This window comes from Streptomyces sp. DSM 41931, from assembly GCF_050271085.1.
Classification (GTDB): Bacteria; Actinomycetota; Actinomycetes; order Streptomycetales; family Streptomycetaceae; genus Streptomyces; species Streptomyces albogriseolus.
Window position 1 is genome coordinate 2,397,005 of the sequence record NZ_CP189902.1, and the last position, 113,716, is coordinate 2,510,720.

At 73.1% G+C, this 113,716-nt stretch carries 98 protein-coding genes, 1 tRNA gene and 1 pseudogene (2 of these 100 cut by a window edge); 55 read left to right on the top strand and 45 right to left on the bottom strand.

The window, feature by feature from the left end:
* The 8 genes in view from ACP7TJ_RS11130 to ACP7TJ_RS11165 are tightly spaced (at most 44 nt apart) and all read left to right on the top strand, a layout consistent with a single transcriptional unit that may run on beyond the window.
* Nucleotides 1-248, top strand: the final stretch of a protein-coding gene (locus ACP7TJ_RS11130) for a DUF3344 domain-containing protein (protein WP_189909798.1). It extends 853 nt beyond the left edge of the window; the window shows 248 of its 1,101 coding nt (coding positions 854-1,101); the start codon falls outside the window, past its left edge; the stop codon is at nt 246-248.
* A gap of 44 nt (nt 249-292) precedes the next feature.
* Nucleotides 293-1,543 (top strand): glycosyltransferase family 4 protein, encoded by a 1,251-nt coding sequence (locus ACP7TJ_RS11135; protein WP_093764167.1) that lies wholly within the window; start codon nt 293-295, stop codon nt 1,541-1,543.
* Complete coding sequence (locus ACP7TJ_RS11140; RefSeq protein WP_093764168.1) at nt 1,540-2,964, top strand: exopolysaccharide biosynthesis polyprenyl glycosylphosphotransferase; 1,425 nt, start codon at nt 1,540-1,542, stop codon at nt 2,962-2,964. The genes ACP7TJ_RS11135 and ACP7TJ_RS11140 overlap by 4 nt, the downstream gene beginning before the upstream one ends.
* Nucleotides 2,965-2,970: 6 nt before the next feature.
* On the top strand, nt 2,971-4,317 hold the full coding sequence (locus ACP7TJ_RS11145) for an O-antigen ligase family protein (RefSeq protein WP_367487988.1): 1,347 nt from the start codon (nt 2,971-2,973) through the stop codon (nt 4,315-4,317).
* Nucleotides 4,314-6,062: a lipid II flippase MurJ gene (locus ACP7TJ_RS11150; protein ID WP_427762991.1), complete on the top strand. Its 1,749-nt coding sequence runs from the start codon at nt 4,314-4,316 to the stop codon at nt 6,060-6,062. The genes ACP7TJ_RS11145 and ACP7TJ_RS11150 overlap by 4 nt, the downstream gene beginning before the upstream one ends.
* Nucleotides 6,046-6,813, top strand: a complete 768-nt coding sequence (locus ACP7TJ_RS11155; protein ID WP_427762993.1) for a polysaccharide deacetylase family protein — start codon at nt 6,046-6,048, stop codon at nt 6,811-6,813. Before ACP7TJ_RS11150 ends, ACP7TJ_RS11155 begins: the two co-directional genes overlap by 17 nt.
* Before the next feature lies 1 nt (nt 6,814).
* The gene (locus tag ACP7TJ_RS11160) at nt 6,815-7,972 is read left to right on the top strand and encodes a glycosyltransferase (protein WP_167741795.1); all 1,158 of its coding nucleotides are present in this window, start codon (nt 6,815-6,817) and stop codon (nt 7,970-7,972) included.
* The gene (locus tag ACP7TJ_RS11165) at nt 7,969-8,619 is read left to right on the top strand and encodes a lipopolysaccharide biosynthesis protein (protein WP_093767276.1); all 651 of its coding nucleotides are present in this window, start codon (nt 7,969-7,971) and stop codon (nt 8,617-8,619) included. The genes ACP7TJ_RS11160 and ACP7TJ_RS11165 overlap by 4 nt, the downstream gene beginning before the upstream one ends.
* A gap of 32 nt (nt 8,620-8,651) precedes the next feature.
* Here ACP7TJ_RS11165 and ACP7TJ_RS11170 read toward each other — a convergent pair whose 3' ends face one another.
* Complete coding sequence (locus tag ACP7TJ_RS11170; protein WP_427762995.1) at nt 8,652-9,974, bottom strand: glycoside hydrolase family 26 protein; 1,323 nt, start codon at nt 9,972-9,974, stop codon at nt 8,652-8,654.
* 169 nt (nt 9,975-10,143) lie between these two features.
* Here ACP7TJ_RS11170 and ACP7TJ_RS11175 point away from each other — a divergent pair, with 169 nt between their 5' ends.
* The gene (locus ACP7TJ_RS11175; RefSeq protein ID WP_167741797.1) at nt 10,144-11,400 is read left to right on the top strand and encodes an ATP-grasp domain-containing protein; all 1,257 of its coding nucleotides are present in this window, start codon (nt 10,144-10,146) and stop codon (nt 11,398-11,400) included.
* A 2-nt stretch (nt 11,401-11,402) separates the two neighbouring features.
* Nucleotides 11,403-12,668, top strand: coding sequence for an NAD(P)-binding domain-containing protein (locus tag ACP7TJ_RS11180; protein WP_093767298.1), 1,266 nt, complete (start codon nt 11,403-11,405; stop codon nt 12,666-12,668).
* A gap of 101 nt (nt 12,669-12,769) precedes the next feature.
* On the opposite strand, the gene ACP7TJ_RS11185 is transcribed toward ACP7TJ_RS11180, so the two are convergent.
* The 5 genes and pseudogenes from ACP7TJ_RS11185 to ACP7TJ_RS11205 form a co-directional block, all read right to left on the bottom strand.
* Nucleotides 12,770-13,690 carry a chaplin gene (locus tag ACP7TJ_RS11185; RefSeq protein WP_246532004.1) on the bottom strand — a complete coding sequence of 307 codons (921 nt, stop codon included), beginning with the start codon at nt 13,688-13,690 and terminating at the stop codon, nt 12,770-12,772.
* A 179-nt stretch (nt 13,691-13,869) separates the two neighbouring features.
* Complete coding sequence (locus ACP7TJ_RS11190; protein WP_093767272.1) at nt 13,870-14,769, bottom strand: ABC transporter permease; 900 nt, start codon at nt 14,767-14,769, stop codon at nt 13,870-13,872.
* Complete coding sequence (locus ACP7TJ_RS11195) at nt 14,766-17,411, bottom strand: alpha/beta fold hydrolase (RefSeq protein WP_427762998.1); 2,646 nt, start codon at nt 17,409-17,411, stop codon at nt 14,766-14,768. The genes ACP7TJ_RS11190 and ACP7TJ_RS11195 overlap by 4 nt, the downstream gene beginning before the upstream one ends.
* A 133-nt stretch (nt 17,412-17,544) precedes the next feature.
* On the bottom strand, nt 17,545-19,047 hold the full coding sequence (gene mmsA, locus ACP7TJ_RS11200) for a CoA-acylating methylmalonate-semialdehyde dehydrogenase (protein ID WP_093767270.1): 1,503 nt from the start codon (nt 19,045-19,047) through the stop codon (nt 17,545-17,547).
* Nucleotides 19,048-19,246: 199 nt separating this feature from the next.
* Nucleotides 19,247-19,349, bottom strand: a pseudogene (locus tag ACP7TJ_RS11205) (5-deoxy-glucuronate isomerase); the annotation flags it as partial.
* Between the two features lie 462 nt (nt 19,350-19,811).
* Here ACP7TJ_RS11205 and ACP7TJ_RS11210 point away from each other — a divergent pair.
* Nucleotides 19,812-19,997, top strand: coding sequence for a helix-turn-helix transcriptional regulator (locus ACP7TJ_RS11210; RefSeq protein ID WP_093767268.1), 186 nt, complete (start codon nt 19,812-19,814; stop codon nt 19,995-19,997).
* Nucleotides 19,998-20,064: 67 nt separating this feature from the next.
* Here the strand turns inward: ACP7TJ_RS11210 and ACP7TJ_RS11215 are convergent, their stop codons facing one another.
* Nucleotides 20,065-21,108, bottom strand: a complete 1,044-nt coding sequence (locus ACP7TJ_RS11215; RefSeq protein WP_427762999.1) for a zinc-dependent alcohol dehydrogenase family protein — start codon at nt 21,106-21,108, stop codon at nt 20,065-20,067.
* A 193-nt stretch (nt 21,109-21,301) separates the two neighbouring features.
* Between ACP7TJ_RS11215 and ACP7TJ_RS11220 the strand changes: the two genes are divergently transcribed.
* Together ACP7TJ_RS11220 and ACP7TJ_RS11225 are read left to right on the top strand one after the other, a co-directional pair.
* Nucleotides 21,302-21,541, top strand: coding sequence for a heavy-metal-associated domain-containing protein (locus ACP7TJ_RS11220; protein WP_093767266.1), 240 nt, complete (start codon nt 21,302-21,304; stop codon nt 21,539-21,541).
* Between the two features lie 127 nt (nt 21,542-21,668).
* A complete protein-coding gene (locus ACP7TJ_RS11225; protein WP_390921353.1) occupies nt 21,669-23,936 on the top strand; it encodes a heavy metal translocating P-type ATPase in 2,268 nt (755 codons plus the stop codon).
* Nucleotides 23,937-24,543: 607 nt separating this feature from the next.
* Here ACP7TJ_RS11225 and ACP7TJ_RS11230 read toward each other — a convergent pair.
* The 6 genes from ACP7TJ_RS11230 to ACP7TJ_RS11255 all read right to left on the bottom strand — a co-directional run bounded on the left by ACP7TJ_RS11230 (nt 24,544) and on the right by ACP7TJ_RS11255 (nt 31,550).
* Nucleotides 24,544-25,833 carry a citrate synthase gene (locus tag ACP7TJ_RS11230; RefSeq protein WP_093767264.1) on the bottom strand — a complete coding sequence of 430 codons (1,290 nt, stop codon included), beginning with the start codon at nt 25,831-25,833 and terminating at the stop codon, nt 24,544-24,546.
* A 298-nt stretch (nt 25,834-26,131) separates the two neighbouring features.
* Nucleotides 26,132-28,432 (bottom strand): SF1B family DNA helicase RecD2, encoded by a 2,301-nt coding sequence (gene recD2 / locus ACP7TJ_RS11235; protein ID WP_093767263.1) that lies wholly within the window; start codon nt 28,430-28,432, stop codon nt 26,132-26,134.
* 79 nt (nt 28,433-28,511) lie between these two features.
* A complete protein-coding gene (locus ACP7TJ_RS11240; RefSeq protein WP_427763003.1) occupies nt 28,512-29,762 on the bottom strand; it encodes an NAD(P)/FAD-dependent oxidoreductase in 1,251 nt (416 codons plus the stop codon).
* Nucleotides 29,759-29,968 carry a ferredoxin gene (locus tag ACP7TJ_RS11245; protein WP_391109549.1) on the bottom strand — a complete coding sequence of 70 codons (210 nt, stop codon included), beginning with the start codon at nt 29,966-29,968 and terminating at the stop codon, nt 29,759-29,761. Before ACP7TJ_RS11245 ends, ACP7TJ_RS11240 begins: the two co-directional genes overlap by 4 nt.
* 101 nt (nt 29,969-30,069) lie before the next feature.
* Nucleotides 30,070-30,987, bottom strand: a complete 918-nt coding sequence (locus ACP7TJ_RS11250) for a pyridoxamine 5'-phosphate oxidase family protein (protein WP_427763005.1) — start codon at nt 30,985-30,987, stop codon at nt 30,070-30,072.
* A gap of 107 nt (nt 30,988-31,094) precedes the next feature.
* Nucleotides 31,095-31,550, bottom strand: a complete 456-nt coding sequence (locus tag ACP7TJ_RS11255; RefSeq protein WP_427763007.1) for a VOC family protein — start codon at nt 31,548-31,550, stop codon at nt 31,095-31,097.
* 161 nt (nt 31,551-31,711) lie between these two features.
* On the opposite strand from ACP7TJ_RS11255, the gene ACP7TJ_RS11260 reads away from it, so the two are divergent.
* Complete coding sequence (locus ACP7TJ_RS11260; RefSeq protein ID WP_367451178.1) at nt 31,712-32,284, top strand: CGNR zinc finger domain-containing protein; 573 nt, start codon at nt 31,712-31,714, stop codon at nt 32,282-32,284.
* Nucleotides 32,285-32,615: 331 nt separating this feature from the next.
* Here ACP7TJ_RS11260 and ACP7TJ_RS11265 read toward each other — a convergent pair whose 3' ends face one another.
* The 3 genes from ACP7TJ_RS11265 to ACP7TJ_RS11275 are packed head-to-tail and all read right to left on the bottom strand — an operon-like array spanning nt 32,616 to nt 34,439.
* The gene (locus tag ACP7TJ_RS11265) at nt 32,616-33,602 is read right to left on the bottom strand and encodes a DUF1648 domain-containing protein (protein WP_427763009.1); all 987 of its coding nucleotides are present in this window, start codon (nt 33,600-33,602) and stop codon (nt 32,616-32,618) included.
* Nucleotides 33,599-33,946, bottom strand: a complete 348-nt coding sequence (locus tag ACP7TJ_RS11270) for a GntR family transcriptional regulator (protein WP_189909819.1) — start codon at nt 33,944-33,946, stop codon at nt 33,599-33,601. Before ACP7TJ_RS11270 ends, ACP7TJ_RS11265 begins: the two co-directional genes overlap by 4 nt.
* Before the next feature lie 37 nt (nt 33,947-33,983).
* The gene (locus ACP7TJ_RS11275) at nt 33,984-34,439 is read right to left on the bottom strand and encodes a VOC family protein (RefSeq protein ID WP_367495432.1); all 456 of its coding nucleotides are present in this window, start codon (nt 34,437-34,439) and stop codon (nt 33,984-33,986) included.
* Between the two features lie 244 nt (nt 34,440-34,683).
* On the opposite strand from ACP7TJ_RS11275, the gene ACP7TJ_RS11280 reads away from it, so the two are divergent.
* Entirely contained in the window at nt 34,684-35,139 is a 456-nt protein-coding gene (locus tag ACP7TJ_RS11280) for a hypothetical protein (protein ID WP_427763011.1), read from the top strand.
* A 289-nt stretch (nt 35,140-35,428) separates the two neighbouring features.
* Here ACP7TJ_RS11280 and ACP7TJ_RS11285 read toward each other — a convergent pair whose 3' ends face one another.
* Entirely contained in the window at nt 35,429-36,493 is a 1,065-nt protein-coding gene (locus tag ACP7TJ_RS11285) for a hypothetical protein (protein WP_427763013.1), read from the bottom strand.
* Nucleotides 36,494-36,684: 191 nt separating this feature from the next.
* Here ACP7TJ_RS11285 and ACP7TJ_RS11290 point away from each other — a divergent pair, with 191 nt between their 5' ends.
* The 5 genes from ACP7TJ_RS11290 (at nt 36,685) to rbsD (ending at nt 42,573) form a co-directional block, all read left to right on the top strand.
* Nucleotides 36,685-37,725, top strand: coding sequence for a LacI family DNA-binding transcriptional regulator (locus ACP7TJ_RS11290; protein ID WP_367546769.1), 1,041 nt, complete (start codon nt 36,685-36,687; stop codon nt 37,723-37,725).
* Nucleotides 37,722-39,263 (top strand): sugar ABC transporter ATP-binding protein, encoded by a 1,542-nt coding sequence (locus ACP7TJ_RS11295; protein WP_093767253.1) that lies wholly within the window; start codon nt 37,722-37,724, stop codon nt 39,261-39,263. The genes ACP7TJ_RS11290 and ACP7TJ_RS11295 overlap by 4 nt, the downstream gene beginning before the upstream one ends.
* Nucleotides 39,253-41,208, top strand: coding sequence for an ABC transporter permease/substrate-binding protein (locus ACP7TJ_RS11300; RefSeq protein WP_167741814.1), 1,956 nt, complete (start codon nt 39,253-39,255; stop codon nt 41,206-41,208). Before ACP7TJ_RS11295 ends, ACP7TJ_RS11300 begins: the two co-directional genes overlap by 11 nt.
* A gap of 73 nt (nt 41,209-41,281) precedes the next feature.
* Nucleotides 41,282-42,187, top strand: a complete 906-nt coding sequence (locus ACP7TJ_RS11305; RefSeq protein ID WP_427763015.1) for a ribokinase — start codon at nt 41,282-41,284, stop codon at nt 42,185-42,187.
* Nucleotides 42,184-42,573 carry a D-ribose pyranase gene (gene rbsD, locus ACP7TJ_RS11310; RefSeq protein ID WP_427763017.1) on the top strand — a complete coding sequence of 130 codons (390 nt, stop codon included), beginning with the start codon at nt 42,184-42,186 and terminating at the stop codon, nt 42,571-42,573. Before ACP7TJ_RS11305 ends, rbsD begins: the two co-directional genes overlap by 4 nt.
* Before the next feature lie 221 nt (nt 42,574-42,794).
* On the opposite strand, the gene ACP7TJ_RS11315 is transcribed toward rbsD, so the two are convergent.
* The 3 genes from ACP7TJ_RS11315 to ACP7TJ_RS11325 are packed head-to-tail and all read right to left on the bottom strand — an operon-like array spanning nt 42,795 to nt 45,930.
* Nucleotides 42,795-43,628: a sugar phosphate isomerase/epimerase family protein gene (locus tag ACP7TJ_RS11315; RefSeq protein ID WP_167741817.1), complete on the bottom strand. Its 834-nt coding sequence runs from the start codon at nt 43,626-43,628 to the stop codon at nt 42,795-42,797.
* Nucleotides 43,625-44,782 carry a dihydrodipicolinate synthase family protein gene (locus ACP7TJ_RS11320; protein ID WP_380807261.1) on the bottom strand — a complete coding sequence of 386 codons (1,158 nt, stop codon included), beginning with the start codon at nt 44,780-44,782 and terminating at the stop codon, nt 43,625-43,627. Before ACP7TJ_RS11320 ends, ACP7TJ_RS11315 begins: the two co-directional genes overlap by 4 nt.
* Nucleotides 44,779-45,930, bottom strand: a complete 1,152-nt coding sequence (locus tag ACP7TJ_RS11325) for a Gfo/Idh/MocA family protein (protein WP_367533411.1) — start codon at nt 45,928-45,930, stop codon at nt 44,779-44,781. The genes ACP7TJ_RS11320 and ACP7TJ_RS11325 overlap by 4 nt, the downstream gene beginning before the upstream one ends.
* A gap of 304 nt (nt 45,931-46,234) precedes the next feature.
* Here ACP7TJ_RS11325 and ACP7TJ_RS11330 point away from each other — a divergent pair, with 304 nt between their 5' ends.
* On the top strand, nt 46,235-47,281 hold the full coding sequence (locus ACP7TJ_RS11330) for a LacI family DNA-binding transcriptional regulator (protein WP_093767248.1): 1,047 nt from the start codon (nt 46,235-46,237) through the stop codon (nt 47,279-47,281).
* 368 nt (nt 47,282-47,649) lie between these two features.
* Nucleotides 47,650-48,450 (top strand): sugar phosphate isomerase/epimerase family protein, encoded by an 801-nt coding sequence (locus ACP7TJ_RS11335; protein ID WP_427763020.1) that lies wholly within the window; start codon nt 47,650-47,652, stop codon nt 48,448-48,450.
* 354 nt (nt 48,451-48,804) lie between these two features.
* On the opposite strand, the gene ACP7TJ_RS11340 is transcribed toward ACP7TJ_RS11335, so the two are convergent.
* From ACP7TJ_RS11340 to ACP7TJ_RS11355, 4 genes are all read right to left on the bottom strand, one after another.
* On the bottom strand, nt 48,805-49,491 hold the full coding sequence (locus ACP7TJ_RS11340; RefSeq protein ID WP_367495425.1) for a response regulator transcription factor: 687 nt from the start codon (nt 49,489-49,491) through the stop codon (nt 48,805-48,807).
* 4 nt (nt 49,492-49,495) lie between these two features.
* Nucleotides 49,496-50,719: a sensor histidine kinase gene (locus tag ACP7TJ_RS11345; protein WP_427763021.1), complete on the bottom strand. Its 1,224-nt coding sequence runs from the start codon at nt 50,717-50,719 to the stop codon at nt 49,496-49,498.
* A gap of 28 nt (nt 50,720-50,747) precedes the next feature.
* Nucleotides 50,748-51,587, bottom strand: coding sequence for a CPBP family intramembrane glutamic endopeptidase (locus ACP7TJ_RS11350; RefSeq protein ID WP_189909841.1), 840 nt, complete (start codon nt 51,585-51,587; stop codon nt 50,748-50,750).
* Nucleotides 51,588-51,765: 178 nt separating this feature from the next.
* The gene (locus ACP7TJ_RS11355) at nt 51,766-52,656 is read right to left on the bottom strand and encodes an EamA family transporter (protein ID WP_189909843.1); all 891 of its coding nucleotides are present in this window, start codon (nt 52,654-52,656) and stop codon (nt 51,766-51,768) included.
* A 91-nt stretch (nt 52,657-52,747) separates the two neighbouring features.
* Between ACP7TJ_RS11355 and ACP7TJ_RS11360 the strand changes: the two genes are divergently transcribed.
* From ACP7TJ_RS11360 to ACP7TJ_RS11370, 3 genes are all read left to right on the top strand, one after another.
* A complete protein-coding gene (locus ACP7TJ_RS11360; protein WP_367451144.1) occupies nt 52,748-53,665 on the top strand; it encodes a LysR family transcriptional regulator in 918 nt (305 codons plus the stop codon).
* 350 nt (nt 53,666-54,015) lie between these two features.
* Nucleotides 54,016-55,860: a glycoside hydrolase family 3 protein gene (locus tag ACP7TJ_RS11365; RefSeq protein WP_427763024.1), complete on the top strand. Its 1,845-nt coding sequence runs from the start codon at nt 54,016-54,018 to the stop codon at nt 55,858-55,860.
* Between the two features lie 216 nt (nt 55,861-56,076).
* Nucleotides 56,077-56,697: a hypothetical protein gene (locus ACP7TJ_RS11370; RefSeq protein WP_228916892.1), complete on the top strand. Its 621-nt coding sequence runs from the start codon at nt 56,077-56,079 to the stop codon at nt 56,695-56,697.
* Between the two features lie 13 nt (nt 56,698-56,710).
* On the opposite strand, the gene ACP7TJ_RS11375 is transcribed toward ACP7TJ_RS11370, so the two are convergent.
* From ACP7TJ_RS11375 to ACP7TJ_RS11385, 3 genes are all read right to left on the bottom strand, one after another.
* On the bottom strand, nt 56,711-58,144 hold the full coding sequence (locus ACP7TJ_RS11375; protein ID WP_093767240.1) for a S28 family serine protease: 1,434 nt from the start codon (nt 58,142-58,144) through the stop codon (nt 56,711-56,713).
* A 107-nt stretch (nt 58,145-58,251) separates the two neighbouring features.
* Nucleotides 58,252-58,641, bottom strand: coding sequence for a hypothetical protein (locus tag ACP7TJ_RS11380; protein WP_093767239.1), 390 nt, complete (start codon nt 58,639-58,641; stop codon nt 58,252-58,254).
* 112 nt (nt 58,642-58,753) lie between these two features.
* Nucleotides 58,754-62,461, bottom strand: a complete 3,708-nt coding sequence (locus tag ACP7TJ_RS11385) for an ABC transporter ATP-binding protein (RefSeq protein WP_193458887.1) — start codon at nt 62,459-62,461, stop codon at nt 58,754-58,756.
* A gap of 214 nt (nt 62,462-62,675) precedes the next feature.
* Between ACP7TJ_RS11385 and ACP7TJ_RS11390 the strand changes: the two genes are divergently transcribed.
* Nucleotides 62,676-63,512 carry an endonuclease I family protein gene (locus tag ACP7TJ_RS11390; protein ID WP_425821616.1) on the top strand — a complete coding sequence of 279 codons (837 nt, stop codon included), beginning with the start codon at nt 62,676-62,678 and terminating at the stop codon, nt 63,510-63,512.
* Nucleotides 63,513-63,515: 3 nt separating this feature from the next.
* Here ACP7TJ_RS11390 and ACP7TJ_RS11395 read toward each other — a convergent pair whose 3' ends face one another.
* Nucleotides 63,516-63,887 (bottom strand): hypothetical protein, encoded by a 372-nt coding sequence (locus ACP7TJ_RS11395; protein WP_427763027.1) that lies wholly within the window; start codon nt 63,885-63,887, stop codon nt 63,516-63,518.
* Complete coding sequence (locus tag ACP7TJ_RS11400; protein ID WP_427763029.1) at nt 63,884-64,363, bottom strand: hypothetical protein; 480 nt, start codon at nt 64,361-64,363, stop codon at nt 63,884-63,886. Before ACP7TJ_RS11400 ends, ACP7TJ_RS11395 begins: the two co-directional genes overlap by 4 nt.
* A 77-nt stretch (nt 64,364-64,440) precedes the next feature.
* Between ACP7TJ_RS11400 and ACP7TJ_RS11405 the strand changes: the two genes are divergently transcribed.
* Together ACP7TJ_RS11405 and ACP7TJ_RS11410 are read left to right on the top strand one after the other, a co-directional pair.
* Nucleotides 64,441-65,235 carry a helix-turn-helix domain-containing protein gene (locus ACP7TJ_RS11405; RefSeq protein WP_093767234.1) on the top strand — a complete coding sequence of 265 codons (795 nt, stop codon included), beginning with the start codon at nt 64,441-64,443 and terminating at the stop codon, nt 65,233-65,235.
* Complete coding sequence (locus tag ACP7TJ_RS11410) at nt 65,228-65,449, top strand: DUF397 domain-containing protein (RefSeq protein WP_427763031.1); 222 nt, start codon at nt 65,228-65,230, stop codon at nt 65,447-65,449. The genes ACP7TJ_RS11405 and ACP7TJ_RS11410 overlap by 8 nt, the downstream gene beginning before the upstream one ends.
* Before the next feature lie 61 nt (nt 65,450-65,510).
* Here ACP7TJ_RS11410 and ACP7TJ_RS11415 read toward each other — a convergent pair whose 3' ends face one another.
* Nucleotides 65,511-66,107 carry an NADPH-dependent FMN reductase gene (locus ACP7TJ_RS11415; protein ID WP_425935202.1) on the bottom strand — a complete coding sequence of 199 codons (597 nt, stop codon included), beginning with the start codon at nt 66,105-66,107 and terminating at the stop codon, nt 65,511-65,513.
* Between the two features lie 114 nt (nt 66,108-66,221).
* On the opposite strand from ACP7TJ_RS11415, the gene ACP7TJ_RS11420 reads away from it, so the two are divergent.
* Nucleotides 66,222-67,061, top strand: a complete 840-nt coding sequence (locus tag ACP7TJ_RS11420; RefSeq protein WP_093767231.1) for a helix-turn-helix domain-containing protein — start codon at nt 66,222-66,224, stop codon at nt 67,059-67,061.
* 22 nt (nt 67,062-67,083) lie between these two features.
* Here the strand turns inward: ACP7TJ_RS11420 and ACP7TJ_RS11425 are convergent, their stop codons facing one another.
* Genes ACP7TJ_RS11425 through ACP7TJ_RS11435 form a run of 3 tightly spaced genes read right to left on the bottom strand, consistent with a single transcriptional unit; the run spans nt 67,084 to nt 71,268 of the window.
* The gene (locus tag ACP7TJ_RS11425; RefSeq protein ID WP_390921316.1) at nt 67,084-68,769 is read right to left on the bottom strand and encodes a thiamine pyrophosphate-binding protein; all 1,686 of its coding nucleotides are present in this window, start codon (nt 68,767-68,769) and stop codon (nt 67,084-67,086) included.
* Nucleotides 68,766-69,734, bottom strand: a complete 969-nt coding sequence (gene speB / locus ACP7TJ_RS11430; protein ID WP_093767229.1) for an agmatinase — start codon at nt 69,732-69,734, stop codon at nt 68,766-68,768. Before speB ends, ACP7TJ_RS11425 begins: the two co-directional genes overlap by 4 nt.
* Nucleotides 69,735-69,789: 55 nt before the next feature.
* Complete coding sequence (locus tag ACP7TJ_RS11435; protein ID WP_167741832.1) at nt 69,790-71,268, bottom strand: sodium:solute symporter; 1,479 nt, start codon at nt 71,266-71,268, stop codon at nt 69,790-69,792.
* Nucleotides 71,269-71,453: 185 nt separating this feature from the next.
* Here ACP7TJ_RS11435 and ACP7TJ_RS11440 point away from each other — a divergent pair, with 185 nt between their 5' ends.
* Together ACP7TJ_RS11440 and ACP7TJ_RS11445 are read left to right on the top strand one after the other, a co-directional pair.
* Nucleotides 71,454-72,938, top strand: a complete 1,485-nt coding sequence (locus ACP7TJ_RS11440) for a helix-turn-helix domain-containing protein (RefSeq protein WP_427763033.1) — start codon at nt 71,454-71,456, stop codon at nt 72,936-72,938.
* Nucleotides 72,939-73,071: 133 nt separating this feature from the next.
* Nucleotides 73,072-73,860, top strand: a complete 789-nt coding sequence (locus ACP7TJ_RS11445) for a phosphatase (RefSeq protein WP_093767226.1) — start codon at nt 73,072-73,074, stop codon at nt 73,858-73,860.
* 21 nt (nt 73,861-73,881) lie between these two features.
* Here the strand turns inward: ACP7TJ_RS11445 and ACP7TJ_RS11450 are convergent, their stop codons facing one another.
* The 3 genes from ACP7TJ_RS11450 to ACP7TJ_RS11460 form a co-directional block, all read right to left on the bottom strand.
* Nucleotides 73,882-74,760, bottom strand: a complete 879-nt coding sequence (locus ACP7TJ_RS11450; RefSeq protein ID WP_427763035.1) for an acyl-CoA thioesterase — start codon at nt 74,758-74,760, stop codon at nt 73,882-73,884.
* Nucleotides 74,761-74,795: 35 nt separating this feature from the next.
* Nucleotides 74,796-75,953, bottom strand: coding sequence for an acyl-CoA dehydrogenase family protein (locus ACP7TJ_RS11455; RefSeq protein WP_093767224.1), 1,158 nt, complete (start codon nt 75,951-75,953; stop codon nt 74,796-74,798).
* A gap of 115 nt (nt 75,954-76,068) precedes the next feature.
* Complete coding sequence (locus ACP7TJ_RS11460) at nt 76,069-76,674, bottom strand: SACE_7040 family transcriptional regulator (RefSeq protein ID WP_266546304.1); 606 nt, start codon at nt 76,672-76,674, stop codon at nt 76,069-76,071.
* 86 nt (nt 76,675-76,760) lie between these two features.
* On the opposite strand from ACP7TJ_RS11460, the gene ACP7TJ_RS11465 reads away from it, so the two are divergent.
* From ACP7TJ_RS11465 to ACP7TJ_RS11510, 10 genes are all read left to right on the top strand, one after another.
* On the top strand, nt 76,761-78,377 hold the full coding sequence (locus ACP7TJ_RS11465) for a carboxyl transferase domain-containing protein (protein ID WP_093767222.1): 1,617 nt from the start codon (nt 76,761-76,763) through the stop codon (nt 78,375-78,377).
* A 26-nt stretch (nt 78,378-78,403) separates the two neighbouring features.
* Nucleotides 78,404-80,428, top strand: coding sequence for an acetyl/propionyl/methylcrotonyl-CoA carboxylase subunit alpha (locus tag ACP7TJ_RS11470; protein WP_380882839.1), 2,025 nt, complete (start codon nt 78,404-78,406; stop codon nt 80,426-80,428).
* On the top strand, nt 80,425-81,372 hold the full coding sequence (locus ACP7TJ_RS11475) for a hydroxymethylglutaryl-CoA lyase (RefSeq protein ID WP_093767220.1): 948 nt from the start codon (nt 80,425-80,427) through the stop codon (nt 81,370-81,372). The genes ACP7TJ_RS11470 and ACP7TJ_RS11475 overlap by 4 nt, the downstream gene beginning before the upstream one ends.
* A gap of 4 nt (nt 81,373-81,376) precedes the next feature.
* Nucleotides 81,377-82,537, top strand: coding sequence for an acyl-CoA dehydrogenase family protein (locus ACP7TJ_RS11480; protein ID WP_093767219.1), 1,161 nt, complete (start codon nt 81,377-81,379; stop codon nt 82,535-82,537).
* A gap of 192 nt (nt 82,538-82,729) precedes the next feature.
* Complete coding sequence (locus tag ACP7TJ_RS11485; RefSeq protein ID WP_266397371.1) at nt 82,730-83,773, top strand: ABC transporter substrate-binding protein; 1,044 nt, start codon at nt 82,730-82,732, stop codon at nt 83,771-83,773.
* Between the two features lie 61 nt (nt 83,774-83,834).
* Entirely contained in the window at nt 83,835-84,707 is an 873-nt protein-coding gene (locus ACP7TJ_RS11490) for a siderophore-interacting protein (protein ID WP_367460303.1), read from the top strand.
* A 159-nt stretch (nt 84,708-84,866) separates the two neighbouring features.
* Entirely contained in the window at nt 84,867-86,309 is a 1,443-nt protein-coding gene (gene desA / locus ACP7TJ_RS11495) for a lysine decarboxylase DesA (RefSeq protein ID WP_189909871.1), read from the top strand.
* On the top strand, nt 86,293-87,585 hold the full coding sequence (locus ACP7TJ_RS11500; RefSeq protein WP_093767215.1) for a lysine N(6)-hydroxylase/L-ornithine N(5)-oxygenase family protein: 1,293 nt from the start codon (nt 86,293-86,295) through the stop codon (nt 87,583-87,585). Before desA ends, ACP7TJ_RS11500 begins: the two co-directional genes overlap by 17 nt.
* Entirely contained in the window at nt 87,582-88,124 is a 543-nt protein-coding gene (locus ACP7TJ_RS11505; protein WP_189909874.1) for a GNAT family N-acetyltransferase, read from the top strand. The genes ACP7TJ_RS11500 and ACP7TJ_RS11505 overlap by 4 nt, the downstream gene beginning before the upstream one ends.
* Entirely contained in the window at nt 88,121-89,893 is a 1,773-nt protein-coding gene (locus ACP7TJ_RS11510) for an IucA/IucC family protein (RefSeq protein WP_427763039.1), read from the top strand. The genes ACP7TJ_RS11505 and ACP7TJ_RS11510 overlap by 4 nt, the downstream gene beginning before the upstream one ends.
* Nucleotides 89,894-90,004: 111 nt before the next feature.
* Here the strand turns inward: ACP7TJ_RS11510 and ACP7TJ_RS11515 are convergent, their stop codons facing one another.
* A complete protein-coding gene (locus tag ACP7TJ_RS11515) occupies nt 90,005-91,630 on the bottom strand; it encodes a beta-N-acetylhexosaminidase (RefSeq protein ID WP_427763041.1) in 1,626 nt (541 codons plus the stop codon).
* 143 nt (nt 91,631-91,773) lie between these two features.
* Between ACP7TJ_RS11515 and ACP7TJ_RS11520 the strand changes: the two genes are divergently transcribed.
* The 3 genes from ACP7TJ_RS11520 to glmS all read left to right on the top strand — a co-directional run bounded on the left by ACP7TJ_RS11520 (nt 91,774) and on the right by glmS (nt 94,827).
* Nucleotides 91,774-92,664, top strand: coding sequence for a DUF4429 domain-containing protein (locus tag ACP7TJ_RS11520; RefSeq protein ID WP_093767211.1), 891 nt, complete (start codon nt 91,774-91,776; stop codon nt 92,662-92,664).
* Between the two features lie 75 nt (nt 92,665-92,739).
* Nucleotides 92,740-92,997, top strand: a complete 258-nt coding sequence (locus ACP7TJ_RS11525) for a hypothetical protein (protein WP_006131553.1) — start codon at nt 92,740-92,742, stop codon at nt 92,995-92,997.
* Nucleotides 92,998-93,009: 12 nt separating this feature from the next.
* Complete coding sequence (gene glmS, locus ACP7TJ_RS11530; RefSeq protein ID WP_093767210.1) at nt 93,010-94,827, top strand: glutamine--fructose-6-phosphate transaminase (isomerizing); 1,818 nt, start codon at nt 93,010-93,012, stop codon at nt 94,825-94,827.
* A 126-nt stretch (nt 94,828-94,953) separates the two neighbouring features.
* On the opposite strand, the gene ACP7TJ_RS11535 is transcribed toward glmS, so the two are convergent.
* Entirely contained in the window at nt 94,954-95,481 is a 528-nt protein-coding gene (locus tag ACP7TJ_RS11535; protein ID WP_093767209.1) for a universal stress protein, read from the bottom strand.
* A 319-nt stretch (nt 95,482-95,800) separates the two neighbouring features.
* On the opposite strand from ACP7TJ_RS11535, the gene ACP7TJ_RS11540 reads away from it, so the two are divergent.
* From ACP7TJ_RS11540 to ACP7TJ_RS11555, 4 genes are all read left to right on the top strand, one after another.
* On the top strand, nt 95,801-96,112 hold the full coding sequence (locus ACP7TJ_RS11540) for a hypothetical protein (protein ID WP_367546735.1): 312 nt from the start codon (nt 95,801-95,803) through the stop codon (nt 96,110-96,112).
* Nucleotides 96,113-96,490: 378 nt separating this feature from the next.
* Nucleotides 96,491-97,723, top strand: a complete 1,233-nt coding sequence (locus tag ACP7TJ_RS11545; RefSeq protein ID WP_093767207.1) for a helix-turn-helix domain-containing protein — start codon at nt 96,491-96,493, stop codon at nt 97,721-97,723.
* 123 nt (nt 97,724-97,846) lie between these two features.
* Nucleotides 97,847-98,449 (top strand): oligoribonuclease, encoded by a 603-nt coding sequence (gene orn / locus ACP7TJ_RS11550; RefSeq protein WP_093767206.1) that lies wholly within the window; start codon nt 97,847-97,849, stop codon nt 98,447-98,449.
* 119 nt (nt 98,450-98,568) lie between these two features.
* A tRNA-His gene (locus ACP7TJ_RS11555) sits at nt 98,569-98,641 on the top strand.
* A gap of 102 nt (nt 98,642-98,743) precedes the next feature.
* Here ACP7TJ_RS11555 and ACP7TJ_RS11560 read toward each other — a convergent pair.
* Complete coding sequence (locus tag ACP7TJ_RS11560; protein WP_387619002.1) at nt 98,744-99,799, bottom strand: LacI family DNA-binding transcriptional regulator; 1,056 nt, start codon at nt 99,797-99,799, stop codon at nt 98,744-98,746.
* 343 nt (nt 99,800-100,142) lie between these two features.
* Between ACP7TJ_RS11560 and ACP7TJ_RS11565 the strand changes: the two genes are divergently transcribed.
* From ACP7TJ_RS11565 to ACP7TJ_RS11580, 4 genes are all read left to right on the top strand, one after another.
* Nucleotides 100,143-101,501, top strand: a complete 1,359-nt coding sequence (locus ACP7TJ_RS11565; RefSeq protein ID WP_093767204.1) for an extracellular solute-binding protein — start codon at nt 100,143-100,145, stop codon at nt 101,499-101,501.
* A gap of 5 nt (nt 101,502-101,506) precedes the next feature.
* Nucleotides 101,507-102,517: a carbohydrate ABC transporter permease gene (locus ACP7TJ_RS11570; protein ID WP_427767331.1), complete on the top strand. Its 1,011-nt coding sequence runs from the start codon at nt 101,507-101,509 to the stop codon at nt 102,515-102,517.
* Between the two features lie 11 nt (nt 102,518-102,528).
* Nucleotides 102,529-103,434, top strand: coding sequence for a carbohydrate ABC transporter permease (locus ACP7TJ_RS11575; RefSeq protein ID WP_093767202.1), 906 nt, complete (start codon nt 102,529-102,531; stop codon nt 103,432-103,434).
* 114 nt (nt 103,435-103,548) lie between these two features.
* Entirely contained in the window at nt 103,549-104,988 is a 1,440-nt protein-coding gene (locus ACP7TJ_RS11580; RefSeq protein WP_093767201.1) for a GH1 family beta-glucosidase, read from the top strand.
* Between the two features lie 221 nt (nt 104,989-105,209).
* Here the strand turns inward: ACP7TJ_RS11580 and ACP7TJ_RS11585 are convergent, their stop codons facing one another.
* Genes ACP7TJ_RS11585 through ACP7TJ_RS11595 form a run of 3 tightly spaced genes read right to left on the bottom strand, consistent with a single transcriptional unit; the run spans nt 105,210 to nt 108,510 of the window.
* Nucleotides 105,210-106,328, bottom strand: a complete 1,119-nt coding sequence (locus tag ACP7TJ_RS11585; RefSeq protein ID WP_427763044.1) for a chitinase — start codon at nt 106,326-106,328, stop codon at nt 105,210-105,212.
* Nucleotides 106,329-106,369: 41 nt separating this feature from the next.
* Nucleotides 106,370-107,779, bottom strand: coding sequence for a sensor histidine kinase (locus ACP7TJ_RS11590; protein ID WP_266546324.1), 1,410 nt, complete (start codon nt 107,777-107,779; stop codon nt 106,370-106,372).
* A complete protein-coding gene (locus tag ACP7TJ_RS11595; protein WP_189909890.1) occupies nt 107,776-108,510 on the bottom strand; it encodes a response regulator transcription factor in 735 nt (244 codons plus the stop codon). Before ACP7TJ_RS11595 ends, ACP7TJ_RS11590 begins: the two co-directional genes overlap by 4 nt.
* Nucleotides 108,511-108,654: 144 nt before the next feature.
* Between ACP7TJ_RS11595 and ACP7TJ_RS11600 the strand changes: the two genes are divergently transcribed.
* Nucleotides 108,655-109,212: a hypothetical protein gene (locus ACP7TJ_RS11600; RefSeq protein ID WP_189909891.1), complete on the top strand. Its 558-nt coding sequence runs from the start codon at nt 108,655-108,657 to the stop codon at nt 109,210-109,212.
* Between the two features lie 68 nt (nt 109,213-109,280).
* Here ACP7TJ_RS11600 and ACP7TJ_RS11605 read toward each other — a convergent pair whose 3' ends face one another.
* Nucleotides 109,281-110,150 (bottom strand): spermidine synthase, encoded by an 870-nt coding sequence (locus tag ACP7TJ_RS11605; RefSeq protein WP_427763046.1) that lies wholly within the window; start codon nt 110,148-110,150, stop codon nt 109,281-109,283.
* 76 nt (nt 110,151-110,226) lie between these two features.
* Nucleotides 110,227-110,616 carry a hypothetical protein gene (locus tag ACP7TJ_RS11610; protein ID WP_093767292.1) on the bottom strand — a complete coding sequence of 130 codons (390 nt, stop codon included), beginning with the start codon at nt 110,614-110,616 and terminating at the stop codon, nt 110,227-110,229.
* Nucleotides 110,617-110,900: 284 nt separating this feature from the next.
* On the opposite strand from ACP7TJ_RS11610, the gene ACP7TJ_RS11615 reads away from it, so the two are divergent.
* Nucleotides 110,901-112,355 carry a hypothetical protein gene (locus ACP7TJ_RS11615; protein WP_167741854.1) on the top strand — a complete coding sequence of 485 codons (1,455 nt, stop codon included), beginning with the start codon at nt 110,901-110,903 and terminating at the stop codon, nt 112,353-112,355.
* An 85-nt stretch (nt 112,356-112,440) separates the two neighbouring features.
* Here the strand turns inward: ACP7TJ_RS11615 and ACP7TJ_RS11620 are convergent, their stop codons facing one another.
* The gene (locus ACP7TJ_RS11620; RefSeq protein WP_266546336.1) at nt 112,441-113,013 is read right to left on the bottom strand and encodes a hypothetical protein; all 573 of its coding nucleotides are present in this window, start codon (nt 113,011-113,013) and stop codon (nt 112,441-112,443) included.
* Nucleotides 113,014-113,137: 124 nt separating this feature from the next.
* Between ACP7TJ_RS11620 and ACP7TJ_RS11625 the strand changes: the two genes are divergently transcribed.
* On the top strand, nt 113,138-113,716 hold the 5' portion of the coding sequence (locus ACP7TJ_RS11625; protein ID WP_266546339.1) for a TetR/AcrR family transcriptional regulator. The gene runs 18 nt beyond the window's last position; the window shows 579 of its 597 coding nt (coding positions 1-579); its start codon is at nt 113,138-113,140; its stop codon lies beyond the right edge, outside the window.

Here is a 113,716-nt window from a genome sequence, read left to right on the forward strand (position 1 = left end):
CCGCCACCGCGCTCGGCAACGGCGCCAACCCGGCCGACGACGTGCTGAACTCCACCATCTCCAGCCCGTCGGACGCGCCCTCCTCGCGCGTGCCCGCGTACGCCAACACCCTCGGCTACGACTCCGACGTGTTCGACCTCGGCGGGCTCCTGACGCACGCCGGTGAGCAGGCGTCCTTCCGCCTCACCTCCCAGCGGGACGCCGCGTGGGCCGGCGTGCTCTTCGCCGCCGTCGACGCCCGGCCGTGAATCCGCCGTCCCCCCTCCCGAACACCTGCGTGAGCGAGGAAGCCGTGTCCACGGACCTGACACCGCCCGGCCGCCGGCCGCGGGTCCTGCACCTCACCCAGCCCGTGGACGGAGGCGTCGCCCGCGTCGTGACCGACCTGGTGCGGGCGCAGCTCGCGGACGGCATGGACGTCGCCGCCGTCTGCCCCGACAGCCCTCTCACCACCCGGCTGCGCTCCCTCGGCGCACACGTCCGCACCTGGGAGGCGACCCGCTCGCCCGGTCCCTCGCTGGTGCGGGAGGTACGGCAACTCGCCGCCATCGTCGGTCAGGTGCGGCCGGACCTCGTGCACGCGCACAGCGCGAAGGCGGGGCTGGCCGGGCGGCTCGCCGTGCGCGGGCGCGTCCCGACCGTGTTCCAGCCGCACGCCTGGTCGTTCGAGGCGGTCGGCGGGAGCACGGCCGCGCTCGCCCTGCGCTGGGAGCGGTGGGCGGCGCGCTGGGCCTCCCGGGTGATCTGCGTGAGCGAGGCGGAGCGGGACACCGGGGTGAACGCCGGGATCCGCGGGCGGTGGACCGTCGTGCCCAACGGCATCGACCCCGAGCGTTTCCGGCCCGCGGAGGACACCGGCTCCGTCAGGGCCGAACTCGCCGCCCGGCACGACATGGCCACGGACGCGCCCCTCGTCGTCTGCGTGGGGCGCCTGTGCCGGCAGAAGGGGCAGGACGTCCTGCTGCGCGCCTGGGACGCCGTAGGGCGGCGGGTGCCGGGGGCGCGGCTCGTGCTGGTCGGCGACGGTCCCGACGGGGAGCGGCTGCGGGCCGCCGCGCCGCGCTCCGTGCTGTTCGCCGGGGCCGTGGCGGACGCGGCGCCCTGGTACCAGGCCGCCGACCTCGTCGTGCTGCCGTCCCGCTGGGAGGGGATGGCGCTGGCCCCGCTGGAGGCGATGGCCTGCGCGCGGCCCGTGGTGGTCACGGACGTCGACGGGGCCCGCGAGAGCCTGCCGCCGTCGCTGGCCGACCGCTGCCTGGTGCCGCCGGAGGACCCGCGGGCGCTCGCCCGGACCATGGCCGCGCTGCTGCTCGACCCGCCGCTGCGCGCCTCCCTCGGCGACCGGGCCCGCCGGCATGTGCTGTCCCTTCACGACGTGCGGCACACCGCGAGGGCGGTCGCCGGCGTCTACCGCGATCTGCTCGGCGCCCGGCCGGCCGTCTCCGGGGCGCAGCCGCTCCGGCCGGCCGCCGGCGGCGCCGAGGCCGACCGGACGACACAGCGCGTCGAGCACTCAGAGCACAGGGAGTCCATCCACTCGTGACCGCCGAACGTACCGTGACCTCCCCCGGTGTCGCACCGCGGGAGCACGGGTCCTCCCCCCTGTCCGTCATGCCCCCGCGCGGCTCCGGCACCGCTTCCCGGCTGCCGGCCGCGCGGCCCCCCGACCGTCCCGCCTCCCCCGTCCCCCTGCTCCTCGCGGACGGCGCGGCGGCCCTGCTCGCCTGGTGGGCGTCCGCCGGGCACTCCTTGTCGCTCCTCGCCCTGGTGGCCGGGGCGTCGCTGCTGCTGCGCCCGCGCGGCGGGCGGACTCCGGTGCCGGCGCTGCTGGACGAACTGCCCTCCGTGGGAGGGCGGGTGGCGGTGGCCTGGCTGGCCGCCGCCGCGCTGTGGGCGGCGCTGCGGCCGCAGGACGCGCTGTCCGTGGCCACCGTGCTGACCGGGTGCGCCGTGCAGGTGGCGGCGGCCGGCGGGTTGCGCGCGCTGGTGCACGGGCGGCGCCGCGCCGCGCTGCTGCGCCGCCCGCGGGCGGCCCTCGTCATCGGTCCCGCGGCGACCGCGCAGCGCGTGGCCGCCGCCGTGCTGCGCCACCCCCGCAGCGGGGTGCGGCCGGTGGGGGTCGTCGCCGTGCAGGGGGACGGGGCCGAGGGGGGCGTTCCCGTGCTGCGGACGGACCAGGAGGTCGAGCGGGCGGTCATCCAGAACGGGGTGCGGGCGGTGCTCGCCGTGGACCCGTCGGCGCGCACCGAACAGGGCGCGCTGCTGCGGTCGTTGGCCGCGTCCGGGTGCGTGGTGTGGGAGGTCGACGCCGACGGCGCGCCGTACCCGGCGCGGGAGCGGCTGGCCGGGTTCTCCTGCCGCCGGCTGGACCTCGCCCCGGTGCGCGCCGGCGGCGCGGGCAAGCGGCTGCTCGACATCCTCGTGTCGGGGACGCTGCTGCTGCTGGTCAGTCCGCTGCTGCTGGTGTGCGCGGTGACGCTGCGGCTCACCGACGGGCCCGGGGTGGTGTTCCGCCAGGAGCGCATCGGGCGGGACGGCAGACCGTTCACGCTGCTGAAGTTCCGCACCCACCGGCCGGTCGACGAGCACGAGTCGGCGACCCGGTGGAGCGTGGCCAACGAGCACGAGATGCGCCGCTTCTGCCGGATGCTGCGCCGCACCTCGCTGGACGAGCTGCTCCAGCTGTGGAACGTGCTGCGCGGCGACATGAGCCTGGTCGGGCCGCGCCCCGAACGCCCCTACTTCGTCGCCCAGTTCAGCCAGTCGTACCCGGGTTACGCGGCCCGGCACCGGATGCGCACCGGCATCACCGGGCTGGCGCAGATCCACGGGCTGCGCGGGGACACCTCGATCGAGGACCGCGCCCGGTTCGACAACGCGTACATCGACGACTGGTCGCTGTGGCAGGACGTCTGCATCCTGCTGCGCACGGCGGTCACGCTGGTCCGTCCGACGGGGAGCTGACGCCAGGTGAGCCACGTCCCCGTACTGCCTCTGCCGCGCCGGGCCGCCCGGTTGGCGCCGGTGCTGCCCCTGGTGGCGGTGGTCGCGCTGCTGGGCCTGCCGGTCGCGGGCGACGGCGCGGGACCGGCCGACGCGGTGTCCGCGCTGGCGGTGGGGTACTGCGTGATCCTGCTGCTGCGGGAGCGGCGGCGTCCGTTGTCGCCGCGCGCGGCGGTGGTGCTGGGACTGCCCGTGGCGGGGCTCGCGGTCGCCGCCATGGGCGCGGCCTCGCCGGCGGCGGGGCTCGGCGGGATGGCCCGCTATCTGCAGGTGTTCGTGCTGGTCCCGGCGGCCGTGCTGGTGCTGCTGCGCGGGCGGGCCGACTTCCGCCTGCTGGCCTGGTCGTTCGTGGGGCTGGCGCTGTGGCAGGGGGCTGTCGGCGTGCACCAGTACGTCACCGCGACCGGCGCCTCCTACCAGGGCGAGACCGTCCGCGCGGTGGGCACCTTCGGGGCGCAGGACGTGATGGGCATGGCCACGGCGGTGGCGCTCGGCGCGGTCTGCGCGACCGGTCTTGCGCTGGGCCGCACCCCGGCGTGGCAGCGGGCGGCGGCCGCCGGGTGCGCGGCCGTGCTCCTGGTGCCGCTGGCGGTGTCCTTCAGCCGGGGCGCCTGGATCGCGACCGCCCTGACCTGCGCGGTGCAGCTCGCGCTGGCGGGGCTGCGGCGGGCGCTGAAGGTGGGGGCGGCCGTGGTCGCGGCGGGGGTGATCCTCGTGGGCGGTTTCGGGGTGGGCACGGCGATGCTGCAGGAGCGGATCGACAGCATCACGCAGGTCGCCGACGCCCCCGACCAGTCCGTGGTCGACCGGTACACGCTGTGGGCGTCCGCCGTCGGCATGTGGCGCGAACAGCCGCTGACCGGGGTGGGGTTGAAGAACTTCCCCGAGTACCGCGACGGGCACGCCACGCTCGCGCTGTCCTCGGGCAGCGACATCGAGGGCGCCGGGGAGACGTACCACAAGCAGGCGCTGCTCTCCCCGCACAGCATGTATCTGCTGGTGCTCAGCGAGCAGGGGCTGCTCGGCTTCTGCACGCTCGTGGGGAGCTGGCTGGCGCTGCTGGTGTGCGCGGTGCGCGCGCTCGGGCGGGCGCGCCGCGACGGGTCCGGCCTCGACTGCGCGCTGATCGCCTGCGGCCTGCTGCTGTGGCAGCTCGTCGACTACGTGTACGGCGACATCGGCGGCCCGTCGACCGTCCTGACCGGGGTCGCCCTCGGCCTGACGGCGTGGTGGGGGCTGACGGAGCGGGCCGCCGCGGGCGCGGCCCGCCGGGACACCTTTCCCGGCCGTGTCGAGGAGGCGGTGGCCCGATGACGTCCTTCCCTCACCAGGCCACGGGCACCGCGCCCGGCCCCCGCACGGAGAGCGTCCCGTCCCGCGCGAGGGCCCGCACCGCGGACGCGCCCCGCCCGCAGGGCGACCGCCCCTCCCCCGGTGCGCAAGGGCAGGGAGAGCCGAACCCCTCCCGCCGTTTCCTCGCCCGCGCCGCGCTCCTCACCGCCGCGTTGTCCATCGCCGGGTCCCTGCTCGGACTGGTCCGGGACCAGTCGCTGGCGCGGCTGTTCGGGGCGGGCAGCGACACCGACGCGTTTCTCGTCGCGTGGACCGTGCCGGAGATGGCGGCGACGCTGCTGATCGAGGACGGGCTGGCGATCGCGCTGATCCCGGCGTTCAGCATGGCGCTGGCCCGGCGTGCGCGGGGCGTCCCCGGCGACCCGGTGCGGGAGCTGGTGCGGGCCACGCTGCCGCGGCTGTGCCTGGCGTTCGCCGCGGTGGCCGCGCTGGCCGCCGCGGGGGCGCCGTACCTGGTGGCCGTTCTCGCGCCCGGGCTGCCGGACCCCGGGCTCGCCGTGGACTGCACCCGGCTGACCGCGCTCAGCCTGCTGGCCTTCGGGCTGGCCGGGTACTGCAGTGCCGCGCTGCGGGCGCACCGCCGTTTCCTCGCCCCGGCGGCCATCTACGTCGCGTACAACACCGGGATCATCGCGACGATGTTCGCCTTCGGCGGCGAGTGGGGGGTGCGGGCGGCCGCGGCCGGGGTCGCGGTGGGCGGCTGTCTGATGGTGGCGGTGCAACTGCCGTCGCTGTGGCGGCAGTTCACGTCCCGTACGCCCGCGCCGGCCACCGCCGTCGACGGCCCGGTGGACGAGGAGCGGCCGGTGCGGCTGGCGCTGATCGCCGCCGTGCTGCTGTTCGCGCTGTGCCGCCAGTCGCAGGTGCTGGTCGAGCGGTTCCTGGCGTCGTCGCTGCCCGCGGGCGCGATCTCGCACCTCAACTACGCGCAGAAGGTCGCGCAGATCCCGATGACCCTGTCGCTGATGGTGTGCACGGTGACCTTCCCGGTGGTGGCGCGGGCGCTCGCCGACGGGGACACCGCGCGGGCCCGCGCCCGGGTGCAGCGGGATCTGGTGCTGGCGTCCTGCGTGGTGCTGCTGGGCATGTGCGCGGTGGTCGCGTGCGCCCCGCAGATGATCGGACTGCTCTTCCAGCGCGGGGCGTTCACCGCGTCCGACACCGCCGCGACGGCGGACGTGATGCGGGTGTACGCGCTCGGCCTGCTCGGCCAGACCCTGGTGGGCGCGCTGGTCCGCTGCTACTTCTCGGCGGGCCGCGCCCGCTGGTACCCGCTGGGCGTGATGGGCGTGGGCATCGTCGCCACGTCCCTGATCGGCGCGCTCGCGGTGGGCCGCTGGGGGGTCGCGGGGATCGCCGCGGCCAACGCCGCCGGCATCACCGTCACCGCCGTCCTGCTGCTGACCGGCCTGCGCGCCGCCCCCGCAGGGGACGCGCCGGGCGCCGCGGCCGGCGTCACGGTGGGCGTCCGCCGGGTCCTCGCCGACCTGGGCCGTCCGGTCCTCGCCTCCGTCCTGGCCGTCGCCGCGGGGGTGTTCGCCGCGGGCCGGTTCGCCTCGCCCGTGGCGGCGCTCGCGGCCGGCTGCCTCGCCGTCACCGCCGTCTTCGTCCCGATCGCCCTGTCCGCCCTGGGCGTGGGCGCCGCGACCGCGCGGCGCTCCGTCCGTACCGTCACACGAAGGCTCACACATGGCCGCACCCGTTGAACCCCCGCTCGCCGACCCGACCCCGGCGGCGCGCCGCCCGGCGACCGTCCCCTGGGTGGCGATGTACCACTCGGTGGGCGACTGCTCCGACGACCCGTACCGCATCACGGTCACCCCGGACCGGCTGGAGCATCAGCTGACCTGGCTGCGCCGGCGCGGGCTGCGGGGCGTGTCCGTGGCGGAGCTGCTGGACGCGCGCGCCCGCGGCGAGGGCCGGGACCTGGTGGGCCTGACCTTCGACGACGGCTACACCGACTTCCTCACCGGCGCGCTGCCTCCGCTGCGACGGTTCCGGTTCAACGCGACCCTGTTCGTGCTGCCGGGGCGGCTCGGCGGCGACAACGCCTGGGACCCGCTCGGCCCGCGCAAGCCGCTGCTGGACGCGGACGGCATCCGGCGCGCCGCCGGGGAGGGCGTGGAGATCGGCTCGCACGGGCTGACCCACGTCGACCTGACCCGCGCCGACGACGCGCTGCTGGCCGCCGAGGTGACGGGGAGCCGCGCCCGGCTCGCCGAGCTGACCGGCGCTCCCGTGGACGGCTTCTGCTACCCGTACGGCACGGTCGACGCGCGTGCCGTCGAGGCCGTGCGCAGGGCCGGCTACCGGTACGCCTGCGCCATCGACCCGGGCCCGCTGACCGGCCCGCACGCCCTGCCGCGGGCGCACGTCGGGCAGCAGGACACGGCGTGGCGGCTGCACCTGAAGCTGCGGCTGCACCGCTGGCGCCGCCGTCCGGTGGAGGGCGTGTGAGATGAGGGCGCTCCACATCATCACCGGTCTCGGCGTGGGCGGCGCCGAGCAGCAGCTGCGGCTGCTGCTGCGTCATCTGCCCGTCGACTGCGACGTGGTGACGCTCACCAACCCGGGCCCGGTCGCCGAGGGACTGCGCGCCGACGGGGTGCGGGTGCTGCACCTGGGCATGGCGGGCAACCGCGACGTGGGCGTGCTGCCGCGTCTGGTCCGGGTGATCCGCTCCGGCCGCTACGACCTGGTCCACACCCACCTGTACCGGGCCTGCGTCTACGGCCGGCCGGCCGCGCGGATGGCGGGGGTGCGGGCGGTCGTGGCGACCGAGCACTCGCTGGGTGACTCCCAGATGGAGGGCCGCGCGCTCACCCAGGGCGTGCGGGCGCTGTACCTGGCGAGCGAACGGCTCGGCTCGGCGACGGTCGCCGTGTCCCCGACCGTGGCGGACCGGCTGAAGCGGTGGGGGGTGCCCGCTCCCCGGATCGAGGTGGTGCCGAACGGCATCGAGCTGGACCGCTTCCGCTTCGATCCGGAGCGGCGGGAGCGCACCCGCCGGCGGCTCGGCCTGCCGGACGGCGCGTTCGTCGTCGGCGGGGTGGGCCGGCTCGCCCCCGGCAAGCGGTTCGACGTCCTGGTGCGGGCGCTGGCGCGGCTCCCGGAGGACTGCTGGCTGCTGCTGGTGGGCGGCGGACCCGAGGAGCATGTGCTGCGCCGCACCGCCCATGAGGCCGGGGTGTCCGGGCGGGTGCTGTTCACCGGGGAGCGGCCCGCCGTGCCCGACGGCTCCCCCGGCCCCGACCTGCCCTCGCTCACCTCGGCGATGGACCTGTTCGCCTCCCCGTCCACGGAGGAGGCGTTCGGGCTGGCGGCGGTCGAGGCGCTGGCCGCCGGGCTGCCCGTGCTGCACGGATCCTGCCCGGCGATCGAGGACCTGCCGCCGGACGCCTCCGCCGGCGCGCGCCGGGTGCGCGGTGGCCCGGAGGCGTACGCCCGGGCGATCGCCGAGGTCCGCACGGCGGGCCCGGCCCCGCGCACGGCCGCCGAGGCCGCCCGCCACTACAGCATCACCCGCAGCTCGGCCCGCCTCATGGACGTGTACGCGGCCGCCGTGGCCGGCCGCCCCTCCCCGTCCCTCCACGTCAAGGAAGCACCGTCCTCATGACCGACACCCCGACCCGTCTGCGCCTTCCGTCCCTGGACCGTGTCAGAAGGCTGCCGGCCTGGTCCGCGCTGGTGGCGGGCACGCTGCTCGGCGCTCTCTCCGGCGGCGCGTACGGCCTGCTCACCCCGCCCGAGTACACGGCCACCAGTTACGTCGTGGCCGTCCCCACCGACCAGGCCACCCCGGAGTCGGCGCGCGGCTTCGCGCAGGCGTACGGGCGGGTGGCCACCCAGCTCGCGGTGCTCGGGGACGCGCAGGTGTGGGCCGGTGTGCCGGTGCGCACCTTGCGGGACAGCGTGCGCACGGCGACCTCGCCGGACGCGCCGATGGTGTCCGTCACGGCCGTCTCGGAACGGCCCGGGACGGCCGTCGACATGGCGAACGCGGTGGCGCGGGCGCTGACCCGGCACGCGGAGGACACCAAGGACAGCACCCGGGTGCGGCTGGTGCAGTTCTCCCGCGCGGTGAAGCCGTCCGCGCCCGCCTCCGCGTCGCCTGTCGTGACCGCCCTGGTCGGGGCGAGCGCGGGCGGGCTGCTGGGCGGCCTGGCGCTGCTGGCCCGGCCCCGCCGCGGCGGCCGCGACGGGGAGCCCGCGCCCAGCGCCTCCGTGCCCGGTCCGGCCTCCGCCGCCGACGTGCCGCGGTGACGGCGGCGAGCCCGGCCCGGGCGGTCCCGGCGTCATCCGGAGCGCGTCCACCAGTCGAGGCGCAGGCACAGCTTCCCGCCGAGCCAGTGCTCCACCCAGCGTCCGAGGTCCAGCGGCATGCAGTGCTCCGGCAGCTGCGGTCCCGAGGGCGGCTCGGCGGGCGCCGGGGTCTGCGGGTCCTCGGGCGTGCGGCCGTGGAGGGCGTTGCGGAAGACGCGGGAGGAGTCCGGGTTGTCGTCGCACTGCCAGACGCCGTGCGGGCAGTAGTCGGTCACCGTGTGGTAGAGCGGCCGGTGCTGCTGCATCCAGGCGAGCATGCGGCGCATGTACTCGGGATTGTCCCCGTTGCGGAAAAGCCCCCATTCCGGATAGGCGATGGGCTTTCCGTGCGCCTTGGCGAAATCGACGTGCGCCTGAAGTCCGTAGGGCTCCTTGACCTGTTCGTCGAAGGACATTCCGCGCGGCTGGTCGTAGGAGTCCATTCCGATGATGTCGACGGTGTCGTCGCCGGGATAGCACGTGGTCCACGGCACGGCGTCGCGGCCCCGGTTGGGCGTGAACTCGAACCGGAATTTCTGGCCGGGGACGGAACGCATCGTGGTGACGATGCGGTTCCAGTACTTCTTCCAGTTCTCCGGGTCGGGTCCGCAGCGGTGGGTGTAGGTGACGCCGTTCATCTCCCAGCCGAGGACCAGGACGGTGTCCGGGATCTTCAGGGCGACGAGCCGCTCGGCGAGGGCGCGGAAGTGGTGGTCGAACTCGCCGGCCGCACCGCGCCGCAGCAGCTCGCGGACCTCCTCGTCGGGCACGCCCGCCTCGTTGCGCTCCTGGAGCGGGACGTTGAGGACGAGCATCCGTTTGGCGTCGGCGTTGCGCCAGTCCGCCCACGCCTGGAGGAAGCCGACGTCGCCCTCGATGTCCCTCCAGTGGTTGCCGGGCAGGTAGGTGTGGCCCACGCGCAGTTCCGCGCCGCCGAGCCAGCGGCTGAGCTGCTCCATCCGCTCCACGCCGCGCTCGTCGGAGGCGAGGAAGGCGCCGAACGGGGGCACGCCCTTCGCGGGGGCGGGCACGGACGGCGGCCGCACCGCCGGGACGGCGGGAAGCTCGGGCACGGACACGGCCGGGATGTGGATGTCGGGGGTGGGGAAGGCCGACGCGGCGGGCTGGGCGCCCGGCGCGGGCTGGGCTCCGGCGGCCGGTGTGGGGCGCCCGGTGGGGCCCGGCAGCGCGGCCCCGGTCTCGTCCATGGGCACCGCCCCGGCCGCGGGGCCCGCCGCCAGGGCGGCCGACACGGCGACCGCCGCCGCGCCCACGGCCAGGGCGCGGGCCCGGACCCGCCTGTGCTGTGGGGCCATTGGCTGCTCCTCTTCTCACTCGCGTCCGTCTGCTGCCTGATGCCTCGCTGTTGACGGCCAGTCATATGAAGTCAGCCATACGAAATACGACAGTGCCACTGCCACTGCGGCTTTCGAGTGCCGTTCTCGCCCGTGTGGGTGAGACGGCGCCAGAAGAAAGTGAGAATGCGTGTCCCTGCTTGACACCCGGGTTCCCGCGGTCGTGCTGCGGATCGACCGGAATCCCTTTCACCACGGAACACTGGGCGCCGTCCGGTCGCTCGGCCGGGCGGGGGTGGACGTGCATGTCGTCGCCGACTGCACGGGAAGTCCCGTGGCCCGTTCGCGGTTCGTGCGCCGGCTGCACACCCCGCCGCCCCCGGACGCGTCCGCGGACGCGGTCCTCGCCGTGCTGCGCCGGGTCGCCGCCCAGGTGGGGCGTCCGGCCGTGCTGGTGCCGATGGACGACGCCACCGCGATCGCCGCGGCCCGGCTGCGGGAGGAACTGGTCCCCTCCTATCTGCTGCCGGTGATGCCGTCGGCGCTGCCCGAACGCGTCGCGGACAAGGCGGAACTGGCCGCCGTGTGCGCCTCGGTGGGCGTGCCGCATCCGCGCACGGAGGTCCCGGACACCCCGGCGCGCGCCGCCGAGGACGCGCTGCGGCTCGGGCTGCCGGTGGTCGCCAAGTGGAGCCGCCCCTGGCTGCTCCCGGCGGGCTCCGGGCTGCGCAGCACCCAGGTGCTGCACACCGCCCGCGAGGCGCGGGAGCTGCACGCGCGCACCGCGGAGGCGGGCAGCCCGCTGCTGCTCCAGGCGTATCTGCCGCCCGGCACGGACCGGGACTGGTTCTTCCACGGCTACGCCGACCGCACGGGCACCGTGCGGGCGGGCGGGCCGGGCCGCAAGCACCTGTCCTGGCCGCGCGGCGCGGGACTGACCGCGGTGGGCCGCTGGACGCCCAACTCGGAGGTGACCGCCCTCGCCGAGCGGATCACCGGCGAGCTGGGCTACCGCGGGATCCTCGACCTGGACTTCCGCCGCTGCGGCGCCACCGGCCGCTACCACCTCCTCGACTTCAACCCGCGCCCCGGCGCCCAGTTCCGGCTGTTCACCGACAGCGCCGGCCTGGACGTCGTACGGGCGCTGCACGCGGACCTGACGGGGCGTCCGCTGCCGGACGGCGATCCGGTGACCGGCAGGGCGTTCGTGGTGGAGAACTACGCGCCCCTCGCCGCGCTGCGTCCCGCGCCGGGCGGGCGCGAACTGGCCTGGTGGGCCGGCGACGACCGCGCCCCGGGCTGGGCGATGTGGGCCCTGTGGGCCCGTCATGTGTCCGGCCGGCTGCGCCGGCGGCTGGGCGCCGCGGCCGAGGTCCCGGCGCAGCGCCCCGCGCCCCGGGCTCACACGCCCTCCCTGACGACCGACAACGAGAAAGCGAGCAGCTGATGATGTACGACCTTCTGGTGGTGGGCGCGGGTCCGTACGGTCTGTCGATCGCGTCGCACGCGGCGGCCGCCGGACTGAACCTGCGTGTCTTCGGCAGGACCATGGCGTCCTGGCGGGACCACATGCCGTCCGGGATGTTCCTGAAGTCGGAGCCGTGGGCGTCCAACCTGTCCGACCCTGCGGGACGCTGGCGGCTCGAGGCGTACTGCGCGGAGCGGGGTCTGACCGCCCGTCACGCGCACCCGATCCCGGTGGAGGACTTCGCCTCGTACGGGCTGTGGTTCGCGCGCAACGCCGTGCCGGAGGTGGACGAGCGGATGATCGCGCGGGTGTCGTCGGGCCCCGAGGGCTTCAGCGCGGTCGCCGAGGACGGGGAGGTGCTGCACGCGCGGACGGTGGCGCTCGCGGTGGGCGTGATGCCGTTCATCGAGGTGCCGGCGGCGCTGCGCGGGCTGCATCCGACGCTGGTGACGCACAGCAGCCACCACAGCGACCTGGGCTCCTTCCAGGGCAAGGACGTCACGGTGATCGGCGGCGGGCAGGCGGCGCTGGAGACGGCGGCGCTGCTCGCCGAGCAGGGCACGCGGGTGCGGGTGCTGGCGCGGGCGGAGCGGCTGCGCTGGAACGACGTGCCGCCGCCGTGGGAGCGCCCGTGGTGGCAGTCGCTGCGCTCGCCGCACAGCGGTCTGGGGCCGGGCTGGCGGAACTGGTTCTACTCGGAGCGGCCGGGGCTGTTCCGGCGGCTGCCGGAGGCGACGCGGACGCGGATCGCGGCGACGGCGCTGGGTCCTGCGGGCGCCTGGTGGGTGCGGGAGCGGGTGGAGCGCGCGGTGGACCTGCTGCCGGGGCACGAGGTGACGGCGGCGGCAGCGGTGCCGGGCGGGCTGCGGCTGGAGCTGGCCGACGTGTCGGGCGCGCGGCGCACGATGGAGACGGAGCACGTCATCGCCGCCACCGGGTTCAAGGCGCACCGTGACCGGCTGGGGCTGCTGTCGGCGGAGCTGCGCGGCTCCCTGACGGCGCTGCCCGACGGGTCTCCGGTGCTGGACCGGGGCTTCGAGTCGTCCTACCCCGGGCTGTTCATGGCGGGGCTGGTGACGGCGTCCGGCTTCGGTCCGGCGATGCGGTTCGTGCACGGCGCGACCTTCACGGCGTCGACGCTGGTGCAGGGGGTGCGCAGGCGGCTGCGCTCGGCCCCGGTGCGCGGGACCGTGCCGGTGCCCGCGGGCTCCGGCCGCGGCGGCACGCCGGCCCCGGTGCGCGGCTGACGGCTGGTACGACGAAGCGTCCCCCGGACCGGACGGTCCGGGGGACGCTTCGTGCCGGGGGCGCGGACGCCGGGCGGGCGGGCCCTGCGTCCGCGGGGCCGTCAGCGGCGGGCGCCGACGCGGCCGCGGCGGTACAGCATGGCCCCGCCGGTGAGCAGCACGGCGCCGGCGGCGGAGGCGGCCATCAGGCCGTCGGTGCCGGTCTCGGCGAGGTGCGGCGGGCTGTCCGGGGTGTGGACGGCCGGCGGCTCGACGGGAGTCGGCGGCGTCTTCTCCTTGACGGGCGGCTCGGGCTTGTCCTTCTCGGGCGTCTTCTCCGGCTCCTTCTCCCCGTGGTGGTGGCCGGACTCGTTGACGCAGGTGTTGTCACTGGCCTCGTTGAACAGGCCGACGAGGTTGACGCTGTTGCCGCACGCGTTCACCGGCACGTGGACCGGCGCCTGGATGAGGTTGCCGGACAGCAGGCCGGGCGAGCCCTTGGCGGCGCCGACCGCGTGGGCCCCGCCGCTCTCGGAGTGCGAGACGCCCGAGGAGGCCTCGTGGTGGGGGTGCGCCGAGCGGTCCGAGGACTTCTTCTCGCCGTGCGAGCCCCCGGAGACGTTGGCGCAGGTGTTGTCGGAGGCGCTGTTGAGGCCGCCGCCGACGGTGACGTTGTTGCCGCACGCGTTCACGGGGGCGTGGACGGGCGCCTGCACGTTGTTCCCGGAGAGCACGCCGGGCGAGCCCTTGGCGCCGCCGGCCGCGTGCGCGCCGCCGGCCTTCTCACCGTGTCCCCCGGACTCGTTGACGCACGTGTTGCCGGACGCGCTGTTGAGAGCGCCCACGGCGGTGACGGTGTTGCCGCACGCGTTCACCGGCACGTGGACCGGCGCCTGCACGTTGTTCCCGGACAGCACACCGGGAGAATCCTCGGCACCGCCCCCCGCGAACGAGTCGGCGAGGGCGGGGGTTCCGTACAGGGACAGAATGCCCGTGGCGGCAGCGGCCGCCGTGAACACTCCCCTGCTCAGGGTCTGTCGCAATGTGGTGGTCTTCCTGCTTGAAGATTGGGAGGCCGGCCCCGGCATGGAGAGAGGCGGCCGAGGCCGCGCGTCACGGCCCCGGCTGCCCTGTGGCCTGTCTCCCTCTCCAACCCTGCTGCGCGGAATCGGTTGCGCAGGTTCACCCGGTCGGCCGCGTGACCGTCACCCGGGCCCGGGGGTCAGGACACCACGTCCTTGCGGGCGAACCCGCGGAACGCCAGTGCGAACAGCACGAGCGCGTACGTCACGGACACCGACGCGCCCTGGACCATGCCGGACCACTCCGGCGTGGGCTGGACGGCGTCCGCCCAGGCGAACTGCCAGTGGGCGGGCAGGAAGTGCCGCCAGTCGCCGAGGGCGGTGACGGCGTCCAGGACGTTGCCCACGATGGTCAGGCCGACGGCGCCGCCGACCGCGCCCAGCGGGGCGTCGGTGCGGGTGGACAGCCAGAACGCCAGCCCGGCGGTGACCAGTTGCGACACGAACAGGTACGCGACGATCACCACGAGCCGCCCGGCGGCGGTGCCCGGGTCGAGCGTGCCGCCGGTCGGGATGTGCAGCGGGCCCCAGCCGTAGGCGACGGTGCCGACGGCGAGCGCCACCACCGGCAGCAGCACCATCGCGGCGAGGCTCAGCCCCAGTCCGACGATCAGCTTGGACCACAGCAGCCGCATCCGGGGGACGGGCGCGGCCAGCAGGTAGCGCAGGGAGGACCAGCCGGCCTCGGAGGCGACGGTGTCCCCGCAGAACAGGGCGACCGGGATGACCAGCAGGAAGCCCGCCGACACGAAGAGGCTGACGGCGGCGAAGTTGGCCCCGGACGCGGTGGCCGTGTCCATCAGGTTGATCCGGGTGTTGCGGCCCTCGGGTTCGCCGCCGATCGCGAAGGCGGTCACCAGGACGAAGGGCAGCACGGCGAGGACCGCGCCCATGACGAGGGTGCGCCGCCGCTTGAGCTGGCGGACCAGCTCGACCCGCAGCGGCAGGGTGCGGCCGGCGCGGTAGCCGGCGGCGGTCCCGGCGGGGGCGGGCGGGCCGGGGGCCGTGGACTCCTCGGCCCGCTCGGTGAGCGCGCTCATGCGGATCCTCCGATCAGGGTGAGGAAGGCGTCCTCGAGGCGGCGGTGGGGGCCCACGGACGTCACGGGCACCTCCAGCCGGACCAGTTCCGCGATCAGCCGGGGGGCGGTGCCGTCGGCGCCGAGCCGGACCAGCAGCCCCTCGTCGGTGCGGACGGCGGACTCGACGCCGGGCAGCGCGGCGACCTTCTCGGCGAGGGGCTCCTCGACGGGCGTGACGGTGCCGACGAGGAGGGTGTCGCCGGAGCCGATGATGTCGTGCACCGGTCCGGCCTGGACGAGCCGGCCGCGGTCCATGACGACGAGGTGGGTGCAGGACTGCTCGACCTCCGCCAGCAGATGGCTGGAGACGATCACCGTGCGGCCGGCGGCCGCGTACCGGATCATCACCTCGCGCATCTCGCGGATCTGCGGCGGGTCGAGGCCGTTGGTCGGTTCGTCGAGGATCAGCAGGTCGGGCAGGCCGAGCATGGCCTGGGCGATGGCGAGGCGCTGGCGCATGCCCTGCGAGTAGGTGCGCACGGCGCGGGCGAGCGCGTCGCCCAGGCCGGCGATCTCCAGGGCCTCGTCGAGGTGGGCGTCCTCGGGCGGGCGGCCGGTGGCGGCCCAGTACAGCTCGAGGTTCTCCCGGCCGGACAGGTGGGGCAGGAAGCCCGCGCCCTCGACGAAGGCGCCGACCCGGGACAGCACGGGGGCTCCGGGGCGCACGGCGTGGCCGAACACCCGGATCTCGCCGTCGTCGGGCTTGATGAGGCCCATCAGCATGCGCAGGGTGGTGGTCTTGCCGGCGCCGTTGGGTCCGAGCAGGCCGAGCACCTGGCCCTTGTCCACCCGGAACGACAGGTCCCGCACGGCGTACCGGTCGGCGGAGCGGGCGTACCGCTTGCTCAGGCCGGTGATCTGGAGGGGGACGTCGGCCAGGTCCGGGTCGGGGGCCGGGGCGGCGGTGCGGCGGCGGCCGGTGAGCAGCAGCGCGAGGGCGGTCACGGCGCCGGTGACGGGCAGCCACACCACCCAGGCGGGCAGCGGGGCCTCGGCGGTGGTGACGCCGGGGGCGGTGGGCACCGTGAGGCCGCTCTTCAGGGACACGGTGTACGTCGCCGGGGCGGCCGGGGAGGCGTAGGCGAGGTCGGTGGAGGCGAGCACCAGGCGCAGCCGGTGGCCCTTGCGGACCTCGTGGTCGACGGCCGGGAGGGTGAGCTCGACGTCCTTGCCGGCGCGGGCGCCCTCGACGCGGACGGGGGTGACGAGCTGGGAGGGCAGCACCTGCTGCCGGCCGTCCGGGCCGACGTCGTAGACCTTGGCGAAGAGGACGGCGTCGTCGCTGGTGGATTTCACGCGCACGGTGACGGTCGGGGAGCCGGTGACGCGCAGGTCGCGGGTGACGGGGGCGGACTCGAAGCGGGCGTGCTGGCCCGGGAAGTCGAGGGAGACGCCGATGCCGAGGGAGGAGAGCTGGGAGAGGCCGCCGGAGCCGCCGATGCCGGGCAGGGCGGACACGGCGGGCGGGTTGGCGCCGGCCGGGTTGGCGAAGCGCTGCTCGCGGCCGGTCAGCTCGACGGTGCGCGTGCCGCTGTGCAGGCCGGGGTAGGCGTCGGCGCTCGCGCCGCGCAGCTGGGCCCGTCCGTCGGTGGAGTCGACGCCTCCGGTGCGGGTGACGCGGAAGGCGGGGCCGGTGTCGGCGCTCTCGTCACCCTTGAGGTAGCGGTCGAACCAGGCGCGGACGCGCTCGTGCAGGCGGCCGGTCTCGGGGTCGCCGCCGTCGTGGCCGCCGGCCAGCCAGTCGACGCCGACGGGGGCGCCGTTGGCGCGGATCGCCCGGGCGGCGGCGTCGGCCTGGCCGAGCGGGAACAGGGAGTCGGTCTGACCCTGCATCAGCAGGGTGGGCACGTCGATGCGGTCGGCGACGGCGGCCGGGGAGCGGGCTTCGAGGAGCGCCCGCGCCCGGGCGTCGGGCACGCCCGACTCGGCGACCCGCTCGTACATGGCGCACAGCTCGGGCTCGAAGCGGGCGCAGCCGCCGCCGGAGGTGACGAAGGCGCCCGCCCACAGCTTCTTGAACACGCCGTCGGGGAAGAGGGCCTCGGCGAGGTCGAAGTAGGTGATGGCGGGGGCGACGGCGTCGATGCGGTCGTCGTACCCGGCGCCGAGCAGGGCGATGGCCCCGCCGTAGGAGTTGCCGGCCATGCCCACGCGGGGGTCGCCGTCCTTGTCGAGGCGGACCTCGGGGCGTGCCGCCAGCCAGTCGACGAGCCGGGAGACGTCGGCGACCTCGCCCTCGGGGTCGTTCAGCCCGATCTTCCCGGTGGACCGGCCGAAGCCGCGCGCGGACCAGGTGAGGACGGCGTACCCGTCGCGGGCGAGGTCCTCGGCCTGCGCGCGGACGTCCTCCTTGCTGCCGCCGAAGCCGTGGCCGAGCAGCACGGCGGGGCGCCGGCCCTCGGGTCCCGCGGTGAAGAAGGAGGTGTCGATGCGCACCCCGTCGCCCGTGGCCATGACGCGGTCGGCGCGGCGCACCTCGGGCGCGTCGTCCGAGGCGACGGCGGTCCAGGTGCCGGCCCCGGCGAGCACGACGACGGCGGCCGCGGCGGCGAGGGCACGCCGGGGCCGCGGCCGCCTCAGGCGGGGCAGTCGAAGATCCATGCGTCAACCGTACGGGGTCCGCCTGTCGGTCCGTTGTCGACCGGAGACCGAACCGGGGGACCTCCCCGGGGTGTACGCGGGTGTGGCCGTGTACCGCGGCTGCGGTACACGGCCACACGTCCCCTGAGCGGGCTCAGTGGTTGCGGGGGAAGCCCAGGTCGACGCCGGAGGGGGCGTCCGCCGGGTCGGGCCAGCGGGTGGTGACGACCTTTCCGCGGGTGTAGAAGTGCGTGCCGTCGTTGCCGTAGATGTGGTGGTCGCCGAAGAGGGAGTCCTTCCAGCCGCCGAAGCTGTGGTAGCCCACGGGGACCGGGATCGGGACGTTGACGCCCACCATGCCGGCCTCGACCTCGAGCTGGAAGCGGCGGGCGGCGCCGCCGTCCCGGGTGAAGATGGCGGTGCCGTTGCCGAACGGCGAGGCGTTGACGATGTCCAGGGCCTCCTCGTACGTCTCGGCGCGCAGCACGCACAGGACGGGGCCGAAGATCTCGTCCTGGTAGGCCTTGGCGGTGGTCGGCACCTTGTCGAGCAGGGAGATGCCGATCCAGTGGCCGTTCTCGAAGCCGTCGACGGTGTGGCCGGTGCCGTCCAGGACGACCTCGGCGCCCTCGTCCGCCGCGCCGGCGACGTAGGAGGCGACCTTGTCGCGGTGGGTCGCGGTGATCAGCGGGCCCATCTCGGAGGTGGGGTCGTCGCCCGGGCCGATCTTGATCTTCTCGGCGCGCTCGCGGATCTTCTCCACCAGTTCGTCGCCGATCGCGCCGACGGCGACGACCGCGGAGATCGCCATGCAGCGCTCGCCGGCCGAGCCGTAGGCGGCGGACACGGCGGCGTCGGCGGCCGCGTCGAGGTCGGCGTCGGGCAGCACCAGCATGTGGTTCTTGGCGCCGCCGAGGGCCTGGACGCGCTTGCCGTTGGCGGAGGCGGTGGTGTGGATGTAGCGGGCGATGGGCGTGGAGCCGACGAAGGACACGGCCTTGACGTCCGGGTGCTCCAGCAGGCGGTCGACGGCCACCTTGTCGCCGTGCACGACGTTGAACACGCCCTCGGGCAGCCCGGCCTCGGCGAGCAGCTCGGCGAGGCGGACGGCGGCGGACGGGTCCTTCTCGCTGGGCTTCAGCACGAAGGTGTTGCCGCAGGCGATGGCGAGGGGGAACATCCACATCGGCACCATCGCCGGGAAGTTGAACGGGGTGATGCCGGCGACCACGCCGAGCGGCTGGCGGATGGACGCCACGTCCACGCGGCTGGCGACCTGGGTGGACAGCTCGCCCTTGAGCTGGACGGTGATGCCGCAGGCCAGGTCGACGATCTCCAGGCCGCGCGCGACCTCGCCGAGGGCGTCGGAGTGCACCTTGCCGTGCTCGGCGGTGATCAGCGCGGCGATCTCGTCGCGGTGGGCGTCGAGCAGGGCGCGGAACCTGAAGAGGATCGAGGTGCGCTGGGCGAGGGAGGACTGGCCCCAGGTGCGGAACGCCTCCTTGGCCGCGGCTACCGCGGCGTCGACCTCCTCGACGGAGGCGAAGGCGACCTTGGTGGTGACCTCGCCGGTCGCCGGGTTCGTCACCGGGCCGTAGGTTCCCGAGGCGCCTTCGGCGGTCTTGCCGCCGATCCAGTGGTTGACGATCTTCGTCATGACCGAGAACTCCTTCGCAGATGGCGGCGTCGGGGGGAGACGTGCCGTTCGTACAGCTCGTGCGGTGGCGCCGCGGGCGGTCGCGCCGCGGGGGCGGCCACGGGTCCATCCCACCAGGGACGGGGTGCCGGGCGGGCCCGACACTGTGTCGGCCGTTCGGGTCCCCGAGTGGACACTTGGGTTCCGGGGGCGGGCGTCCGGGACGGAACCTCCGGCGCGGGGCCGCGGCGGGCGGGGAGTCGTCGCTCGCACCTCGCTCCTGCCAAAGCGAGGCGGCCTCCCGCGCCGGAGGCGATCTGTGACGGGACGACGCCGTGGGCGCCCCGACGGCCGGGGCGCGCCCGGCGGCGGTGGAGGCTCGCCATGACGCTCCCTTCGAACGTCTCGTCCGCCCTGCGGGGTCCGAGGGCTCTCCCCGGTTCTAGCCCCGCTCACGAAGCCCTGTCAATGTTTTGTCCGGACATTCGGACGAAAACAGGGAAGGGAGGCCGGAAGGGCCTCCCTCCACGGGTGCGGACAGCGAGGAGTCAATGCGCCCCGCCGGCGTGCCGGAGTGCGCCCGTGTGTCACTCCTGTCACAAACACCGCCGTCGCGTCACGGTCGTCACACGCGGGCGGCCCTTCCGTCACACCCGCGCACGAGCCCTCTCCGTACGCGGACCGGCTCGTTCTCCCGCACGACGCTTGTCGATCGCCAGCGCACGCCCGGCTCCCCCTGACGGCCACCCCGGCCGCCGCCGCGGCGCGCGCGGGGAGGTGCACTCATGACCGAGCTGTGGTCGTACAAGGACATCGCGGCCCACATCAAGGTGCAGCCGGACACCGTGCGTTCCTACCGCAAGCACGGCCTGCTGCCGCCGCCGGACCGGGTGCAGGGCGGGAAGCCCTACTGGTACCCCGACACGGTCCGCCGCTGGGTCGCCGCCCGTCCCAGCAACCGCCGGGACTGACCACCGCGACACGAGGACGCCGTGCCCCCGCGCCGACCACGCGGGGGCACGGCGTCCGTGCGTGCGCTCAGCTCCAGGGTTCGATCACGGTGACCCCCGCGGCCGGAGCGCCGTCCATCGCCGCCAGCGCCGCCGGCGCCGCGTCCAGGCCGATCACGGAGGTCACCAGCAGGTCGGGGCGGAGCACCCCGGCGCGCACCAGGTCCAGCATCGGCGGGTAGGCGTGGGCGGCCATGCCGTGGCTGCCGAGGATCTCCAGCTCCAGGGCGACGGCGCGGGCCATCGGCACGGGCGTGGCGCCCGTCTCCGAGGGCAGCAGGCCCACCTGTACGTGCCGGCCCCGCCGGCGCAGGCCGTTCACCGAGGCGGCGCAGGTGACGGGCGCGCCCAGGGCGTCCAGGGAGAGGTGGGCGCCGCCGCCGGTCAGCTCACGGACCGCGGCGGCGGGGTCGTCCACCGCCGACGCGTCCACGCACTCCGCAGCGCCGAAGCGGCGGGCGAGGCCGAGGGCGCCCGGCGACACGTCGACCGCGACCACGCGCGCCCCGGCCGCCGCCGCGATCATCACCGCGGACAGGCCGACGCCCCCGCAGCCGTGCACCGCCACCCACTCCCCCGCCGCGACGCGGCCCTGCTGGACCACGGCCCGGTAGGCGGTGGCGAAGCGGCAGCCGAGGGAGGCGGCGGTGGCGTACGCCATGCCGTCGGGGACGGCGACCAGGTTCACGTCGGCGTGGTCGAGGGCCACGTACTGGGCGAAGGAACCCCAGTGGGTGAAGCCGGGCTGGGTCTGGCGCTCGCACACCTGCTGGTCGCCCGCGGCGCAGGCGGGGCAGGAGCCGCAGGCGCAGACGAACGGCACGGTGACCCGGTCCCCGGCGCGCCAGCGGGTGACCCGGGGGCCCGCCGCCTCGACGACTCCGGCGAGTTCGTGGCCGGGGACGTGCGGGAGGGTGACGTCCGGGTCGTGACCCTGCCAGGCGTGCCAGTCGCTGCGGCACAGGCCGGTGGCCTCCACGCGGACCACGACCCCGTGCTCCGCCGGTTCCGGGTCCGCGACCTCGCGCACCCCGGCCGGTTCCCCGTACCGCTCGAACACCACCGCTCGCATGCCAGGTCCCGCCTTCCGGTGATCGCCGCTGTCGGCGGAACGCTATCCCGCGGCCGCGGAGGTGCGGACTCCCGGGCGTCCCCGGCGCCCCGTCCTGGATTCATACCCCCTAGGGGTATAGTGTGAGTGGTACGGGGTCCTCAGGGACCCCTCCGACCCCCTGCACACCCACAAGCCCGACGAGGAGAACGACATGACGTCCCAGACCGACACCCAGGGTTCCGTCACCACCGTCTACCAGGTGACCGGGATGAGCTGCGGGCACTGCGAGGGCGCCGTCTCCGGCGAGATCTCGCAGCTCCCCGGCGTCAGCTCGGTGACGGCCGTCGCCTCCTCCGGCGAGGTGACCGTGGTCTCCGCCGCCCCGCTCGACGAGGCGGCCGTGCGCGCCGCCGTCGACGAGGCCGGCTTCGAGCTGGCCGGCACGGTCTGACCCGGGCCCGCACCCGTTCGAAGACACCCCGCGCGGCGTGAACCGGGCCGTACCGGCCACCCGGCGACCCCGGCCCTTCGGCCCGGCCCGCCGCCGCCCGCATCCCGGACGTTCCTGGAGCACGGACATGACCAGCACCACCGCCCCCGAGGCGCCGGCCGCCGGCGGGCAGCAGGAGGCCCGCTCGGAGGTCGAGCTGCTCATCGGCGGGATGACCTGCGCCTCCTGCGCGGCCCGCGTCGAGAAGAAGCTCAACCGCATGGAGGGCGTCACCGCCACGGTGAACTACGCGACCGAGAAGGCCCGGATCACGTATCCGCCGGGTGTCGAGGTCGCCGACCTGATCACCACGGTGGTGAAGACCGGCTACACCGCCGAGGAGCCGGCGCCCCCGCGGCGGGACGAGGAGGAGACCGCCTCCGGGACCGACCCGGAGACGGCCGCCCTGCGCACCCGGCTGATCGTTTCCGTGCTGCTCGCCCTGCCGGTCGTCCTGCTGGCGATGGTCCCGCCGCTGCAGTTCGACCACTGGCAGTGGCTCTCCCTCACCCTGGCCGCGCCGGTCGTGGTGTGGGGAGCGGCGCCCTTCCACCGGGCCGCCTGGACCAATCTGCGGCACGGCGCGGCCACCATGGACACCCTGGTGTCGGTGGGCACGCTGGCCGCGTTCGGCTGGTCGCTGTGGGCGCTGTTCCTCGGCGACGCGGGCGAGCCGGGCATGCGGCACCCCTTCGAACTGACCGTGTCCCGCACCGACGGGGCCTCCACGATCTATCTGGAGGTCGCCGCCGGGGTCACCGCGTTCCTCCTGCTCGGCCGCTATCTGGAGGCCCGCTCCAAGCGGCAGGCGGGCGCCGCGCTGCGGGCGCTGATGGAACTGGGCGCCAAGGACGTCACCGTCCTGCGGGACGGCCGTGAGGTGCGGGTGCCCGCCGAGCGCCTGTCCGTGGGCGACCGGTTCGTGGTGCGCCCCGGGGAGAAGATCGCCACCGACGGCACGGTCGTCGAAGGCGCCTCCGCCGTGGACGCGTCGATGCTGACCGGCGAGTCCGTGCCGGTGGACGTGACCGTGGGCGACACCGTCACCGGCGCCACCGTCAACGCGGGCGGCCGGCTGGTCGTCGAGGCGACCCGGATCGGCGCGGACACCCAGCTCGCGCGGATGGCGAAGCTGGTGGAGGACGCGCAGACCGGCAAGGCCCAGGTGCAGCGGCTCGCCGACCGGATCGCCGGGGTGTTCGTGCCGGTGGTGCTGCTGATCGCGGCCGGCACCTTCGGGCTGTGGCTGGGCAACACCGGGGACACGGTCGCCGCGTTCACCGCGGCCGTCGCCGTACTCATCATCGCCTGCCCCTGCGCCCTCGGGCTGGCCACCCCGACCGCGCTGATGGTCGGCACCGGCCGGGGCGCCCAGCTCGGCATCCTCATCAAGGGACCCGAGGTGCTGGAGTCCACCCGGCGCGTGGACACGGTGGTCCTGGACAAGACGGGGACCGTCACCACCGGCCGGATGTCCCTGCGGGCGGTGCACGCCGCGGAGGGCACCGACGAGCGGGAGCTGCTGCGGCTCGCGGGCGCCCTGGAGCACGCCTCCGAGCACCCGGTGGCCCGTGCCGTCGCCGCGGGCGCCGAGGAGCGCGTGGGCACGCTGCCCCGGCCCGAGCACTTCGAGAACGTCCCCGGCCGGGGCGTGCGCGGGCGCGTGGAGGGCCGTGAGGTGGCCGTGGGGCGGCTCTCCGAGGTGTTCGGGGAGCTGCCGCCGGAGCTGGCGCGGGCCAAGGAGGACGCCGAGCGCGCCGGGCACACCGCGGTGGTGGCCGGCTGGGACGGGGCGGCACGCGGTGTCCTCGCCGTCGCCGACACGGTGAAGGAGACCAGCGCCGAGGCGGTCCGCGAGCTGCGGGCACTGGGCCTCACGCCGGTGCTGCTGACCGGCGACAACCGGGCCGTGGCCGAGGCGGTCGCGCGCACCGTCGGCATCGACGAGGACCGGGTGATCGCCGAGGTGCTGCCCGAGGACAAGGCCGACGTGGTGCGGCGGCTCCAGGAGGAGGGGCGCAGCGTCGCCATGGTCGGCGACGGCGTCAACGACGCGGCCGCGCTGGCCGTCGCCGATCTGGGTCTGGCCCTGGGCACCGGCACGGACGCGGCGATCGAGGCGGGCGACCTGACGCTGGTGCGCGGGGACCTGAGGGTGGCGGCGGACGCGATACGGCTGTCCCGGCGCACTCTCTCCACGATCAAGGGCAACCTCGTGTGGGCCTTCGGCTACAACGTGGCCGCGCTGCCGCTGGCCGCGGCCGGACTGCTGAACCCGATGATCGCCGGGGCCGCCATGGCGTTCTCGTCGGTGTTCGTGGTGACCAACAGTCTGCGGCTCCGGTCATTTCATTGAGATCTCAAGTGGGCAGTACCCCTGGAGTCCGGTAAGACCCTCACATAAGCTCTTCACAAGCCTCGCGCATCATCCTTACGCTTGGGTCCCGTGAGAGGTTTGCGGGCTCCTGCGCAGTGTGGGGAGATATGCAAGAGACGCAGATCACAGTGATCTGAACGTAACCATCGAAGGGGTTCGAAGGTCTAAGTTGGCGATGTCGGGCAGCGTCTTGGGGGGCGCTACCTGGCATCTGGAGATGTCTTGGGGGACTTCTCCAGAGATTGCGTTGCCGGGGCACGTGCCCAGGGAAGCTTTGAGCGGCCCTCCCGACGTGCGTTGTCCCGGCAGACCGCACACACCGACGAGTGCGGCGGGTTCAGGTCCGTCCGTACTCATTCAGCGATTCAGGCGCTGTCCTCACAAGCGCCCGGCCGGATCCCGTGGGGGGAATCCGCACCGGGACATGGGAAGGCGCCCTGGTTCGTCGGCCCGTGGGGGGACCGGCGGCCGGGGCGCCTTCTTTTTCTTCGCAGTGGTGCAACACGCCCAAAGGGGCGCGGGGAACTGCGCGACCAGCCCGAAGCCGGCCCGCAGTCGCCCACACCCCTCAGCGCACCGGCAGGTGTCAGCGCTCCTCGACCGGAACGAAGTCCCGCTCGACCACACCCGTGTAGATCTGACGCGGGCGCCCGATGCGCGACCCCGGCTCCTTGATCATCTCGTGCCACTGGGCGATCCAGCCCGGCAGCCGGCCGAGGGCGAACAGCACCGTGAACATCTCGGTCGGGAAGCCCATGGCCCGGTAGATCAGACCGGTGTAGAAGTCCACGTTCGGGTAGAGGCTGCGCGAGACGAAGTAGTCGTCGGAGAGCGCGTGCTCCTCCAGCTTGAGCGCGATGTCCAGCAGCTCGTCGGACTTGCCGAGGGCGGACAGCACGTCGTGCGCGGCGGCCTTGATGATCTTGGCGCGCGGGTCGAAGTTCTTGTAGACCCGGTGGCCGAAGCCCATCAGGCGGACGCCGTCCTCCTTGTTCTTCACCTTGCGGATGAAGGCGTCGACGTCGCCGCCGTTGTCGCGGATGCCCTCGAGCATCTCCAGCACCGACTGGTTGGCGCCGCCGTGCAGCGGGCCCCACAGGGCGTTGATGCCGGCGGAGATCGAGGCGAACATGTTCGCCTGCGAGGAGCCGACCAGCCGGACCGTGGAGGTGGAGCAGTTCTGCTCGTGGTCCGCGTGCAGGATCAGCAGCTTGTCCAGGGCGGAGACGACGACCGGGTCGAGGTCGTACTCCTGCGCCGGGACGGAGAAGGTCATGCGCAGGAAGTTCTCGACGTAGCCGAGGTCGTTGCGCGGGTAGACGAACGGGTGGCCGACCGACTTCTTGTAGGCGTAGGCCGCGATCGTCGGAAGCTTGGCGAGCAGACGGATGGTGGAGAGGTTGCGCTGCTGCTCGTCGAACGGGTTGTGGCTGTCCTGGTAGAACGTGGACAGTGCGGAGACCACCGAGGACAGCATGGCCATCGGGTGGGCGTCGCGCGGGAAGCCCCGGTAGAAGTTCTTGACGTCCTCGTGCAGCAGGGTGTGCTGCGTGATGTCGTCCTTGAAGGCGGCCAGCTGGTCGACGGTCGGCAGCTCACCGTTGATCAGCAGGTAGGCGACCTCCAGGAAGGTGGAGCGCTCGGCCAGCTGCTCGATCGGGTAGCCGCGGTACCGGAGGATGCCGGCCTCGCCGTCGAGATAGGTGATCGCGGATTTGTACGCGGCGGTGTTGCCGTAGCCGCTGTCCAGCGTCACCAGACCGGTCTGGGCGCGGAGCTTCCCGATGTCGAAGCCCTTGTCACCGACGGTGCTGTCGATCACCGGGTAGGTGTACTCGCTGCCGTCGTACCGCAGTACTACAGAGTTGTCGCTCACGTCTTCCCTCACCGACGTTGTGCCTCATCTTCGAGGTGCCCTGACTGTCTCTACCATCCCCCACTCGGCTCAGGAGAGTGCACTCGGGGTCGACCATCGGGCCTATTGACGGCACTGAGTGCCGCCAACTTGCCCATCCTGCCCCCTGTGTTCCCCATCCGGAAGCCCTGTGTGACCTTCACGACTCATTTGATCGATCATTTTTCGATGACGGAGCCCTCACAGCGGCGTCCGCCCCGCCGAGAGGCGGTGCCCTCCGTGTCCCCCGCCGGACGCGGTCCGGAACCGGGGGAACGGGTCAGGTCCCGTCCGCTGAACCGGAACCGGAGGAGCGGGGTCCGGGCCCGGCGGCGAGCCGCATGTCGAGGGCCGTGCAGCGGCGGCCGGCCGACAGCGTGCGCACGGCCTGTCCGACGGCCTTGCGGGAGCCGACCAGGACGACGAGTTTCCGGGCCCGGGTGACCGCCGTGTAGAGCAGGTTGCGCTGGAGCATCATCCACGCGCCCGTGGTGACGGGGATGACGACCGCCGGGTACTCGCTGCCCTGGGAGCGGTGGATGGTCACCGCGTAGGCGTGCGCCAGTTCGTCCAGCTCGTCGAAGTCGTACGGCACCTCCTCGTCCTCGTCGGTCAGCACGGTCAGGCGCTGGTCGACCGGGTCGAGCGAGGTGACGACACCGACGGTGCCGTTGAAGACGCCGTTGGCGCCCTTCTCGTAGTTGTTGCGGATCTGGGTGACCTTGTCGCCGACGCGGAACACCCGGCCGCCGAACCGCTTCTCGGGCAGATCGGGGCGGGCGGGCGTCACGGCCTGCTGGAGCAGGCCGTTGAGCGTGCCCGCGCCCGCCGGGCCGCGGTGCATGGGGGCGAGCACCTGCACGTCCCGGCGCGGGTCGAGGCCGAACTTGGCGGGGATGCGCCGGGCCGCGACGTCCACGGTGAGCCGCCCGGCCTCCTCGGTGTCCTCCTCGACGAAGAAGAAGAAGTCCTTCATGCCCTCGGTGACGGGGTGCTTGCCGGCGTTGATCCGGTGGGCGTTGGTGACCACGCCGGACTGCTGGGCCTGGCGGAAGACGCGGGTGAGCCGCACGGCGGGGACGGGGCTGCCGTCGGCGAGGAGATCCCGGAGCACCTCGCCCGCGCCGACGCTGGGCAGTTGGTCCACATCGCCGACGAACAGCAGATGGGCGCCCGGCGGCACGGCCTTGACCAGCTTGTTCGCCAGCAACAGGTCCAGCATGGACGCCTCGTCGACCACCACCAGGTCGGCGTCCAGCGGCCGGTCCCGGTCGTACGCCGCGTCCCCTCCGGGCTTCAGCTCCAGCAGCCGGTGCACGGTGGACGCCTCGGCGCCGGTCAGCTCGGCGAGCCGCTTGGCGGCACGTCCGGTCGGCGCGGCGAGCACCACCTTCGCCTTCTTCGCGCGGGCCAGCTCCACGATCGACCGCACGGTGAACGACTTGCCGCAGCCCGGCCCGCCGGTCAGCACGGCCACCTTCCGCGTCAACGCCAGCTTGACCGCGGCCTCCTGTTCGGGCGCCAGGTCCGTCCCCGTACGGCCGCGCAGCCACGCGAGCGCCTTGTCCCACGCCACGTCCTGGAACGCGGGCATCCGGTCCTGGTCGGTGCGGAGCAGCCGCATCAGCTGGGCGGCGAGGGCCACTTCGGCGCGGTGGAACGGCACCAGGTAGACGGCGGTGACGGGGTCGCCGCCCTCCGGGTCGGGCACCTTCTCCCGGACGACGCCGGGGTCCTCCCCCGGGTCCTCCGGCTCGGCGGCGAGCTCGGCGAGGCATTCGATGACGAGGCCGGTGTCGACCTGGAGCAGCTTCACCGCGTCCGCGATCAGTTTCTCCTCGGGCAGGTAGCAGTGCCCCTGGTCGGTGGCCTGCGACAGCGCGTACTGGAGGCCCGCCTTCACGCGGTCCGGGCTGTCGTGCGGGATGCCGACCGACTGGGCGATCTTGTCGGCGGTGAGGAAGCCGATGCCCCAGACGTCGGCGGCGAGCCGGTAGGGCTGGTTCTTCACCACGGAGATGGAGGCGTCGCCGTACTTCTTGTAGATGCGCACGGCGATGGAGGTGGAGACCTCGACGGTCTGGAGGAAGAGCATGACCTCCTTGATCGCCTTCTGCTCCTCCCAGGCGTCGGCGATCTTCTTGGTCCGCTTGGGCCCGAGCCCGGGGACCTCGACGAGCCGCTTGGGCTCCTCCTCGATGACGCGGAGGGTGTCCGTCCCGAAGTGCTGGGTGATCCGGTCGGCGAAGACCGGTCCGATGCCCTTCACCAGCCCCGAGCCGAGGTAGCGGCGGATGCCCTGCACGGTGGCGGGCAGCACGGTCGTGTAGTTCTCGACGTGGAACTGCTTGCCGTACTGGGGGTGCGACCCCCAGCGCCCCTCCATCCGCAGCGACTCCCCCACCTGCGCGCCGAGCAGCGCGCCGACCACGGTGAGCAGGTCGCTGCCGCCACGGCCGGTGTCGACGCGGGCGACGGTGTAGCCGTTCTCCTCGTTGGCGTACGTGATGCGCTCCAACACGCCTTCGAGCGTGGCGAGCCGGCGTTCGCCGGCGGGCGGGGCGGAGGGGTGGGTGGGCATGGGTCGACGGTACCGGTGGGGTCTGACAGGGTTCCCGGTCACTCGGGGTCCGTGCCGTCGCCTCAGGACCGACGGTCCGTCACGCGGGGCCCGCTCCGTCCGGTGCCGGCCCGGAGGCCAGGTGCTCCTCCAGTGCGCGGCGGTAGGAGGCCAGCCGTCCTGTCCGCCCGATGGTCAGTGCGCCGACCAGCCGGCCCGCACGGTGGTACGCGATCTCCAGCCGGCGGCCCGTCAGATCGTGCTCCACGACCCGCGTCTCGTCGGCGGCGCCGGGCAGGCCCACCGAGCGGATCCTGGCGCCGTGCAGGTCCGACCAGAAGGACGGCACGGCCGCGAACGGCGCGGGCGTCCCGTCCGGGGCCTGCCCGGCCAGGAGCGTGGCGGCGGCCGCGGTGCCCTGCTCGACGGCGTTGGTCCAGTGGCCGAGCGCGAGGCGTTCGCCCCCGGCCAGCGGCTGCGGCACGCGCGCCACGTCACCGGCCGCCACCACGTCGGGCACGGCCGAGCCGTCGGTGCGCAGGACGCGCAGAAGCGGGTCGCAGTGGACGCCACCGTCCAGGGCGAGGCCGGAGCCGGCCAGCCAGCCCGTCGACGGCACCCCGCCCCACGCCAGGACCGCCGTGCCGGCCGCCACCGTGGTGCCGTCGCCCAGGCGGACGCCGGCCAGCCGGCCGTCGGCCCCGGTCACGAAGCCCTCCACGGTGGTTCCGGTCCTCAGCACGATGCCCGCCTCGCGGTGGAGCGCGGCGACATAGGCGCCCGCGACGGTGCCGAGGGCGCCCTCCAGGGGCTGGGACGCGGCTTCGACGAGCGTGACGTCCAGCCCGCGTTCGCGGGCGGCGGCGGCGATCTCACCGCCGAGGAAGCCGGCGCCGACGACGACGAGCGGCCCTCCCGCGGTCAGCGCGGCCCGCAGGGCCAGGGCGTCGTCCCAGCCGCGCAGGGTGACCACGCCGGCCGGCGGCGGGGGCTTCCCGGCCGGCCAGCCGCGGGCAGTCGATCCGGTCGCGACGACCAGGCCGTCGTAGGACAGCCGTGTGCCGTCCGCGAGGGTGACGGCCCTTGCCGCGAGGTCCAGCCGGACGGCCGCCCGCCCGAGCTGCCAGCGCGCCCGCAGGCCGTTCGGCACGGGCAGTTCGGTGCGGGCAGGCCGGCCGGGGGCGGTCAGGACCCGCTTGGACAGCGGCGGCCGGTCGTAGGGCGAATGCGGTTCGTCCCCCACGAGGGTCAGGGCACCGGTGAAGCCCCGCTCGCGCAGGGCCCGGGCCGCCCGCAACCCGGCGAGCGAGGCGCCCACGACGACCAGTTCGCGCTGGTCCGCGGCCCTCATGAGGCGGCCGGCGGGGAGGCCGGCGACACGGTGATGGCGCGGGCGGGGCAGACGGCCGCGGCCTTCTCGGCCTTGTCGAGCAGCGCGTCGGGCGGCGAGGCCTCGTGGACGAGGCGGTCGTCGTCGTCGAAGGAGAAGATCTCCGGCGCGGCGAAGACACACTGCCCGTGGCTCTCGCAGAGGTTCATGTCCACGGTGATCTGCATGGTCGCTCCGTAGGGGTCTGGTGGGGGGCGTCGGTGCGCGCGGTGCACGGGTGCCTGCGGTGCGCGCGGGCGCGTGCGGTGCGCGCAGGCGCGTGCGGATGTCAGCCGACCGGGGGGTTGAAGCGCGAGTAGCCGGGGCTGGTCCACCGCAGAGGCGAGGCGGCGGTGATCTCCCGTACCGCTTGGACGGAGAACTCGACCAGGCGCTGCGCACCGGGCGCCGTGGCGATGTCCTCGGCGTCCCACACGGTGCGCGCGGTACCGGACAGGTGCAGGGTGTCGCCCGTCTCCCAGTCCGGGACCAGGATGCCCGCCGACGCGTTGAGCAGCAGGTTGCCCAGGGTCAGGAACATGGCGTTGCCCACGTAGTCGGGCCAGCGCAGCAGGGTGGGTGAGAGTACCTGGACGAAGCCGGGGTTGCCGCCGCGGTGGGAGGCGTCCGCGTCGCCGCGGTCGGAGGCGGTGGCGACGAAGAACGTGTCGGCCGCGCGCACCTTCCGCTGCTGGGCCGGGCTGAGTCCGGTGCCGGCGGTGACGGTGCGGTCCGCCGCCCCGGCCTCGTCCGGTCCGGCCCAGCGGTGGTTCCGCTTCTGCAGATACTTGGGGCAGTTGGCGATGACCTGGTCGATGTCGACGCGCAGGCCGGTCCCCTCCCGGCGGGCCCGGCCGTTGATGCGCATACGGCGCCGGGTGGCGGGCTCGATGGCGATCATCCCGGTCGGGACGGCCGGTCCGGCGGTCAGGACCTCGGCCAGCGGGTCCCCCGGCAGGGGCAGGGCGCCGACGGTGACGGTACGGGGGTCGGGCACGCCCAGGAATCCGGCGCCGCCCGTCAGCTGGGTGGCCCAGACGCGGCCGTCCCGGTCGGCGCCGCCCAGCACGATCCAGGGCTGCTGGGCGAGGAAGTCCCTCGCGACGGGCGGAATGCTCTCGCCGATGCCGCCGAGCGAGAACTCCGCCTGCCGGGCCAGGCCGGCGCGTTCCTGCACGGCGATCTCGCCGCGGTGATACGTGGGCACGGCAGGTCCTTTCCCTCGCGCCGGCTTCGCGGTTGTCGTCCGGCGCGGCGCGGGTCGGGCCGGGGGCCGGTGGGGCACCCCCGGCGGGCAGGAGGGGTTTCTCGTTCCTAGAAGAAACCGCAGGTGGGGGCGGCGGGGGTCGGGGCGTCGGCCGGGTCCGCACCCGTGGGCGCGTAGATCTCCAGGCGGATGCCGTCGGGGTCGGTGAAGAAGATGCCGCCGGAGGTGCCGCTCTCGCCGTGGGGGACGATCCCGTCGTAGGTGAACTCCGCGCCCAGGCCGCGCAGCACTTCTTCCGCGGCTCTGACCTCCTCGACGGTCCCCACCTGGAACGACAGATGGTGCAGCCCCGGCCGGCCGGTGGCGAACGAGCCCGTGCTCTGCTGCCACAGCGTCACGAGCAGCCGTCCCTCCCGGCCGAGGAACGCCCAGCGGCGGCCGTCCTCCTTGCCCTCCGCCATCACGTCGAAGCCGAACACGGCCCGGTAGAAGGCCAGGGACCGCTCCAGGTCGGTGACGTTCACTCCCACATGCCCCGTCTGCAGGGTCGTCGCCTCGGTCATGGTTCCTCACATGCCTTCGCTCATCGTCACGAGCTCGTCTCGTAACCACTGAAATGAACTTTAGAGGTTAGAGAAACGATGCGTCAACCGGTGATCTCGCGATGACCGGTTACGGTGGTGGGTGTGACACCGCCGCCACCGCCGAGGAAGGACAGCGCACCGTGCCGTCAGCCGCAGGGGCCGACCCCCGCCCCCTGACCGGGGAACCGCTCGCCATCGACCTGCTCAACACCCGCTGGATCGACGCGGCCGGCCGTCATGACCTGCTGGACTCGCTCGACGGGCTGGCCACGTGGCTCGCCGGGACCCTGGTCAGCCAGGCCCTGGGCGACACACAGGTACCGGCGGACCACGACACGCTCCGGCGACTGCTCCAGGCACGCGCCGCCCTGGACCAGGCGGCCACCGATCCGCAGCACCCTGACGACGGCGCCGTCGAGGCCCTCAACGCCGTCCTCGCCCACGGCCGCAGAGGGCTCGTGCTACGCCCCGACGGGCCGGACGCCTACGTCGAGGTGGAAAGTCCCGCCTGGCTGCCGGCCTGGCTCGCCGCCGAGGACTACCTGCGCCTGCTCGCCGAGCGGCCCGAGCGGATCCGGTCCTGCGGCAACCCCGAATGCGTCCTGCACTTCTACGACACCTCCAAGAACGGGACGCGCCGCTGGTGCTCGATGGCAGGCTGCGGAAACCGGGCGAAGGCGCAGCGCCACTACGCACGCCAGAAGAAGGCCTGAGCACCAGAGCCAGGCCTTCTCGTACGGCACGCCCCGCGGCGAATCCGGGTGCGCGGGCATCGGGACGCCTGGACGCCCCGCCCCTTCCCCCATGCTGCGGCCGCCCGTGTCGCCGCCGGGCCGGGGGTGCGCCGGCACGAGGTGGGCGGCGGTCGCTGGAGCCACCCCGGCTCACGCCGCTCTCGCGCGCCGAACTGCCTCGGCCCGCGCGAGCGGGACCGGGACGTCGTGCGCGCATCCCGCGCTCGGGCCGAGCCGATGCGCCGCCTCGGTCACGAGCGGTATGGGGCGCCCCTGGAGTCGGATGCGCGTACCGGGCCAGGCGTGGCCGTCACGTCGCGCGTTGCGCGATCAGGGAGTTGAGCAGGGCCGCGCCGCGTTCGGCGTCGTCGACGCTCACGGCGAAGTCCTTGCCCTTGACGGTGCGGATCACCAGGCATGTGCCGCCGCGGAGCATGACGGTGGTGCCGAGGCCGCTCAGGCGGTAACCCCAGCCGCCGACCTGGGCGGCGGTGCGCGTCTCCACCCAGGCGGAGGCGATGCTGTCGGCGGGCCAGCGCCGGGCCGGCCACCCCAGCGGGCCGAAGGAGACCTCGAGCCCCTTCTCGGTCACCCGGGCCTGCACGGAGGCACAGGCGAGCAGCGCGCTGGTGGCGACGGCGAAGGACGCGGCCCCCACGGCTCCTTGCAGACCCCCCAGACCAGCCACCGCACCCGCCGAGGCCGCCAGCGTGAGGATCCCGGTCACGGCCGCCAGGAGGTGGAGCCAGCGGTTGGAGGTGCGGGACAGCCAGACGAAGCGCTGGCCCTTCGGTATCTCCATCGCGGGCCCGGACGGGGGCGGCACGGTGGGGCGGGCGCGGCGGCCGATCAGCAGGGCGGCGCCGGCCATCACTGCGGCGCCGGCCAGGGTGGCGATCACCCAGCCGGTCACCGAGCCGGCGTCGCGCCAGTCGTCGCGGTCGAGGTTCGCCCGTACGATCGACGCCTGCGCGCCGAGGAGGGTCACGCCGGTGAAGCCCAGGGTGAGGCCGGCCCAGCCGGGCGCGGCGGCCGTACCGGCGGTGCGGCGAGCGCGCCACAGGGCCAGTACGGCAACCGCCGCCAGGAGCAGCCAGATCAGCGCCGGGAAGAACGTCGCCGCCCAGAACGGCATCGAGTCGTCCGGCTCGCCGCTCGTACCCCAGTGGGTCGCCAGCCGGTCGGGGAGCCGGTCCCGGGCGGTGAGCGGGAAGACCACCAGGAGCACCAGCACTCCCACGACCCAGGCGCCGGCGCCCCCCAACGCGGCGTTCCCGCGCGCTGTCCGCCCGGTCATGTGACCTCCCTGATCATGTCGATGACGTCGTCCTTGCCGTACCCGAGGCGCGCCGCGTCGGCCACGACCTCACGGATGCGGTCCACCAACGCCGAACGCCCGTCCGCCCCTTGAGCCACCGTCACCCCACGCCCGCGCCGGAACTCCAGCAGCCCTTCGTCCCGCAGGGCACGCAGGCCGCGCAGCACGGTGTTGACGTTCACACCGAGCGCCTGGGAGAGGTCCCGGGCGGGGGGCAGCCGGTCGCCCGGCGCGCACTCCCCTTCGGCGATGGCCCGCCGTATGGCACCGGCCACCTGCTCGTGCAGGGGACGGTGGTCGGCTACGTCAAGTCTCAGCAGCATGGTGCTAATGACGATAGCACCATACGTCTTGATGTCCTCAGACGACGTCGAATTCGTTGCCCTCCGGATCCCGCATGGCCGCGGCATAGAACCCCGCGTCCGGTTCATCCTTGATCCTCAGGACAGTGGCACCGGCGTCGACCAGCTGCGCGACAGCGGTCCTGACCCGCTCCGCACGGACGGCGAGCGGGACGTCCCGGCCCCCGCCGACCTTCAGGTCGAAGTGCCAGCGGTTCTTGACGGTCTTCGGCTCGGCCACCTGCTGGAACCACACTCGCGGTCCGCGGCCCGTCGGGTCCACGATCGACTCCGCCAGATCACCGGCCCCGGGCGGCAGCTCCTCCGCGGGCACGCCCATCGCCTCCCAGTAGGCGCGCCACGTGGGATGGCCCTCGGGCGCGGGCTCGGGCACGTACCCGAGGGCGGGTGCCCAGAAGGCCACCATCCGCTGCGGATCGGAACAGTCGATCGTCAGCTGCACTGTCGTCTCCATGTACGGAGGCTGTCAGAGGGGACTGACAGTCGCTCACCTTGGCGACGGGACGGCCGGGTCGCCTCGCGGTGGCTGTTCATCCCGGTGAGGAACGGGGGTTGGCCCCGTCCGGGAAACTCACGGGCACCTGGGACGCCAGCCGCGAGAGGGTGCGCTCTGCCTGGTCAGAGGGGGGAACATGGGGTTGACGTACAGCTATGACATCCACCTGCGCCCTGAGAACGTGCCCCGTGCGCTGAACGAGGTGGCGAAGCTGGCGCCGCCGGAGCGGAGGGTGCCGCCGCTGACGGTCACTTTGCCGGGTGGTGAGCGGGTCGTCCTGCCGTTCACGTGCGAGTTCGGGAGCGAGCCGGTCGACTGTGCGGGGAAGGACAGGGTCACGCTCGACACGTCGCTCGTGTTCCCGGCGGACGAGGCGGTGCGGGCGTATGCGGAGGAGGGGGGTCTTCCCGTCGAGGACGGGCGCGTTCGGATCGGTTACGTGTACCTGGACATGCACTTCCCGTCCTTCACGGACTCGCGCCTTGTATGCCTGGACTTCTGGGCGGCGACTTCGCGGATGAGCAGGCTGTTCGAGGACTCGGCAGCGATCAGAAAGGTGTTCACCGACCTCGCGGAGGCGTCGGGCGCGGTGTGCTGCCTTTTCGACACGGGGGACGGGGGGCCTGAGCGGGTGCTTTGGGGCACGGCCCCTGACTGAATGCCGTAGCAGGGGCACGTCCCACCCTCGACCTGCTCAGGCGGGCGGGCCTGCTGGTTCCTTCAGCGCGCTGACGAACTCGGTGAAGGCCGCGTCGGAAAAGGTGAGGGTGGCCCGTGCAGGGGCCTTCGAGTCACGCGGTCGCTCGAGCCACCCCGGCTCACGCCGCTCTCGCGCGCCGAACTGCTCTCGTGTGGTGCGAGGCGGGTGCCGCCTAGGCACGTGGCACGACGCCCGGGCGAGGTCTGCGGCTGACCCGACAGACCGCCACCTACGCCGTGAGCGGACGTCAGCCGTGGTCCTCCCAGTCGGCGTCGCAGAACCTCGCCGCGCTGACCATGCCGTCGCCCGCCCGGACCGAGCGGACGTACATGTTGCAGCCGTGGATGCCGAGATCGCCGGAGCAGCCGATCGCCAGGTCCATGTCGCCCCGCTCCGCGCGCTCGATCAGGGCGGCGTCGAGAGCGGTCACCTTCTGGCCGATCAGCTTCATGCCATCATGCACGACTTGGGGCCCCGTCCGGCCGTGCAGGGTCACGGCCGCCAGTGTCGGCCTGCCGTCCCGCATCCAGTAGTGAGCCGTCAGCCCCGCCGCGTCGAAGCGGTCCTCCTCCAGGCACCACTGGCCGTATCCGCGGAAGTGGTGCGGGAAGGATCCGCGGCGGGCGGCCGGCTCCTCGTCACCCAGCGCCGCGATCACCTCGTCCACGGTCATGCCGAACCGGAGCGGCCCCACTCCCTCCAGCGGCGTCCATTCCCAGCGGGCGCGGCCGCGATCAGCCGTCACCGGCCACGCCCCGGGGTTGACGGGCTCCTCGCGGATGTCCCGCCAGAGGGCCACCAGGTCGGTGTCGTACGGGTCGCGGGCCAGTTCCGGGGCGACGACGAGGGCCTGGGTGATCGCCCGGTCGGTCCGCACCGGGTGTCCTTCCTCCGACGCCTCCCACGCCTGCACCGCGCCCATGGACAGGCCCCAGGCCGCGATCTCCGGATCGCCGCCCCAGTTGACGCCGACGGGCACCCCTTGACCGCGGGCGAGACGGTGGAGGTCGGCACTCACCTCGGACGGCACCCGGTCCATGAGCTCCACGCCGGCCAGGCTCACCCTCGGCCCCACTGCCGCGTGGATCTCCACCGCGGCCAACAGCATCCCCGGCGCGTAGAGCGCGGTCAGGCCCAGGTCTCCGTACGTCGCCCAGAACGAACCGTCCCGGGCGACCCGCGAGCCACTGTCCGCCGCCCCGAGCGCGGCCCGCACCTCGTCGGAGTCCATGCCGAACCGCAGCGGGCCCACCCCCACCAGCGGATCGAGCACCCACTGCTGCCGGTTCTCCGGCTTCCTGCCCCACCACATCACGGCACCCTCGCCCTCGCCCCACCCCCGGCCCCCACCCCGGAGATCTTGAGCGGAACCCTAAGCAACGCCACTGACATTCCGACCGCCGGTCACGATTCGGTTTCGGCCACCGCCCACCCCCTTGCCCCGGCCCATGTAATCGATTCCAATCCTCCGTGTAATCGATTCCACGAGGAGGTGGAACGGCGATGGCGAGCATCAAGGACGTCGCCGCCGAGGCGGGGCTGTCCGTCGCCACGGTGTCGCGGGTGCTCAACGGGCACCCGTCGGTCAGCGAGGACGCGCGGCGTCGGGTGACCGACGCCGTCGAGCGGCTGGGGTACCGGCCGAACGCCGTCGCCCGGTCCCTGCGCACCGATCAGACCCGCACCCTCGGGCTGGTCATCAGCGACGTGATGAACCCGTACTTCACCGAGCTGGCCCGCTCCGTCGAGGAGGAGGCCCGCGCGCTCGGGTACAGCGTGATCATCGGCAACGCCGACGAGCGGCCCGACCTCCAGGACCACCACGTCACCACCCTGCTGGACCGCCGGATCGACGGCCTGCTGGTCTCCCCCACCGACGGCGGCTCGCCCGGCATGCTCGGGGCAGCCCGGGCCGGGACGCCCATGGTGTTCGTCGACCGGTGGATCCCGGGCGTGGACGTGCCCGTGGTCCGCTCGGACGGGACGGCCGCCGTACGCGACCTGGTCGCGCATCTGCACGGGCTCGGGCACCGGCGGCTCGCGATCATCGCCGGGCCCGCCGCCACCACGACCGGCCGGGAACGCGTGGACGCCTTCCGGGCGGCGCTCGCCGCGTACGGGCTGGAGCTGCCCGACGCCTACATCGGGCAGGGCGACTTCCAGGCCGGCAGCGGGCGCCGCGTCACCGAGGGGTTCCTCGACCTCGCCGAGCCGCCCGAGGTCGTCTTCGCCGCCGACAACCTGATGGCGCTCGGCGCGCTGGACGCGGTCCGGGCGCGCGGGCTGCGGGTGCCCGACGACATCGGGCTCGCCGCGTTCGACGACATCCCCTGGTTCGTGCACACGGACCCGCCGGTCACCGCGATCGCCCAGCCGGTCCGCGACCTGGGGCGGGCCGCCGTGCGCGCCCTGGTCGACCGGATCGAGGGGCGACCCGGCGAGTCCGTGACCCTCCCCGCCCGGCTCGTCGTGCGCCGCTCGTGCGGCGAGCCGGAGACCGAACGACCCCCGTCCCCCTCCCCCGTACGAAGGAGTACGCCGTGAGCAGCCGCAGTCCTGACGAGTTGCTGCGCATCGAGGGCATCCGCAAGACCTTCCCCGGCGTGGTCGCGCTCGACGGCGTGGACTTCGATCTGCGCCGGGGCGAGGTGCACGTGCTGCTGGGCGAGAACGGCGCCGGCAAGAGCACGCTGATCAAGATGCTCTCCGGCGCGTACACGCCCGACGCCGGCCGGATCACCGTGGGCGGCGAGGAGGTGCGCATCAGCGGTGCGCAGGACTCCGAGAAGCTCGGGATCGCCACCATCTACCAGGAGTTCAACCTGGTCCCCGATCTGACGGTCGCGGAGAACATCTTCCTGGGGCGGCAGCCGCGCCGCTTCGGGATGATCGACCGGAAGCGGATGGACGCGGACGCCGAGGTGCTGCTGAAGCGCGTCGGGGTGGACGTGTCTCCCCGCGCCCGGGTGCGTGAACTGGGCATCGCGCGGCTCCAGATGGTCGAGATCGCCAAGGCGCTCAGCCTGGACGCGCGCGTGCTGATCATGGACGAGCCGACCGCCGTGCTGACCTCCGAGGAGGTCGAGAAGCTGTTCGCGATCGTGCGGCGGCTGCGCGAGGACGGCGTCGGAATCGTCTTCATCACCCACCACCTCGAGGAGATCGCCGCGCTCGGCGACCGGGTCACCGTGATCCGCGACGGGCGCAGCGTGGGGCAGGTGCCCGCCTCCACACCCGAGGACGAACTCGTCCGGCTCATGGTGGGGCGGTCCATCGACCAGCAGTACCCGCGTGAGCGCGCGGACGCCGGGGAGGCCCTGCTCAAGGTGGAGGGGCTGACGCGTAACGGCGTGTTCCACGGCGTCAGCTTCGAGGTGCGGGCCGGTGAGGTCGTCGGTGTCGCGGGGCTGGTCGGCGCCGGGCGGACGGAGGTGGCCCGGGCGGTGTTCGGGGCGGACCCGTACGACGCCGGGACCGTGCACGTCGGCGGGGTGCGGCTGCGCGGCCACGACGTGAACTCCGCCCTGGAGGCCGGGGTCGGGCTGGTGCCCGAGGACCGCAAGGGCCAGGGGCTGGTGCTGGACGCCTCCGTGGAGGAGAACCTCGGTCTCGTCACGCTCCGGTCGTCCTCCCGCGCCGGGCTCGTCGACCTCAAGGGGCAGCACGAGGCCGCGGCCCGGATCGCCGGGCAGCTCGGCGTGCGCATGGCCGGGCTCGGCCAGCATGTGCGCACCCTGTCCGGCGGCAACCAGCAGAAGGTCGTCATCGGCAAGTGGCTGCTGGCGAACACCAAGGTGCTCATCCTCGACGAGCCGACGCGCGGCATCGACGTCGGCGCGAAGGTCGAGATCTACCAGCTGATCAACGAGCTGACGGCGGCCGGCGCCGCGGTGCTCATGATCTCCAGCGACCTGCCCGAGGTGCTCGGCATGAGCGACCGGGTCCTGGTCATGGCGCAGGGCCGGCTCGCGGGCGAACTGGACGCCGCCGACGCCACCCAGGACGCCGTGATGGCCCTCGCCGTCGGCACCACTTCCCCCAGCTCCCCCAGTAACGGAACGGAGGCCCCCGGTGGCCACTGACACGCTCAAGAGCACGCCGGGCGCGCAGGGCGGCGCCGCCGGCGGCCTGCGCCGGCTGCTCCTCGACAACGGCGCGCTGACCGCGCTGATCGTCCTCGTGATCGCCATGTCGGCGCTGTCCGGGGACTTCCTGACCGCCGACAACCTGCTCAACGTCGGCGTCCAGGCCGCCGTGACCGCGATCCTCGCCTTCGGCGTCACCTTCGTCATCGTCTCGGCGGGCATCGACCTGTCGGTCGGCTCGGTCGCCGCGCTCTCCGCGACCGTCCTGGCGTGGAGCGCGACCGAGGCCGGGATCCCGGTGGTCCTCGCGGTCGTCCTCGCCGTGGCGACCGGCATCGTCTGCGGCCTGGTCAACGGCTTCCTCGTCTCGTACGGCAAACTGCCGCCGTTCATCGCGACGCTGGCGATGCTGTCGGTGGCGCGCGGTCTGTCGCTGGTGATCTCGCAGGGCTCGCCCATCGCCTTCCCCGACTCCGTCTCCCACCTGGGCGACACGCTCGGCGGCTGGCTGCCGGTGCCGGTGCTCGTGATGGTGGTGATGGGCCTGCTGACGGCGTTCGTCCTCGGGCGGACGTACATCGGCCGGTCGATGTACGCGATCGGCGGCAACGAGGAGGCCGCGCGGCTGTCCGGTCTGCGGGTGAAGAAGCAGAAGCTCGCCATCTACGCCTTCTCCGGCCTGTTCGCGGCCGCCGCGGGCATCGTGCTCGCCTCCCGGCTGGCGTCCGCGCAGCCGCAGGCCGCGCAGGGCTACGAGCTGGACGCGATCGCCGCGGTCGTCATCGGCGGCGCCTCCCTCGCGGGCGGCACCGGCAAGGCGTCCGGCACCCTGATCGGCGCGCTGATCCTCGCGGTGCTGCGCAACGGCCTCAACCTGCTGTCGGTGTCGGCGTTCTGGCAGCAGGTCGTCATCGGCGTGGTCATCGCGCTGGCGGTGCTGTTCGACACGGTGCGCCGCAAGGCGGGCGCGACCGCCCCGGCGGCCGGCGCGTCCGGCGGCGGCAAGGGCAAGCAGGCACTGACGTATGTGATCGCGGCCGTCGTCGCCGTGGCGGTCGTCGGCGCCACCTCGCTGCTGCACAACGGCTCGTCCGCGGCGGACAGGCCGAAGATCGGCCTGTCCCTGTCGACGCTCAACAACCCCTTCTTCGTGCAGATCCGGGACGGCGCCGAGGAGGAGGCGAAGAAGCTGGGCGTCGACCTCACGGTCACCGACGCGCAGAACGACGCCTCCCAGCAGGCCAACCAGCTGCAGAACTTCACCAGCGGCTCGCTGTCCGCGGTCGTCGTCAACCCGGTGGACTCGGACGCGGCCGGTCCTTCGGTGCGCGGCGCGAACCAGGCGGGCATCCCGGTGATCGCCGTGGACCGCGGCGTCAACGAGGCGGACACCTCCGCGCTGGTCGCCTCCGACAACGTCGAGGGCGGCGCGCTCGGCGCCAAGGCGCTCGCCGAGAAGCTCGGCGGCAAGGGCACCATCGTGATCCTCCAGGGCCAGGCCGGCACCTCCGCCAGCCGTGAGCGCGGGGCGGGCTTCGCCGAGGGGCTGAAGGACTACCCGGGCATCAAGGTCGTCGCCAAGCAGCCCGCGGACTTCGACCGCACCAAGGGCCTGGACGTGATGACGAACCTGCTCCAGGCGCACCCCGACATCGACGGCGTCTTCGCGGAGAACGACGAGATGGCGCTCGGCGCGATCAAGGCGCTCGGCTCCAAGGCCGGAACGTCCGTGCAGGTCGTCGGGTTCGACGGCACGCCGGACGGGCTGAAGGCGGTGCGGGCGGGCACGCTGTACGCCTCCGTCGCACAGCAGCCCAGCGAACTCGGCCGGATCGCCGTACGGAACGCGTTGCGGGCCGTCGAGGGCGAAAAGGTGGAGAAGATGGTGAAGGTGCCGGTGAAGGTGGTCACGAAGGAGAACGTGGCCGGCTTCGAAGGCTGACACCGGCACAGAGGCACACGGGCGGGCGGTCACGAGGCCGCCCGCCCTCCTCAGCGGATCGGGGAGCGAATTCATGTACGACTACGACCTCCTGGTCGTCGGATCGGCCAACGCCGACCTGGTGATCGGGGTGGAGCGCCGGCCGGGCGCCGGGGAGACGGTGCTCGGCTCCGACCTGGCCGTGCATCCGGGCGGCAAGGGCGCGAACCAGGCGGTCGCCGCCGCCCGGCTCGGCGCCCGCACCGCCCTGCTGGCGCGGGTCGGGGACGACGAGCACGGGCGGCTGCTGCTGGACTCGCTGCGCGAGGCCGGGGCGGACACGGTGGGCGTGCTGGTGGGCGGGGCGCCGACCGGGGTCGCGCTGATCACGGTGGACCCGTCGGGCGACAACAGCATCGTCGTCTCGCCGGGTGCGAACGGCCGGCTGACCCCGTCGGACGTACGGGCCGCCGCGAGCCTCTTCCACGCCTCGCGGGTGGTGTCCACGCAGCTGGAGATCCCGCTGGAGACGGTGATGGCGGTGGTGCGGAGCCTGGCGCCGGACAGCCGCTTCGTCCTCAACCCGTCGCCTCCGCAGCCGCTGCCGTCGGAGGTGCTGGCGGCCTGCGATCCGCTGATCGTCAACGAGCACGAGGCGAAGGTGATCCTCGGCGACAGCGCCGGCGTGAGCGACGAACCGGAGGACTGGGCGCGGCTGCTGCTGGCGAAGGGCCCGCGCTCGGTGGTCGTGACCCTGGGCGGGGAGGGCGCGCTCGTGGCGTCCTCGGCCGGGGTGGCGCGGGTGCCGTCGGTGAAGGTGGAGGCGGTGGACACCACCGGCGCCGGGGACGCGTTCACCGCGGCGCTGGCGTGGCGGCTGGGCACGGGCGAACCGCTCGCCGAGGCCGCCGCCTACGCGGCCCGGGTGGGCGCGGCGACGGTCACCAAGGAGGGCGCGCAGGTGTCGTTCCCGACGGCGGCGGAGGTCGCGGAGCTGTGAAGAAGCACGGGATCCTCAACCGGCACCTGTCCGGCGCCCTCGCCGCACTCGGCCACACCGACGGGGTGCTGGTGTGCGACGCGGGGATGCCGATCCCGGACGGGCCGCGCGTGGTGGACCTGGCGTTCCGGGCCGGGGTGCCGTCGTTCGCGGAGGTGCTGGAGGGGCTGCTCGGCGAGCTGGCCGTCGAGGGCGCCACGGCGGCGGAGGAGGTGCGGGACGCCAACCCCGCGGCGGCCTCGCTGCTGACCGGCCACTTCCCGGACCTGGCGTACGTCCCGCACGAGCGGCTGAAGCAACTGACGACCGGGGCGCGGCTGGTGGTGCGCACGGGCGAGGCGAGCCCGTACGCGAACGTGCTGCTGCGGTGCGGGGTCTTCTTCTGAATCCGTCCGGACGAACTTCGAGGGGCCCGGTCCGTCGACCGGGCCCCTCGCTTCCCTCCCCCGCCAGAACCTCCCTGAAGCCCCCCCCGGGTCCCCACCCGGAAGTCCTGACGCTACGTAGGACAGGCGGGGTGGGGGGAGGGTTGTACGGCCGTCCGGAGTTTTTTTCACGGGCCCCAAACAGGCCCCGGGAGGCCCCGGACAGGCCCGGCGGGCGCGGCTCACACGTCCACGTTCTCCGTCCACCGGCGGGCCGTCTCCGCGAGGAGTTCTCGGCCGTCGCGGGCCCACAGGTCCTCGTTGAAGAGTTCGACCTCGATGGAGCCCGTGTAGCCGGCCGCCTCCACGTACCCCTGCCACTCGCGCATGTCGATCGCGCCGTCGCCGATCTGGCCGCGGCCGTTGAGGACGCCCTCGGGCAGCGGGGTGATCCAGTCGGCGAGCTGGAAGGTGTGGATGCGGTGCTGGGCGCCGGCGCGGGCGATCGCCTCGGGGGCCGTGTCGTCCCACCAGATGTGGTACGTGTCCACGGTGACGCCGACCTGGTGCGCCGGGAAGCGTTCGGCGAGGTCCAGGGCCTGGGTGAGCGTGGAGACCACGCAGCGGTCGGAGGCGAACATGGGGTGCAGCGGCTCGATCGCCAGCCTCACCCCGTGGTCCTCGGCGTAGGGGGCGAGTTCCGTCAGCGCGTCCGCGATGCGTTCGCGGGCCGCCCGCAGGTCCTTCGCGCCGGGCGGGAGGCCGCCGGAGACCAGGACCAGGGTGTCCGTGCCGAGGGTGGCCGCCTCGTCGACGGCGCGGCGGTTGTCGGCGAGGGCCGCCGCCCGCTCGTCCGCGTCGACCGCCGTGAGGAAGCCGCCGCGGCAGAGTGTCGTCACCGCCAGGCCCGCGTCCCGTACGAGCTTGGCGGCCGCCTCCACGCCGTACTCCTGGACCGGTGCGCGCCACAGGCCGACCGCCGGGACGCCCAGGTCGCGGCAGGCGGCGACCAGTTCGGGGAGCGTGAGCTGCTTGACGGTCATCTGGTTGATGCTGAAGCGGGTCAGGTCGCTCACGGGGTCGCTCCGTACAGGTGCAGCAGGGTCCGCATCCGGTCCTCGGCCAGCTTGGGGTCGGGGAACAGGCCGAGGCGGTCGGCGAGTTCGTAGGCGCGGGCGAGGTGGGGCAGGGAGCGGGCGGACTGGAGGCCGCCGACCATCGTGAAGTGGGTCTGGTGGCCGGCCAGCCAGGCCAGGAACACCACGCCGGTCTTGTAGAAGCGGGTGGGCGCCTGGAAGAGGTGGCGGGACAGCTCGACCGTGGGGTCCAGCAGGGCGCGGAAGCCGTCCGTGTCACCGGTGTCGAGGACGCGGACCGCCTGCGCGGCCAGTGGTCCGAGCGGGTCGAAGATGCCGAGCAGGGCGTGGCTGAAGCCCTGCTCGTCGCCCGCGATCAGCTCGGGGTAGTGGAAGTCGTCGCCGGTGTAGCAGCGCACGCCCTTCGGCAGGCGGCGGCGCAGGTCGATCTCGCGCCGGGCGTCCAGCAGGGAGACCTTGATGCCGTCGACCTTGTCGGGGTGGGCGGCGATGACGTCGAGGAAGGTGTCGGTCGCCGTGTCCAGGTCGGAGGAGCCCCAGTAGCCCTCGAGGGCCGGGTCGAACATGGGGCCGAGCCAGTGCAGGATCACGGGTTCCGCGGACTGGCGGAGCAGGTGGCCGTAGACCTCCAGGTAGTCCTCGGGGCCGCGGGCCGTGGCGGCGAGGGCTCGGGAGGCCATGAGGATGGCCTGCGCGCCCGACTCCTCGACGACCGCGAGCTGTTCCTCGTAGGCCGCGCGGACCTCGGCGAGGGTCGCCGGACCGCCGGTGAGCTGGTCGGTGCCGACGCCGCAGGCGATCCGGCCGCCGGCCGCCTTCGCCTCGGCGGCGGAGCGGCGGATCAGCTCGGCCGCGCCCGCCCAGTCCAGACCCATGCCGCGCTGCGCGGTGTCCATCGCCTCGGCGACGCCAAGACCGTGCGCCCACAGGTGGCGGCGGAAGGCGAGGGTGGCGTCCCAGTCGACGGCGGCGGGCGAGTCGGGGGTGGTGTCGGCGTACGGGTCGGCGACGACGTGCGCGGCCGAGAAGACCGTACGGGAGGTGAAGGGGGCGCCGGGGGCGAGGGCGAGGGGCTCGGTGCGGGGTTCGTAGGGGCGCAGGGCGCCGTGCGCGTCGGGAAGGTGGAGGGTCACAGGCTGATCTCCGGTACGTCGAGACGGCGGCCCTCGGCGGAGGACCTCAGGCCGAGTTCGGCGAGCTGGACGCCGCGGGCGCCGGCCAGCAGGTCCCAGTGGTAGGGGGCGTCGGCGTGGACGTGGCGCAGGAACAGCTCCCACTGGGCCTTGAAGCCGTTGTCGAACGTGCCGTTGTCCGGTACCTCCTGCCACTGGTCGCGGAACACCTCGGTGGCGGGGATGTCCGGGTTCCAGACCGGCTTGGGGGTGGCGGAGCGGTGCTGGACGCGGCAGCCCCGCAGGCCGGCGACGGCGGAGCCCTCGGTGCCGTCGACCTGGAACTCGACCAGCTCGTCGCGGTGGACGCGGACCGCCCAGGAGGAGTTGATCTGGGCGATCGCGCCGCCCTCCAGCTCGAAGACGCCGTATGCGGCGTCGTCGGCGGTGGCGTCGTAGGGCTTGCCGTTCTCGTCCCAGCGCTGCGGGACGTGGGTGGCGGTGAGGGCCTGCACGGACTTCACCCGGCCGAACAGCTCGTGGAGCACGTACTCCCAGTGCGGGAACATGTCGACGACGATGCCGCCGCCGTCCTCCGCGCGGTAGTTCCACGACGGGCGCTGCGCCTCCTGCCAGTCGCCCTCGAACACCCAGTAGCCGAACTCGCCCCGGACGGACAGGATGCGGCCGAAGAAGCCGCCGTCGATCAGCCGCTTCAGCTTGAGCAGGCCGGGGAGGAACAGCTTGTCCTGGACGACGCCGTGCTTGACGCCCTTCTCCGCGGCGAGCCGCGCAAGTTCGAGGGCGCCGTCGAGGCCGGTGGCGGTGGGCTTCTCGGTGTAGACGTGCTTGCCGGCGGCGATCGCCTTCCTGATCGCCTCCTCGCGGGCGGAGGTCACCTGGGCGTCGAAGTAGATGTCCACGCTGTCGTCGGCGAGGACCGCGTCCAGGTCGGTGGAGAGGTGTTCGAGTCCGTGGCGCTCGGCGAGCGCCCTCAGCGCGTGCTCGCGGCGGCCGACCAGCACCGGCTCGGGCCACAGCACGGTGCCGTCGCCGAGGTCGAGGCCGCCCTGCTCGCGCAGGGCCAGGATGGAGCGGACGAGGTGCTGGCGGTAGCCCATGCGTCCGGTCACACCGTTCATGGCGATACGCACCGTCTTGCGTGTCACGTCGTTCCCTTCGTACGCGGTCCGCGCGCCGCGTACGCCGCACCCGCCCCACGCGCCCCGGGAGGAGGCGGGGGAACTGGTAGACGTGGCAGCAAGCGCTTTCTATACCGTCAGAAGCTAGCCTCTGGACCGCGTGTGGACAAGACCACTGCCGCTCCCGGCTTGTTCGAGGGGGCGAACAACGCCGCGGATGGCCTTAAGGTCTGGTCGGAAAGCTCTGGTCGGAACCACCGGTGTGGGCGTGGGTGTGTACGACGGCGTACGGCACGGGCGGACGGCACGGCGGCGAGGCGGAGGACGAGACATGACGGTGACCCTGGCGGACGTGGCGGCGCGGGCGCAGGTCTCCCCCGCGACGGTGTCGCGTGTGCTGAACGGGAACTATCCGGTGGCCGCGTCCACCCGCGAGCGCGTGCTCAAGGCCGTCGACGAGCTCGACTACGTCCTCAACGGCCCCGCCAGCGCCCTCGCCGCCGCCACCTCCGACCTGGTCGGTATCCTGGTGAACGACATCGCCGACCCGTTCTTCGGGATCATGGCGAGCGCCATCCAGTCGGAGATCGGCGGCCCGGGCGGACGCGCGGGCGGCGAGAGACTCGCCGTCGTCTGCAACACCGGGGGCTCCCCCGAGCGCGAACTGACCTACCTCACCCTGCTCCAGCGGCAGCGCGCCGCGGCGGTGGTGCTGACCGGCGGCGCCATCGAGGACGCGCAGCACAAGGCGGCGATGGACGCCAAGCTGAGGAAGCTGGCGGACGCCGGGACGCGGGTGGTGCTGTGCGGACGGCCGCAGGCGCCCGACACCGGGGCGATCGCCCTGACCTTCGACAACCGGGGCGGCGGGCAGGAACTCACCGAGCATCTGATCCGGCTCGGGCACCGCCGCCTGGGGTACATCGCGGGCCCCGAGGAGCGCACCACGACCCGGCACCGCCTGGAGGGCCACCGGGCCGCGCTGGCCGCGCACGGCATCGAGGAGGACCCGCGCTGGACCGTCCACGGCCGCTACGACCGGCGGTCGGGCCACGAGGCCACGCTGGAACTCCTCCGCCGCGACCCGTCGTTGACCGCCGTGGTCGCGGCGAACGACTCCGTCGCGCTGGGCGCGTGCGCGGCGCTGCGCGAGTCGGGGCTGCGGATCCCGGACGACGTGTCGGTGGCCGGCTTCGACGACCTGCCGTTCAGCGTCGACGCGGTGCCCGCGCTGACCACGGTCAGGCTGCCCCTCGCGGAGGCGGGGGCGCGGGCGGGACGGATCGCGATGGGCCGTGAGGAGCCGCCGGCGGGCGGGATCGCGGCGGTGCGGGGGGAGTTGATGGTGCGGGGGTCCACGGCGGGGCCGCGGGGCTGACCTCTGCGAGGGGCTGGGGGTGACGCCCCTCAGGGGCGCGGGGAACTGCGCGCTCAACCCCCACGCACCCGCGCGTGCGGACGGCGCGCAACCACCCCCTGAAGGGGCGCGGGGAACTGCGCGACCAGCCCCCACCGGCCCGCGCGTGCCGACGGCGCGCAACCACCCCTTGAAGGGGCGCGGGGAACGGCGCGACCAGCCCCCACCGGCCCGCACCTGCGGACGGCGCGCAACCACCCCTTGAAGGGGCGCGGGGAACTGCGCGACCAGCCCCCACCGGCCCGCACCCCGGCGAACCGCCGAAGAGACTGCGGCACCGGAGTGACGGGGAGGAGTCGCCCCCGCGCCTCGGGGGTAGTCCCGTATCCATGAAACTGGCGTTCTCCACCCTCGGTGTCCCCGGCCTCCCTCTCTCCGAGGTGACGGCCCTGGCGACCGCGCACGGCTACCACGGCGTGGAGCTGCGCGCCCACCCCGAGGAACCCGTCCACACGGGCCTCGGTGCGGAAGAGCGGGCCAACGTGGCCGCCGCGTTCAAGGCGGCCGGGCTCGACATCCTGGGGGTGGCCGGATACGCCCGGGTCGCCGCGCCCGGCGACGACGAGCCGGTCCTCGCGGAGGTCCGCGCGCTGGTCGATCTCGCGCGGGACGTCGGCGCGCCGTACGTACGGGTTTTTCCCGGCGGCGGTGACGAGCAGAGCGCGGAGGAGGCGGACGCGACGGCCGCGCGGCGGCTGGGGACGGCCGCGGAGTACGCGGCCGACCGGGGCGTACGGATCCTGCTGGAGACGCACGACTCCCACCGGACCGGTGCGGACGCGATGCGGGTGCTGGGGCTCGTCGGGCACCGGCAGGTGGGGGCGCTGTGGGACGTGATGCACACGTGGCTCGGGGGCGAGCAGCCGGTGGACAGCTTCGCGGCGTTGTCGCCGCACCTGGGGTACGTGCAGGTGAAGGACATCGCCTCGGCGGAGGACACGACGCCTGTCGCGCTGGGGGCGGGGGTGTTGCCGTTGACCGACGTCGTCGAGGTGTTGTCGCGGAACGGGTGGGACGGGTGGCTGTGCTGGGAGTACGAGGCGCGGTGGTACGAGGCGGCGGAGCCGCTGCCTTCGTTGTTGGGGGCGGGGCGTGAGCATGTGGCGCGGTTGCTGAACGAGTCGGCGTGAGGGTTCGCTGACGCGGGTTTCTGGGGGCGGGGGGTGCGCTTCGGCCGCGGGTGCGGGTGCGTTGTGGCTGGTCGCGCAGTTCCCCGCGCCCCTGAAGGGGGTGGTCCTGCGGCGTTCGCGGGTGCCGGTGCGTCAGGGCTGAGCGCGCAGTTCCCCGCGCCCCTGGAAGGGGTGGTCCTGCGGCGTTCGCGGGTGCGGGTGCGTGGGGGCTTAGCGCGCAGTTCCCCGCGCCCCTGGAGGGGGTGGTCCTGCGGCGTTCGCAAGTGCCGGTGCGTGGGGGCTGGGCGCGCAGTTCCCCGCGCCCCTGGAAGGGTGCCGGTGCGTGGGGGCTTAGCGCGCAGTTCCCCGCGCCCCTTACGGGGCCAGGCCCGTTTTGTGGGCGAGGACCACTGCCTGGACCCGGTCGCGCAGGTGGAGCTTGGCCAGGATGCGGGAGACGTAGGTCTTGACCGTCTCCGGGGTGATGGACATCGCCGTGGCGATCTCCGCGTTCGACAGGCCCTCGGCGATCAGCCGGAACACCTCCAGCTCGCGGGGCGTCAGACTGTCCACGATGTTCCGCCGGACCGGGCTCGTCGTGTCGGCCGGCCGTACGTGCCCGGCGAAGTGGCCGATGAGGCGGCGGGTGACGGCGGGGGCGAGGAGGGCCTCTCCGCGGGCGACGGTGCGGATGCCGTTGACCAGCTCCGCCGGGGGCGAGTCCTTGAGGAGGAAGCCGCTCGCCCCGGCGCGCAGCGCGTCGTAGACGTACGAGTCGACGTTGAACGTCGTGACGACCAGCACCTTCGGCGCGTGCTCCGTGTCCGGGCCGGCGAGCTGCCGCGTCGCCTGGATGCCGTCGAGCAGGGGCATCCGGACGTCCATCACGACCACGTCGGGGCGCAGCCGCCGCGCGGCGCGGACCGCCTCGTGGCCGTTCTCGGCCTCCCCGACGACGTCCATGTCGGGCTGCGCGGAGAAGATGGTGACGTAGCCGGTCCGCACCAGCGCCTGGTCGTCGCAGACGAGTACACGGATCGGTTGCGGCGGCGCGTCGCTCACGGGGTCACTCCTGAACGGGCTGGGACGGGATCGTGGCGCGGACCTCGAACCCGCCCTCGGGCCGGGGACCGGCCTCCAGTTCACCATCGAGCATCCGCACCCGTGCACGCAGTCCGGCCAGCCCGCGTCCGCCCGCCAGGTCCGGCCTCCGCGGTGCCGGCACGCCGGCCGGTCCGTCGGTGGTCACCTCGACGCCGATGTGGTCCCCGCCGTGCCGGAGCACGACCCGTGTGGATTGCCCCGCCGCGTACTTCAGGGCGTTGGTGAGCGCCTCCTGCACCACCCGGTACGCGGCCAGCTCCACGTCCACGCTCCGCTGCCGCCGCTCGCCGTGCTCGGCGAACTCGACCGGCTGGCCCGAGCTGCGCGCCTGCTGGACCAGGTCGCCCACCCGTCCCAGGGCGGGCGACCGGCCGCCCGTGCGTTCCAGGTCGGCGGACGCCGCCTCGCCGGTCGCCTCCAGGACGCCGAGCAGGTACCGCAGTTCGGTCAGCGCCCGGCGGCCGGTGTCGCTGACGGCCGCCAGTCCCTCGCCGGCGCGTTCCGGCGCGGACGTCAGCAGGAACTGCGCCGCGTCGGCCTGGACCACCATGGCCGTCACATGGTGGGTGACCACGTCGTGCAGCTCGCGGGCGATCCGCGCCCGTTCGGCGGCCGTCGCCGCCTCCGCGGCCAGCCGCCGCCGCTCCGCCTCCTCGGTGCGCCGTCCGCGCACCGTGCTCCCCACCTGCCGTACGGCGGCCAGGATCAGCCCGAACGCGAGATAGTCCGGTACGTCCTGCGGTGAGCCGAGGCGGTCCAGGACGACGGCGAGCGCGGCGTACCCCACGCCCGTCACGGCGGCCAGACCGCGGCGGAAACGCACCTGGTGGGCACCGGTGGAGTACAGGGCCAGGTACAGGCCCACGCTCGCGAACGTCGTCGCGTAGCCCAGCGCCTGGTGCGCGGCGAACGCGCCCGCCACGACGGCGAGACAGGCCGCGGGCGCCCTGCGGCGGGCCGCGAGCGGCAGGGTCTGCGCCAGGACGAGGGCGGCGCCCAGCGCGTCCGGCGGGCGCTCGGGCAGATCGCCGATCTGCGCGCCGACGCCGGACAGGGTCGGTACGAAGGCGAGCGCGGTGAGCGTCAGGGCGAGGACGCCGTCCTTGAAGAGGGCGTCCCGCTCCTGCCACCGGTCGAGCGCGGCGCGGAGGAAAGGGTGGCTCCGGAGTGTCCGAGGGTCTGTCATGGTGCGTGTCCTCTCCCGTCGGCCGGTGTCAGCGGCGCGCGTCGTGGCGGGTCCTGACCCGGCCGTCACGGTGGGCGAGGACGAGCATGGGGACGGCGAGGGCCACACTGATGAGGACGGGCACGAGCGACGCCTCCAGGCCGAAGCCGCCGCCGGTCAGGACGGCGGAGCCGTGGACGTCGACGGTGAACAGGCCGTCGGGGGTGTGCCCGGAGACCGGGATGCCGAGCAGCTGCTCCGTGGTGTTCCAGGCGAAGTGCAGACCCACGACGAACCAGATGCTACGCCGCCACAGGAACGCGGCTCCGAGCAGGACGCCCGCCTCCACGGCGATCGCGAGTCCGCTCCACGGGGTCGCGCCCTCGGCGCCCAGATGGGCGACGCCGAAGAAGAGGGACGTGACGGCGACGGCGGCGCGGCTGCCCCACAGCTGCTCCAGCGCTTGCAGGGCGAGACCGCGGAACAGCAGTTCCTCGGTGACCGCGGCGCCGGCCTGCACCACGACCGCCGCCCACACGACCTTCAGGACGCCGTCGCCGGCCCAGGAGAACGAGTAGCCGCCGAACGCCGTGATCAGGAGGGCGGAGAGAAGGATGAAGCCCAGGCCGACGGCGGCGCCGCGCAGGGTCTCACGGCCGGCGCCGGACCGGGCGATCTCCGGGGCGGGGCGCTGCGCCACGCGGCGCGTCACCCACGCGTACACGGCGATCGCGGCGGCCGCGCCCAGGAGCGGCACGGGGCCGGGGCCGGTCGCCGTGAGGGCGGAGACCAGGCCGACGGCGGCCATGCCGGTGAGCATCCAGCCGAGCGGGGTGCGGGTGAGGCGGCCTGCGCGGCCGCGCTTCGTGGGTTCTTTCGTCGCTTCCATCGCGGCCTCCCCTGGTGTGGTCGCGCCTTTGGCGACCTGGGGACCACGCTAGGAATCCGGGGGTGGTGGGGGATCACCCCTGGATGGACAACTGCTGTAGCTCTCACGGGGGATGGGGTGGTGCCCTCGTCGGGCGGGTGCGGGTGGGTGGGGGGTGAGCGCGCAGTTCCCCGCGCCCCTAGGGGGTTGTCAGCGCCGGTGTCTTGGGGCGGGGCCTGCTGGGGGTGAGGGAGGTCAACGCCACCCCGCCCACCAGCAGCGCCGCCGCGCACCACCGGAGCGGGGTGAGGGATTCACCCAGGAACAGCGCCGCCGACGTCATGCCGAACACCGGGACCAGGAGGGAGAACGGGGCGACCGTGGAGGCGGGGTGGCGGTGGAGGAGCCAGCCCCAGGCGCCGAAGCCGAAGACCGTCGCGCCCCAGGCGACGTAGAGGACCGTGCCCGCGCCCGGCCAGTCCAGGGAGCGCAGCGCCGCCAGGTCCGCCGACCAGCCCTCCAGCAGCAGGGAGAGGGCGAGCAGCGGGAGCACCGGGACCGTGCTGACCCAGACCATGAAGTTGAGGGCGTCGGGGGGCGACGCCTTGCGGGTGAGGATGTTGGAGACGCCCCAGCAGGCCGCCGCGGCGACGACGAGGGCGAAGCCCGTCAGCGGGCCCGAGGCGCCCTCGTCGACCGCCGCCACGCCGATGCCGGCCAGCGCCACCGCCATGCCCGCCACCCGGACCCGGGTGGGGCGTTCGCCGAGGAGCGCGACGGCGAACAGGGCCGTGAACACCGCCTGGATCTGGAGGACCAGGGAGGACAGGCCGCCCGGCATGCCGACGTCCATGCCGATGAACAGCAGGCCGAACTTGGCGACCCCCAGGGCCAGTCCCACCCCCACGATCCACTTCCAGGCGACCTTCGGCGGGCCGACGAGGAACACCGCGGGCAGGGCCGCGACCAGGAAGCGCAGCGCGGAGAAGAGCAGCGGCGGGAAGTGGTCGAGGCCGACCTCGATGACCGTGAAGTTCACTCCCCACACGGCGGCGACGAGGACGGCGAGAAGGACGTGTGCAGGTCGCATGCGTCGAGCATCACCGGAGACGACACTTCAGCACCAGCGACGATCTCTGCATGGTTGGATGAAGCATCGCTAACCGATTCCAGGAGCGGTCATGCTCGATCTCCAGCGTCTGCGCGCCCTGCACGCCGTGTCCGTGCACGGCACCGTCGGCGCCGCCGCCTCGGCGCTCGGCTACACCTCGTCCGCCGTCTCGCAGCAGATCGCCAAGCTGGAGCGGGAGACGCGGACCGTGCTGCTGGAGCGCGAGGGCCGGGGCGTGCGGCTCACCGACGAGGCGCATCAGCTGGTGCGCGCCGCTCGGGAGCTGATCGCCATCGTGGAGCGCGCGGAGACGGAGCTGGAGGAGCGGCGCGGGGTGCCGTCCGGGCGGCTCACCGTCGCCGCGTTCGCGTCGGCCGCGCGCGGGCTGATGCCGCCGGTGCTGGCCGACCTGGCCCGCCGGCACCCCGCGCTGGACACCCGGCTCACCGAGGTGGACCCGCATCTGTCCGTGGACCTCGTCGCCAAGGGCGCGGTCGATCTGGTGGTCGCGCACGACTGGGACATCGCGCCGCTGCCCGCCCCGGCGAACGTGGAGCAGACGGTGATCGGGGACGACCTGTGCGACCTGCTGGTGCCCGAGGGGCACCGGTTCGCGGGGCGGACGGGCGTACGGCGGGAGGAGCTGGCCGGGGAGCGGTGGATCTGCCAGCCGCCGGGACGGGTCTGCCACGAGTGGCTGGTGCGGACCCTGCGGGCGGCCGGGCACGAGCCGGAGATCGTGCACATGGCCGACGAGAACCCGACCCTGGTCGCCCTGGTCGCGGCCGGTCTGGGCATCGCGCTGATCCCCCGGCTGGGGCGCGGTCCGCTGCCTGCCGGGGTCGTCGAGGTGCCGCTCGACCCGATGCCCGTACGGCGGCTGTACGCGCTGTGGCGCACCGGTGCGGCGCGCCGTCCGGCGATCGCGGAGACGGTCCGCACCCTGGTCGCGCACTGGCCGGCGGTGTCGGCGCACGGCCCCCGCTGACACCGGACGGCCAAGGAACGCCTACGACGACAACGCCCTCGCACACGGGGCGGAACCCGTCGCCGCCCCCGTACGTCCCACCGCCGGGCTGCCGGGCGAGCCCGCGGGAACGCCGTACCGGCTCCTCGCGCCGGCCGCGGCCGCCGTCCCCCTCGGCGCCGCGCCCCGGCCGGCGGCCCGCCGCCGTCGGCGCCGCCCCCTCCCGCCGCGCCGACGGCGGCCCCCTCGGCCCCCTCCGGATGCTGCACATGCCCTTGACTGGCAGAAACTTCCCGGATATTGGTGACCTCCTGGCAGTTTCCTTCAGCGGATCCCCGGCCCTCCGCGGATCACCTCCCAAAGGAGCGCACGTGCCCGACAGCAGCCCCGGAAGCACGGCAAGCACCGCCCGTCCGTCCAGACGTACCGTCCTCGCCGCGACGGCGGGCGTCACCTCCGTCCTGGCGGCCGGCGGCACGGTCCACGCGGCCACCGGCGCACACCGTCCCGACGACCGCAAGCTGCGCGCCCTCATCTCCCGTATGACGCTGGAGGAGAAGGTCGGCCAGCTCTTCGTGATGCGGGTCTACGGCCACTCCGCCACCGACCCCGACCAGGCGGACGTCGACGCCAACCTGTCCGAGATCGGGGTGCGCACGGCCGCCGAGCTGGTCGCCAAGTACCGGGTCGGCGGCATCATCTACTTCGCCTGGGCGCACAACACCCGCGACCCGCACCAGATCGCCGGCCTGTCCAACGGCATCCAGAAGGCCTCCCTCGGTCTGCCGCGGGGTCTGCCCGTGCTGATCTCGACCGACCAGGAGCACGGCATCGTGGCCCGGGTGGGCGAGCCCGCGACGCTGATGCCGGGAGCGATGAACGTCGGCGCGGGCGGGTCGCGGTCCGACGCGCGCACCCTGGGCCGGATCGCGGGGCGTGAGCTGCGCGCCCTGGGCATCCGTCAGAACTACTCCCCCGTCGCCGACGTGAACGTCAACCCGGCCAACCCGGTCATCGGCGTGCGCTCCTTCGGCTCCGACCCGGACGCGGTCGCCGAGCTGGTCGCGGCGGAGGTGCGGGGCTACGAGTCGTCCGGCGTGGCGGCCACCGCCAAGCACTTCCCCGGGCACGGCGACACGATCACGGACAGCCACGAGGACCTGCCGTGGATCCACCACACCCGCGAGCAGTGGGAGGAGCTGGACGCGCCGCCGTTCCGCGCGGCGATCGCCGCGGGCATCGACTCGATCATGACCGCGCACATCGTCGTCCCGGCGCTCGACGCCGCCGAGGACCCGGCCACGCTGTCCCACCCGATCCTCACCGGCATCCTGCGCGAGGAGCTCGGCTACGACGGCGTCGTGGTGACCGACTCCCTCGGCATGGAGGGCGTCCGCACCAAGTACGGCGACGACCGGGTGCCGGTGCTGGCGCTGAAGGCGGGCGTGGACCAGCTGCTCAACCCGCCGTCCCTGGACGTCGCGTGGAACGCGGTGCTCCAGGCGGTGCGGGACGGCGAGCTGACCGAGGCCCGCCTCGACGAATCGATCCTGCGCGTGCTGCGCCTGAAGGCCCGCCTGGGCCTCTTCGACGACCCGTACGTCAGCCACGCGGGCGTGGACCGCGTGGTCGGCACCCGGTCGCACCTGGCCGCCGCCGACCGGATCGCCGAGCACGGCACCACCCTGCTGGTCAACGAAGGCGGGCTGCTGCCGCTGTCCCGCCGCCGCACGCCCAAGGTGCTGGTGGTCGGCGCCGACCCGGCGTCCCCGTCCGGCACCACGGGCCCGCCCACCGGGGTGCTGGCGGGCGCCCTGACCGAGCTGGGCTTCACCGCGACCGCCCTGTCCACCGGCACGGCGCCCTCCGCGGCGACCGTCGCCAAGGCCGTGGCGGCCGCCCAGGACGCGGACGCGGTGGTCGCGGGGACGTACAACGTCACCGCCTCCAGCAGCCAGAGGACGCTCGTCGAGCGGCTGCTGGCGACCGGGAAGCCGGTCGTCGCGGTGGCGATCCGCAACCCGTACGACGTGGCCCATCTGCCGGGCGTGCGCGCCTGCCTGGCGTCGTACTCCTGGACCGACGTCGAACTCCGCGCGGCGGCCCGCGCGATCGCCGGCACGGTCCGCCCCCGCGGCACGCTCCCGGTCCCGGTCCAGCGCGCCGACGACCCGACGGCGGTGCTGTACCCGGTGGGGCACGGGCTGACGTACTGACACCGGGCGTGCCCCGTCCGGACCGTGGCCCCTGGACGGTCCGGACGAGGCGCCCTGGTCACCCGCGGTCACGGCGTCTCCCCGGCCGGGCGTAACCCCCCTACGTCACCCGCCCGACCCATCGCACCCCATATGCGCAAACGACCCCACTTGTCTGGCGTGTCCGGGCGGCGGGCGGTCAGGCTGGAGCCGGTGATCTTCCGGGGGGGGGCGACGATGCGGGTGTGCGGATGGCGGCCGGGGGCCGTGGGGGCCCTGGCGGGCCTCGTGCTGCTCGCCGGGTGCCGGGAGGCGCCGGCGGACGGGGCGGGCGGGACGGCGGCCGTGGCGTCGCCGGTGCGGCCGTCGGGGTACGGGGCGGTGTTCCTGGACGTCGGCGAGTGCAGCTCCTTCGGGCGCACCAGCTTCACCGAGGTGTCCTGCGCGAGCGAGCGCGCGGCGGCCCGGGTGACGGCCCGGCACGACGGCACCGCGCGCGACGGCCCGCCGTGTCCGCCCACCACCGACTTCGTGCTGCACATCAGCGAGCAGTGGCCCGCCGCCGACGAGGACGGCGACGGGATGGTGCCGCGCGGATTCGCCTGCGTGCGGAACCTCCAGCCGCCGCACCCGGGCGACCCGGGCGGCGGGGGCGGACCGCGCACCGTCGTCGGCGACTGCGTGTACGCCCTCGACGGCGGCAGGGTCCGGGAGACCGCCTGCGACGGAAGCGGGCCCCGGAGGCCGGAGTTCACGGTGACGAAGGCCGTGGACACCAGGGCTCGGTGCCCGGCGTCCACGGCCCTCTACGTCCGGCTGGGCGGGGCCGCGCCGGTCGGCTGCGCCGTCCCGGTGTGACCCCGCCCCGGCCTCACGGACGCAGCGCGTGCCGCGGTTCGACGTCCCGCTTGTCGAGCTTCGCGTCGAACTTCGCCAGCGGCCTGGCGGCCGCCGGGTTCGCCTGGACGGCGTTCGGGGCGACGCCCGCCCACTCCAGGATGCGGGCGGTGGCCAGCGCCTTCTCCTTCTCGACCAGGCCGGCCACGTTCGCGCCGTGGTTCATGCCGGGCGCGGTGAACACATACGAGTCGCGCGCGCCCTTGCCGAGACGGAACGGCTCGGCGCCCCACGGGTCGTTCTCGCCGTACACGAACAGCATCTGCCGGGCGTTGTGGCGGACCCAGGTGTCGACGTCCCGCATGGCGTACGGCTGGAACGTCATGTCGATGGAGCGCGGCACGAAGTTGCGCGGCGGCTGGTAGCCGTAGCGGACGTACTGCTTCTCGATGTGCGGGAAGTGGATGGTCGGCGCGCCCAGCTGCGTGCCGGCCTGGTAGTAGTACGGCGTGTACGGGCTCAGGCCCTGGTCCGTGTAGAACGAGAAGCCGGAGATCGTGTCGACGGAGTTCCAGATCTCGTCGTCCGTCGCGTTCTTGGCGTCCGCCGGGATGTCCTGGCAGTCGGCGACGGTGCTGTACTGCCAGAAGCCCCACACGTAGTCCAGGACGACCGCCTCGTAGGCGCGGTCCAGGCTGCCGATGGTGTCGAAGGTGTAGCCGTTCTCGGCGGCGTGGGCGGCGTACTTCTTCTCCAGCGGGGCGCGGCGCACCAGCGCCTCGCGCTGCACGCCGTTCAGCCGGTCGCGGCACTCCTGGGTGCCGACGGTGCGGAAGAACCGGTCGTAGGCGGAGTCCTCCTTGTTCACCACGTCGTTGGGGGCGACGTAGGCGACGACGCCGTCCATGTCCTTCGGGTAGAAGCGCTCGTAGTAGGTGGCGGTCATGCCGCCCTTGGAGCCGCCCGTGGAGAGCCAGTTCTCGCCGTAGATCTTCTTCAGCGCGGTGAAGATGCGGTGCTGGTCGCTGGCGGCCTGCCAGATGTCCAGCTTGCTCCAGTCGGCCGGCTCGGGCCGGGACGGGGTGAAGAAGCGGTACTCCATGGAGACCTGGTTGCCGTCCACGATCTGGGTCGGCTCGGCGCGGCGGGGCGTCGTGGAGACGCTGTAGCCGCCGGTGTAGAAGACGGTGGGCCGCGCGGTGTCCTTGTGCAGCACGGTGATCCGCTGCTGGAACGTGCCCTTGGCGGGCCTGCGGTGGTCGACCGGCTGGGTGTAGTTCAGGACGAAGAAGCGGTACCCGGTGTACGGCTTCTCCTCGATGAGGCTCATGCCCGGGATCGCGAGCAGCCTCTCCTTGATGTCAGTGGTGCCGGTGGCGGCCGGCTCGGCGGCGGTGGCCGCCCCGGCCGTGCTCAGTGTGCCTATGAGCACCGTGAGCGCCAGCAGCCATCTGAGCGCCTTGCGCATGCGCACTCCCCTGTGAGACAGATGTGCGCCGGAAGCTACTCGACCAACTCCTCACCGCACCAGGGGACATAGGGAAAACCCTGTGCGGCCTGCCGTGCGGGGGCGGGTCAGCAGAGGATCCAGCCGGAGCTGACGGAGTCCGCCGCGACCTGGCCGGTGACCCAGACGCAGCGGCGTCCGGCGTGCACGGTCACCGGGCCCGCGTGGTAGGCGAACTGCCCCTCGTCGACCACGGGCCGCCCGCCGCGCGCCCGCACGCTCACCGCCATCTTCCGCTTCACGCCCTGCTTCTTGGCGACGGTGACGGCGCAGACGTACCCGCCGCGCTTGTAGACGAGCACCGACCCGGTGGAGAACGGCAGGGTCCGCACCTTGCGTCCGGGACACAGCGCGGCCGCCTCCGCCTCCTGGGCCGGTGCGGCCAGGGCGAGCAGCCCCGACGTGGTCAGCACCGCAAGAACCGGCGCGAGTCGCCGGTGTATCGCTCCACTGCGCACAGTCGTCCTCCCGTACCGCGCCCGCCGGAACCGACGGCGTACGCGTGTACGGACGCACGGCGTAGGTCGCATGGTTGCGCGGGCCGGTGTGCGCCGACGGCGGACGGCCGGATCAGGCCGGCGCCGGTACGTCCTCGCCGACGAACGTCCGCCACAGCGCGGCGTACCGGCCGCCCTTGCGCAGCAGTTCCTCGTGGGTGCCGTCCTCCACGACCCGGCCGTGGTCCATGACGACCACCCGGTCCGCGCGGGCGGCGGTGGTCAGCCGGTGGGCGACGACCAGCGTGGTGCGGCGGCCCGCCAGGCGGTCGGTGGCCGCGTTGACCTGTGCCTCGGTGGCGAGGTCGAGGGCGGCGGTGGCCTCGTCGAGCAGCAGCACGTCCGGGTCGACGAGTTCGGCGCGGGCGAGCGCGATCAGCTGGCGCTGGCCCGCCGACAGGTTGCGGCCGCGCTCGGCGACCTCGTGCAGATAGCCGCCGTCCAGGGTGGCGATCATCTCGTGCGCGCCGACCGCGCGGGCCGCGGCCTCCACCTCGGCGTCGGTGGCGTCGGGGCGGCCGTAGGCGATGGCGTCGCGGACGGTGCCGGGGAAGAGGTACGCCTCCTGCGGTACGACGCCGAGCCGGTGCCGGTACGCGGTGAGGTCCAGGTCGCGCAGGTCGGTGCCGTCGACGGTGACCCGGCCCGAGGTGGGGTCGTAGAACCGGGCGACCAGCTTGACCAGGGTGGACTTGCCGGCACCGGTCTCGCCGACGAACGCGACGGTCTGCCCGGCCGGGACGGTCAGGTCGACGGCGGTGAGCGCCTCCTCGCCGTCGCCGTAGGAGAAGTGCACGTCCTCGAAGGCGATCTCGCCGCGCAGGGACGTCACCGGGAGCGGCTTCTCGGGGGCCTTCGTAGAGGCCGGCTCGCGCAGCAGCTCCTGGATCCGGCCGAGGGAGACGGACGCCTGCTGGTAGCCGTCGAAGACCTGGGAGAGCTGCTGCACGGGCGCGAAGAACAGGTCGATGTAGAGCAGGTAGGCGACCAGGGAGCCGATGGCCAGCGTGCCGTCGTCGACCCGGCCGCCGCCCACCACGAGCACCGCCGCCGCGGCGACCGAGGACAGCAGCTGCACGAACGGGAAGTACACCGAGATCAGCCACTGGCCGCGGATACGGGCGCTGCGGTAGGCGGCGCTGCGCTCGGCGAACCGCCGGGCCCCGTCCCCCTCGCGGCGGAAGGCCTGCACGATCCGCAGCCCGGCGACCGACTCCTGGAGGTCGGCGTTGACCACCGACACCCGCTCCCGCGCCAGCTCGTACGCCTTCACGCTGGCCCGGCGGAAGAAGTACGTGGCGACGATCAGGAGGGGCAGGGTGGCGAAGACGACGAGGGCGAGGCCGATGTCGAGGGCCAGCAGGGCGACCATGATGCCGAAGAAGGTGACCACCGAGACGAACGCGGTGACCAGGCCGGTCTGGAGGAACGTGGACAGCGCGTCCACGTCCGTGGTCATCCGGGTCATGATCCGGCCGGTCAGCTCGCGCTCGTAGAAGTCGAGGCCGAGCCGCTGGAGCTGGGCGAAGATCTTCAGCCGCAGCGTGTACAGCACGCGTTCGCCGGTACGCCCGGTCATGCGGATCTCGCCGGTCTGCGCCGCCCACTGGGCGAGCACGGTGAGCAGGCCGAGCAGGGCGGCCGCCCAGACCGCGGTCTGGGCGGCGCGGGTGACGCCCTCGTCGATGCCGTGCCGGATCAGGATCGGCAGCAGCAGGCCCATCCCGGCGTCCACGGCGACCAGGGCGAGACTGATCAGCAGGGGCGTGCGGAAGCCGTGCAGCAGGCGGCGCAGGCCGTAGGAGTCCTCGGGGCGGACGGCGCGGGCCTCGTCGACGTCGGGGACGTCGTCGGCCGGGGGCAGCGCGGCGACCTGTTCGAGCAGCTCCGGGGTGGCCGGGGCGCCGTCCAGTGCGGTGTCCCTGGGCTCGCGGTCGCCGGTCCACAGGCGGGGGGTGACGCCCCGCTCGGCGTCGAACTCGGCGTCCAGTTCGGCGCGGACGGAGGTGTCCTCCTCGCGCGGCCCGGCGGGCGGGGTGTGGCCCGGGGAGACGGCGCCCAGCTCGTCGGGGTCGGTGAGCAGCCGCCGGTACAGCGGGGAGCGGCGCTGGAGCTCGTCGTGGGTGCCGAGGGCGGCGAGGCGGCCGTTCTCCAGGACCGCGATGCGGTCGGCGAGGTTCAGGGTGGAGCGGCGGTGGGCGATCAGCAGCGTGGTGCGGCCCCGCATGACGCTCTTCAGCGCCTCGTGGATCTCGTGCTCGACGCGGGCGTCCACGGCGGACGTGGCGTCGTCCAGGACCAGCAGGCGCGGGTCGGTGAGGATCGCGCGGGCCAGGGCGATGCGCTGGCGCTGTCCGCCGGAGAGGGTCAGGCCGTGCTCGCCGACGGTGGTGTCGTAGCCGTCGGGCAGCTCGTCGATGAAGCGGTCGGCCTGGGCGGCGTGGGCGGCGGCCCGGATCTGCTCGTCGGTGGCGTCGGGGCGGCCGTACGCGATGTTGTTGCGCACGGTGTCGGAGAACAGGAAGGAGTCCTCCGGGACCAGGCCGATGGCGGCGCGCAGCGAGGCGGTGGTCAGCTCGCGGACGTCGTGACCGCCGACCAGGACGGCGCCGCGGGTGACGTCGTAGAAGCGCGGCAGCAGCAGGGAGACGGTGGACTTGCCGGAGCCGGAGGAGCCGACCACGGCGAGGGTCTCGCCGGGACGGATCTCGAAGGACAGGCCGTCGAGGACCGGCCGCCCGGGGTCGTAGCCGAAGGCGACGTCGTCGAACTCGACGGTCGCCGGGGCGTCGGCGGGCAGTTCCTTGGCGCCGTCGGTGAGGGTCGGCTCGGTGTCGATCAGGTCGAGGACGCGTTCGGTGCCGGCGCGGGCCTGCTGGGCGACGGTGAGGACGACGGCGAGCATCCGGACCGGGCCGACGAGCTGGGCGAGGTAGGTGGAGAAGGCGACGAACGTGCCCAGCGTGATGTGCCCGCGCACCGCGAGCCAGCCGCCGAGGGCGAGCATCGCCACCTGGCCGAGGGCGGGCACGGACTGGAGGGCGGGGGTGTAGCGGGAGTTCAGTTTGATGGTGCGCAGGCGTCCGGCGAACAGCCGGCGGCCGACCTCGCGGAGCTTGCCGGTCTCCTGGTCCTCCTGGCCGAAGCCCTTGACCACGCGGACGCCGCTGACCGCGCCGTCGACCACCCCGGCGACGGCGCCCGCCTGCGCCTGGGCGTACCAGGTGGAGGGGTGCAGCCGGGTGCGGCTGCGCTTGGCGATCCACCACAGGGCGGGGGCCACGGCGAGCGCGATCGCGGTGAGCGGCAGGGACAGCGACGCCATGATCACCAGGGAGATCACGAACAGCAGCAGGTTGCCGATGGTCATCGGCAGCATGAAGAGCAGGCCCTGGATGAGCTGGAGGTCGCTGGTGGCGCGGCCGACGACCTGCCCCGTGGACAGCTCGTCCTGGCGTCTGCCGTCGAGCCGGGCGATGGAGCCGAACATCTCGGTGCGCAGGTCGTGCTGGACGTCGAGGGCGAGCTTTCCGCCGTAGTAGCGGCGGATGTAGGTGAGGACGTAGACGGCGAGGGCGGCGCCGACCAGCAGGCCGGCCCAGGTGCCCATGTCCCGGGTCTTGTCCCCGATCACGTCGTCGATGATCACCTTGGTGATCAGCGGCACCAGGGCCATCACGGCCATGCCGGCGAGGGACGAACCGAGGGCCAGGACGACGTTCCTGGGGTGCCGCCACGCGTAGGCGGCCAGTCGTCGTGCCCATCCCCGTTGCGCTGTCACGCGGTGTCCTCCGATCGTCCTGATCTTCCGCAAGGCTCCAACGCCGGCGGAAGCGGATTTCATCCCTCCGCAACATTTCAGGGGCGCGCGCCGTCTCCACGGCGTCGAACTCTCGTCACGCAATCGACACGCTGTCTCCACGCAGTTGACTGCATGTCCATGCCACTCTCTCGGGTATCTCCTCTGTGCAACCCGCGTAGATCGGACACCCCACATGCTCGCCATACGCATACCGCGCCGCAAGGCGGTGGCGCTCGCCACGGCCGCCGTGCTCGCCGGCCTCGCCGCCCCCGCCGCGACCGCCACCCCGGCCACGGCGACGGAGACCGCCACGACGACGGTCACGACGACGACGGCGGCGTCCTACGACCCGGCGTACTACGACGCCGCGGCCGGCAAGACGGGCACCGCCCTGAAGTCCGCCCTGCACACGATCATCAGCGACCAGACGAAGCTGTCGTACTCGGCGGTCTGGGAGGCGCTGAAGGTCACCGACCAGGATCCGAACAACAGCAACAACGTGATCCTGCTCTACTCGGGCATCTCCCGCAGCAAGTCGCTCAACGGCGGTGACGTGGGCGACTGGAACCGCGAGCACGTCTGGGCCAAGTCGCACGGCGACTTCGGGACCTCCACCGGCCCCGGCACCGACCTGCACCATCTGCGTCCCGAGGACGTGCAGGTCAATTCCATCCGCGGCAACAAGGACTTCGACAACGGCGGCGGCTCGTTCACCAACAGCGGCGGCAGCCTCACCGACTCGAACTCCTTCGAGCCCCGCGACGCCGTCAAGGGCGACGTGGCCCGCATGATCCTCTACATGGCGGTCCGCTACGAGGGCACCGACGGCTGGCCCGACCTGGAGCCCAACGACTCCGTCACCAACGGCACCAACCCGTACCACGGCCGCCTCTCGGTCCTGAAGCAGTGGCACCAGGAGGACCCGCCGAGCGCGTTCGAGAGGAACCGCAACGACGTCATCCACGACTCCTACCAGCACAACCGGAACCCGTTCATCGACCACCCGGAGTGGGTCGAGTCGATCTGGTAGGGCTCACGTCGGCCGGCCTCCCTCAGGCGGAGAGGGACGGCCGGCCGCAGGGTCTTCCTCGTCGCCGTGGGGCACGGGGAGACGCGCTCCCCTGCTCCGGGCGATGCGGTGCACGTCGTGGAGCGCCTCGGCCAGGCAGGCGGCGAGGTAACGGAGCTGGGGCGCGGTGGCCCTGGTGTCGCCCAGGAGATCGACGGCGTGGCCGAGAAGATCGTCCGCCATGCCGAGCTGGACGGCTTCGATCTCGTCGGCGAGGCGGGAGATACGGCCGGTTCCGGTGTCGTCGGTGATCAGGTAGCAGGGGTTGCCGTCGAGGTTGGACCAGGGGAGGAGGCGGGGCCGGGTGGCGGCGACGTCTCGGCTCTCGTAGATCACGCGGCGGTCACCTCGTTGCCCCGCGGTCGGCGGGAGCCGACGTCGACACCGTGAATACGCCGTGGCCCTACGTCGATGCCGTGCACGGCGAGCCAGAGGGTCCGGCGCCGGGCGCGCTGCTGCCTGGCCTGCGCGCGCTGTTCATGGGCGAGGAGGTAGGGGCGGACGAGCCGGGAGTCCTCGCCGCGGAGGAGGGCCTCGTGCGGGGAGGGGCGGCGGCCGGGTGCGAGGGGGGCGGCCGGCGCGGGGGCGGGCGCCGCTCCCCCGGCGCGGTGCCGGTTCTGGTGCCGATGGCGCCCGGAGGCGGGCCACAGGAGCCCCAGCAGCGGCTCCAAAAGACAGGCGATACGGTGCAACACGTCTTCAACTCCGTTGTGGTTGAGGGCCATGCCCCCGGGCCGTCGGTAGCGGTCGCGGGGGTCTTCCGTGCCCGAGGGCAGGTCGAGGTGCATGGACATCGCTGTGTAGCGATCCACTCACAGAGTGAGACGGGTCGGGCTAGGCTCGCCAGAGGGTCGGATGTGACGAAGCATCTGTCACACGGGAGTTGACGATGAGCAACATCTATGGGGAGTGGTTGAAGGCGCAGCGAGAGGCGGCCGGGCTGACGCAGCAGGAGCTGGCGACGGCCGCCGTCATGACGCGTTCGCACATCGCGCACATCGAGGCAGGCCGGCGCACCCCGTCCAAGGAGGACGCGCGACGCCTCGACAGGGCGCTGAACACGGGCGATGTGCTCAGCAGCTTCCTTCCGGACGACGACACCGCTGTCGCGGGGTACTTCGAGGCGGCCCTTCAGCTCGAACAGCAGGCGACGATGATCAGGGAGTTCGCCCTGTCGTTCGTCCCCGGCATCCTCCAGACGGAAAGGTACGCACGTGCGGTTCTGAGTACGTCGTTCCCTCCGGTGAGTGAAGCGGAATGTGACAGGCTCGTTGTCACACGCCTGGAGCGGGCGAAGATCCTGGAGGACCCGGTGACGCCCGTAGTGTGGGCGCTGCTCGACGAGGCTGTGCTGCGCCGGTCGGTGGGCGGGCCGCAGGTCATGGCGGAGCAACTCCGGCACATCGTGAAGCTGGTGGATTCAGGGCGCGTGCGCGTCCACGTGTTGCCCTTCGGGCTGGGGGTGCATGCGCTCATGCAGAGCATGCTCACCCTGCTCAAGTTCGAGGATCAGCCGCCGGTGGCGTACTCCGAGGGCATCCAGGTGGGCAAGATTCACGACTCCCCTGCCATGGTCGACCGCCTTGAGGGCACCTACGATCTCGCGCTAGGCGACGCAATGCCGCTCAAGGAGTCACTGACCCTGCTGAGGGCGACAGCAAAGGACTACGAACACCGTGAATGAACCCACCATCTCCAACGCCTCGTCCCTGCACGGCTGGCGCAAGTCGACGTACAGCGGCAACGAAGGCGGCAGCTGCATCGAGGTCCTGGACGGCCACCCGGCCGGTGTCCCCGTTCGCGACTCCAAGGCCCCCGAGGGGCCGGCGGTGGTCTTCCCGCCGGCCGGCTGGACGTCGTTCGTCGCAGCGGTCAAGGACGGACGCTTCCCGGCTTGATGTCGCCCCGCCGGGCCGGACGCTCCCACGAGTCCTCGCCCTTCTGCGCCCTCAGGCACCGTCACGCCGGGTACGGCACCGTCTCCCGGGCCGTGCGGAGGGCGCTCGCCCACCAGGAGAGCTGGTCCAGCAGCTTCTTCGCGTAGCCCGCGGACTCGGTGTCCTGGGGGCGGCCGTCCGCCCACGCGACCCGGTTCAGCGGGAAGGCGAGACCGTCGCGGATGGTCACCGCGTGCAGCTCGCTCATCACGTTCTCCAGGTGCAGGACGGCGTGCCGGCCGCCCGCCCCACCGCCGTAGCTGACGAACGCGACGGGCTTGGCCGCCCACTGGGTGTAGTGCCAGTCGATCGCGGCCTTGAGGGAGGCCGGGTAGCTGTGGTTGTACTCCGGCGTGACCATGATGAAGGCGTCCGCGCCCTCCAGCGCCGCCGTGAGCGGGGCCATCGCGGCGGGGCGCGGGTAGGAGGCGCCGGCCACCGACGGGTAGGCGTCCGGCAGGGCCAGGGGGATGTCGTGCTCGGCCAGGTCGACGACCTCGACGTCGAATCCGCCGTGCTCGCGGGCCTGCTCCGCGACCCATGAGCCCACCACGGGACCGAACCGTCCCTCACGGACGCTGCCGACGACGACCACGAGCTTGTGTGTGTTGATGTCCATGCCGTCCACCCTGGAACCGGCCCGGGACGGCAGCCAGACCGCGCTCAGGCTGGCCCCCGCAGGGCCATGCTGAGCACTGCGCGCGGGCGCGCCGGCCGTCCTATCCTCGCGGTCATGGGGACACCACTGGGCGACTTCCTGCGGCTCAAGCGCGACAGCACCCAGCCGGAGCAGCTGGGGCTCCCGGAGCACGGCCGCCGCCGCTCCCCCGGACTGCGCCGCTCGGACGTGGCCACGCGGGCCGGGGTCAGCGTCGAGTACCTGACCCGGATCGAGCAGGGCCGCGACCGCCACCCCTCGGTGGCCGTGCTGCACGCGCTGTGCGACGCGCTCGCGCTGACCCCGGCGGAGCGTGAGCATGTGCGGTACCTGGCGAAGATCAGCGGCGACGAGTGCACCGGTCACCTCGGACGCGAGCCCGCCCGCCGAGACGTGCGGGCGTCGGTGCGGGAGACGCTGCGGCTGCTGGAGCCGGGCGTCGCGGTGGTCACCAACCGGCTGGGCGACCTCCTCGCCTGGACCCCGGCCTACGAGGCGCTCACGGCCGGCACGGGGCTGCTGGACGGGGACGGGCCGAACCTCACGCGGTACGTGTTCACCGACCCGCGCGCCCGGTCGTTCTTCCCCGACTGGGACGAGGTCGCCGACGAGCAGGTCTTCGACCTGTGGCTGGGCCCGAAGGCGGAGAACGCGGAGTGGCTGGCGGCGGAACTGGCGCCCGCGGCCGGCCCGGAGTTCACCCGCCGGCTGAACCGCCACAGGGTCCCGGAGCGGGGCGTGCTGCGCCTGAGCCACCCCGACGCGGGTGACCTGCGTCTGCGCCGCGAGTTCCTCGAACTCCCGTCGGACTCCCAGCTGCTGTTGGTCCTCCTGCCCGACGACGAGGCGACGTCTCAGGCGCTGGCCCGCCTCGGCGAGCGGACGGGGCGCGGACGGCTGCGGGCGATCTCGTAGCCGCCCGCGCCTCGGTCCGGCCTCAGTCCAGGTGTGTCGGTGCGAACATGCGCAGGACCGCCGGGAGGACGACGACGGAGGGGCCCGGGGTGGAGAGGGACTTGGCGAGGTCCTCCTCCAGGGTCTCCGGGGTGGTGCGGACGCCCGGGACGCCGAAGGACTCGGCCAGGGCCACGTAGTCCGGGCGGGTCAGCTCGGTCGCCGTGGGCTCGCCGAAGGCGTCCGTCATGTACTCGCGCAGGATGCCGTAGCCGCCGTCGTCCACGATCAGCCAGGTGACGTCCAGGTCGTACTGGCGGGCCGTGGCCAGCTCGGCGATCGAGTACAGCGCGCCGCCGTCGCCGGAGACAGCCAGCACCGGGCGGGTGGGGTCGGCGGCCGCCGCTCCGAGGGCGGCGGGGAAGCCGTAGCCGAGGCCGCCGGCGCCCTGCGCCGAGTGCAGGTGGTTGGGGCCCATCGCGTCGAACGCGGACCACGCCCAGTAGGCGAGGATCGTCATGTCCCAGAAGGACGGCGAGCCGGTCGGCAGGGCGCGCCGCACGGCCGTCAGCACCTGCTGCTCCAGCGCCAGGTCCTGCCCGTCGATACGGGCCCGGACCCGGTCCAGCAGCTCCCGCACCCGCGCGGGGGCGGTGTCGTCCGCGCGGGGCCCGACCGTCTCCAGGAGCGCCTGGAGGGCCAGGCGGGCGTCCGCGTGGATGCCGATGCCGGGGTGGTTGGACTCCAGCTTGCCGAGGTCGGCCTCGATCTGGATCACCCGGCCGCGCGGCGTGAACGTGTGGTAGTTCGAGGAGAGTTCGCCGAGTCCGGAGCCGACGACGAGCAGGACGTCCGCGTCCTCCAGGAAGTCGGTGGTGTGGCGGTCCTCGATCCAGGACTGGAGGGACAGCGGGTGGGTCCACGGGAAGGCGCCCTTGCCGCCGGGGGTGGTCACCACGGGCGCCTGGATCCGCTCGGCGAGCTGCCGCAGCTTGCCGGAGGCGTCGGAGCGGATCACTCCGCCGCCCGCGATGATCGCGGGGCGTTCGGCGCGGGACAGCAGGTGCGCGGCCAGCGCGGTCAGTTCGGGGCGCGGGGGCAGCTCGTCCGGGGTGGCGTCCATCGCCGTCACCACCGGCAGCATCGTCTCGGCGAGCAGCACGTCCTGCGGGATCTCCACCCACACCGGCCCGTGCGGGACGGTGAGCGCCGACTTCCAGGCCGCCGCGATCGCGGAGGGGATCTGGGAGGCCGTACGGACCGTGTGCACGGACTTGACGACGCCCCGGAACGAGGCGGACTGGTCCGGGAGTTCGTGCAAGTAGCCGTGGCGTCCGCCGCCGAGCCCGGCGGTCGGCACCTGGCTGCTGATCGCCAGTACCGGCGCGGACGCGGCCGCCGCCTCCTGCAACGCGGGCAGCGAGGTGAGGGCGCCGGGTCCTGTGGACAGCAGCAGCGGCGCCGCCTCGCCGGTGATGCGGCCGTACGCGTCCGCCGCGAAGCCCGCGTTGTTCTCCACGCGCAGGCCGATGTAGCGCAGGTCGGAGCGGCGCAGGGCGTCGAACATGCCGAGGGCGTGCTGGCCGGGCAGGCCGAAGACGGTGGTCGCGCCGAGCCCGGCCAGGGTCTCCACGACCAGATCACCGCCGGTACGGCCGGGCGGGGGGTTCAGCGCCGCCTCCGTCTGGGCGGCGGTCGGGCGGAGCTCCAGGTCGTGGTCGTGCGTCACTTGGCGCGGGCCTCCGCGATCTGGCGGGACATGATGGTGGTCAGTTCGTACGCCGTGTGCGACGCGGCGACCGAGGTGATCTCGGCGTGGTCGTACGCGGGCGCCACCTCGACGACGTCGGCGGAGACCAGGTTGCAGGAGGCGAGGCCGCGCAGGATCTCCAGCAGCTCGCGGGAGGTCATGCCGCCCGCCTCGGGCGTGCCGGTGCCGGGCGCGTGGGCCGGGTCGAGGCAGTCGATGTCGATGGAGATGTACAGCGGCCGGTCGCCGATGCGCTGCCGGAGCTGGTCGGCGACCTCGTCGGCGCCACGGCGGTAGACGTCCGCCGAGGTGACGATGCCGAAGCCCATCTTCTCGTCGTCGGTGAGGTCCTGCTTGCCGTAGAGCGGGCCGCGGGTGCCGACGTGGGAGAGCGCCTCGGTGTCGAGGATGCCCTCCTCGACGGCCCGGCGGAACGGCGTGCCGTGGGTGTACTCGGCGCCGAAGTACGTGTCCCAGGTGTCGAGGTGCGCGTCGAAGTGGAGCAGCGCGACCGGGCCGTGCTTCTTCGCGACGCTCCGCAGCAGCGGCAGGGCGATGGTGTGGTCGCCGCCGAGGGTCATCAGGCGGGCGCCCGTCCCCAGCAGGTCGTCCGCCGCCGCCTCGACCGTCTCGACGGCCTCGTTGATGTTGAACGGGTTGACGGCGATGTCGCCGCCGTCCGCGACCTGCGCGAGGGCGAACGGCGAGGCGTCCTGCGCGGGGTTGTAGGGGCGCAGCAGCCGGGACGCCTCGCGGATGGCGTTGCCGCCGAAGCGGGCGCCCGGCCGGTACGAGACGCCGGAGTCGAACGGCACGCCCACGACGGCGACGTCGGCGCGGCCGACCTCGTCGAGGCGGGGAAGCCGGGCGAAGGTCGCGGGGCCCGCGTAGCGCGGCACCCGGGACGAGTCGACGGGGCCGCGGGGCGTCTCGTTGCTGCTCATGGAGGACTGCTCTCTTTCCTACGCTTCGTCGCGTATGTGCTGACTGCCCACGATGCTACTGGGCGGCCGGGACCTGTTCGGACACGGTTTCGGTCGCGTTCTCCGGCGCGGGGGCGCGTCCGGCGAGGCGTTCGCGCCAGGCGGCGAGGACGGCCGCGTCGGTGGGACGGGTGGCGAGGGAGACGACGACGTAGGCCGCGAGGGAGGCGAGGAGGCCGTAGTAGACGGGCTCGTTGGCGAGGATGCCGTACGCGGCCATCAGGCCGGTCACGGCGAGGCCGCCGACGGCGACGGAGGCGAGGGCGCCCTGCGCGGTGCCGCGCTTCCACAGCAGCCCGCCCAGGATGGGCACGAGCAGCCCGCCGACCAGCAGGTTGTACGCGACGGTCAGCGCCTGGACGACGTCGTTGAGCGCGATGGCGGTGGCGATCACGGCGAGGCCCATGAGCAGGATGAAGGCGCGGTTGCCCCTGACCTCGTCGTGCTGCTCGCCCTCCGGGCGGACGACGCCGCGCAGCCGTGCCCAGATGTCGTTGTTGGCGACGGTGGCGCAGGCGATCAGCGCACCCGAGGACGTCGACATCACGGCGGCCAGGGCCGCGGCCAGCACGAGGCCGCGCACGCCCATGGGCAGCTCGTCCTTGACGATGGTGGCGAACGCGTCGTCGGGGCTGGCGAGCTTGGGGTAGAGCACCTTGGCGGCCGTGCCGATGACGGCGCCGGCGACGGCGTAGGCGAGGCAGTAGGTGCCGGCGACGGTGCCGCCCCAGCGGGCCGTGCGGTCGCTGCGGGCGGTGAACACCCGCTGCCAGATGTCCTGCCCGATGAGCATGCCGAAGGTGTAGATCAGCACGTACGTGAAGATCGTCTCGCCGCCGATGCCCAGCGGGTCGAAGTACTCGGTGGGCAGCTGCGCCTTCATCTCGGCGAACCCGCCCGCCTTGACCACGGCGATGGGCAGCAGCAGGAGCAGCACGCCGACCGTCTTCACGACGAACTGCACCATGTCGGTCAGCGTGATCGACCACATGCCGCCGAGCGTGGAGTACGCGACGACGATCGAGCCGCCGAGGACGATCGCGAGGGTGCGGTTGATGTCGAAGAGGACGTCGAAGATCGTGGCGTAGGCGATCGTCGAGGTCACCGCGAGCATGAGGGTGTACGCCCACATGACGAGGCCGGAGATGACGCCGGCCCGGCCGCCGTAGCGCAGGTCGAGCATCTCGGAGACGGTGTAGACCTTCAGCCGGGCGATGCGGGCGGAGAAGAAGACGCTCAGGGCGAGCAGTCCGAGGCCGATGGTGAACACCATCCAGGCGCCGGACAGTCCGTACTGGTAGCCGAGGCCCACGCCGCCGATGGTGGAGGCGCCGCCGAGGACGATGGCGGCCATGGTGCCCGAGTACATGGCGGGGCCCAGGCGGCGGCCCGCCACCAGGAACTCGCTCTTGGACTTGGCGCGGCGCATGCCCCACCAGCCCATGGCCAGCATGCCGGCCAGATAGACGACGATGACCAGGTAGTCCACGGCCATGCGGGGGCCTCCTTCGCGCACTGTCGGTGGCGTGTCGTGCAGACGGATCGCGCTCACCGGCGCCGCGCGGGGACATCCGCCCGTACCCGCGGGTTGCCGGTGACCCGACCCTAGGTGGCCGAAAAGCGACTGCGAAGTGTACGTTTCATCCAGATCGGCAGCCTGGGATGGAGGAAACGTCCACCATGCCGGACCCCACTGTTCCGCCCACCCCTCCCGTCCCTCTGGACGCGCTGCTGGCCCGCGCGGACCTGGGCCTGCGCCGGATCGCGGGCCCCGCGGACCCGGCGGTCGTCGTGCACTGGGCGCACACCTCGGAGATGGCCGACCCCTATCCGTACCTGCTGGGCGGCGAACTGCTGCTGTCGGCGGGCGTGCACATCCCGGACGGCGCGGGCGCGGGCTACTTCGACGCGTACGTGTCGCGGATCGTCGCGGCGGGCGGGGCGGCGCTCGGCTTCGGCGTCGCACCGGTGCACGACACGGTGCCCGGGGCGCTGGTGGAGGCGTGCGAGATGCACGGGCTGCCGCTGCTGGAGGTGCCGCCGCGGACCACCTTCTCGGCGGTGGCGCGGGCGCTGTGGCAGCTGATGGCGCAGGCCCGCACGGCCGAGCTGCGGCGGGTCACGGAGGCGCAGCAGAGCCTCGCCACGGCTGCCGCCCGCCCCGACCCGGTCCCCGCCGTCCTCCAGCAGCTCGCCCGCCGTCTGGGCGGACGGGCGGTGCTGTACGGCCCCGAGGGCACGCCGGTCGCGGGCGCGGGACCCGACCCCGGCGCGGAGGCGCGGACGGCGCTGGCGAAACTCGCGGAGGTGGTGAGGCCGTCGGGGCCGTCGGGGCAGGAGCCGTCGGACGCCCGTCCCTCCTCCGCGTCCGACACGGTGGCCGGGGTGCGGCTGGTCGCCCACGCGCTGGGCAACGGCGAGGGGTTCGTGCTGGGGACGGCCGCCCCGCAGCGGGACGCGGGCGACCACACCATCGCGTCCGTCGCCGCCGTGCTGCTCTCCCTGCTCACCGGCGAACGGCGCGGCGGCTCCGGCGCCGACCGCTCCTCCGCGCTGGTACGGCTGCTGCTGGGCGCGGCGCCCGCGGAGGTGGCGCCGCTGCTCGGCGGGGACCGGTGGCGGGTGGTGCGCGGCAGGCCGGACGGGCGGGCGGCCCCGGACCCGGTGGCCGCCTCCGCGCTGGGCGCCGCCCTCGGCTCGTCGCTGGTGGACGTCACGGGCGAGGTGGTGCGGGTGCTGGTGCCCGACGGGCGGACGGTGGAGCGGGTGCCGGGCTGGACGCTCGGCGTCAGCGCGGCGGCGGCCCCGCGGGACTGGCCGGCCGCCGACGCCCAGGCCTCCCGCGCCCTGGCCCGCGCCCGCGCCACCCGCACCCCGCTGCTGCGCCACGGCGACCGCCCGGCCCTCACCGACCTGGTCCCGCCGCACGACGCCGACGCCCACGCCCGCGCCCTGCTCGCGCCGATAGAGCGGTCCCCGGCCCTGGTCGACACCCTGCGCACCTGGCTCTCCCTGCACGGCAGCTGGGACCGCACGGCGGTCGCCCTCGACGTGCACCGCAACACGGTCAGGCAGCGGATCGCCCGGTGCGCGGCCCTCCTGGACACGGATCTGGACGACCCGGACGTCCGGATGGAGCTGTGGTTCGCTCTGCGGCGGACGTAGCGCCGGCGGCCGCGCCCGGGGGGCCGGGACGACAACTCCTGGGTAGCCGTACGGAGTCGGCTGAGTACGTGACGCACGTCCCAGCGCGCGATACGCCAGGGACGCGCCCTGTTCCCTGCCTCACAATGGACGCATGCCGATACCCGGGACCCCCAGCCGCGCCGAACTCGTCGAACACCTGGTCGCCACCCGCATCGCGGGCGAGGTCGCCACGCCGCGCGAGAACAACCTCTCCCACTACCGGAAGCTGGCGAACGGCGACCGGCACTACTGGCTCGGCCTGGAGCTCGGCGAGCGCTGGACCGACGAGCAGGACGTACTCGCGGTGATGGCCGAGCGGGTCGGCGTGAACGACGACCCGGAGCACCGGTACGGGCAGGACACCATCGACCCCGAGCTGACGGTCGACGGTCTGGAGCGGATGGCGGGGCGGCTGCGCAAGGCGGCGGAGGGCCGGCAGCGGGTGCTGCTGGCGACCGGCCATCCGGGCGGCCTGCTGGACGTGCACCGGGCGACGGCCGCCGCGCTGCGGGCGGCGGGCTGCGACATCGTGGTCATCCCGGACGGGCTGACCACGGACGAGGGCTACGTGATGCAGTTCGCGGACGTGGCGGTGCTGGAGCACGGGGCGACGCTGTGGCACACCCACTCGGGTGCGCCGATGAAGACGATCCTGACGGCGCTGGAGCGCGAGGGGAGACCGCTGCCCGACCTGGTGGTCGCCGACCACGGCTGGGCGGGCGCCGCCGGCCAGTACGGCGTGGACTCCGTCGGGTACGCCGACTGCAACGACCCGGCGCTGTTCCTCGCCGAGGCCGAGGGCACCGTCCAGGTGACCGTCCCCCTGGACGACCATGTGACGAGCCCCCGCCACTACGACCCGATGACGGCGTACCTGCTGGCGGCGGCGGGTCTGAGCTGACGCTCCCCCAACGATGCCGCGTCAGTCCTCGTCGCGCGGGACGCGGACCACGCCCTCCTGGATGACGGAGACCGCGAGGCGGCCGTCCTGGGTGTAGATGCGGCCCTGGCCGAGGCCCCGGCCGCCGTGGGCGGACGGGGACTGCTGGTCGTACAGCAGCCACTCGTCCGCGCGGAACGGGCGGTGGAACCACATGGCGTGGTCCAGGGACGCCCCGACCACGTCGCCGACCGCCCAGCCGCCGCGCCCGTGGGCGAGCAGGATCGAGTCCAGCAGCGTCATGTCGGAGACGTACGTGGCGAGCACGACGTGCAGCAGCGGGTCGTCGCCCTCGACCTTGCCGTTGGTGCGGAACCACACCTGGCTGTGCGGGTCGCGCGGCTCGCCGAAGCGGCCGTACGGCGGGTCGTCGACGTAGCGCAGGTCGACGGCGGCGCGGGCGCCGAGGTAGCGGTGCACCACGTCCGACGACAGGTGCGGGTAGCCCCGCAGCCGCTCCTCGGAGGTGGGGAGCGTCTCCGGGTCCGGGGAGGGCGGCATCGGGTCCTGGTGGTCCAGGCCCTCCTCGTACGTCTGGAAGGACGCGGAGAGGTGGAAGATCGGCTTGCCGTGCTGGACCGCGACCACCCGCCGGGTGGTGAACGAGCGGCCGTCGCGGATCCGGTCGACGGTGTAGACGATCGGCGCGCCGGGGTCGCCGAGGCGCAGGAAGTACGCGTGCAGGGAATGGGCGGGCCGGTCCTCGGGGACGGTCCGCCCGGCCGCGACCAGCGCCTGCGCCGCGACCTGTCCGCCGAAGACGCGGGGGACGACGGCGCTGCGCGAGCTGCCGCGGAAGATGTTCTCCTCGATCTGCTCGAGGTCGAGCAGATCGAGGAGTTCTTGGAGAGCCTGACTCATGGAATCAGTTGTATACGGCAGGGATTTCCGGGACCTTACAGGCCCATGTCCTTGGCGATGATCGTCTTCATGATCTCGCTGGTGCCGCCGTAGATGCGGTTGACCCGGTTGTCCGCGTACAGGCGGGCGATCGGGTACTCGTTCATGTAGCCGTAGCCGCCGTGCAGCTGGAGGCAGCGGTCGATGACGCGGTGGGCGACCTCGGTGCAGAACAGCTTGGCGCTGGCGGCCTCGGCGGGCGTGAGCTCGCCGGCGTCCAGGGCCTCGGTGGCGCGGTCGGCGACGGCCTCGGCGGCGTCCACCTCGGCCTGGCAGGCGGCCAGCTCGAACTTCGTGTTCTGGAAGTGCGCGACCGGCTTGCCGAAGACGGTGCGCTCCTGCACGTACTGCTTGGCGAACCGGACCGCGGCCTTGGCCTGGGCGTAGGCGCCGAAGGCGATGCCCCAGCGCTCGGAGGCCAGGTTGTGGCCGAGGTAGTAGAAGCCCTTGTTCTCCTCGCCGAGCAGGTCCTCGACGGGCACCTTGACGTCGACGAACGCCAGCTCGGCGGTGTCGGAGGTCTTCAGGCCGAGCTTGTCGAGCTTGCGGCCGACCGAGTAGCCCTCGGACTTGGTGTCCACGGCGAAGAGGGAGATGCCGTGACGGCGGTCCTCGGCGGTGGGGGCCGCGGTGCGGGCGCAGACGATCACCTTGTCGGCGTGCACACCGCCGGTGATGAAGGTTTTGGCGCCGTTCAGGACGTAGTGGGTGCCGTCCTCGCTCAGCTTGGCGGTGGTCTTCATGCCCGCGAGGTCGGAGCCGGTGCCCGGCTCGGTCATCGCGATGGCCCACATCTCCTCGCCGGAGACGAACTTCGGCAGGAAGCGCTTCTTCTGCTCGTCGGTGGCGAGCATCTTGATGTAGGGCAGGGCGAGCAGCACATGCACGCCGGAGCCGCCGAACTGGACGCCCGCGCGGGCGGTCTCCTCGTAGAGGACGGCCTCGAACTTGTGGGTGTCCATGCCCGCGCCGCCGTACTCCTCCGGCACGCTGATGCCGAAGATGCCCAGCTCGCCGAGCTTGTAGTAGAAGTCGCGGGGCGCCTGGCCCGCCGCGAACCACTCGTCGTAGACGGGGACGACCTCGGCCTCGATGAAGGCGCGGATGGTCTCCCGGAACGCCTCGTGATCCTCGTTGAAAACCGTACGGCGCACTGTCCGCCACCTCCGCAGCCTGGGCATGTCTAAGCGCTTGCTCAGAACAAGGTACCGGCGAGTATCCACAGGCGTCCAGAGTGGAGCCCCCGTAACGCTCGTCACTCGCCCGGGGTCACCGCGAGCCCGCCGCCTCGAACGCCCCCCGCGCCATCCGGTGCAGGAGCTCCGCCGTGCCCGCGCGGTCCGGGAGGGAGCCCGGGCGGGTGAGGTGGGGGGTGGAGTTGAGGAGGCCGAAGACCGAGTGGACCGCCGAGCGGGCGGTGGGCTCGGCGAGGTCCGGGTAGAGGCGGCGCACCACACCCACCCACAGCTCGACGTACTGCCGCTGGAGCTGGCGCACCAGCTTGCGGTCGGCGTCCCGGAGGCGGTCCAGCTCACGGTCGTGCAGGGTGATGAGCGGGCGGTCGTCGAGCGCGAAGTCGATGTGCCCCTCGATCAGCGAGTCGAGGACCGCCCCGGGAGCCACCCCGCCCGCCCCGTCCGCCTCGGCGAGCCGCCGCTTCGCACCGGTGAGCAGCGACTCGCTGATGCCGACCAGCAGCTCCGCCAGCATCGCGTCCTTGCCCGCGAAGTGCCGGTAGAGCCCGGGACCGCTGATGCCGACGGCGGCGCCTATCTCGTCGACGCCGACCCCGTGGAAGCCCCGCTCGGCGAAGAGCCGCGCGGCCTCCTTGAGGATCTGCTCGCGGCGGGTGGGGGCGTCGGTTCTGGTGGCCATGAAGACGATTCTAGACAGGGAGGTTAGCGGTCGTTAACCTGGAGGAAATGCGTTAACGCTCATTAACACGTGAGGGGACCCGCAGGATGCATGAGGCACCGGAGCTTCACAGCGCGGCAGATCCCGCGTCGGAGGCCTTTCGGGCCAACGAGGAGGCGCACCGCGCCCTCGTCGAGGAGCTGCGCGGCAAGCTGGCCGCGGCGGCGCTCGGCGGCGGCGAGCGGGCGCGCGCCCGTCACACCGCGCGCGGGAAGCTGCTCCCGCGCGACCGGGTGGACACCCTCCTCGACCCCGGCTCGCCCTTCCTGGAGCTGGCCCCGCTGGCCGCCGACGGGATGTACGACGGGCAGGCGCCGGCGGCCGGGGTGATCGCCGGGATCGGCCGGGTCGCGGGCCGCGAGTGCGTGGTCGTCGCCAACGACGCCACCGTCAAGGGCGGCACGTACTACCCGATGACCGTGAAGAAGCACCTGCGCGCGCAGGAGGTGGCCCTGGACAACCGGCTGCCCTGCGTCTACCTGGTGGACTCCGGCGGGGCGTTCCTGCCGATGCAGGACGAGGTGTTCCCGGACCGGGACCACTTCGGCCGCATCTTCTACAACCAGGCCCGGATGTCCGGCGCCGGCATCCCGCAGATCGCGGCGGTGCTCGGCTCCTGCACCGCCGGCGGCGCGTACGTGCCCGCGATGAGCGACGAGGCGGTGATCGTGCGCAACCAGGGCACGATCTTCCTCGGCGGCCCGCCGCTGGTGAAGGCGGCCACCGGCGAGGTGGTCACGGCGGAGGAGCTGGGCGGCGGCGAGGTCCACTCCCGGGTGTCCGGGGTGACCGACCACCTCGCCGAGGACGACGCGCACGCGCTCAGGATCGTCCGCCAGATCGTCTCCACGCTGCCCGGGCGCGGCGAGCCGCCCTGGCGGGTGGAGCCGGTCGCCGAGCCCAAGGTGGACCCGGCGGGGCTGTACGGCGCGGTGCCGGTGGACTCCCGCACCCCCTACGACGTCCGCGAGATCATCGCCCGGATCACCGACGGCTCCCGGTTCGCCGAGTTCAAGGCGGAGTTCGGGCAGACCCTGGTCACCGGCTTCGCGCACATCCACGGCCACCCGGTGGGGATCGTCGCCAACAACGGCATCCTGTTCTCCGAGTCCGCCCAGAAGGGCGCCCACTTCATCGAGCTGTGCGACCAGCGCGGCATCCCGCTGCTGTTCCTGCAGAACATCTCGGGCTTCATGGTCGGCAAGGACTACGAGGCGGGGGGCATCGCCAAGCACGGCGCCAAGATGGTCACGGCCGTCGCCTGCACGCGCGTGCCGAAGCTGACCGTCGTGGTCGGCGGGTCGTACGGGGCGGGCAACTACTCGATGTGCGGCCGGGCCTACTCCCCCCGCTTCCTGTGGATGTGGCCGAACGCCAAGATCTCGGTGATGGGCGGCGAGCAGGCGGCCTCGGTGCTGGCCACCGTGAAGCGGGACCAGTTGGAGGCGCGGGGCGAGGAGTGGCCGGCCGAGGACGAGGACGCCTTCAAGGCCCCGATCCGCGCCCAGTACGAGCGCCAGGGGAACGCCTACTACGCGACGGCCCGCCTCTGGGACGACGGCGTGATCGACCCGATGGAGACCCGGCAGGTGCTGGGGCTGGCCCTGACCGCGTGCGCCAACGCGCCCCTGGGTGACCCCCAGTTCGGCGTCTTCCGGATGTGAGGGGACCCCTGACGATGACTGATCAGATGTTCGACACGGTGCTGGTGGCGAACCGGGGCGAGATCGCCGTCCGTGTCGTGCGCACGCTGCGGTCGCTGGGCGTGCGCTCGGTGGCGGTGTACTCCGACGCGGACGCCGGCGCCCGGCACGTCCGCGAGGCCGACGCGGCGGTACGGATCGGCCCGGCGCCGGCCGCGGAGAGTTACCTGTCGGCGGAACGGCTGCTGGAGGCCGCCGCCCGCACCGGCGCGCAGGCGGTGCACCCGGGGTACGGCTTCCTCGCGGAGAACGCGGGGTTCGCACGGGCGTGCGAGGCGGCGGGGCTGGTGTTCATCGGTCCCCCGGCGGACGCCATCGCCCTGATGGGCGACAAGATCCGCGCCAAGGAGACGGTGAAGGCGGCCGGGGTGCCGGTGGTGCCCGGCTCCAGCGGCAGCGGGCTGACGGACGCGCAGCTCGTCGACGCGGCCCGGGAGATCGGCATGCCGGTGCTGCTGAAGCCGTCGGCGGGCGGCGGCGGCAAGGGCATGCGGCTGGTGCGGGACGAGACGCGTCTCGCGGACGAGATCGCCGCCGCCCGGCGCGAGGCCCGCGCCTCCTTCGGCGACGACACGCTGCTGGTGGAGCGGTGGATCGACCGGCCCCGGCACATCGAGATCCAGGTGCTGGCCGACGGCCACGGGAACGTGGTGCACCTGGGCGAGCGCGAGTGCTCCCTCCAGCGCCGGCACCAGAAGATCGTCGAGGAGGCGCCCAGTGTGCTCCTCGACGAGAAGACCCGGGCGGCGATGGGCGAGGCGGCCGTGCAGGCGGCCCGCTCCTGCGGCTACCGGGGCGCGGGCACGGTGGAGTTCATCGTCCCGGGCGACGACCCGTCGGCGTACTACTTCATGGAGATGAACACCCGGCTCCAGGTGGAGCACCCGGTCACCGAGCTGATCACGGGGCTCGACCTGGTGGAGTGGCAGCTGCGGGTCGCGGCGGGCGAGCGGCTGGCGTTCGGGCAGGACGACGTCCGCCTGACCGGGCACGCGGTCGAGGCGCGGCTGTGCGCCGAGGACCCCGCGCGCGGGTTCCTGCCCTCCGGCGGCACGGTGCTGCGGCTGCGCGAGCCGCAGGGCGACGGCGTGCGCACCGACTCCGGCCTGAGCGAGGGCACGGAGGTCGGCAGCCTCTACGACCCGATGCTCTCCAAGGTGATCGCGTACGGCCCCGACCGGGCGACCGCGCTGCGCAAGCTGCGGGCGGCGCTCGCCGGGACGGTGACGCTGGGCGTGCAGACCAACGCGGGCTTCCTGCGGCGGCTGCTGGCGCACCCGGCCGTCGTGTCGGGCGAGCTGGACACCGGTCTGGTGGAGCGGGAGGCGGACTCCCTGGTCGGCGGCGAGGTGCCGGCCGAGGTGTACGCGGCGGCGGCGCTGCTGCGCCACACCGCCCTCGCGCCCGCCGCGGCGCCCGGCTGGCGTGACCCGTTCGCCGCCGCCGACGGCTGGCGGATGGGCGGCGGCCGGGCGTGGACGGCGCACCATCTGCGGGTGGCGGGCCACGACCCGGTGACCGTAAGGGTGCGGGCCACGGCCGACGGCGGCACGGAGCTGCTGCTGCCTGGCGCGGACACCCCGCTGCGGGCGTCCGCGGGGCCGCTGGAGGGGCACCGGTTCACCTGCGCGCTGGACGGCGTCACACACGCCTTCGCCGCCCTGCCGGACGGCTCCTGGCTGGGCCGGGACGGTGACGCCTGGCAGGTGCGGGACCACGACCCGGTCGCCGCGTCCCTCACCCGGGCGGGTCAGGGGGGCGCCGACTCGCTGACCGCGCCGATGCCGGGCACGGTGACGGTGGTGAAGGTCGCCGTCGGCGACGAGGTGGACGCGGGCCAGAGCCTGCTCGTGGTGGAGGCGATGAAGATGGAGCACGTCATCTCCGCCCCGCACGCCGGCACGGTCACCGAACTGGACGTGTCCCCGGGCACGACGGTCGCCATGGACCAGGTGCTCGCGGTCATCGCCCCCGTGGAGACCGCGGCACCGGCGGAAGGGGAGACGGCATGAACGTGAGCGAGCTGGGCCTGCCCATGGCCGTACCGGCCGAGGGCCTGCCCGCACGGGTGCGGATCCACGAGGTGGGCGCCCGCGACGGCCTGCAGAACGAGAAGGCGACCGTGCCGACGGCCGTGAAGGCGGAGTTCGTCCGCCGGCTGGCCGGCACGGGCCTGACCACGATCGAGGCGACGAGCTTCGTGCACCCGAAGTGGGTGCCCCAGCTCGCGGACGCCGAGGACCTGTACCCGGCGGTGTCCGACCTGCCGGTGGACCTGCCGGTGCTGGTGCCCAACGAGCGCGGCCTGGACCGCGCGCTGGCGCTGGGCGCCCGGCGGGTGGCGGTGTTCGCCAGCGCCACGGAGTCATTCGCCAAGGCCAACCTGAACCGCACGGTGGACGAGGCGCTGGCCATGTTCGAGCCCGTGGTGGCCCGGGCGAAGGAGCAGGGCGTCCATGTGCGCGGCTATCTGTCGATGTGCTTCGGCGACCCCTGGGAGGGCGCGGTCCCGGTCCCCCAGGTGGTGCGCGTGTGCCGGGCGCTGCTCGACATGGGCTGCGACGAGCTGAGCCTCGGCGACACGATCGGGGTGGCGACCCCGGGCCATGTGACGGCCCTGATCGGCGCGCTCACGGAGGCGGGCGTGCCCGTCCCCGCGCTGGGCGTGCACTTCCACGACACCTACGGCCAGGCGCTGTCCAACACGCTGGCCGCGCTCCAGCAGGGCGTCGCCACGGTCGACGCCTCGGCCGGCGGGCTGGGCGGCTGCCCGTACGCGAAGTCCGCCACCGGCAATCTCGCCACCGAAGACCTCGTGTGGATGCTGCGGGGCCTCGGCATCGACACCGGGGTCGACCTCGGCCGTCTGGTCGCCACAAGCGTCTGGATGGCCGCCCACCTGGGCCGGCCCAGCCCGTCCCGCACCGTACGAGCCCTCTCCCACCAGGAGCAGTGACGACATGGACCACAAGCTCTCCCCCGAACTCGAGGAACTCCGCCGCACGGTCGAGGAGTTCGCGCACGACGTGGTGGCGCCGAAGATCGGCGACTTCTACGAGCGGCACGAGTTCCCGTACGAGATCGTGCGGGAGATGGGCCGCATGGGCCTGTTCGGCCTGCCGTTCCCGGAGGAGTACGGCGGCATGGGCGGCGACTACTTCGCGCTCGGCGTGGCGCTGGAGGAACTGGCCCGGGTGGACTCCTCGGTGGCCATCACCCTGGAGGCGGGCGTCTCGCTGGGCGCCATGCCGCTGCACCTGTTCGGCACGGAGGAGCAGAAGCGTGAGTGGCTGCCCCGGCTGTGCTCGGGCGAGATACTCGGCGCCTTCGGGCTGACCGAGCCGGACGGCGGCAGCGACGCGGGCGCGACCCGCACGACGGCCCGTCTGGACGAGGCGACGGGCGAGTGGGTGATCAACGGCACCAAGTGCTTCATCACCAACTCCGGCACGGACATCACCGGTCTGGTGACGGTCACCGCCGTCACCGGCCGCAAGCCCGACGGCAGGCCGGAGATCTCGTCGATCATCGTCCCCGCCGGCACCCCCGGTTTCACGGTCGCGGCGCCGTACTCCAAGGTCGGCTGGAACGCCTCGGACACCCGGGAGCTGTCCTTCCAGGACGTGCGCGTCCCGGCGGCCAACCTGCTGGGCGCGGAGGGCCGCGGCTACGCCCAGTTCCTGCGCATCCTCGACGAGGGCCGTATCGCCATCGCGGCGCTCGCCACGGGGCTCGCGCAGGGCTGTGTGGACGAGTCGGTGAAGTACGCCAAGGAGCGGCACGCGTTCGGGCGTCCGATCGGCGCCAACCAGGCGATCCAGTTCAAGATCGCGGACATGGAGATGAAGGCGCACACGGCGCGTCTGGCGTGGCGGGACGCGGCGAGCCGGCTGGTGGCGGGCGAGCCCTTCAAGAAGGAGGCGGCGCTGGCCAAGCTGTACTCCTCCACGGTGGCCGTGGACAACGCCCGCGACGCGACGCAGATCCACGGCGGCTACGGCTTCATGAACGAGTACCCGGTGGCCCGGATGTGGCGCGACTCCAAGATCCTGGAGATCGGCGAGGGCACCAGCGAGGTCCAGCGGATGCTCATCGCCCGGGAGTTGGGCCTGACGGGCTGAGCACGCCCGCGGTGACGAACGGCCCGCGCCGCCCGGCGCGGGCCGCTTCGTCAGGGTCGAGTGATCCGAATCACGGTACGGGACCGGCGTTTCCCGGGGATGGGACCCGAACGCCCCCTGGACAGATCGTTTGGTTAGGCTAACCTAACGCTGTTTGTACCTCGTCCCGTACGCACGAAAGCAGACCCTTCCATGTCGAACGCCAGAACCGCCCGCCTCACCCGTCGCGGGCTGCTCGCCGCCGGTGGCGCCCTCGGACTCGGCGCCGTGCTCACCGCCTGCGGGGACGACGGCGCGAAGGACGGCGGCGCGGACACGAAGGGCTCCGCCAAGACCGGCCCCTGGTCCTTCAAGGACGACCGCGGCACCACGGTGAAGCTCGACGAGGCGCCCAGGAACATCGTCGCGTTCACGGGCGTGGCCGCCGCGCTGTACGACTACGGCATCGAGGTCAAGGGCGTGTTCGGCCCGACCACGACCAAGGACGGCAAGGCCGACGTCCAGGCCGGCGACATGGACGTCAGCAAGGTGACGGTCCTGGGCAACGTCTGGGACCAGTTCAACGTCGAGAAGTACGCGGCCCTCGCGCCCGACGTCCTGATCTCCACGATGTTCGACGACGCCGGCACCCTCTGGTACGTCCCCGAGGCGTCCAAGGACAAGATCGCCAAGCTCGCGCCCAGCGTCGGCATCTCCGTGTTCGACCGTCAGCTCACCGGCCCGCTCCAGCGGATGTGGGAGCTGGCCGAGTCGCTCGGCGCCGACATGACGGCCGCGAAGGTCACCGAGGCCAAGAAGCGGTTCGAGGCGGCCTCGGAGCGGCTGCGCAAGGCCGCCAAGGCCAAGCCCGAGATCAAGGTGCTGGTCGGCTCCGCGAGCCCCGAGCTGTTCTACGTCTCGGGCAGCAACCTCTCGATCGACCTGGAGTACTTCAAGGCCCTCGGCGTGAACTTCGTGGAGCCGACGGAGGCCGCCAAGAAGGCCACCGGCGGCTGGTTCGAGAGCCTGAGCTGGGAGAACGTCGACAAGCACAAGGCCGACGTGATCATGATGGACGACCGCAGCTCGGCCATCCAGCCCGCCGACATCACCGAGGCGACCTGGAAGCAGCTGCCCGCCGTCAAGGCCGGCCAGATCATCGCCCGCTCCACCGAGCCGATCCTGTCCTACGACAAGTGCGTGGCGCCCGTGGAGGCGCTCGCCGAGGCCATCGAGAAGGCCAAGAAGGTCAGCTGACACCTCTCGCAAGGCCCCCCTCGCAAGGTCCAGCCACCCCCTCGACCCGCAGGAGCTCCTGGTGACGACTGCCGTGGCCGCCCCGTTCCGCTTCTTCGCCCTTCAGGTCGCCGGGACGCGGCGGCTCGGCCCGTCGCTGGTCCGGGTCACCTTCACCGGGCCGGAGCTGAGCGACTTCCGCTCCGACGGACGCGACCAGTCCCTGTCGCTGTTCCTGCCCCACCCCGGGCAGGACGCGCCGGTCGTGCCGCTGGAGCTGGGCGACGGGTGGTGGCAGGGCTGGCGTGAACTGCCCGACGACGTACGGGCGGTGATGCGCTCGTACACGCTGCGGGCGCTGCGCGCGGACGCACTGGGACGGACCGCCGAGATCGACGTCGACTTCGTGCTGCACGGCGTCGGCGCGGAGGCGGGCCCGTCCGCCGCGGCCGGTCCGGCGTCCCGCTGGGCCGCCCGCGCCGCCGTGGGCGACCGGGTGCTGCTGCTCGGCCCCGCGATCGCCGACAACCGCGCGATCCGCTTCCGCCCGCCCGAGGACACCGCCACGGTGCTGATGTGGGCGGACGAGACCGCCCTGCCCGCCGCGGCCGCCGTCCTGGAGACCCTTCCGGCAGGCACCCGCGCCCGGGTCTGGGTGGAGGTGCCGCACGCCGGGGACGTCCAGGAGCTGCCGACCGCGGCGGACGCGGACGTCACCTGGTGCGTGCGGGAGGGCGCCGCCGCCCCGGAGGCCCCGCCGTCCCTGGACGCCGTCCGGCGGGCCGTCCTCCCCTCCCCCGAGCGCGCCTACGTGTGGATCGCCGGGGAGTCCGGCCAGGTGAAGCAGGTACGCCGCCACTTCGTCCAGGAGCGTGGCGTCGATCGCCGACGGGTGACGTTCGTGGGTTACTGGCGGCGCGGTCTGACAGAGGAACAGCTCCGCGAACAGGCGTGAGCCGCAGGTGAGTTGAGGCTTCGCGGCACCCCTTCGAGGACGTGACGACGGTCACGGCCGAAACGGGACTACCCCCGAAAAGGTTTGGTTAGGCTAACCTAAGTTCAACCGCACTGGACCTCTCCCCGCACCGGACCGTCCCCACCGGAGGACCCCCACATGCGCTCGCACCTGCTCAACGACACCACCACGGAGCACTACCGACGCTCCGTGACCGAAGGAGTCGAGCGGGTGGCCGCCAAACTCGCCGCCACCGACCGGCCGTTCACCGGCGTCACGGCCGACGACCTCGCCCCGCGCATCGACGCGATCGACCTCGACCGGCCGCTGGGCGACACCACCGCGGTGCTGGACGAGCTGGAGGACGTCTACCTCAGGGACGCGGTCTACTTCCACCACCCCCGCTACCTCGCCCACCTCAACTGCCCGGTCGTCATCCCGGCCGTGCTCGGCGAGGCGGTGCTCTCCGCCGTCAACTCCTCCCTGGACACCTGGGACCAGTCGGCAGGCGGCACCCTGATCGAGCGGAAGCTCGTCGACTGGACGGCCGCCCGCATCGGCCTCGGCCCCGCCGCCGACGGCGTGTTCACCTCCGGCGGCACCCAGTCCAACCTCCAGGCGCTGCTCCTGGCCCGGGAGGAGACCAAGACCCAGGATCTGGGGAGGCTGCGCGTCTTCGCCTCCGAGGTCAGCCACTTCAGCGTGCAGAAGTCCGCGAAGCTGCTCGGCCTCGGCCCCGACGCCGTGGTGGTGATCCCCGTCGACCACGACAAGCGGATGCAGACCGTCGCCCTCGCCCACGAGCTGGAGCGCTGCGCGGAGGCGGGGCTGATCCCGATGGCGGTCGTCGCCACCGCCGGCACCACCGACTTCGGCTCCATCGACCCGCTGCCGGAGATCGCCGGCCTGTGCGAGCAGTACGGCGCCTGGATGCACGTGGACGCCGCCTACGGCTGCGGACTGCTCGCCTCGCTGAAGTACCGGCACCGCATCGACGGCATCGAGCGCGCCGACTCGGTCACCGTCGACTACCACAAGTCCTTCTTCCAGCCGGTCAGTTCCTCGGCCGTGCTGGTGCGCGACGCGGCCACGCTGCGGCACGCCACCTACCACGCGGAGTACCTCAACCCGCGCCGCATGGTGACCGAGCGCATCCCCAACCAGGTCGACAAGTCGCTGCAGACCACCCGCCGCTTCGACGCGCTGAAGCTGTGGATGACCCTGCGCGTGATGGGCGCCGACGGCATCGGCGCGCTCTTCGACGAGGTGTGCGACCTCGCCGCCGAAGGCTGGAAGCTGCTGGCCGCCGACCCCCGCTTCGACGTGGTGGTCGAGCCCAGCCTCTCGACCCTGGTGTTCCGCTACGTGCCGGCCGCCGTCACCGACCCCGCCGAGATCGACCGCGCCAACCTGTACGCCCGCAAGGCCCTGTTCGCCTCCGGCGACGCGGTGGTCGCGGGCACCAAGGTGTCCGGGCGCCACTACCTGAAGTTCACCCTGCTCAACCCCGAGACCACGACGGCCGACATCACGGCCGTCCTCGACCTGATCGCCGGCCACGCCGAGCAGTACCTGGGAGAGTCCCTTGACCGCGCTTGCTGACACCACGGAACCGGCCTACGACTTCGTGGGCATCGGGCTGGGCCCGTTCAACCTGGGGCTGGCCTGCCTGACCGAGCCCATCGACGAACTCTCCGGCGTCTTCCTGGAGTCCAAGCCGGACTTCGAGTGGCACGCCGGGATGTTCCTCGACGGCGCGCACCTCCAGACGCCGTTCATGTCGGACCTGGTCACCCTCGCCGACCCGACCTCCCCCTTCTCCTTCCTCAACTACCTGAAGGAGAAGGGCCGGCTGTACTCGTTCTACATCCGGGAGAACTTCTACCCGCTGCGCGTCGAGTACGACGACTACTGCCGCTGGGCCGCCGCGCGGCTGGGCAGCATCCGGTTCGGCACCACGGTCACCGAGGTCACGTGGGACGAGGCCGCCGAGGTGTACGTCGTGGCCACGTCCACCGGCGCCACGTACCGCGGCCGGCACCTGGTGCTGGGCACCGGCACCGTGCCGTTCGTGCCCGAGGCGTGCCGCGGCCTGGAGGGCGACCTCATCCACACGGCGCAGTACACGCACCGCAAGGCGGAGCTGCTGAAGAAGAAGTCGGTCACGATCGTGGGCAGCGGACAGAGCGCCGCCGAGATCTACTACGAGCTGCTCTCCGGGATCGACGCCCACGGCTACCAGCTCAACTGGGTCACGCGCTCCCCGCGGTTCTTCCCGCTGGAGTACACCAAGCTGACCCTGGAGATGACGTCCCCGGACTACATCGACTACTTCCGCGCGCTGCCCGAGGACACCCGCTACCGGCTGGAGAAGCAGCAGAAGGGCCTCTTCAAGGGCATCAACGCGGACCTGATCGACGCGATCTTCGACCTGCTGTACCAGAAGAACGTGGAGAGCGGCGGCCGCGGCGTGCCCACCCGGCTGCTCACCAACTCCTCCCTCACCACCGCCCGGTACCAGGACGGCACGTACACGCTCGGCTTCCGCCAGGACGAGCAGGGCAAGGACTTCGAGATCGCCACCGAAGGCCTGGTGCTGGCCACCGGGTACCACTACGAGCAGCCCGCCTTCCTGGAACCGGTGCGCGACCGGCTGCGCCTCGACGGGCACGGCCGCTTCGACGTCGCCCGCAACTACGCGATCGACGTCACCGGGCGCGGCGTGTTCCTGCAGAACGCGGGCGTCCACACGCACAGCGTCACCAGCCCCGACCTGGGCATGGGCCCGTACCGCAACGCGTCCATCATCCGCGAGCTGCTGGGCGCCGAGTACTACCCGGTCGAGAAGAGCATCGCCTTCCAGGAGTTCGCCGTATGAGCACCATCGGTCCGTTCACCGTCCGCCCGCTCGACCCGGAGAAGGACGCGGAGCTGCTGCACCGCTGGGTGACGCACCCCAAGGCGGCGTTCTGGATGATGCAGGACGCGACGCCCAGGGACGTCGAGCGCGAGTACGCGCGGATCGCCGCCCACGAGCACCACCACGCCTACCTGGGCCTGCACGACGGTGAACCCGCCTTCCTGATGGAGAAGTACGACCCCCGGTACGTCGAACTCGTCGGGCTCTACGAGCCGCTCCCGGGTGACGTCGGCATGCACTTCCTGGTCGCCCCCACCGACCGCCCCGTCCACGGCTTCACCCGCGCCGTCATCACCGCCGTGATGGAGGAGCTGTTCGCCGACCCGGCCACCCGCCGGGTCGTGGTGGAGCCGGACGTCGGCAACAAGGCCGTGCACGCCCTGAACGAGGCCGTGGGCTTCGTGCCTGAGCGCGAGATCGACAAGCCGGAGAAGCGCGCGCTGCTGAGCTTCTGCACGCGCGAACAGTTCGAGGCCGCCCGAGGAGCATCCGCATGACCCTGTCCGACGCCGTGGCGCATCTGTCCCCCCACCGCTGGGCGCGGGCCAACCGTCTGCTGATCCGCAAGGCGCTCGCCGAGTTCGCGCACGAGCGGCTCGTCACGCCGGAGCCGGCCGGTGACGGCCGGTACGTCGTCCGCAGCGACGACGGCGAGACCCGTTACACGTTCACGGCCACGCTGCGCGGCCTGGACCACTGGCAGGTCGACGCCGACTCGATCACCCGCCACCGCGACGGCGCCGAGCTGGAGCTCGCCGCGCTGGACTTCTTCATCGAGCTGCAGAAGTCCCTGGGGCTGAGCGACGAGATCCTGCCGGTGTACCTGGAGGAGATCTCCTCCACCCTCTCCGGCACCTGCTACAAGCTGACCAAGCCGCAGGTCACCTCCGCCGAGCTGGTCGACGCCGGCTTCCAGGCGATCGAGACCGGCATGACCGAGGGCCACCCCTGCTTCGTCGCCAACAACGGGCGGCTCGGCTTCGGCGTCCACGAGTACCGGCAGTACGCCCCGGAGGCCGCGAACCCGGTGAAGCTCGTGTGGCTGGCCGCCCACCGCTCCCGGGCCGCGTTCACGGCGGGCGTCGGCATCGACTACGAGTCCTTCGTCCGGCAGGAGCTGGGCGACCGGGCCGTCGAGCGGTTCCACGGCATCCTGCGCGCGCAGGACCTGGACCCCGCCGACTACCTGCTGATCCCCGTCCACCCCTGGCAGTGGTGGAACAAGCTGTCCGTCACCTTCGCCGCCGAGGTGGCCCGCCGGCACCTGGTGTGCCTGGGCGAGGGCGACGACGAGTACCTGGCGCAGCAGTCCATCCGCACCTTCTTCAACCGCTCGCACCCGGAGAAGCACTACGTGAAGACGGCCCTGTCCGTCCTCAACATGGGCTTCATGCGGGGCCTGTCCGCCGCGTACATGGAGGCCACCCCGGCCATCAACGACTGGCTGGCCCGCCTGATCGACAACGACCCGGTGCTGCGGTCCACGGGGCTGTCGGTCATCCGCGAGCGGGCCGCCGTGGGCTACCGGCACCTGGAGTACGAGCAGGCCACCGACCGCTACTCGCCGTACCGGAAGATGCTGGCGGCGCTGTGGCGGGAGAGCCCGGTGGCGTCCCTGGAGGACGGCGAGTCGCTCGCCACCATGGCGTCCCTGGTCCACGTCGACCACGAGGGCCGGTCCTTCGCGGCCGCCCTGATCGAGCGCTCCGGGCTCGCCCCGGCGGAGTGGCTGCGGCGCTATCTGCGGGCCTACTACGTCCCGCTGCTGCACAGCTTCTACGCCTACGACCTGGCGTACATGCCGCACGGCGAGAACGTCATCCTGGTCCTGGAGGACGGCGCCGTGAAGCGCGCCGTCTACAAGGACATCGCCGAGGAGATCGTGGTGATGGACCCGGACGCGGTGCTGCCGCCGGAGGTGTCCCGGATCCGCGTCGAGGTCCCGGACGACACCAAGCTGCTGTCGATCTTCACGGACGTCTTCGACTGCTTCTTCCGCTTCCTCGCGGCGATCCTCGCCGAGGAGGGCGTCCTCGACGAGGACGGCTTCTGGCGGACGGTCGCGGAGGTCACCCGCGACTACCAGGCGTCGGTGCCGGAGCTGGCCGACAAGTTCGCCCGCTACGACATGTTCGCCCCCGAGTTCGCCCTGTCCTGCCTGAACCGCCTCCAGCTGCGCAACAACAAGCAGATGGTCGACCTGGCGGACCCCTCGAGCGCCCTCCAGCTCATAGGCACCCTGAAGAACCCCCTGGCGGCCTTCTGACCCCACAGAACGGACGAGCCCCCGGAGTACGGTCCTCCGGGGGCCTCGTCACGCCGTCAGGGCGACACCCTCAGGGGCGCGGGGAACTGCGCGCCCAGCCCCCACGGCGGATCACTGCCACGAAACCTGAGGCGACCTGTAGTAATTCACCCCCATCGCCTCCCACCGGGGCGACTGCCCCGCAAGCCGTTGCCGATACGACTCCCAGTCATGCGTCCCCGCAGGGGACCACCCCAGCTCCGCGATCCCCGGCAGCCGCGGAAACGCCATGAACTCCAGCTCCCCCGTCTCGTCCAGCGTCTCCGTCCACAGCGGCGCCTCGACACCGCGCACGGCGGACTCGGGCACGCCCTCCAGGTACGCCCCCGGATCCCAGTCGTAGGACCGCCGGACCTCGACGTACCCGGCCCAGGACAGCCCCAGCGGGGTGTTCGCGTCGTACTTCATGTCCAGGTACGCCCGGTCGGCCGGCGACAGGATCAGCCCGGTCCCGTTCCGCGCGGCCTCCGCGACCTGCGCCTTCTCCGCCGCGCTGGTGCCGTCGAGCCCCCAGTACTGGGCGAGCGCCCCGTCCGCCGGGGCGGCCCCGGTCAGCTGGTGCCAGCCCACCACCGTCTTGCCGTACCGGGCGACGACCGGCTGGACCCGGTCCATGAACGCCACGTACTCCTCGTGCGGCGTGGAGTGCGCCTCGTCGCCGCCGATGTGGAGGTAGCGGCCGGGCGTGAGCGCGGCGATCTCCCGCACCACGTCCTCGACGAAGTCGTACGTGATCTCCTTGCCGACGCACAGCGAGCTGAAGCCGACCTCGGTGCCGGTGTAGAGCGGCGGCGCGACGCCGTCGCAGTTCAGCTCGGCGTAGGAGGCGAGGGCCGCGTTGGTGTGGCCCGGCATGTCGATCTCGGGGACGACCTCCAGGTGCCGGGAGGCGGCGTACCGCACGATCTCGCGGTAGTCGTCCTTGGTGTAGTGACCGCCGGGGCCGCCGCCGACCTCGGTGGAGCCGCCGTAGGCGGCGAGCCGCGGCCAGGAGTCGACGGCGATGCGCCAGCCCTGGTCGTCGCTCAGGTGCAGATGCAGTTTGTTGATCTTGTAGAGGGCGATCCGGTCGATGTAGCGCTTGACCTCGTCGACGGAGAAGAAGTGCCGGGAGACGTCGAGCATGGCGCCGCGCCAGCCGAAGCGCGGGCTGTCGGTGACGGTGCCGCCCGCCACCGGCCAGGGCCCCGGCTGACGGGTCCGCCGCTCCACGTCCGCCGGCAGCAGCTGCCGCAGCGTCTGCACGCCGTGGAACAGCCCGGCGGGCTCCGCGGCGGTCAGGGTGATCCCGGAGGGGCCGCTGCGCAGCCGGTAGCCCTCGCTGCCGTAGGGGCCCTCGGCGATGCGCAGCCGGATGCCTCCCGTGCCGCGGTCGGTGACGGGCAGCGGATAGCCCGTGGAGGGCCGCAGCACGCCGGCGAGGTACTCGCCGACCCTGCGGGCCTCGCGGGGGCCGTCGACGCGGATGCGGGTCTTCTCGGTGATGCGGTACGGACGTCCGCCGGGCTCCACGGACGCGGGGGCGGGGATCACCCGGTCCAGCGGGACCGGCGACCGTCCCGGCGCGGTCTGGGGGGCCGGGCCCCGGGCCGGGGTCGCCGCGACCGTGGCGGCGCCCACCGCCACGACGAGCAGCAGGGACCCGAGCAGGCGGGTGGTGCGGGGAGTCGTTCCGTGGTGCCGTCGTTGCCGTCTCACACGCGCTCCCTTCTCAACTCCTGGGCTCCGCGGGGGAGCCCCTCGACCGGGCTCACGGAGAGCCCTTCAACTCCCGGGCCCCGCAAGGGAACCCGGGATGGGTATAGACCACTCTCCCGCAGTTCCGGTGAAACAATCCCCCCATGGCGGAAATCATCCAGAAGGACGGGACGTGGACCTTCGACGGGGAGACCCTGCGCCTGACGCCCGGCCGGGACAAGAACGTCGGTCTGCTGCGCCGGACGCTGGGTGAACTGGCCGTGCCGCTCCAGGCGTTGGCGGGCGTCTCACTGGAGCAGGGCAAGAAGTCGGGGCGGCTCAGGCTGCGGCTGCGCGACGGCGCCGACCCCCTGCTGCACGCGACCGGCGGCCGCCTCACCGAGCCGCACGACCCGTACCAGCTGGTCGTGGAGTCCGACCGCTACGGCGTCGCCGAGTACTTCACGGAGGAGGTCCGCACCGCGCTGCTGCTGGAGCAGATTCCGTCCGGGCCGGTGACCGGCTATCTGCTGCCCGGCCCGCCCCTGCCGCTGTCCGTGTCCGCCGGGGACGGCACGGTGAGCTTCGACGGGGAGCGGATCCGGCTGGAGTGGAACTGGAAGACGGAGGACGCCAAGGCCGCCGCCGGCCCCCGCACCCTGGCGGTGGCGGACCTGGAGGGCGTGGAGTGGCAGCCGGCGGCCGGTCTCGAGAACGGCCATCTGCGCTTCCTCGTGCGGCACGCCCCCGCCAAGGTCCCGGCCAAGTACGACCCGAACGCGGTGGAGCTGTGGGGCTTCAAGAAGGACCCGCTGATGGCGCTGGTGGCCGCCGCCGTGCAGGCCCGCCTGCCGCACCCGTCCGCCCCCGCCGCCCCTGCCCTGGAGGGCCCGCGCGCCCCCGAGGCCGGCCGGCCCGCGCCGCCCGGCCGGACCGAGGACGATCACGACGCGCTGCTGCGCCGGCTGCGGGAGCTGGGCGAGCTGCACCGGTCCGGGGTGCTCACCGACGAGGAGTTCACCCTCGCCAAGCAGGCGGTCCTGAAGCGCATGTAAAGGCCACCCGGCTCGGCCTGCCCGAAATCGGGCACGTTTCTTGCGAAACGGCCGCCGGTACTCCAGGATCATCGGGTGCACGACGAACTTGTCGATCATCTGACGCGGTCCACGCCCCTCAGCCGGGGCGAGGCGCTGCGTGTGATCCAGGACGTGCTCGCCTACTTCGACGAGACGACCGAGGAGTACGTCCGTCGCCGCCACCGCGAGCTCCAGGCCCAGGGCCTGGTGAACGCGACGATCTTCCAACGGATCGAGGCGGACCTGAGATACCGCGCGGTGGCGCCGCCCGAGCTCTCGCTCCGGCAGCTGCGCCGCATCGTCTACGGCTAGGAACATACCTGTATGTGCGGAATCGTCGGTTACATCGGCAGGCGTGAGGTCGCCCCCCTGCTGCTCGAGGGCCTCCAGCGTCTGGAGTACCGCGGCTACGACTCGGCGGGCATCGCCGTGACCTCCCCGAAGACGGGGACCCTGAAGACGGTCAAGGCCAAGGGCCGGGTGCGCGACCTGGAGGCCAAGGTCCCGGCGCGCTTCAAGGGCACCACCGGCATCGCCCACACCCGCTGGGCCACCCACGGCGCCCCGTCCGACGTGAACGCCCACCCGCACCTGGACGCCGAGGGCAAGGTCGCCGTCGTCCACAACGGCATCATCGACAACGCCGCCGACCTGCGCCGCAAGCTGGAGGCGGACGGCGTCGAGTTCCTCTCCGAGACCGACACCGAGGTCCTCGTCCACCTCATCGCCCGTTCGCAGGCGGAGAAGCTGGAGGACAAAGTCCGCGAGACGGTCCGCCTGATCGAGGGCACCTACGGCATCGCCGTGCTGCACGCCGACTTCCCGGACCGCATCGTCGTCGCCCGCAACGGCTCCCCGGTCGTCCTCGGCATCGGCGAGAAGGAGATGTTCGTCGCCTCGGACATCGCCGCGCTGGTCGCCCACACCCGCCAGATAGTCACCCTCGACGACGGCGAGATGGCCACCCTCAAGGCCGACGACTTCCGTACCTACACCACGGAGGGCACGCGCACCACCGCCGAGCCCACCACCGTGGAGTGGGAGGCCGCCTCCTACGACATGGGCGGCCACGACACGTACATGCACAAGGAGATCCACGAGCAGGCCGAGGCCGTGGACCGCGTGCTGCGCGGCCGGATCGACGACCGCTTCTCCACCGTGCACCTGGGCGGCCTGAACCTGGACGCCCGCGAGGCCCGCCGCATCCGCCGTGTGAAGATCCTCGGCTGCGGCACCTCGTACCACGCCGGCATGATCGGCGCGCAGATGATCGAGGAGCTCGCGCGCATCCCCGCCGACGCCGAGCCTGCCTCCGAGTTCCGCTACCGCAACGCGGTCGTCGACCCCGACACCCTGTACGTCGCGGTCTCCCAGTCCGGCGAGACGTACGACGTGCTGGCCGCCGTGCAGGAGCTGAAGCGCAAGGGCGCCCGGGTCCTCGGCGTGGTCAACGTGGTGGGCTCCGCGATCGCCCGCGAGGCGGACGGCGGCGTCTACGTGCATGCCGGCCCGGAGGTCTGCGTCGTCTCCACCAAGTGCTTCACCAACACCACGGTCGCCTTCGCGCTGCTCGCCCTGCACCTGGGCCGCACCCGTGACCTCTCCGTCCGCGACGGCAAGCGGATCATCGAGGGCCTGCGCCGCCTCCCCGCCCAGATCTCCGAGATCCTGGACCAGGAGGAGGAGATCAAGAAGCTGGCGCTGGAGTACGCCGAGGCCCGCTCGATGCTCTTCATCGGCCGCGTCCGTGGCTACCCGGTGGCCCGCGAGGCCTCCCTGAAGCTCAAGGAGGTCTCCTACATCCACGCCGAGGCCTACCCGGCCTCCGAGCTGAAGCACGGCCCGCTGGCCCTGATCGAGCCGGCCCTGCCGACGGTCGCGATCGTCCCGGACGACGACCTGCTGGAGAAGAACCGCGCGGCCATGGAGGAGATCAAGGCCCGCAGCGGCCGGATCGTCGCCGTGGCGCACCAGGAGCAGGAGAAGGCGGACCACACGATCGTGGTCCCCAAGAACGAGGACGAGCTGGACCCGATCCTCATGGGCATCCCCCTCCAGCTCCTCGCCTACCACACGGCCCTGGCCCTCGGCCGCGACATCGACAAGCCCCGCAACCTGGCCAAGTCGGTCACGGTCGAGTAGGACGCCCCGTAAAGGGGCGCGGGGAACTGCGCGCTCAGCCCCCACTGCCCCGCAGCGGCCGACGAACGAGAACGGGCCCCCACGTGTTGCCAGCCAACACGTGGGGGCCCGCCTCACATCACCACGTCATGGAATGACGACAACAGGCCGCTGCGCCCGCTTCGCCAACCTCCCCGCGACCGACCCGAAAAGCCGCCCCACGAGCCCGTGGGTAGAACCCACGACAATCGCATCGGCCGCGTACTCCCGCCCCACCTCTTCGAGTTCATGACAGATGTCCCCGCCCCGCTCGACGAGGATCCACGGCACCTCGGCCAGATAGTCCGCGCAGGCCAGCTCCAGCCCCAGCACCTCCGTGCGGTGGTCCGGGACGTCGACGAAGACCGGCGGCTCGCAGCCCGCCCACACCGTGGTGGGCAGCCGGTTGGCGACATGGACGATGATCAGACCGGAACCGAAGCGCCGCGCCATGCCGATGGCGTACGCGAGGGCCCGTTCGCTGGACGTGGACCCGTCGAAGCCGACGACCACCCCGTGCCGGAAGGCGGGGTCGCACGCATGGCGTGATTCCTCCGCCGCCAGGGGTTCGGACGCCGTCGGATCGGCGACCGGCCGCTTGCGGTCCGCGGGTTCGAAGAATTCGTGACCGGCCATGGCTGTCTCGGGGTTGTGATCCTTTGATGGGGACGACAGTGTGCGGCGGAGCTGTGTCCGGGAAGTATCTTCCCCACCCCATACCCCCAAGGGTACGGCGGCACGCCTCCTTGGCCCAGATCCCGCGCGAACCGGGAGGCGGGTTCCCCGGAGCATGCACGAGGGTCCGCCCACGACGCAACGGTTGCTGGCCTGTACAGGCGGTTTGCGGGGTATTCGCTTGACAGCTGAACCATCCGTCTCGGGAAACCCGCACGGTGACCAACGGACGGCCCGCCCGTTGGGATGGTTGGACCGCACCCCGACAGGAAGCGCCCCGATGCCCCGCCCCGCCCACGCCCCCGACCGGCCCCCGGAGGACGACCTCCTCCGCTGGGCCGCGTTCGCCTGCCTGCCGGCCGCCGCGGCCCTGCTGTGGCGCGGCGCGCCGTTCCTCACGGCGGCCGGCGTGGTGTGCGGTCTGGCGGCCGTCACCGCCGCCTCCCGCCTGCTGATCCGCCGCTCCCGGCGTCTCGGCTCCCCCGCCCGCTCCCCGCGCCTCGGCGCCCACCCCCACGCCCGGCGTGTCGGCGCCCCTCCCCACGCGCGGGCGCACGCCCCGCGGAACGCCGGACAGACACCGGCCGGTTGACCGGTTTCCGCGCCCCCGCTCGTCTCTTTTCAGCCAACTTCCGGTTCTGGCGCACCCCGTGCCGCAAGCACCCCCCAACCCTCGTTCCACCTGCACGGAAAGCACCTCGCGGGCCCCGCGCACCCTACGTGCTTTGGCCACCGCGACGAGGCGCACTTCCCTGCACGGCGCGCGAGTGCAACGCTTCGTGATCGAATGCTTCACGCCAAGTTGCCAAGTCGACAATGCACCGAGTGCCGAACTGGCCACCGGTGCGCGACGGGACACAGTAGATTCGATCTTGACTGTCTTACGGCGGGGGACTCGTGCAGGACCGAGGGGAAACGTGCAGGAGCGACACAACCGAGGAGCCGCGACCACCGAGGGGGGCTTAGCAGGATGAGCCACGACTCCACTGCCGCGCCGGAAAACGCGGCCCGGAAACTCTCCGGGCGCCGCCGCAAGGAGATCGTCGCGGTGCTGCTGTTCAGCGGCGGCCCCATCTTCGAGAGTTCCATACCGCTGTCGGTGTTCGGGGTTGACCGCCAGGACGCCGGCGTGCCGCGCTACCGCCTGCTGGTGTGCGGCGGCGAAGAGGGCCCGCTGCGGACCACAGGGGGCCTGGAACTCACCGCGCCACACGGCCTGGAGGCGATATCCCGGGCGGGCACCGTCGTGGTGCCGGCCTGGCGATCGATCACCTCCCCGCCACCGGAGGAGGCCCTGGACGCGCTGCGCCGGGCCCACGAGGAGGGCGCCCGCATCGTCGGGCTGTGCACCGGCGCCTTCGTCCTCGCGGCGGCGGGCCTGCTGGACGGCCGTCCCGCGACCACCCACTGGATGTACGCGCCGACGCTGGCCAAGCGCTATCCGTCGGTGCACGTCGATCCACGCGAGCTGTTCGTGGACGACGGCGACGTGCTGACGTCCGCGGGCACCGCGGCCGGCATCGACCTGTGTCTGCACATCGTGCGGACGGACCACGGCAACGAGGCGGCCGGCGCGCTCGCCCGCCGCCTGGTGGTCCCGCCGCGCCGCAGCGGCGGCCAGGAGCGCTATCTCGACCGGTCTTTACCGGAGGAGATCGGCGCCGACCCGCTCGCCGAGGTCGTCGCCTGGGCGCTGGAGCACCTCCACGAGCAGTTCGACGTGGAGACGCTCGCCGCCCGTGCGTACATGAGCCGCCGCACCTTCGACCGCCGGTTCCGCTCGCTGACCGGCAGCGCGCCGCTGCAGTGGCTGATCACACAGCGGGTGCTCCAGGCGCAGCGCCTGCTGGAGACGTCGGACTACTCGGTGGACGAGGTGGCGGGACGCTGCGGCTTCCGCTCGCCGGTCGCGCTGCGCGGCCACTTCCGGCGCCAGCTCGGCTCGTCCCCGGCCGCCTACCGGGCCGCGTACCGGGCACGGCGTCCGCAGGCCGAGCGCGGCCAGGACGCCGGGACCGCGCAGGGCGCCCCGGGCGGGGGCATGCCGTCCGGGCGGCCGGAGCCCACGGGGCACTCGATGCCGCAGCAGCTGCAGACGGACGGGGTCCCGCACCAGTCGCGCCGTACGGCGGCGGCCGGCGCGCTGGGGTCGTCCCTGACCGCGTCGGCGCCGGGCGTCCCGGGGCAGCGCGGCGCGCCCTGAGGTGACCGCCGGGAGGGCCGGAGGCCGTGTGCCTCCGGCCCTCACCGCTGTGCGGGCAGATCCGGGGAATCCCCGCTTCACCACCCGGTAACGCCCGGCGTCACGCACCGTAGGGTGAGACACATGAACGATCGCATGGTGTGGATCGACTGCGAGATGACCGGCCTCTCGCTGTCGGACGACGCGCTCATCGAGGTGGCCGCCCTCGTCACCGACTCCGAGCTGAACGTGCTCGGCGAGGGCGTCGACATCGTCATCCGCCCGCCGGACCGGGCCCTGGAGACGATGCCGGAGGTGGTGCGCGCGATGCACACCGCGTCGGGGCTGCTCGACGAGCTGCCGAACGGCACGACGCTCGAGGACGCCGAGCAGCGGGTCCTCGCGTACGTCAGGGAGCACGTCAAGGAGCCCGGCAAGGCGCCCCTGTGCGGGAACTCCGTCGGCACCGACCGCGGCTTCCTGCTGCGCGACATGCCGGCCCTGGAGAACTACCTGCACTACCGGATCGTCGACGTGTCCAGCATCAAGGAGCTGGCCCGCCGCTGGTACCCGCGGGCGTACTTCAACAGTCCCGAGAAGAACGGCAACCACCGGGCGCTCGCCGACATCCGCGAGTCCATCGCGGAGCTGCGCTACTACCGCGAGGCCGTCTTCGTGCCGCAGCCGGGACCCGACTCCGACACCGCGAAGAAGATCGCGGCGAAGTACGTCCTGCCTGCTCAGTAGGGGTGCCGAGGGGGCTCAGGGGGGCCGCGCGGAAAGGCGTGCGCGAGCACCCCTTCGGACCCTGTACACTTTTTCTCGGCCGGTCGGGGAAGTCACTGATCTCCCGGAAACAGGCCGTGGTGGGTGTAGCTCAGCTGGTAGAGCACCTGGTTGTGGTCCAGGATGTCGCGGGTTCAAGTCCCGTCACTCACCCTCACCGCAGAAGCCGGTGACCTCCTCGAGGTCACCGGCTTCCGGCATTGCGGGCCCCGGCCGGACGCGGACGCCGCCGCCCGCGTCCCCCGGCCCGCGCGCTCAGGACGACGCGCGCGCCACCAGTTCCGTCGCCAGCACCATCTGACGCCGCTCCAGCTCCCGCGTCGCGGACGGGCGGCGGTCGGCGACCTCGGCGAGCAGCAGGTTGGTCATGGCCCGGCCCATCTCCTCGATCGGCTGGCGCACGCTGGTCAGCGGCGGGTCCATGTGGCGGGCGATCGCGGAGTCGTCGTACCCGACCAGCGCCACGTCGTCCGGGATGCGGCGGCCCGCCTCGCGCAGCGCCTGGCGGGCGCCGGCCGCCGTGACGTCGGAGGCGGCGAAGACCGCGTCCAGGTCGGGGCGGCGCTCCAGCAGGGCCTCCATCGCCCGGCGGCCGCCTTCCTCGGAGAAGTCGCCCCGCTCGATCAGCAGCTCGTCCGCCTCGTGGCCCGCGTCGCGCAGCGCGTCCCGGTAGCCGTCCACGCGGCGCTGGGCGCCGTAGACGTCCAGCCGGCCGGTGATGTGCGCGACGGTGCGCCGGCCCCGGCCGATGAGGTGCTCGACGGCCTGCCGGGCGCCGCCGTAGTTGTCGGAGTCCACCGAGGTGAGCGTCTCGTCCGCGGAGCGGGGGCCGCTGATCACGGCGGGGATCTCCAGCTGGGACAGCATGTCCGGCAGCGGATCGTCGGCGTGCACCGAGACCAGCAGCACGCCGTCCACCCGGTGCGCGGCCAGGTACTCGGCGAGCCGCTGCCGCTCCCGGTCGCTGCCCGCGAAGATCAGCAGGAGCTGCATCTCGGTGTCGGACAGCGCGGCGCCGACGCCGCGAAGCATGTCGGAGAAGTAGGGCTCGGTGAAGAACCGGGTCTCCGGCTCGGGCACCACGAGCGCGATCGCGTCGGTGCGGTTGGCCGCGAGGGCGCGGGCCGCGGTGTTGGGGACGTAGCCCAGCTCGGCGACGGCCGCCTCGACGGCGGCGCGTGTGGCCTCGCTCACCCGCGGGGAGCCGTTGATCACGCGCGACACGGTGCCGCGGCCCACTCCGGCGCGCGCTGCCACCTCTTCGAGGGTGGGGCGGCCACCGCTCCGGCCCCGCACTCCGTGGCTTGCCATCCGCCCCCGCCTTCCTTTGTGTGTCACCCTGGCCTGGAATGTAACAGCCCCGGCAGCGACGGTGACCACCCGCGAGGGCGTCCGTGCGGACCCCGGCCTTCCGAAGGGGCGGCACCCCGGGTCAAGTTAACGGGCAGATAACTGAACGCACTTTGCCGCGTCTGTTCCCTTGACACCCCCGCCCGGACCCGCGACTCTTCAACACATCACTTGTGGGAGCGCTCCCACGGTACCTGACACATACACAACCCGCACGTTCCCCGCCCGAGCCGCAACGCGCAGAATACGGGTCAACAACGCCGTTGGCCGGGGGGTCGGCACGTCAGGGCAACAGGAGGACGCAATGCGAGCACGTACCCTGCCCCTCACCAGGCAGCGTTCGGGCGGGGGGAAGCCCTTCACCCGCAAGGCGCTTGCCGTCGCGGCCGTCGTGTCGCTGGGCACCGGGCTGCTGGCCGGCTGCGCCGACGACGGCGGAGACGACAGCTCCGGTGGTTCTTCGTCCGGCGAGGGCAAGACCACGATCACCATGGGTCTGTTCGGCACCATGGGCTTCAAGGAGGCCGGCCTCTACGCCGAGTACGAGAAGCTCAACCCGGACATCAAGATCGAAGAGAACGTGGTCGAGCGGAACGAGAACTACTACCCCGCTCTCGTCAACCACCTGACCACCAACAGCGGGCTGATGGACGTCCAGGCCATCGAGGTCGCCAACATCGCCGAGGTCGTGGGCACCCAGGCGGACAAGTTCACGGACATGTCCAAGGTCGAGGGTGTGAAGAAGGACGGCTGGCTGCCCTGGAAGTGGGAGCAGGCCACCGCCAAGGGCGGCGAGACCATCGCGCTCGGCACGGACGTCGGCCCGATGGCCATCTGCTACCGCAAGGACCTCTTCGAGAAGGCCGGTCTGCCCAGCGACCGCGAGCAGGTCGGCAAGCTGTGGGCCGGCGACTGGAACAAGTTCATCGCCACCGGTGAGAAGTACAAGAAGAAGGCCGGCGAGGACACCTTCTTCATGGACTCCCCCGGCGGCCTGCTGAACGCCGTGCTCAGCAGCGAGAAGGAGAAGTTCTACGACGCCTCCGGCAAGGTCATCTACAAGACCAACCCCGCCGTGAAGGCCGCCTTCGACCTGACCGCCGACGCGGCAGAGAAGGGCCTGGTCCAGTCGCAGACGCAGTTCCAGCCGGCCTGGGACACCACCATCGCCAACAGCAAGTTCGCCACCGTCGCCTGCCCGCCGTGGATGCTCGGCTACATCAAGGGCAAGTCGAAGCCGGAGGCGGCCGGCAAGTGGGACGTCGCCGTGGCCCCGAAGTCCGGCAACTGGGGCGGCTCCTTCCTGGGCGTGCCGAAGAGCGGCAAGAACGTCGAAGAGGCGCAGAAGCTGGTCGCCTGGCTGACCGCGCCCGAGCAGCAGGCCAAGCTGTTCAAGGTCCAGGGCTCCTTCCCGAGCGCCCCGGCCGCGTACACCAGCCCGGAGGTGACCGGCGCCACCAACGAGATGACCGGTGACGCGCCGATCGGTGAGATCTTCTCCGAGGCCGCCAAGCAGATCCCGGTCCAGGTGATCGGCCCGAAGGACCAGATCATCCAGCAGGGTCTGACCGACAACGGCGTCATCCTCGTCACCAAGGGCAAGTCGGCCGCGGAAGCGTGGGAGACGGCCACCAAGACCATCGACAACAACCTGGACCAGTGACCCGCATGGCCACCCGCTCCGACATCGCCGCGTCCCCCGTCAAGGGGGGCGCGGCCCCGGGCCGTAGGCCCGGCAGCCGCTCCGCGGACAAGGACGACCGGCGCCGGTCCAAGCTGTCGCGCCGCTGGCAGCGCGACGCCCGCTGGAGCCCGTACGCGTTCGTCTCGCCGTTCTTCCTGCTGTTCGCGGCCTTCGGGCTGTTCCCGCTGATCTACACCGGCTGGGCCTCGCTGCACCAGGTCGAGCTGACCGCGCCGACCGACATGAACTGGGTCGGACTGAAGAACTACACCCGGATCTTCGACGACGACTTCTTCTGGAACGCGGCGCAGAACACCCTGACCATCGGCATCATCTCCACCGTTCCGCAGCTGATGATCGCCATGGGCATCGCCCACATCCTCAACTACAAGCTGAGGGCGTCCACGTTCTGGCGGGTCGCGATGCTCGCCCCGTACGCCACCTCGATCGCCGCCGCGACCCTGGTCTTCGTGCTGCTCTTCGGCCGTGACTACGGCATGATCAACTGGGCGCTCGGCGCGGTGGGGATCGACCCGGTCGGCTGGCAGGACGACAAGTGGCCCGGCCAGATCGCCGTCTCGACGATCATCATCTGGCGCTGGACCGGCTACAACGCGCTGATCTACCTGGCCGCGATGCAGGCGATCCCGCAGGACCTGTACGAGTCGGCGGCGCTGGACGGCGCCAGCCGCTGGCGGCAGTTCCTGCACGTGACGCTGCCCTCGCTGCGTCCGACGATCCTGTTCACCGTGGTCGTCTCGACGATCGGCGCCAGCCAGGTCTTCGGCGAGCCGCTGCTGTTCGACCCCAACAAGGGCGCGTCGGGCGGCGCGGAGCACCAGTTCCAGACGCTCGGCCTGTACCTGTACGAACAGGGCTGGGTCAACCAGCACCTGGGCCGTGCCTCGGCGATCGCCTGGACCATGTTCGCGATCCTGATCGTCATCGGCCTCATCAACCAGCTCATCTCGCGCCGGCTGCGCGCCAGCAGTTAAGGAGTGTGGCCGTGACGACGACTGCGACGCCCCCCGAGACACCGATCGTCAAGGACCAGAAGCGCTCGCGCCTGCCGAAGTCGGCGCGGGCGGGCGGCACCCTGCACGGCGGACCGCTCGCGTACGTGATCCTCACCGTGTTCACGCTCGTGTCGCTGTTCCCGCTGGTGTGGACCGCGATCGCCGCGTCCCGTGACAACCAGCGCTTGGCGGAGAACCCCCCGCCGCTCTGGTTCGGCTCGAACCTGTTCAAGAACCTGGAGATCGCCTGGAAGGACGCCAACCTCGGCGAGGCCTTCCTCAACACCACCATCGTGGCGGGCATCTCCGCGGTGACCATCGTGGTGCTGTCGACGATCGCCGGGTTCGCCTTCGCCAAGCTGCGGTTCAAGGGCCGTAACGCCCTGATGCTGCTGGTGATCGGCACGATGATGGTCCCGCCGCAGCTCAGCATCATCCCGCTGTACATGATGGTCGCCAAGCTCGACTGGACCGACCAGCTCCAGGCGGTCATCTTCCCGTCGCTGGTGAGCGCGTTCGGCGTGTTCTTCATGCGGCAGTACCTGCTCCAGGCGCTGCCCGACGAGGTCATCGAGGCCGCGCGGGTGGACGGCGCGAGCAGCTGGCGCGTGGTGTGGCACGTGGTGTTCCCCGCCGCGCGGCCGGCCATGGCCGTGCTCGGCATGCTGATGTTCGTGCAGGCGTGGAACGACTTCCTGTGGCCGTTCCTGGTGCTGACGCAGACCGGCAACCCGACCGTGCAGGTCGCGGTCGCGGGTCTCGGCCGCGGGTACACCCCCGACCAGTCCCTGATCATGGCGGGTGCGCTGCTCGGCACGCTGCCCCTGCTGCTGGTCTTCGCGATCTTCGGCAAGCAGATCGTGGGCGGCATCATGCAGGGCGCGGTCAAGGGCTGACGCCCGCACCCGATTCCGGTGGGGCCGGGTCGCCGCCGCCTCGGCCCCCTTCCTTCCTCTCACGTATCCGTCGGTCTTCCACGACCCCTATGCGACCTCTATGGGAGCGCTTCCATGTCTGACTCCGCCACGCCGGCGACCCCGGTGACCTTTCCTCCGGCCTTCCTCTGGGGCGCCGCGACCTCCGCGTACCAGATCGAGGGGGCGGTGCGGGAGGACGGACGTACCCCTTCCATCTGGGACACCTTCAGCCACACGCCGGGAAAGACGGCCGGCGGCGACACCGGTGACATCGCTGTCGACCACTACCACCGCTACCGCGACGACGTGGCGCTGATGGCCGACCTCAACCTCCAGGCCTACCGCTTCTCCGTGTCCTGGTCCCGGGTGCAGCCCACCGGCCGCGGCCCGGCCGTGCAGCGCGGTCTGGACTTCTACCGCCGGCTGGTCGACGAGCTGCTGGAGAAGGGCATCAAGCCGGCCGTCACCCTCTACCACTGGGACCTGCCGCAGGAGCTGGAGGACGCGGGCGGCTGGCCGGAGCGCGACACCGCCTACCGCTTCGCCGAGTACGCGCGGATCGTGGGCGAGGCGCTCGGCGACCGCGTCGAGACGTGGATGACGCTCAACGAGCCCTGGTGCAGCGCCTTCCTGGGCTACGCCTCCGGCGTCCACGCCCCCGGCCGCACCGACCCGGCCGCCGCGCTGAAGGCCGCCCACCACCTCAACCTGGCGCACGGCCTGGGCACCAAGGCGCTGCGCTCGGTGATGCCGGCCCGCAACCAGATCTCCCTCAGCCTCAACACCTCCGTGGTGCGCCCGCTGAACCCGGACGACCCGGCGGACCGTGCGGCGGCCCGCAAGATCGACGACCTGTCGGGCGGCGTCTTCCACGGCCCCGTCCTGCACGGCGCCTACCCGGAGACGCTGCTGGAGGCGACCTCCTCGGTGACCGACTGGTCGTGCATCCAGGACGGCGACCTGGACACGATCCACCAGCCGATCGACGCGCTGGGCCTCAACTACTACACGCCGACCCTGGTGTCGGCCGCCGACCCCGACGACAAGGGCCCGCGCGCCGACGGTCACGGGGCGAGCGAGCACTCGCCGTGGCCCGCCGCCGACGACGTGGCCTTCCACCAGTCGCCGGGCGACCTGACGGAGATGGGCTGGTCGGTCGACCCGACCGGGCTGCACGAGCTGATCATGCGCTACCACCGCGAGGCTCCCGGCCTGCCCCTCTACATCACGGAGAACGGCGCCGCCTACGACGACAAGCCGGACGCCGACGGCAAGGTCCACGACCCGGAGCGCGTGGCCTACCTGTACGGCCACCTCTCCGCGGTGCGCCGGGCCATCGCCGACGGCGCCGACGTGCGCGGCTACTTCCTGTGGTCGCTGCTGGACAACTTCGAGTGGGCGTACGGCTACGAGAAGCGCTTCGGCGCCGTGTACGTCGACTACGTCAGCCAGAAGCGGACGCCGAAGTCGAGCGCGCTGTGGTACGCGCGTGCGGCGAAGGCGGGTGCGCTTCCGGAGCCCGAGGGCATCTGACGGCCCTCGGGCTCCGGGAGGAACGGGGCGCGGGTGCGGGGGGGGCGGGGCGCGGCGCCCCGGGGGAGTGCCGCGCCCCGCTCGTGTGCGTCCGGGCCCTGCCACGCAGGCCGGGGGCCTGCCGCCGGACGCACGGGTGCCCCGGCCGGGTGGGGGGTAGGGTCCGGCCGGGGCACGCGTTCCCCGTTTCCTCAGGTGGCTCGGTTCGTCCGCCCGGCGGCTCAGCTGTAGGCCGCGAACGCCTTGGAGAAGGCGAACGTGTCCTGGAGGATCGAGCTGCAGGTGGCGTCGGCGGCCGGCTTCTCGCCCTCGGGGCACTGCCGGTCGCGGGTGCCGGACCACATCGACAGCCGCCCCAGTCCCTTGGCCTTGGCGAACTCCACCAGCTGGGTGGCGTCCTCGACCGTGAAGATCTCGGTGACGACGTCGTTGACGCCGATCATCGGGGTGACCGCGACCGTCCTCCACGCCTCGGCCTCGCCGAGCCCGAGGACGTCCTTGAGCTGGGCCTGGGTGGCGGTGGCGGCCTGCTCCGCGTAGGTGCCCATGTCGCCGCTGTACGCCGGGCCGTAGTCCATCGCCATGATGTTGACGGCGTCGATGCGCACGCCGTTCTCCTTGGCGTCGGCGAGGAGGTTCACGCCGTCCTGGGTGAGCCCTTCCGGCATCACCGGGAGGGTGAAGGAGACGTCCAGGTCCGGGTGGGACTTCTGCAGGGCGGCGATCGCCTGCGCCCGGCGGGTGTTGGCCTCCGCGTTCGGCAGCGCGCCGCCCTCGACGTCGAAGTCCACCTTCGTGAGCCGGTAGGTGTCGACGACCTCGGTGTAGGCGGCGGTGAGCGCCTCCACCGAGCCGCAGGTGGTGCCGAGTTCGGAGCCGGCCGCGCCGCCGAAGGAGACGCGGACGTCGCCTCCCGCCTCGCGCAGCGCGCCGATCCGCGCGGCCACCGGGTTGTCGTCGAGGCCGCCGGTGCCGCCCCACTTGGGGGTGCAGCCGCCGCCGTCGGTGACGAACGCGAGGGTGTACTCCTTCACGCCGGTCGCCTCGGCACTCGCCAGCAGGTCGAACGCCGGGCTGAGGGAGGTGTCGACATAGGGGGCGAAGCCCGCGCCGGTGGTCTCCGTGGGGCCGGCGGCCGTCTCGGTGGCGGGCTCGCCCGTGGCCAGTGCGGTGTTCGTGAACAGGAACGCTCCGCCGGCGGCGACGGCCGCGGCCGCCACCGCGCCCATCGCCTTGTTCCTGCCGCTGATCCTGCGCCGGTGCGTGCTCATCGCATGCCTGCCTTCGTCGCGTTCGTGGGGGAGGTCGCGGCAGCACGCTAGTGATCCGGAACCGGACAACTCGCCTGATCCGGACGGCGGCAGGGAACCTTAGGGTCCGCTTAAGGAAGGGATCGGGAGCGGTTAAAGGACAGGGCGCCGCGGCCCGTCCGGCGCCGGCGGACGCTCCCCCGGTGCCCGCGCCGCCGCGGCGGCCGGTCGCGGCCGTCGAGCTGGATCCAGATGCGCACCTCGGTCCCGCCGAGCACCGACCGGCCGATGCGCACGTCGCCGCCCGTGGACTCGGCGAGGCGGCGCACGATGTCCAGGCCGAGTCCGGTGGAGCCGTCCGTGCCGGAGCCCCGGCCGCGGGCCATCGCCGTCTCGGGGTCGGCTATGCCGGGGCCCGCGTCGGAGACGAGCACGATCACCGCGTCCTCGCCGTTGTGCACGTCGACGGCGAAGGCGGTGCCTTCGGAGGTGTGCCGGAAGACGTTGCCGAGCAGGGCGTCGAGGGCGGCGGCCAGGTCGGCGCGGGCCACCGGGATGCGCACCGGCCGGTCCGCCCCGGCCACCCGCCACTTGCGGCCCTCGTCCTCGGCGAGCGCCGACCAGAACGCCATCCGCTCGCGCACCACCTCGGCCGCGTCGCAGCCCGCGCCGGGACCGGCTGCGGCCGTCTGCGGCTTGGCGTCGCGGGCGGTGCGGATGATGGTGTCGACCTCGCGCTCCAGCTGCTCGACGGCGGCCCGGGTCTGCTCGGCGGCCGGACCGTCGCCCAGGGAGGCGGCGTTGAGCCGCAGCACGGTGAGCGGGGTGCGCAGCCGGTGGGACAGGTCGGCGGCCAGCTCCCGCTCGTTGGCGAGGAGCTGGACGACCTGGTCGGCCATGGAGTTGAACGCCACGGCGGCCAGCCGCAGTTCGGTCGGCCCCTCCTCGGGCACGCGGGCGCCGAGCTTGCCCTCGCCCAGTTCGTGCGCCCCCTCGACCAGCCGCTGGGCGGGGCGCACCATGCGCACGCCCAGCCGGTCGGCGACCGCGACGGAGCCGACGATCAGAGCGGCGCCGACGGCCGCGAGGACCGCCCAGGCCGTGCCGACGCCGTTGGTGACCGCGGACTCCGGGACGAACACCTCGACGACGGCGATCTCGCCGGAGCTGAGCGCGACCGGCTGGAGCAGGGCCGAGCCGCCGGGCACGGTGGAGGTGGAGGCACGGCCCAGCTCCCGCACGGCGGCGACGTCCTGGTCGGAGGCCCGCCGCTCCCCTATGTCCAGGGGCTGCTCGCCGGCGGCGGCCGGGAGGTGCACCGCCATGTCGGTGCCGGAGCCGGCCGAGGCGACGACCCGCTCCAGCTGGGCGCGGTCGGTGGTGATGGACAGCGCGGGGGCGACGGCCGCGGCCTCCCGCTCCGCGCCGGCGAAGGCGCGGTCACGGGCCATCTCGCGGATGACCAGGCCGAGCGGGACGGCGAAGGCCACCACGACCATCGCGGTCACCGCCAGCGACACCTTCACCAGGGCCCATCTCATCGCGGCGGCTCCGCCCCGGGCGCGTGCACGGGTCCGGCCGCGTCGGCCGGCGGCTCCAGCTTTACGCCGACGCCGCGCAGGGTGTGCAGGTAGCGCGGGCGGGCGGCGGTCTCCCCCAGCTTCCGGCGCAGCCAGGACAGATGGACGTCGATGGTCTGGTCGTCGCCGTAGGACTGCTGCCACACCTCGGCGAGCAGCTCCCGCCGGGGCACGACCACGCCGGGCCGCCCGGCGAGGAAGGCGAGCAGGTCGAACTCGCGTCTGGTGAGGTCGAGTCGGGCGCCGTCCAGTTCGGCCTGGCGGCGCAGCGGGTCGACGGTGAGGCCGCCGACCCGGATCACCGGGGAGGGCGCGGCCTCGCCGCCGCCGGAGCGGGCGCGGCGCAGCACGGCCGCCATCCTGGCGGAGAGGTGCTCCACCGAGAACGGCTTGGTCAGATAGTCGTCCGCGCCGGCGTTCAGCAGCCGCACGATCTCCGTCTCGTCGTCGCGGGCGGTGGCGACGATGACCGGGACGTCGGTGATGCCGCGGAGCATCTTCAGGGCCTCGGAGCCGTCGAGATCCGGCAGTCCGAGGTCCAGGACGACCACGTCGAAGCGGAAATGGGCGACCTCGCGCAGCGCCTCCAGCGCGGTCCCGACGCTGCGCACGGTGTGCGAGGCGTCGGTCAGCTGCCGGATGAGCGCCGAACGTACGAACTGGTCGTCCTCGACCACGAGAACACTTGCCATGGGCGGCACCGTACGCCATGCCGGGCGGGGGCGGCCGGGGCCTGTGGACAACTCAGGACGAGCTTCCCGAAGGCCTGTGGACGGTCCGTCCACGCCGTCCGGGGCGCGACACGGGTGGGGCGTGTGGGGCACTATGGGCCGACGATGCGCAGAGGACTCCTACACGTACTGGCCTGGCTGCTCGCCACGGGCGCGGCCGTCACGCTGTCGTGGTGGGGCGTCAGCACGGTGATGGAGGGCACGGCCTACGACCCGCCGCGCGCCCTGCCGATCCCGGCGGGCGAGGAGAAGGCGCGGGCGGTGTCGTCGTCCACGCACCGCCCCTCCGCCGGGCCGTCGCAGGACGAGGACGGGAAGCGGACGGAGAAGTCCCGTGAGCCGTCGGGGACTCCGGCCACCGGGTCCGCGCCGCCCGATCCGACGCCATCGCGCACCGCCTCCCCCTCGAAGACGCCCTCCGCGCCGGAGACGACCCCCGCCGGGGAGGTCAGGAGCTACGACACCCGGGGCGGCCGGGCGGTGTTCGACATCGGGAAGACGTCCGCGTCGCTGGTGTCGGCGACGCCGGGGGCCGGCTGGTCGATGCAGGTGTGGAAGACGGAGACGTGGATCCGGGTGGAGTTCGCCTCGGGAGCGGACCGGGTGACGGTGTTCTGCACCTGGCACGACGGCCCGCCGCGGGTGGAGATCGCCACGTACTGACGCCATACGGGGGCGCGTTCGGCGCGCGTCGGTGCGCGCTCGGCGCGTCTCAGCGCGTTCGGCCGGGTTCAGCGGAAGGCGTCGGCGGGCGGCGCCGGTGACGCGACCGCGCCGAGGTCGGTCACGGGGGCCGCGCCGCCGGTGAAGTCGGTGAGTTCCCGGCCGTGCTGGACCCGGCCGGAGTGGGGGTCGGAGGCGGCCCGGCGGGTCAGCTCGGCGACCGGCAGCGGCGCGTCGGAGGCGACCAGGACCGCGTTGCCGAACCGCTTGCCGCGCAGCACGGCCGGGTCGGCGATCAGCGCGAGTTCGGCGAACCGGGCGGCGGCGGTGGCGATCTGGCCGCGCAGATGCGTGAGCGGCGGCCCGTCGGCGAGGTTGGCGGTGTAGATCCCGCCGGGGGCGAGGGCCCTGCGGACCTCGTCGAGGAACTCGGTGGAGTTCAGGTGGGCCGGGGTACGGGCGCCGCTGAAGACGTCGGCGACGACGAGGTCGGCCCAGCCGTCGGGCACCTTGGCGAGCCCTTCGCGGGCGTCCGCCGTGCGCACCCGGATCCGCGCCCGGGGATCGAGCGGCAGCTCCCGCCGGACCAGCCGCACCAGCGCGCCGTCGCGCTCGACGACCTGCTGGGTGGAGCGGGGGCGGGTGGCGGCGACGTACCGGGCGAGGGTGAGGGCGCCGCCGCCGAGGTGCACGGCCCGCAGGGGCTTTCCGGGCGGGGCGGCGAGGTCGACGACGTGCCCGAAGCGGCGCTGGTACTCGAAGGAGAGGTGGGCGGGGTCGTCCAGGTCGACGTGCGACTGGGGCGCGTCGTCGATCAGCAGCGTCCAGCCGCGTGGCCGGTCGCGGTCCGGGACGAGCCGGGCGATCCCTCCGTCGACCTGCTCGGTGACGGCCTCGACGGCCGCCTGTCCCCGTCCGCTGCTCCTGCCCCGTGCCATGCGGTCATTGTCCCAGGCGGCGCGTCCGCACCCCGCCGGGGCCACGCGGCCGGCCGCTCCCCGGCCGCCCGGGCGCTCAACTGCAGCTGTCCGCCGCCTCGATCATCCGCTGGGCCTGCCCCAGGGCCTCGCGCAGCACCGCGGGGTCCGTGGCCAGGTCGGCCTCGCCGGGCGGCACCAGCCAGTCGGATCCCTTCGCCGGCCGGTCGGGCGTCAGACGGATGCCGCGGCCGTCGGTCTCCGTACAGACGCTGCCGGGGACGTCCCACGCGGCCGCGGTGCCGGGCGGCACCAGGAAGCCGAGGGTGTCGCAGCCGCCGTCGTGCAGCACCGGACCCACCGCGTCCCCGGCTCCGCGCCGCAGGATGTCCACCGCCTCCAGGCCCTGCCGGGCCGGGACGGTGACCACGTCACAGTCCGGGCCGACGGGTTCAAGGGGGTCGTTCTTCCGGCTGGTCGTCATCATCCCGGCCTCCACCACACGGATCACGCTCGGACGAGGGGTCGGGAGTCGGGGGGCTCCCGGTCCACAGGGTTCAACGAGCCGCGCCGTCAAGGGCTACGCCGGAAGTCCGCCGCAAAGGATGGCACTTCATGGCAGATCACGGACGACATATCCGTCATGTGGTCAAACTCAGCGTACCCAGCTCGTCACAGCAGGTACGTTCATGCCCGCCGGAAACAGGGTGGCACCCTGACAAGCCGCCCCGTTTCCGGCATGGTTCGACGGTTCGCAGAGAGGACCCGGCCATGGCGTCGTCATCGGTGCCCTCGTCCCAGCCAGCCCGGCCGCCGCGGCCGAATCTCGTCTTCCGGCACCTGCGCGGATCGCGCTCGCCGGCCGAGTTCGCCGCGGCGGTCCGGCGGGCCGCCCGCGAGATCGGCGAGCGGGTCAGCTGTGACGCGCGGTACGTGCACCGGGTGGAGGCGGGCGAGATCCGCTGCCCCAACTACGCCTACGAACGGGTCTTCCTGCACATGTTCCCCGGCCGCACGCTGACCGACCTGGGCTTCGCGCCCCGCTCGTCGGTCCGCGGGCGCCGGACCCGGGCCGCCGGGGACCAGCCCGCGGCCCGTCCCGAGAACCCGGCGAACGCCACGAGTGAGACCAGCGGGGCGTGCGAGCCGTATGAGACGCACGACAGGTACGACACGTACGACGAGTACGACCCGCACGACCACGAGGAGAGCGACGTGCTGCGTCGCGCATTCATGACCGGCGGTGGCGCCACGGTGGCCGCCGCCCTGAGCCCGTACGGGCTCGCCCCGGAGGCTTCGGCGGCACAGCGCCCGGTGCGCCGTGCGGGGACGTCGGACGCGTGCGCCCTGGAGGAGGCCGTGCGCCGGATCCGGGTGCTCGACGACCGCCACGGGGCGGACGGGCTCTACCGCCGTGCGGCGGCCCCGCTGCGGGCCGCGTACGCGCTGCTGGACGCGGGGGCGACCCGGCAGCGCACGGCGGACCGGCTGTACGCGGGCGCCGGTGAGCTGGCCATCTCGGTGGGCTGGCTGGCGCACGACTCGGGCCGTTTCGACGACGCGCGCTCGCACTACGCGGAGGCGCTGGCGACGGCCCGGGTGACGGGCGACGCCGGGCTGGAGGCGCACGCGTTCTGCAACACGGCGTTCCTCGCCCGGGACGCGGGCCGCCCCCGGGAGGCGGTGCGGGCGGCCCAGGCGGCCCAGCGGGCGGCGCGGCCGCTCGGCTCGCCCCGGCTGATGTCGCTGCTGGCGCTGCGCGAGGCGGGCGGCTGGGCCGGGCTGGCCGACCGCACGGGCTGTGAGCAGGCGCTGGTCCGGGCCCAGGCGTACTTCGACCGCGGGCCCGCGGAGGCGGACCCCGAGTGGATGACCTTCTACGGGGAGGCCGAGCTGGAGGGCCTGGAGGCGCAGTGCTGGTCCACGCTCGGCGACTGGACGCGCGCGGCGCGCCATGCCCGGCGGGCGGCGGAGCTCCAGGACCCGCACTTCACCCGGAACATCGCGCTGTACACGGCGGAGCTGGCCGACGACCTGGCCCGCGGCGGCCGTCCCGAGGAGGCCGCCCAGGCCGGCATGCGCGCCCTGGACCTGCTGGGCGAGGTCCAGTCGTCCCGCGTCCGCTCGATGCTGTCCGGCACCTCACGCGTCCTGCTGCCGCACCGCCGGACCTCCGGCGTCTCGCAGTTCCTGGACCGCCACGCCTCCTTGCCGCGCATGGTGTGACCTCACGGGACACGCGGGACACGGACCGCGGGGCCCCGCCGGCGCAGGGGGAACGCCGGCGGGGCCCCGCGGTGTCCGGGCCGGGTCACGCGCCCTTGGCGGCGCGGCCCAGGCGGAGGGCGGAGACGAGGAAGAACACGCCGCCGAGGAAGGCGTAGCCGGCCAACGTCTTCAGGGAGGCGCCGGCGCCGCCCGCCTGCGCGGCGAACGACACACCGGCGAGGGTGGAGATGCCGCCGCTCGCGATCATCGCCCACTGCCCGCCCATACGGCGCCGGGCGACGCCGACGACGAGCTGGACCAGACCCGCGGTGACGGCCCAGGCGCCCCAGACCCGCAGCACCGCCGGGACGCCGGAGGTGGCGGCGAGGGCGAGACCGACGGCGGTGAGGGCGCTGAGCGCGATGTTCAGGTACAGGTGCCGCACGGGCCCGCCGTCCGCGGCGGTGGAGCGTACGTCGACGACGGCGCAGGCGACGTCGAACAGCGGATAGATCACCAGGAGCGTCGCGCCGAGCGGGCCGAGTGTGCCGGCGGTGCCGAAGAGCAGGGCGGCCCAGACGGCGGCGAAGGCGAAGCGCACGAAGTACAGCCGGCGCAGGGCCGCGGGAGCGGCGGCGGGTGCGGGGGCCGGGGTGGTGGCGGCGAGGGTGTCCACGGGAGTGCCTCTCGATGGGCTGAGCTAAGAGGGAGAACGTTCGGTCTCCTTCGATTCAAGACCCGCGGGCGTCCTCTCGTCAAGACCGAACGTTCTCCCTCACGCTTTTGGTACGCTCGCACCCATGAGTCGGGGCACACGAAGCGGCAGGCCGTCCGAGGCGCGGACCAGGCTGCTCGGAACGGCGACGAGGATCTTCTACGCCGAGGGGATCCACTCCGTGGGCGTCGACCGGATCATCGAGGAGGCCCAGGTCACCCGGGCGACGCTCTACCGGCACTTCACGGGCAAGGAGGAGCTGGTCCTCGCCTATCTCGACCAGGCGGACCAGGGCATGCGGGCGCAGATCACCGGCGCGCGGGCGCCGGACGCCGCGCCGGAGGACGACGTACGGGCGGTCGCGCGGGCCATCGCCGACGGCATCCGCTCCCCCGGCTTCCGCGGCTGCGCGTTCCTCAACGCGGTGGCGGAGTACCCCGACCCGGACCACCCGGTGCACCGGGCCGTGCTGGCGCACCGGCAGTGGTTCCTGGAGACCGTCACCGAACTGCTCGGCCGCGCGGGCATCGAGCCCGCCGACGCGGCGGGACGGCACTTCGTGATGCTCAGGGACGGCGCCATGGCGGCCGGCTGCCTCTTCGACCCGGAGCTGGTCTGCGAGACCTTCCTCCACGGCGTCGAGTCGTTGCTCACAGCGGGCGCC

Coding starts and splice junctions, on each gene's coding strand:
- ACP7TJ_RS11150 (WP_427762991.1), top strand. CDS start 4,314: ATGACGTCCTTCCCTCACCAGGCCACGGGCACCGCGCCCGGCCCCCGC.
- ACP7TJ_RS11155 (WP_427762993.1), top strand. CDS start 6,046: ATGGCCGCACCCGTTGAACCCCCGCTCGCCGACCCGACCCCGGCGGCG.
- ACP7TJ_RS11160 (WP_167741795.1), top strand. CDS start 6,815: ATGAGGGCGCTCCACATCATCACCGGTCTCGGCGTGGGCGGCGCCGAG.
- ACP7TJ_RS11165 (WP_093767276.1), top strand. CDS start 7,969: ATGACCGACACCCCGACCCGTCTGCGCCTTCCGTCCCTGGACCGTGTC.
- ACP7TJ_RS11170 (WP_427762995.1), bottom strand. CDS start 9,974: ATGGCCCCACAGCACAGGCGGGTCCGGGCCCGCGCCCTGGCCGTGGGC.
- ACP7TJ_RS11180 (WP_093767298.1), top strand. CDS start 11,403: ATGTACGACCTTCTGGTGGTGGGCGCGGGTCCGTACGGTCTGTCGATC.
- ACP7TJ_RS11190 (WP_093767272.1), bottom strand. CDS start 14,769: ATGAGCGCGCTCACCGAGCGGGCCGAGGAGTCCACGGCCCCCGGCCCG.
- ACP7TJ_RS11195 (WP_427762998.1), bottom strand. CDS start 17,411: ATGGATCTTCGACTGCCCCGCCTGAGGCGGCCGCGGCCCCGGCGTGCC.
- mmsA (WP_093767270.1), bottom strand. CDS start 19,047: ATGACGAAGATCGTCAACCACTGGATCGGCGGCAAGACCGCCGAAGGC.
- ACP7TJ_RS11210 (WP_093767268.1), top strand. CDS start 19,812: ATGACCGAGCTGTGGTCGTACAAGGACATCGCGGCCCACATCAAGGTG.
- ACP7TJ_RS11215 (WP_427762999.1), bottom strand. CDS start 21,108: ATGCGAGCGGTGGTGTTCGAGCGGTACGGGGAACCGGCCGGGGTGCGC.
- ACP7TJ_RS11220 (WP_093767266.1), top strand. CDS start 21,302: ATGACGTCCCAGACCGACACCCAGGGTTCCGTCACCACCGTCTACCAG.
- ACP7TJ_RS11225 (WP_390921353.1), top strand. CDS start 21,669: ATGACCAGCACCACCGCCCCCGAGGCGCCGGCCGCCGGCGGGCAGCAG.
- recD2 (WP_093767263.1), bottom strand. CDS start 28,432: ATGCCCACCCACCCCTCCGCCCCGCCCGCCGGCGAACGCCGGCTCGCC.
- ACP7TJ_RS11240 (WP_427763003.1), bottom strand. CDS start 29,762: ATGAGGGCCGCGGACCAGCGCGAACTGGTCGTCGTGGGCGCCTCGCTC.
- ACP7TJ_RS11245 (WP_391109549.1), bottom strand. CDS start 29,968: ATGCAGATCACCGTGGACATGAACCTCTGCGAGAGCCACGGGCAGTGT.
- ACP7TJ_RS11255 (WP_427763007.1), bottom strand. CDS start 31,550: ATGACCGAGGCGACGACCCTGCAGACGGGGCATGTGGGAGTGAACGTC.
- ACP7TJ_RS11265 (WP_427763009.1), bottom strand. CDS start 33,602: ATGACCGGGCGGACAGCGCGCGGGAACGCCGCGTTGGGGGGCGCCGGC.
- ACP7TJ_RS11270 (WP_189909819.1), bottom strand. CDS start 33,946: ATGCTGCTGAGACTTGACGTAGCCGACCACCGTCCCCTGCACGAGCAG.
- ACP7TJ_RS11275 (WP_367495432.1), bottom strand. CDS start 34,439: ATGGAGACGACAGTGCAGCTGACGATCGACTGTTCCGATCCGCAGCGG.
- ACP7TJ_RS11285 (WP_427763013.1), bottom strand. CDS start 36,493: ATGTGGTGGGGCAGGAAGCCGGAGAACCGGCAGCAGTGGGTGCTCGAT.
- ACP7TJ_RS11290 (WP_367546769.1), top strand. CDS start 36,685: ATGGCGAGCATCAAGGACGTCGCCGCCGAGGCGGGGCTGTCCGTCGCC.
- ACP7TJ_RS11305 (WP_427763015.1), top strand. CDS start 41,282: ATGTACGACTACGACCTCCTGGTCGTCGGATCGGCCAACGCCGACCTG.
- ACP7TJ_RS11330 (WP_093767248.1), top strand. CDS start 46,235: ATGACGGTGACCCTGGCGGACGTGGCGGCGCGGGCGCAGGTCTCCCCC.
- ACP7TJ_RS11335 (WP_427763020.1), top strand. CDS start 47,650: ATGAAACTGGCGTTCTCCACCCTCGGTGTCCCCGGCCTCCCTCTCTCC.
- ACP7TJ_RS11345 (WP_427763021.1), bottom strand. CDS start 50,719: ATGACAGACCCTCGGACACTCCGGAGCCACCCTTTCCTCCGCGCCGCG.
- ACP7TJ_RS11350 (WP_189909841.1), bottom strand. CDS start 51,587: ATGGAAGCGACGAAAGAACCCACGAAGCGCGGCCGCGCAGGCCGCCTC.
- ACP7TJ_RS11355 (WP_189909843.1), bottom strand. CDS start 52,656: ATGCGACCTGCACACGTCCTTCTCGCCGTCCTCGTCGCCGCCGTGTGG.
- ACP7TJ_RS11360 (WP_367451144.1), top strand. CDS start 52,748: ATGCTCGATCTCCAGCGTCTGCGCGCCCTGCACGCCGTGTCCGTGCAC.
- ACP7TJ_RS11370 (WP_228916892.1), top strand. CDS start 56,077: ATGCGGGTGTGCGGATGGCGGCCGGGGGCCGTGGGGGCCCTGGCGGGC.
- ACP7TJ_RS11375 (WP_093767240.1), bottom strand. CDS start 58,144: ATGCGCAAGGCGCTCAGATGGCTGCTGGCGCTCACGGTGCTCATAGGC.
- ACP7TJ_RS11390 (WP_425821616.1), top strand. CDS start 62,676: ATGCTCGCCATACGCATACCGCGCCGCAAGGCGGTGGCGCTCGCCACG.
- ACP7TJ_RS11405 (WP_093767234.1), top strand. CDS start 64,441: ATGAGCAACATCTATGGGGAGTGGTTGAAGGCGCAGCGAGAGGCGGCC.
- ACP7TJ_RS11415 (WP_425935202.1), bottom strand. CDS start 66,107: ATGGACATCAACACACACAAGCTCGTGGTCGTCGTCGGCAGCGTCCGT.
- ACP7TJ_RS11420 (WP_093767231.1), top strand. CDS start 66,222: ATGGGGACACCACTGGGCGACTTCCTGCGGCTCAAGCGCGACAGCACC.
- speB (WP_093767229.1), bottom strand. CDS start 69,734: ATGAGCAGCAACGAGACGCCCCGCGGCCCCGTCGACTCGTCCCGGGTG.
- ACP7TJ_RS11435 (WP_167741832.1), bottom strand. CDS start 71,268: ATGGCCGTGGACTACCTGGTCATCGTCGTCTATCTGGCCGGCATGCTG.
- ACP7TJ_RS11440 (WP_427763033.1), top strand. CDS start 71,454: ATGCCGGACCCCACTGTTCCGCCCACCCCTCCCGTCCCTCTGGACGCG.
- ACP7TJ_RS11445 (WP_093767226.1), top strand. CDS start 73,072: ATGCCGATACCCGGGACCCCCAGCCGCGCCGAACTCGTCGAACACCTG.
- ACP7TJ_RS11450 (WP_427763035.1), bottom strand. CDS start 74,760: ATGAGTCAGGCTCTCCAAGAACTCCTCGATCTGCTCGACCTCGAGCAG.
- ACP7TJ_RS11460 (WP_266546304.1), bottom strand. CDS start 76,674: ATGGCCACCAGAACCGACGCCCCCACCCGCCGCGAGCAGATCCTCAAG.
- ACP7TJ_RS11465 (WP_093767222.1), top strand. CDS start 76,761: ATGCATGAGGCACCGGAGCTTCACAGCGCGGCAGATCCCGCGTCGGAG.
- ACP7TJ_RS11470 (WP_380882839.1), top strand. CDS start 78,404: ATGTTCGACACGGTGCTGGTGGCGAACCGGGGCGAGATCGCCGTCCGT.
- ACP7TJ_RS11475 (WP_093767220.1), top strand. CDS start 80,425: ATGAACGTGAGCGAGCTGGGCCTGCCCATGGCCGTACCGGCCGAGGGC.
- ACP7TJ_RS11480 (WP_093767219.1), top strand. CDS start 81,377: ATGGACCACAAGCTCTCCCCCGAACTCGAGGAACTCCGCCGCACGGTC.
- ACP7TJ_RS11485 (WP_266397371.1), top strand. CDS start 82,730: ATGTCGAACGCCAGAACCGCCCGCCTCACCCGTCGCGGGCTGCTCGCC.
- desA (WP_189909871.1), top strand. CDS start 84,867: ATGCGCTCGCACCTGCTCAACGACACCACCACGGAGCACTACCGACGC.
- ACP7TJ_RS11505 (WP_189909874.1), top strand. CDS start 87,582: ATGAGCACCATCGGTCCGTTCACCGTCCGCCCGCTCGACCCGGAGAAG.
- ACP7TJ_RS11510 (WP_427763039.1), top strand. CDS start 88,121: ATGACCCTGTCCGACGCCGTGGCGCATCTGTCCCCCCACCGCTGGGCG.
- ACP7TJ_RS11520 (WP_093767211.1), top strand. CDS start 91,774: ATGGCGGAAATCATCCAGAAGGACGGGACGTGGACCTTCGACGGGGAG.
- glmS (WP_093767210.1), top strand. CDS start 93,010: ATGTGCGGAATCGTCGGTTACATCGGCAGGCGTGAGGTCGCCCCCCTG.
- ACP7TJ_RS11535 (WP_093767209.1), bottom strand. CDS start 95,481: ATGGCCGGTCACGAATTCTTCGAACCCGCGGACCGCAAGCGGCCGGTC.
- ACP7TJ_RS11540 (WP_367546735.1), top strand. CDS start 95,801: ATGCCCCGCCCCGCCCACGCCCCCGACCGGCCCCCGGAGGACGACCTC.
- ACP7TJ_RS11545 (WP_093767207.1), top strand. CDS start 96,491: ATGAGCCACGACTCCACTGCCGCGCCGGAAAACGCGGCCCGGAAACTC.
- orn (WP_093767206.1), top strand. CDS start 97,847: ATGAACGATCGCATGGTGTGGATCGACTGCGAGATGACCGGCCTCTCG.
- ACP7TJ_RS11560 (WP_387619002.1), bottom strand. CDS start 99,799: ATGGCAAGCCACGGAGTGCGGGGCCGGAGCGGTGGCCGCCCCACCCTC.
- ACP7TJ_RS11565 (WP_093767204.1), top strand. CDS start 100,143: ATGCGAGCACGTACCCTGCCCCTCACCAGGCAGCGTTCGGGCGGGGGG.
- ACP7TJ_RS11570 (WP_427767331.1), top strand. CDS start 101,507: ATGGCCACCCGCTCCGACATCGCCGCGTCCCCCGTCAAGGGGGGCGCG.
- ACP7TJ_RS11580 (WP_093767201.1), top strand. CDS start 103,549: ATGTCTGACTCCGCCACGCCGGCGACCCCGGTGACCTTTCCTCCGGCC.
- ACP7TJ_RS11590 (WP_266546324.1), bottom strand. CDS start 107,779: ATGAGATGGGCCCTGGTGAAGGTGTCGCTGGCGGTGACCGCGATGGTC.
- ACP7TJ_RS11595 (WP_189909890.1), bottom strand. CDS start 108,510: ATGGCAAGTGTTCTCGTGGTCGAGGACGACCAGTTCGTACGTTCGGCG.
- ACP7TJ_RS11600 (WP_189909891.1), top strand. CDS start 108,655: ATGCGCAGAGGACTCCTACACGTACTGGCCTGGCTGCTCGCCACGGGC.
- ACP7TJ_RS11605 (WP_427763046.1), bottom strand. CDS start 110,150: ATGGCACGGGGCAGGAGCAGCGGACGGGGACAGGCGGCCGTCGAGGCC.
- ACP7TJ_RS11610 (WP_093767292.1), bottom strand. CDS start 110,616: ATGATGACGACCAGCCGGAAGAACGACCCCCTTGAACCCGTCGGCCCG.
- ACP7TJ_RS11615 (WP_167741854.1), top strand. CDS start 110,901: ATGGCGTCGTCATCGGTGCCCTCGTCCCAGCCAGCCCGGCCGCCGCGG.